This window comes from Kineococcus xinjiangensis (assembly GCF_002934625.1).
Lineage (GTDB): Bacteria > Actinomycetota > Actinomycetes > Actinomycetales > Kineococcaceae > Kineococcus_A > Kineococcus_A xinjiangensis.
In genome coordinates this window covers 1-111,632 of sequence record NZ_PTJD01000003.1, presented here as the reverse complement: position 1 = coordinate 111,632, position 111,632 = coordinate 1, and the positions used below count along the sequence as shown (strand labels likewise).

The 111,632-nt window shown below is 74.0% G+C and carries 118 protein-coding genes and 4 tRNA genes; 34 read left to right on the top strand and 88 right to left on the bottom strand.

Annotated elements, in window-relative coordinates; translation table 11 throughout:
* Positions 1 to 53: 53 nt before the first annotated feature.
* Positions 54 to 350 carry a co-chaperone GroES gene (groES, locus tag CLV92_RS05400; protein WP_104431782.1) on the bottom strand — a complete coding sequence of 99 codons (297 nt, stop codon included), beginning with the start codon at positions 348 to 350 and terminating at the stop codon, positions 54 to 56.
* 232 nt (positions 351 to 582) lie between these two features.
* Between groES and CLV92_RS21285 the strand changes: the two genes are divergently transcribed.
* The 4 genes from CLV92_RS21285 (at position 583) to CLV92_RS05375 (ending at position 4,768) form a co-directional block, all read left to right on the top strand.
* A complete protein-coding gene (locus CLV92_RS21285) occupies positions 583 to 1,842 on the top strand; it encodes a class I SAM-dependent methyltransferase (RefSeq protein WP_104431781.1) in 1,260 nt (419 codons plus the stop codon).
* A gap of 303 nt (positions 1,843 to 2,145) precedes the next feature.
* Positions 2,146 to 3,858, top strand: a complete 1,713-nt coding sequence (locus CLV92_RS05385; protein ID WP_104431984.1) for a nitrite/sulfite reductase — start codon at positions 2,146 to 2,148, stop codon at positions 3,856 to 3,858.
* Complete coding sequence (locus CLV92_RS05380; protein ID WP_104431779.1) at positions 3,855 to 4,025, top strand: Insertion element protein; 171 nt, start codon at positions 3,855 to 3,857, stop codon at positions 4,023 to 4,025. Before CLV92_RS05385 ends, CLV92_RS05380 begins: the two co-directional genes overlap by 4 nt.
* A complete protein-coding gene (locus tag CLV92_RS05375) occupies positions 4,022 to 4,768 on the top strand; it encodes a phosphoadenylyl-sulfate reductase (protein ID WP_104431778.1) in 747 nt (248 codons plus the stop codon). The genes CLV92_RS05380 and CLV92_RS05375 overlap by 4 nt, the downstream gene beginning before the upstream one ends.
* Positions 4,769 to 4,879: 111 nt before the next feature.
* On the opposite strand, the gene rimI is transcribed toward CLV92_RS05375, so the two are convergent.
* From rimI to glmS, 9 genes are all read right to left on the bottom strand, one after another.
* Positions 4,880 to 5,335 carry a ribosomal protein S18-alanine N-acetyltransferase gene (rimI, locus tag CLV92_RS05370; protein ID WP_245886438.1) on the bottom strand — a complete coding sequence of 152 codons (456 nt, stop codon included), beginning with the start codon at positions 5,333 to 5,335 and terminating at the stop codon, positions 4,880 to 4,882.
* Positions 5,332 to 6,021, bottom strand: a complete 690-nt coding sequence (gene tsaB, locus CLV92_RS05365; RefSeq protein ID WP_104431777.1) for a tRNA (adenosine(37)-N6)-threonylcarbamoyltransferase complex dimerization subunit type 1 TsaB — start codon at positions 6,019 to 6,021, stop codon at positions 5,332 to 5,334. Before tsaB ends, rimI begins: the two co-directional genes overlap by 4 nt.
* 23 nt (positions 6,022 to 6,044) lie before the next feature.
* Complete coding sequence (tsaE, locus tag CLV92_RS05360) at positions 6,045 to 6,602, bottom strand: tRNA (adenosine(37)-N6)-threonylcarbamoyltransferase complex ATPase subunit type 1 TsaE (RefSeq protein ID WP_245886436.1); 558 nt, start codon at positions 6,600 to 6,602, stop codon at positions 6,045 to 6,047.
* Positions 6,599 to 7,414 (bottom strand): alpha/beta hydrolase, encoded by an 816-nt coding sequence (locus tag CLV92_RS05355; RefSeq protein WP_211290887.1) that lies wholly within the window; start codon positions 7,412 to 7,414, stop codon positions 6,599 to 6,601. Before CLV92_RS05355 ends, tsaE begins: the two co-directional genes overlap by 4 nt.
* The gene (locus tag CLV92_RS05350) at positions 7,411 to 8,499 is read right to left on the bottom strand and encodes an alpha/beta fold hydrolase (RefSeq protein WP_104431776.1); all 1,089 of its coding nucleotides are present in this window, start codon (positions 8,497 to 8,499) and stop codon (positions 7,411 to 7,413) included. The genes CLV92_RS05355 and CLV92_RS05350 overlap by 4 nt, the downstream gene beginning before the upstream one ends.
* A complete protein-coding gene (gene alr / locus CLV92_RS05345; RefSeq protein WP_104431775.1) occupies positions 8,496 to 9,683 on the bottom strand; it encodes an alanine racemase in 1,188 nt (395 codons plus the stop codon). The genes CLV92_RS05350 and alr overlap by 4 nt, the downstream gene beginning before the upstream one ends.
* A 77-nt stretch (positions 9,684 to 9,760) precedes the next feature.
* The gene (locus CLV92_RS05340; protein ID WP_245886435.1) at positions 9,761 to 11,275 is read right to left on the bottom strand and encodes a bifunctional ADP-dependent NAD(P)H-hydrate dehydratase/NAD(P)H-hydrate epimerase; all 1,515 of its coding nucleotides are present in this window, start codon (positions 11,273 to 11,275) and stop codon (positions 9,761 to 9,763) included.
* A gap of 59 nt (positions 11,276 to 11,334) precedes the next feature.
* Positions 11,335 to 11,688, bottom strand: coding sequence for a holo-ACP synthase (locus tag CLV92_RS05335; protein WP_104431774.1), 354 nt, complete (start codon positions 11,686 to 11,688; stop codon positions 11,335 to 11,337).
* A gap of 161 nt (positions 11,689 to 11,849) precedes the next feature.
* The gene (glmS, locus tag CLV92_RS05330) at positions 11,850 to 13,742 is read right to left on the bottom strand and encodes a glutamine--fructose-6-phosphate transaminase (isomerizing) (protein ID WP_104431773.1); all 1,893 of its coding nucleotides are present in this window, start codon (positions 13,740 to 13,742) and stop codon (positions 11,850 to 11,852) included.
* Between the two features lie 214 nt (positions 13,743 to 13,956).
* Between glmS and coaA the strand changes: the two genes are divergently transcribed.
* Positions 13,957 to 14,925, top strand: coding sequence for a type I pantothenate kinase (coaA, locus tag CLV92_RS05325; RefSeq protein ID WP_104431979.1), 969 nt, complete (start codon positions 13,957 to 13,959; stop codon positions 14,923 to 14,925).
* Positions 14,926 to 14,932: 7 nt separating this feature from the next.
* On the opposite strand, the gene CLV92_RS05320 is transcribed toward coaA, so the two are convergent.
* The 5 genes from CLV92_RS05320 to CLV92_RS05300 all read right to left on the bottom strand — a co-directional run bounded on the left by CLV92_RS05320 (position 14,933) and on the right by CLV92_RS05300 (position 20,574).
* Positions 14,933 to 16,048, bottom strand: a complete 1,116-nt coding sequence (locus tag CLV92_RS05320) for a GNAT family N-acetyltransferase (RefSeq protein WP_104431772.1) — start codon at positions 16,046 to 16,048, stop codon at positions 14,933 to 14,935.
* Positions 16,049 to 16,133: 85 nt separating this feature from the next.
* Positions 16,134 to 17,513 carry a phosphoglucosamine mutase gene (glmM, locus tag CLV92_RS05315; protein ID WP_104431771.1) on the bottom strand — a complete coding sequence of 460 codons (1,380 nt, stop codon included), beginning with the start codon at positions 17,511 to 17,513 and terminating at the stop codon, positions 16,134 to 16,136.
* A gap of 205 nt (positions 17,514 to 17,718) precedes the next feature.
* Positions 17,719 to 18,210, bottom strand: a complete 492-nt coding sequence (rpsI, locus tag CLV92_RS05310) for a 30S ribosomal protein S9 (protein WP_104431978.1) — start codon at positions 18,208 to 18,210, stop codon at positions 17,719 to 17,721.
* A gap of 47 nt (positions 18,211 to 18,257) precedes the next feature.
* Positions 18,258 to 18,701, bottom strand: a complete 444-nt coding sequence (rplM, locus tag CLV92_RS05305) for a 50S ribosomal protein L13 (RefSeq protein ID WP_104431770.1) — start codon at positions 18,699 to 18,701, stop codon at positions 18,258 to 18,260.
* A 190-nt stretch (positions 18,702 to 18,891) separates the two neighbouring features.
* Positions 18,892 to 20,574, bottom strand: coding sequence for an ATP-binding cassette domain-containing protein (locus CLV92_RS05300; protein ID WP_104431769.1), 1,683 nt, complete (start codon positions 20,572 to 20,574; stop codon positions 18,892 to 18,894).
* A 361-nt stretch (positions 20,575 to 20,935) separates the two neighbouring features.
* Here CLV92_RS05300 and rsgA point away from each other — a divergent pair, with 361 nt between their 5' ends.
* Positions 20,936 to 22,042, top strand: a complete 1,107-nt coding sequence (gene rsgA, locus CLV92_RS05295) for a ribosome small subunit-dependent GTPase A (RefSeq protein ID WP_104431977.1) — start codon at positions 20,936 to 20,938, stop codon at positions 22,040 to 22,042.
* A 70-nt stretch (positions 22,043 to 22,112) separates the two neighbouring features.
* Here rsgA and CLV92_RS05290 read toward each other — a convergent pair whose 3' ends face one another.
* The 45 genes from CLV92_RS05290 to CLV92_RS05070 all read right to left on the bottom strand — a co-directional run bounded on the left by CLV92_RS05290 (position 22,113) and on the right by CLV92_RS05070 (position 56,831).
* Positions 22,113 to 22,610, bottom strand: coding sequence for a SixA phosphatase family protein (locus tag CLV92_RS05290; RefSeq protein ID WP_104431768.1), 498 nt, complete (start codon positions 22,608 to 22,610; stop codon positions 22,113 to 22,115).
* A 66-nt stretch (positions 22,611 to 22,676) separates the two neighbouring features.
* A complete protein-coding gene (truA, locus tag CLV92_RS05285) occupies positions 22,677 to 23,510 on the bottom strand; it encodes a tRNA pseudouridine(38-40) synthase TruA (RefSeq protein ID WP_211290919.1) in 834 nt (277 codons plus the stop codon).
* Between the two features lie 86 nt (positions 23,511 to 23,596).
* The gene (rplQ, locus tag CLV92_RS23040) at positions 23,597 to 24,157 is read right to left on the bottom strand and encodes a 50S ribosomal protein L17 (protein WP_104431766.1); all 561 of its coding nucleotides are present in this window, start codon (positions 24,155 to 24,157) and stop codon (positions 23,597 to 23,599) included.
* 65 nt (positions 24,158 to 24,222) lie between these two features.
* Positions 24,223 to 25,236 carry a DNA-directed RNA polymerase subunit alpha gene (locus CLV92_RS05275; RefSeq protein ID WP_104431765.1) on the bottom strand — a complete coding sequence of 338 codons (1,014 nt, stop codon included), beginning with the start codon at positions 25,234 to 25,236 and terminating at the stop codon, positions 24,223 to 24,225.
* 195 nt (positions 25,237 to 25,431) lie between these two features.
* Positions 25,432 to 25,839 (bottom strand): 30S ribosomal protein S11, encoded by a 408-nt coding sequence (rpsK, locus tag CLV92_RS05270; RefSeq protein ID WP_104431764.1) that lies wholly within the window; start codon positions 25,837 to 25,839, stop codon positions 25,432 to 25,434.
* Positions 25,840 to 25,944: 105 nt separating this feature from the next.
* Positions 25,945 to 26,325 carry a 30S ribosomal protein S13 gene (gene rpsM, locus CLV92_RS05265; RefSeq protein WP_104431763.1) on the bottom strand — a complete coding sequence of 127 codons (381 nt, stop codon included), beginning with the start codon at positions 26,323 to 26,325 and terminating at the stop codon, positions 25,945 to 25,947.
* A 172-nt stretch (positions 26,326 to 26,497) separates the two neighbouring features.
* Positions 26,498 to 26,611: a 50S ribosomal protein L36 gene (gene rpmJ, locus CLV92_RS05260; protein WP_003956441.1), complete on the bottom strand. Its 114-nt coding sequence runs from the start codon at positions 26,609 to 26,611 to the stop codon at positions 26,498 to 26,500.
* 70 nt (positions 26,612 to 26,681) lie between these two features.
* Positions 26,682 to 26,903, bottom strand: a complete 222-nt coding sequence (gene infA / locus CLV92_RS05255; protein WP_012084955.1) for a translation initiation factor IF-1 — start codon at positions 26,901 to 26,903, stop codon at positions 26,682 to 26,684.
* A gap of 174 nt (positions 26,904 to 27,077) precedes the next feature.
* Entirely contained in the window at positions 27,078 to 27,899 is an 822-nt protein-coding gene (map, locus tag CLV92_RS05250; protein ID WP_104431976.1) for a type I methionyl aminopeptidase, read from the bottom strand.
* Positions 27,900 to 27,930: 31 nt separating this feature from the next.
* A complete protein-coding gene (locus tag CLV92_RS05245) occupies positions 27,931 to 28,506 on the bottom strand; it encodes an adenylate kinase (protein WP_104431762.1) in 576 nt (191 codons plus the stop codon).
* On the bottom strand, positions 28,503 to 29,804 hold the full coding sequence (gene secY, locus CLV92_RS05240; RefSeq protein WP_104431761.1) for a preprotein translocase subunit SecY: 1,302 nt from the start codon (positions 29,802 to 29,804) through the stop codon (positions 28,503 to 28,505). Before secY ends, CLV92_RS05245 begins: the two co-directional genes overlap by 4 nt.
* A 252-nt stretch (positions 29,805 to 30,056) precedes the next feature.
* Positions 30,057 to 30,509, bottom strand: a complete 453-nt coding sequence (gene rplO / locus CLV92_RS05235) for a 50S ribosomal protein L15 (RefSeq protein WP_104431760.1) — start codon at positions 30,507 to 30,509, stop codon at positions 30,057 to 30,059.
* 2 nt (positions 30,510 to 30,511) lie between these two features.
* Complete coding sequence (rpmD, locus tag CLV92_RS05230) at positions 30,512 to 30,694, bottom strand: 50S ribosomal protein L30 (protein ID WP_104431759.1); 183 nt, start codon at positions 30,692 to 30,694, stop codon at positions 30,512 to 30,514.
* The gene (rpsE, locus tag CLV92_RS05225; protein WP_104431758.1) at positions 30,694 to 31,326 is read right to left on the bottom strand and encodes a 30S ribosomal protein S5; all 633 of its coding nucleotides are present in this window, start codon (positions 31,324 to 31,326) and stop codon (positions 30,694 to 30,696) included. Before rpsE ends, rpmD begins: the two co-directional genes overlap by 1 nt.
* A 28-nt stretch (positions 31,327 to 31,354) precedes the next feature.
* Positions 31,355 to 31,732 carry a 50S ribosomal protein L18 gene (gene rplR / locus CLV92_RS05220; RefSeq protein ID WP_104431757.1) on the bottom strand — a complete coding sequence of 126 codons (378 nt, stop codon included), beginning with the start codon at positions 31,730 to 31,732 and terminating at the stop codon, positions 31,355 to 31,357.
* A 3-nt stretch (positions 31,733 to 31,735) separates the two neighbouring features.
* Entirely contained in the window at positions 31,736 to 32,275 is a 540-nt protein-coding gene (gene rplF / locus CLV92_RS05215) for a 50S ribosomal protein L6 (protein WP_104431756.1), read from the bottom strand.
* Positions 32,276 to 32,291: 16 nt separating this feature from the next.
* A complete protein-coding gene (rpsH, locus tag CLV92_RS05210; RefSeq protein WP_104431755.1) occupies positions 32,292 to 32,690 on the bottom strand; it encodes a 30S ribosomal protein S8 in 399 nt (132 codons plus the stop codon).
* A 94-nt stretch (positions 32,691 to 32,784) separates the two neighbouring features.
* A complete protein-coding gene (locus CLV92_RS05205) occupies positions 32,785 to 32,970 on the bottom strand; it encodes a type Z 30S ribosomal protein S14 (protein ID WP_104431975.1) in 186 nt (61 codons plus the stop codon).
* A 2-nt stretch (positions 32,971 to 32,972) separates the two neighbouring features.
* Positions 32,973 to 33,545 (bottom strand): 50S ribosomal protein L5, encoded by a 573-nt coding sequence (gene rplE, locus CLV92_RS05200; RefSeq protein ID WP_104431754.1) that lies wholly within the window; start codon positions 33,543 to 33,545, stop codon positions 32,973 to 32,975.
* A gap of 1 nt (position 33,546) precedes the next feature.
* Complete coding sequence (gene rplX / locus CLV92_RS05195) at positions 33,547 to 33,924, bottom strand: 50S ribosomal protein L24 (protein ID WP_104431753.1); 378 nt, start codon at positions 33,922 to 33,924, stop codon at positions 33,547 to 33,549.
* Positions 33,925 to 33,926: 2 nt separating this feature from the next.
* Entirely contained in the window at positions 33,927 to 34,295 is a 369-nt protein-coding gene (gene rplN, locus CLV92_RS05190; protein WP_104431752.1) for a 50S ribosomal protein L14, read from the bottom strand.
* A 109-nt stretch (positions 34,296 to 34,404) separates the two neighbouring features.
* A complete protein-coding gene (gene rpsQ / locus CLV92_RS05185; protein ID WP_104431751.1) occupies positions 34,405 to 34,695 on the bottom strand; it encodes a 30S ribosomal protein S17 in 291 nt (96 codons plus the stop codon).
* Entirely contained in the window at positions 34,692 to 34,946 is a 255-nt protein-coding gene (gene rpmC / locus CLV92_RS05180; protein WP_104431750.1) for a 50S ribosomal protein L29, read from the bottom strand. Before rpmC ends, rpsQ begins: the two co-directional genes overlap by 4 nt.
* Positions 34,946 to 35,365: a 50S ribosomal protein L16 gene (gene rplP, locus CLV92_RS05175; RefSeq protein WP_104431749.1), complete on the bottom strand. Its 420-nt coding sequence runs from the start codon at positions 35,363 to 35,365 to the stop codon at positions 34,946 to 34,948. Before rplP ends, rpmC begins: the two co-directional genes overlap by 1 nt.
* A 2-nt stretch (positions 35,366 to 35,367) precedes the next feature.
* Entirely contained in the window at positions 35,368 to 36,216 is an 849-nt protein-coding gene (rpsC, locus tag CLV92_RS05170) for a 30S ribosomal protein S3 (protein WP_104431748.1), read from the bottom strand.
* The gene (rplV, locus tag CLV92_RS05165; protein ID WP_104431747.1) at positions 36,216 to 36,596 is read right to left on the bottom strand and encodes a 50S ribosomal protein L22; all 381 of its coding nucleotides are present in this window, start codon (positions 36,594 to 36,596) and stop codon (positions 36,216 to 36,218) included. Before rplV ends, rpsC begins: the two co-directional genes overlap by 1 nt.
* 103 nt (positions 36,597 to 36,699) lie before the next feature.
* A complete protein-coding gene (gene rpsS, locus CLV92_RS05160) occupies positions 36,700 to 36,981 on the bottom strand; it encodes a 30S ribosomal protein S19 (RefSeq protein ID WP_104431746.1) in 282 nt (93 codons plus the stop codon).
* A 17-nt stretch (positions 36,982 to 36,998) separates the two neighbouring features.
* On the bottom strand, positions 36,999 to 37,835 hold the full coding sequence (gene rplB / locus CLV92_RS05155) for a 50S ribosomal protein L2 (RefSeq protein ID WP_104431745.1): 837 nt from the start codon (positions 37,833 to 37,835) through the stop codon (positions 36,999 to 37,001).
* Between the two features lie 45 nt (positions 37,836 to 37,880).
* A complete protein-coding gene (gene rplW, locus CLV92_RS05150; protein WP_104431974.1) occupies positions 37,881 to 38,183 on the bottom strand; it encodes a 50S ribosomal protein L23 in 303 nt (100 codons plus the stop codon).
* A 5-nt stretch (positions 38,184 to 38,188) separates the two neighbouring features.
* Positions 38,189 to 38,917 (bottom strand): 50S ribosomal protein L4, encoded by a 729-nt coding sequence (gene rplD, locus CLV92_RS05145; protein ID WP_104431744.1) that lies wholly within the window; start codon positions 38,915 to 38,917, stop codon positions 38,189 to 38,191.
* Between the two features lie 4 nt (positions 38,918 to 38,921).
* The gene (gene rplC / locus CLV92_RS05140) at positions 38,922 to 39,581 is read right to left on the bottom strand and encodes a 50S ribosomal protein L3 (RefSeq protein WP_104431743.1); all 660 of its coding nucleotides are present in this window, start codon (positions 39,579 to 39,581) and stop codon (positions 38,922 to 38,924) included.
* A gap of 13 nt (positions 39,582 to 39,594) precedes the next feature.
* Positions 39,595 to 39,903: a 30S ribosomal protein S10 gene (gene rpsJ / locus CLV92_RS05135; protein WP_012084982.1), complete on the bottom strand. Its 309-nt coding sequence runs from the start codon at positions 39,901 to 39,903 to the stop codon at positions 39,595 to 39,597.
* Between the two features lie 374 nt (positions 39,904 to 40,277).
* Positions 40,278 to 41,471, bottom strand: a complete 1,194-nt coding sequence (tuf, locus tag CLV92_RS05130; RefSeq protein WP_104431742.1) for an elongation factor Tu — start codon at positions 41,469 to 41,471, stop codon at positions 40,278 to 40,280.
* Positions 41,472 to 41,585: 114 nt separating this feature from the next.
* Complete coding sequence (gene fusA / locus CLV92_RS05125; protein WP_104431741.1) at positions 41,586 to 43,688, bottom strand: elongation factor G; 2,103 nt, start codon at positions 43,686 to 43,688, stop codon at positions 41,586 to 41,588.
* Positions 43,689 to 43,764: 76 nt separating this feature from the next.
* Complete coding sequence (rpsG, locus tag CLV92_RS05120; RefSeq protein WP_104431740.1) at positions 43,765 to 44,235, bottom strand: 30S ribosomal protein S7; 471 nt, start codon at positions 44,233 to 44,235, stop codon at positions 43,765 to 43,767.
* Positions 44,235 to 44,609, bottom strand: coding sequence for a 30S ribosomal protein S12 (gene rpsL, locus CLV92_RS05115; RefSeq protein ID WP_104431739.1), 375 nt, complete (start codon positions 44,607 to 44,609; stop codon positions 44,235 to 44,237). Before rpsL ends, rpsG begins: the two co-directional genes overlap by 1 nt.
* Before the next feature lie 263 nt (positions 44,610 to 44,872).
* Positions 44,873 to 48,760, bottom strand: coding sequence for a DNA-directed RNA polymerase subunit beta' (locus tag CLV92_RS05110; protein WP_104431738.1), 3,888 nt, complete (start codon positions 48,758 to 48,760; stop codon positions 44,873 to 44,875).
* 95 nt (positions 48,761 to 48,855) lie between these two features.
* Positions 48,856 to 52,341: a DNA-directed RNA polymerase subunit beta gene (gene rpoB, locus CLV92_RS05105; RefSeq protein ID WP_104431737.1), complete on the bottom strand. Its 3,486-nt coding sequence runs from the start codon at positions 52,339 to 52,341 to the stop codon at positions 48,856 to 48,858.
* A 414-nt stretch (positions 52,342 to 52,755) separates the two neighbouring features.
* Complete coding sequence (gene rplL, locus CLV92_RS05100; protein WP_104431736.1) at positions 52,756 to 53,145, bottom strand: 50S ribosomal protein L7/L12; 390 nt, start codon at positions 53,143 to 53,145, stop codon at positions 52,756 to 52,758.
* 95 nt (positions 53,146 to 53,240) lie between these two features.
* On the bottom strand, positions 53,241 to 53,795 hold the full coding sequence (gene rplJ / locus CLV92_RS05095; protein WP_104431735.1) for a 50S ribosomal protein L10: 555 nt from the start codon (positions 53,793 to 53,795) through the stop codon (positions 53,241 to 53,243).
* A gap of 305 nt (positions 53,796 to 54,100) precedes the next feature.
* Positions 54,101 to 54,817, bottom strand: coding sequence for a 50S ribosomal protein L1 (gene rplA / locus CLV92_RS05090; RefSeq protein WP_245886433.1), 717 nt, complete (start codon positions 54,815 to 54,817; stop codon positions 54,101 to 54,103).
* A gap of 88 nt (positions 54,818 to 54,905) precedes the next feature.
* A complete protein-coding gene (rplK, locus tag CLV92_RS05085) occupies positions 54,906 to 55,337 on the bottom strand; it encodes a 50S ribosomal protein L11 (protein WP_104431734.1) in 432 nt (143 codons plus the stop codon).
* Between the two features lie 162 nt (positions 55,338 to 55,499).
* Positions 55,500 to 56,435, bottom strand: a complete 936-nt coding sequence (gene nusG / locus CLV92_RS05080) for a transcription termination/antitermination protein NusG (protein WP_104431733.1) — start codon at positions 56,433 to 56,435, stop codon at positions 55,500 to 55,502.
* A gap of 37 nt (positions 56,436 to 56,472) precedes the next feature.
* Positions 56,473 to 56,709 (bottom strand): preprotein translocase subunit SecE, encoded by a 237-nt coding sequence (secE, locus tag CLV92_RS05075; protein ID WP_211290883.1) that lies wholly within the window; start codon positions 56,707 to 56,709, stop codon positions 56,473 to 56,475.
* Between the two features lie 49 nt (positions 56,710 to 56,758).
* Positions 56,759 to 56,831 (bottom strand) — tRNA-Trp (locus CLV92_RS05070).
* A 178-nt stretch (positions 56,832 to 57,009) separates the two neighbouring features.
* On the opposite strand from CLV92_RS05070, the gene CLV92_RS05065 reads away from it, so the two are divergent.
* The 4 genes from CLV92_RS05065 to CLV92_RS05050 all read left to right on the top strand — a co-directional run bounded on the left by CLV92_RS05065 (position 57,010) and on the right by CLV92_RS05050 (position 60,878).
* Positions 57,010 to 58,245: a pyridoxal phosphate-dependent aminotransferase gene (locus tag CLV92_RS05065; RefSeq protein WP_104431731.1), complete on the top strand. Its 1,236-nt coding sequence runs from the start codon at positions 57,010 to 57,012 to the stop codon at positions 58,243 to 58,245.
* A gap of 130 nt (positions 58,246 to 58,375) precedes the next feature.
* The gene (locus tag CLV92_RS05060; protein ID WP_245886431.1) at positions 58,376 to 59,464 is read left to right on the top strand and encodes an adenosine deaminase; all 1,089 of its coding nucleotides are present in this window, start codon (positions 58,376 to 58,378) and stop codon (positions 59,462 to 59,464) included.
* A gap of 59 nt (positions 59,465 to 59,523) precedes the next feature.
* Positions 59,524 to 60,462, top strand: coding sequence for a hypothetical protein (locus CLV92_RS05055; RefSeq protein ID WP_104431730.1), 939 nt, complete (start codon positions 59,524 to 59,526; stop codon positions 60,460 to 60,462).
* Positions 60,459 to 60,878: a GntR family transcriptional regulator gene (locus CLV92_RS05050; RefSeq protein ID WP_104431729.1), complete on the top strand. Its 420-nt coding sequence runs from the start codon at positions 60,459 to 60,461 to the stop codon at positions 60,876 to 60,878. The genes CLV92_RS05055 and CLV92_RS05050 overlap by 4 nt, the downstream gene beginning before the upstream one ends.
* Here CLV92_RS05050 and CLV92_RS05045 read toward each other — a convergent pair.
* The 7 genes from CLV92_RS05045 to CLV92_RS05015 all read right to left on the bottom strand — a co-directional run bounded on the left by CLV92_RS05045 (position 60,844) and on the right by CLV92_RS05015 (position 63,632).
* Positions 60,844 to 61,950, bottom strand: coding sequence for a UDP-N-acetylmuramate dehydrogenase (locus tag CLV92_RS05045; RefSeq protein ID WP_104431728.1), 1,107 nt, complete (start codon positions 61,948 to 61,950; stop codon positions 60,844 to 60,846). The genes CLV92_RS05050 and CLV92_RS05045 overlap by 35 nt on opposite strands.
* Before the next feature lie 50 nt (positions 61,951 to 62,000).
* Positions 62,001 to 62,447, bottom strand: coding sequence for a MaoC family dehydratase (locus CLV92_RS05040; protein ID WP_104431727.1), 447 nt, complete (start codon positions 62,445 to 62,447; stop codon positions 62,001 to 62,003).
* 43 nt (positions 62,448 to 62,490) lie between these two features.
* Entirely contained in the window at positions 62,491 to 62,949 is a 459-nt protein-coding gene (locus tag CLV92_RS05035) for a MaoC family dehydratase N-terminal domain-containing protein (protein ID WP_104431726.1), read from the bottom strand.
* 29 nt (positions 62,950 to 62,978) lie between these two features.
* The gene (rpmG, locus tag CLV92_RS05030) at positions 62,979 to 63,149 is read right to left on the bottom strand and encodes a 50S ribosomal protein L33 (protein ID WP_104431725.1); all 171 of its coding nucleotides are present in this window, start codon (positions 63,147 to 63,149) and stop codon (positions 62,979 to 62,981) included.
* 113 nt (positions 63,150 to 63,262) lie between these two features.
* Positions 63,263 to 63,338 (bottom strand) — tRNA-Met (locus CLV92_RS05025).
* 33 nt (positions 63,339 to 63,371) lie between these two features.
* Positions 63,372 to 63,443: transfer RNA gene (locus tag CLV92_RS05020), tRNA-Thr, on the bottom strand.
* A gap of 106 nt (positions 63,444 to 63,549) precedes the next feature.
* Positions 63,550 to 63,632 (bottom strand) — tRNA-Tyr (locus CLV92_RS05015).
* A gap of 164 nt (positions 63,633 to 63,796) precedes the next feature.
* Here CLV92_RS05015 and CLV92_RS05010 point away from each other — a divergent pair.
* Positions 63,797 to 64,288, top strand: coding sequence for a YajQ family cyclic di-GMP-binding protein (locus CLV92_RS05010; RefSeq protein WP_104431724.1), 492 nt, complete (start codon positions 63,797 to 63,799; stop codon positions 64,286 to 64,288).
* Between the two features lie 52 nt (positions 64,289 to 64,340).
* Here CLV92_RS05010 and CLV92_RS05005 read toward each other — a convergent pair whose 3' ends face one another.
* Positions 64,341 to 66,212 carry a glycoside hydrolase family 15 protein gene (locus CLV92_RS05005; RefSeq protein WP_104431971.1) on the bottom strand — a complete coding sequence of 624 codons (1,872 nt, stop codon included), beginning with the start codon at positions 66,210 to 66,212 and terminating at the stop codon, positions 64,341 to 64,343.
* A gap of 34 nt (positions 66,213 to 66,246) precedes the next feature.
* Positions 66,247 to 67,128: a zinc metalloprotease HtpX gene (gene htpX / locus CLV92_RS05000; RefSeq protein WP_104431723.1), complete on the bottom strand. Its 882-nt coding sequence runs from the start codon at positions 67,126 to 67,128 to the stop codon at positions 66,247 to 66,249.
* Between the two features lie 246 nt (positions 67,129 to 67,374).
* Between htpX and CLV92_RS04995 the strand changes: the two genes are divergently transcribed.
* The 4 genes from CLV92_RS04995 to CLV92_RS04980 all read left to right on the top strand — a co-directional run bounded on the left by CLV92_RS04995 (position 67,375) and on the right by CLV92_RS04980 (position 72,196).
* A complete protein-coding gene (locus tag CLV92_RS04995) occupies positions 67,375 to 69,321 on the top strand; it encodes a 2-oxoacid:acceptor oxidoreductase subunit alpha (RefSeq protein WP_104431722.1) in 1,947 nt (648 codons plus the stop codon).
* On the top strand, positions 69,318 to 70,406 hold the full coding sequence (locus CLV92_RS04990) for a 2-oxoacid:ferredoxin oxidoreductase subunit beta (protein WP_170112720.1): 1,089 nt from the start codon (positions 69,318 to 69,320) through the stop codon (positions 70,404 to 70,406). The genes CLV92_RS04995 and CLV92_RS04990 overlap by 4 nt, the downstream gene beginning before the upstream one ends.
* A gap of 22 nt (positions 70,407 to 70,428) precedes the next feature.
* Positions 70,429 to 71,421, top strand: coding sequence for an EamA family transporter RarD (gene rarD, locus CLV92_RS04985; protein ID WP_104431721.1), 993 nt, complete (start codon positions 70,429 to 70,431; stop codon positions 71,419 to 71,421).
* Positions 71,422 to 71,482: 61 nt separating this feature from the next.
* A complete protein-coding gene (locus CLV92_RS04980) occupies positions 71,483 to 72,196 on the top strand; it encodes a DsbA family oxidoreductase (RefSeq protein WP_104431720.1) in 714 nt (237 codons plus the stop codon).
* 78 nt (positions 72,197 to 72,274) lie between these two features.
* Here CLV92_RS04980 and CLV92_RS04975 read toward each other — a convergent pair whose 3' ends face one another.
* Entirely contained in the window at positions 72,275 to 72,820 is a 546-nt protein-coding gene (locus CLV92_RS04975) for a DinB family protein (RefSeq protein ID WP_104431719.1), read from the bottom strand.
* Positions 72,821 to 72,909: 89 nt separating this feature from the next.
* On the opposite strand from CLV92_RS04975, the gene CLV92_RS04970 reads away from it, so the two are divergent.
* Positions 72,910 to 73,911, top strand: coding sequence for a helix-turn-helix transcriptional regulator (locus tag CLV92_RS04970; protein ID WP_104431718.1), 1,002 nt, complete (start codon positions 72,910 to 72,912; stop codon positions 73,909 to 73,911).
* Here CLV92_RS04970 and CLV92_RS04965 read toward each other — a convergent pair.
* Positions 73,887 to 74,693: a glycoside hydrolase family 16 protein gene (locus CLV92_RS04965; RefSeq protein ID WP_211290880.1), complete on the bottom strand. Its 807-nt coding sequence runs from the start codon at positions 74,691 to 74,693 to the stop codon at positions 73,887 to 73,889. The two genes, CLV92_RS04970 and CLV92_RS04965, sit on opposite strands and share 25 nt — an antisense overlap.
* 106 nt (positions 74,694 to 74,799) lie before the next feature.
* Between CLV92_RS04965 and CLV92_RS04960 the strand changes: the two genes are divergently transcribed.
* The 3 genes from CLV92_RS04960 (at position 74,800) to CLV92_RS04950 (ending at position 77,443) form a co-directional block, all read left to right on the top strand.
* The gene (locus tag CLV92_RS04960) at positions 74,800 to 75,873 is read left to right on the top strand and encodes an ATP-dependent DNA ligase (RefSeq protein WP_104431716.1); all 1,074 of its coding nucleotides are present in this window, start codon (positions 74,800 to 74,802) and stop codon (positions 75,871 to 75,873) included.
* Position 75,874: 1 nt separating this feature from the next.
* The gene (gene ligD, locus CLV92_RS04955) at positions 75,875 to 76,888 is read left to right on the top strand and encodes a non-homologous end-joining DNA ligase (protein ID WP_104431715.1); all 1,014 of its coding nucleotides are present in this window, start codon (positions 75,875 to 75,877) and stop codon (positions 76,886 to 76,888) included.
* A 144-nt stretch (positions 76,889 to 77,032) separates the two neighbouring features.
* On the top strand, positions 77,033 to 77,443 hold the full coding sequence (locus CLV92_RS04950) for a hypothetical protein (protein ID WP_104431714.1): 411 nt from the start codon (positions 77,033 to 77,035) through the stop codon (positions 77,441 to 77,443).
* Here CLV92_RS04950 and CLV92_RS04945 read toward each other — a convergent pair.
* Positions 77,361 to 78,662 carry a benzoate/H(+) symporter BenE family transporter gene (locus CLV92_RS04945; protein WP_104431713.1) on the bottom strand — a complete coding sequence of 434 codons (1,302 nt, stop codon included), beginning with the start codon at positions 78,660 to 78,662 and terminating at the stop codon, positions 77,361 to 77,363. The genes CLV92_RS04950 and CLV92_RS04945 overlap by 83 nt on opposite strands.
* Between CLV92_RS04945 and CLV92_RS04940 the strand changes: the two genes are divergently transcribed.
* The 3 genes from CLV92_RS04940 (at position 78,661) to CLV92_RS04930 (ending at position 81,708) form a co-directional block, all read left to right on the top strand.
* Positions 78,661 to 80,043: an aminotransferase-like domain-containing protein gene (locus tag CLV92_RS04940; RefSeq protein ID WP_104431712.1), complete on the top strand. Its 1,383-nt coding sequence runs from the start codon at positions 78,661 to 78,663 to the stop codon at positions 80,041 to 80,043. The genes CLV92_RS04945 and CLV92_RS04940 overlap by 2 nt on opposite strands.
* A gap of 123 nt (positions 80,044 to 80,166) precedes the next feature.
* Positions 80,167 to 80,634, top strand: coding sequence for a GtrA family protein (locus CLV92_RS04935; protein WP_104431711.1), 468 nt, complete (start codon positions 80,167 to 80,169; stop codon positions 80,632 to 80,634).
* Between the two features lie 165 nt (positions 80,635 to 80,799).
* Positions 80,800 to 81,708, top strand: a complete 909-nt coding sequence (locus CLV92_RS04930; RefSeq protein ID WP_104431710.1) for a hypothetical protein — start codon at positions 80,800 to 80,802, stop codon at positions 81,706 to 81,708.
* A gap of 46 nt (positions 81,709 to 81,754) precedes the next feature.
* On the opposite strand, the gene CLV92_RS04925 is transcribed toward CLV92_RS04930, so the two are convergent.
* The 8 genes from CLV92_RS04925 to CLV92_RS04890 form a co-directional block, all read right to left on the bottom strand.
* On the bottom strand, positions 81,755 to 82,792 hold the full coding sequence (locus CLV92_RS04925) for a polyprenyl synthetase family protein (RefSeq protein WP_104431709.1): 1,038 nt from the start codon (positions 82,790 to 82,792) through the stop codon (positions 81,755 to 81,757).
* The gene (locus CLV92_RS04920) at positions 82,789 to 84,099 is read right to left on the bottom strand and encodes a geranylgeranyl reductase family protein (protein ID WP_104431969.1); all 1,311 of its coding nucleotides are present in this window, start codon (positions 84,097 to 84,099) and stop codon (positions 82,789 to 82,791) included. Before CLV92_RS04920 ends, CLV92_RS04925 begins: the two co-directional genes overlap by 4 nt.
* A 163-nt stretch (positions 84,100 to 84,262) precedes the next feature.
* A complete protein-coding gene (locus tag CLV92_RS04915; RefSeq protein ID WP_104431708.1) occupies positions 84,263 to 85,438 on the bottom strand; it encodes a zinc-dependent alcohol dehydrogenase in 1,176 nt (391 codons plus the stop codon).
* Positions 85,435 to 85,896 carry a hypothetical protein gene (locus CLV92_RS04910; RefSeq protein WP_104431707.1) on the bottom strand — a complete coding sequence of 154 codons (462 nt, stop codon included), beginning with the start codon at positions 85,894 to 85,896 and terminating at the stop codon, positions 85,435 to 85,437. Before CLV92_RS04910 ends, CLV92_RS04915 begins: the two co-directional genes overlap by 4 nt.
* A 102-nt stretch (positions 85,897 to 85,998) precedes the next feature.
* Entirely contained in the window at positions 85,999 to 87,696 is a 1,698-nt protein-coding gene (locus CLV92_RS04905; RefSeq protein WP_158257134.1) for a putative bifunctional diguanylate cyclase/phosphodiesterase, read from the bottom strand.
* A 61-nt stretch (positions 87,697 to 87,757) separates the two neighbouring features.
* On the bottom strand, positions 87,758 to 88,474 hold the full coding sequence (locus CLV92_RS04900) for a demethylmenaquinone methyltransferase (RefSeq protein WP_245886428.1): 717 nt from the start codon (positions 88,472 to 88,474) through the stop codon (positions 87,758 to 87,760).
* A gap of 81 nt (positions 88,475 to 88,555) precedes the next feature.
* A complete protein-coding gene (menD, locus tag CLV92_RS04895; RefSeq protein ID WP_104431705.1) occupies positions 88,556 to 90,241 on the bottom strand; it encodes a 2-succinyl-5-enolpyruvyl-6-hydroxy-3-cyclohexene-1-carboxylic-acid synthase in 1,686 nt (561 codons plus the stop codon).
* Positions 90,242 to 90,288: 47 nt separating this feature from the next.
* Entirely contained in the window at positions 90,289 to 90,642 is a 354-nt protein-coding gene (locus CLV92_RS04890) for a hypothetical protein (protein ID WP_211290878.1), read from the bottom strand.
* Positions 90,643 to 90,856: 214 nt separating this feature from the next.
* Between CLV92_RS04890 and CLV92_RS04885 the strand changes: the two genes are divergently transcribed.
* From CLV92_RS04885 to CLV92_RS04875, 3 genes are all read left to right on the top strand, one after another.
* Positions 90,857 to 92,173: a CoA transferase gene (locus CLV92_RS04885; RefSeq protein ID WP_104431704.1), complete on the top strand. Its 1,317-nt coding sequence runs from the start codon at positions 90,857 to 90,859 to the stop codon at positions 92,171 to 92,173.
* Positions 92,174 to 92,262: 89 nt separating this feature from the next.
* Entirely contained in the window at positions 92,263 to 92,661 is a 399-nt protein-coding gene (locus tag CLV92_RS04880) for a hotdog fold thioesterase (RefSeq protein WP_104431966.1), read from the top strand.
* Between the two features lie 91 nt (positions 92,662 to 92,752).
* Positions 92,753 to 93,127 (top strand): SseB family protein, encoded by a 375-nt coding sequence (locus CLV92_RS04875; RefSeq protein WP_104431703.1) that lies wholly within the window; start codon positions 92,753 to 92,755, stop codon positions 93,125 to 93,127.
* A gap of 24 nt (positions 93,128 to 93,151) precedes the next feature.
* On the opposite strand, the gene CLV92_RS04870 is transcribed toward CLV92_RS04875, so the two are convergent.
* Complete coding sequence (locus CLV92_RS04870; protein ID WP_104431702.1) at positions 93,152 to 93,949, bottom strand: sugar phosphate isomerase/epimerase family protein; 798 nt, start codon at positions 93,947 to 93,949, stop codon at positions 93,152 to 93,154.
* Between the two features lie 167 nt (positions 93,950 to 94,116).
* On the opposite strand from CLV92_RS04870, the gene CLV92_RS04865 reads away from it, so the two are divergent.
* The gene (locus tag CLV92_RS04865) at positions 94,117 to 95,352 is read left to right on the top strand and encodes an ROK family transcriptional regulator (protein ID WP_104431701.1); all 1,236 of its coding nucleotides are present in this window, start codon (positions 94,117 to 94,119) and stop codon (positions 95,350 to 95,352) included.
* 66 nt (positions 95,353 to 95,418) lie between these two features.
* A complete protein-coding gene (locus CLV92_RS04860; RefSeq protein ID WP_104431700.1) occupies positions 95,419 to 96,558 on the top strand; it encodes a Gfo/Idh/MocA family protein in 1,140 nt (379 codons plus the stop codon).
* A gap of 10 nt (positions 96,559 to 96,568) precedes the next feature.
* Here the strand turns inward: CLV92_RS04860 and CLV92_RS04855 are convergent, their stop codons facing one another.
* A complete protein-coding gene (locus CLV92_RS04855; protein ID WP_104431699.1) occupies positions 96,569 to 97,588 on the bottom strand; it encodes an o-succinylbenzoate synthase in 1,020 nt (339 codons plus the stop codon).
* 27 nt (positions 97,589 to 97,615) lie between these two features.
* A complete protein-coding gene (locus tag CLV92_RS04850) occupies positions 97,616 to 97,948 on the bottom strand; it encodes a hypothetical protein (RefSeq protein ID WP_104431698.1) in 333 nt (110 codons plus the stop codon).
* A gap of 64 nt (positions 97,949 to 98,012) precedes the next feature.
* Here CLV92_RS04850 and CLV92_RS04845 point away from each other — a divergent pair, with 64 nt between their 5' ends.
* Both CLV92_RS04845 and CLV92_RS04840 read left to right on the top strand, forming a co-directional pair.
* Positions 98,013 to 98,963, top strand: coding sequence for a 1,4-dihydroxy-2-naphthoyl-CoA synthase (locus tag CLV92_RS04845; RefSeq protein ID WP_211290876.1), 951 nt, complete (start codon positions 98,013 to 98,015; stop codon positions 98,961 to 98,963).
* A 124-nt stretch (positions 98,964 to 99,087) separates the two neighbouring features.
* Complete coding sequence (locus tag CLV92_RS04840; RefSeq protein ID WP_158257133.1) at positions 99,088 to 99,453, top strand: hypothetical protein; 366 nt, start codon at positions 99,088 to 99,090, stop codon at positions 99,451 to 99,453.
* 446 nt (positions 99,454 to 99,899) lie between these two features.
* On the opposite strand, the gene CLV92_RS04830 is transcribed toward CLV92_RS04840, so the two are convergent.
* The 3 genes from CLV92_RS04830 to CLV92_RS04820 form a co-directional block, all read right to left on the bottom strand.
* Positions 99,900 to 100,661 carry a hypothetical protein gene (locus CLV92_RS04830; RefSeq protein ID WP_104431695.1) on the bottom strand — a complete coding sequence of 254 codons (762 nt, stop codon included), beginning with the start codon at positions 100,659 to 100,661 and terminating at the stop codon, positions 99,900 to 99,902.
* A 195-nt stretch (positions 100,662 to 100,856) separates the two neighbouring features.
* Positions 100,857 to 101,189, bottom strand: a complete 333-nt coding sequence (locus tag CLV92_RS21895) for a hypothetical protein (protein WP_211290875.1) — start codon at positions 101,187 to 101,189, stop codon at positions 100,857 to 100,859.
* Positions 101,190 to 101,457: 268 nt separating this feature from the next.
* Positions 101,458 to 103,302 (bottom strand): hypothetical protein, encoded by a 1,845-nt coding sequence (locus CLV92_RS04820; RefSeq protein ID WP_104431693.1) that lies wholly within the window; start codon positions 103,300 to 103,302, stop codon positions 101,458 to 101,460.
* A gap of 386 nt (positions 103,303 to 103,688) precedes the next feature.
* Here CLV92_RS04820 and CLV92_RS20900 point away from each other — a divergent pair, with 386 nt between their 5' ends.
* Both CLV92_RS20900 and CLV92_RS04810 read left to right on the top strand, forming a co-directional pair.
* A complete protein-coding gene (locus CLV92_RS20900; protein ID WP_146099421.1) occupies positions 103,689 to 104,090 on the top strand; it encodes a hypothetical protein in 402 nt (133 codons plus the stop codon).
* A gap of 455 nt (positions 104,091 to 104,545) precedes the next feature.
* Positions 104,546 to 105,622: a right-handed parallel beta-helix repeat-containing protein gene (locus CLV92_RS04810; protein ID WP_104431691.1), complete on the top strand. Its 1,077-nt coding sequence runs from the start codon at positions 104,546 to 104,548 to the stop codon at positions 105,620 to 105,622.
* 801 nt (positions 105,623 to 106,423) lie between these two features.
* On the opposite strand, the gene CLV92_RS04805 is transcribed toward CLV92_RS04810, so the two are convergent.
* Entirely contained in the window at positions 106,424 to 107,215 is a 792-nt protein-coding gene (locus CLV92_RS04805) for a helix-turn-helix transcriptional regulator (protein ID WP_104431690.1), read from the bottom strand.
* Positions 107,216 to 107,298: 83 nt separating this feature from the next.
* Between CLV92_RS04805 and CLV92_RS04800 the strand changes: the two genes are divergently transcribed.
* Positions 107,299 to 107,880: a GNAT family N-acetyltransferase gene (locus CLV92_RS04800; RefSeq protein ID WP_211290874.1), complete on the top strand. Its 582-nt coding sequence runs from the start codon at positions 107,299 to 107,301 to the stop codon at positions 107,878 to 107,880.
* Here the strand turns inward: CLV92_RS04800 and CLV92_RS04795 are convergent.
* Positions 107,826 to 109,118: a DUF418 domain-containing protein gene (locus tag CLV92_RS04795; protein WP_104431689.1), complete on the bottom strand. Its 1,293-nt coding sequence runs from the start codon at positions 109,116 to 109,118 to the stop codon at positions 107,826 to 107,828. The two genes, CLV92_RS04800 and CLV92_RS04795, sit on opposite strands and share 55 nt — an antisense overlap.
* A gap of 117 nt (positions 109,119 to 109,235) precedes the next feature.
* On the opposite strand from CLV92_RS04795, the gene menE reads away from it, so the two are divergent.
* Both menE and CLV92_RS04785 read left to right on the top strand, forming a co-directional pair.
* On the top strand, positions 109,236 to 110,489 hold the full coding sequence (menE, locus tag CLV92_RS04790; RefSeq protein WP_104431964.1) for an o-succinylbenzoate--CoA ligase: 1,254 nt from the start codon (positions 109,236 to 109,238) through the stop codon (positions 110,487 to 110,489).
* Between the two features lie 342 nt (positions 110,490 to 110,831).
* On the top strand, positions 110,832 to 111,632 hold an 801-nt coding region (locus CLV92_RS04785; protein WP_158257132.1), incomplete at its 3' end, for a PAS domain S-box protein.

Genomic DNA, 111,632 nt, shown 5'->3' with positions numbered 1-111,632 from the left:
CGGTGCGCCGGGGCGACGTCGCGCGGGAGGCCCGGCAGGGCCTCGGCAGCTGCTTACTTGGCGACCTTGGCGAGCACGTCGCGGGCCGAGAGGATCAGGAACTCCTCGCCGCCGTACTTGACCTCGGTGCCGCCGTACTTCGAGTAGATGACCTTGTCGCCGACGGTCACGTCGACGGGGACGCGCTTGCCGTTGTCGTCCACGCGGCCCGGGCCCACGGCCAGGACCTCGCCCTCCTGGGGCTTCTCCTTGGCGGTGTCCGGGATGACCAGACCGGAAGCGGTCGTCTGCTCCGCGTCCAGCGGCTTGACGACGATGCGGTCCTCGAGCGGAGTGATGGAGACCGACACGTGCGGCCCTCCCCTTCTTCCAACGTCGGTACGGGTGGCAGTCGGGCGGGAGGGGCGGTCGACCGTCGTCGCGGGTGCCGGGCGGCGCCCCCTCGCGCACTGGCAGACTCCCCGGGGGAGTGCCAGCCGACGCGACGCCGACGTTAGCACTCCGAGCTTTCGAGTGCTAGCGCGCACCCCGGTTCCGTCACCCGCACCGGTCACACGGGCCGCGCCGTGGTGGGATCGCCCGGTGGACGCCGAGGACGTGGCCGCCCTGCTCTCCCCCACCGGGCAGGAGCTGCTGCGTGCCCTGCCGCCGTACGACCCGGGCTCGGCGCTGGCCCAGGGCGAGCGGCTGCGCGCGGCGGGCCACCCCGCGGCCCTGGTCGCCGCCGCCCTCACCCAGGCCCGGCTGCGGGAGCGGGCCCGCCCCAAGCTCGGCGAGCGCGCCGCGGGGCTCCTGCTCACCCCCGACGGCGTCGAGCAGGCCACCCGCGCGCTGGTCGCCGAGCGCCACGCCCGGCGCTACGCCGCGGCCGGGCTGCGGCACGTGGCCGACCTCGGCTGCGGCATCGGCGCCGACGCCCTGGCCCTCCTCGACGCCGGCCTCGGCGTCACCGCCGTCGACGCCGACCCGGTCACCGCGGCCGTCGCCGCCGCCAACCTCGCCGGCCACCCCGGCGCGCGGGTCCGCTGCGCCGACGTGACGGCGCCCGGCGTGGTGGCCGACGCCGTCGGCGCCGACGGCGGAGCCTGGTTCGACCCGGCCCGCCGCAGCGGCGGACGGCGGGTCTTCGACCCGGAGTCCACCTCCCCCCCGCTGTCCTTCGTGCTCGACGTCGCCGCCCGGGTGGCCGCCACCGGCGCCAAGCTCGCCCCCGGCGTTCCGCACGACGCCCTGCCGCCGGAGGTGGCCGGTCGCGGCACGGAGGCGCAGTGGACGTCGGTGGACGGCGACGTCGTCGAGTGCGCCCTGTGGTGCGGGCCGCTGGCGCGCCCCGGCGTGCGGCGCGGCGCCGCGCTCGCCGTCACCGGACCCGACGGCGCGAGCACCTGGCACGAGGTGGACGACACCGCCCCGTCCACCACCGGGGTGGGCGCGGTCGGCGAGGTGCTGTACGAGCCGGACGGCGCGGTGATCCGCGCCGGCCTCGTCGGAGCCGTCGCCGCCGAGGTGGGCGGGCGGCTGCTGGACCCGACGATCGCCTACGTCACCGCCGACGGGGCCGTCCCCACCCCGCTCGCCCGCGGCTACGCCGTCGAGCACGTCATGCCGTTCGGCCTCAAGCCGCTGCGGGCGTGGCTGCGCGCGCACGGCGTCGGCCGGCTGGTGGTCAAGAAGCGCGGCACCGCCGTGGAGCCGGAGGTCCTGCGCCGGCAGCTGCGGCTGGAGGGGACGGCCGAGGCGACCGTCGTGCTCACCCGCGTCGCGGGCCGCCAGAGCGTCCTCGTGGTGCGGCCACTGCCGTCGCGGACGGCGCGCGGCGGCCGCGCTGCTCTCGAAGGGTGAGACAGCCGTCTCGCACCCGGGTGCTTCCGTACGCCGCGCCCCGCCCGCCGTGGCACCATGAGGACGTGCCTGCGGTCTCGCTGCGACTCGTGGCGCGCCTGCACGTGGACCTCTGCCGCCTGCAGAGCGCGTCGCTGTGTCCTGCCCGGTGACCACTTCCCGGTGACCACTTCCTGGTGACCGCTCCCTGGTGACCGCCCCCCGGTGACCCGCTCCTCCCGAGCGCCCCGCCGCGCCCCCTCCCCGGGCCGGTTCCCGGGCGCCCGCCCGCCGCAGCCCGCACCCGACGACGAGGACCCCGCCATGAACGCCGGACCCGCCGCCCCCGCCGACTCCGCAGCCACCACCCCGCCGCGCGCCCGCGGTCCCCGCGCGGCCGCCAAGCGCTCCGAGGGCCAGTGGAAGGTCGACGGCACGACGCCCCTCAACGGCAACGAGGAGTTCAAGCAGGAGGACGACGGCCTCAACGTCCGGCAGCGGATCGAGGACGTCTACTCCAAGCAGGGCTTCGCCAGCATCGACCCCAAGGACCTGCGGGGCCGGATGCGCTGGTGGGGGCTGTACACCCAGCGCCGGGAGGGCATCGACGGCGGCCGCACGGCCAGCATCCCGCCGGAGGAGCTGGACGCCGAGTACTTCATGATGCGCGTGCGCATCGACGGCGGGGCGCTGACCACCGAGCAGCTGCGCGTCCTCGGGCAGATCTCCGTGGACTTCGCCCGCGGCACCGCCGACGTCACCGACCGGCAGAACATCCAGTACCACTGGATCCGGGTCGAGGACGTCCCCGAGATCTGGCGGCGCCTGGAGTCGGTGGGCCTGTCCACCACCGAGGCCTGCGGCGACTGCCCCCGCGTCGTCCTCGGCAGCCCCGTCGCGGGCATCGCCGCCGACGAGATCCTCGACGGCACCTGGGCGGTGGAGGAGATCAACCGCCGCTACGTGGGCGACCCGCAGTACTCCAACCTGCCGCGCAAGTTCAAGAGCGCCGTCTCCGGCTCCCCCCGCCAGGACGTCGTCCACGAGATCAACGACGTGGCCTTCATCGGCTCGGTGCACCCCGAGCACGGCCCCGGCTTCGACGTCTGGGTCGGCGGCGGCCTCTCCACGAGCGCCCACCTCGCCCAGCGCCTGGGCGCGTGGGTGCCGCTGGAGGAGGTGCCCGACGTGTGGGCCGGCGTCGTGGGCATCTTCCGCGACTACGGCTACCGGCGGCTGCGCAACCGCGCCCGGCTGAAGTACCTCGTGGCCGACTGGGGCGCCGAGAAGTTCCGCCAGGTCCTGGAGGAGGAGTACCTCCACCGCAAGCTCGTCGACGGCCCCGCACCGGAGGCGGTCAACGCCCCCGACCACATCGGCGTCCACAAGCAGGTCGACGGCCGCAACTACGTGGGCGTCGCCCCGGCCGTGGGCCGCGTCAACGGTGAACTGCTGCTGCGCCTGGCCGACGTGATGGAGGCGCACGGCTCGCAGCGCCTGCGCACCACCGCCCACCAGAAGCTCGTGGTCCTCGACGTCGCCGACGAGCAGGTGGAGTCCTTCGTCGCCGCCGCCGACGAGCTCGGGCTGCCCGCCCGCACCAGCCAGTGGCGCCGCTCCACGATGGCCTGCACCGGCGTGGAGTTCTGCAAGCTCGCGATCGTGGAGACCAAGCACCGCGCCACGGAGCTCATCACCGAGATGGAGCGCCGCCTCCCTGACCTCGCCGAGCCGGTGACGGTCAACATCAACGGCTGCCCGAACTCGTGCGCGCGCATCCAGACCGCCGACATCGGCCTGAAGGGGCAGATCGTCACCACCGACGCCGGGGAGCAGGTGCCCGGCTTCCAGGTGCACCTCGGCGGCGGGCTCGGCCTCGACGTCGGCTTCGGCCGCAAGCTGCGCGGGCACAAGGTGACCGCCGCGGAGCTGCCCGACTACGTCGAGCGACTCACCCGGCGCTGGCTGGAACAACGCGGCGACGGCGAGCGCTTCGCCCAGTGGGCGACCCGCGCCGACGAGGAGGACCTGCGGTGAGCGAGGAGGGCGGACGCAGCACGCCGCTGCACTGCCCGATGTGCGCGGGTGAGCGCCTGTTCCCCGACGAGGCCTCACCCACGGCGTGGCGCTGCGCGGAGTGCCTGCGCATCTTCAGCGTCCGCATCCTGGGCGTCGCCCCCATCCCCGGAGGAGGTTCGGCATGACCGCACACGTGGCCGGAGCGGCCGGCGCGCACCCCGCCGGCGCGGCCCTCGGACTCGACGACGCCGCGCGGCGCGAGCTCGCCCTCCGCGCGGGCGAGGAGCTGGAGGGCGCCGACGCCCTCGACGTGGTCCGCTGGTCGGTGGAGCAGTTCGGCACCTCCATCGCCGTGGCCGGCTCGATGCAGGACGCGGTCCTGCTGGACCTCTACGCCCAGGTCAGCCCCGGCGTGGACGTGCTGTTCCTGGAGACCGGCTACCACTTCCCCGAGACGCTGCTCATGCGCGAGCAGGTGAGGCGCTCGCTGCCGATCACCGTGAAGGACGTGCTGCCGCGGCAGTCGGTGGCGGAGCAGGACGCCGAGTTCGGCGCGCGCCTGTTCGAGCGCGACCCCGCCCTGTGCTGCTCGATGCGCAAGGTGTTCCCGCTCGCCGACGCCCTGGACGGGTACGCCGCGTGGGCCACGGGCGTGCGCCGCGACGAGGCCCCCACCCGGGCGGGCACTCCCGTGGTGACGTGGGACGAGAAGAACTTCCTCGTGAAGGTGAACCCGCTGGTGCGCTGGAGCGCCGAGGACGTCGAGGCGCACATCGTGGAGCGGAACCTGCCGCGCCACGAGCTCACCCTGCGCGGCTACCCGTCCATCGGGTGCGCCCCCTGCACGCGGGCGGTCAAGCCCGGTGAGGACCCGCGCGCGGGCCGCTGGGCCGGCAGCTCCAAGACGGAGTGCGGCCTGCACGTCTGACGCCCCGTCCGCCCCGGTGGCCCGCAGCGGGTCCCCGGCGGTTCCGTGGCGGGCCCCCTCCGTCGTGAGCAGCGCCCCTGCGGCGGCGGAGGGGGTTCCTCCGCGGGGGTGTCAGAGCCGGCGGCGCATGATGACCGCGTCGCCACCGTCGGGGTAGTACCGCCGCCGCAGGGCGATGCGCTCGAACCCCGACCGCTCGTACAGCCGCAGCGCGGCCGCGTTGCCCGCCGCGACCTCGAGCAGCAGCACCGTCGCGCCGAGGTCGGCCGCGATGCCCGCCAGGGCCTGCAGCAGCGCCGCGCCGACGCCCTGCCGCTGCCCGGCCGGTGCGACGGCCAGCGTCTGCACGTCGGCGTCCGCGCCGTTGACCATCACCCCGCCGTAGCCGAGCAGGTCCTCCCCGCGCACCGCCGCGAGGTAGCGGCGGTTGGGCTGGGCCAGCTCGGCCCAGAACGACTCCGCCGACCAGGCCGTCGGCCCGAACAGCTCCCGCTCCGCCCCGAGGACGGCGTCCAGGTCCCACCAGCGCAGGGGCCGCAGCTCCACCCCCGGCGGTGCAGCGCTCACGCGGTGACGCGCTTGCGGGCGCCCGGCTCGACGGCGTCGGGACGGCGCAGGTACAGCGGCTCGGGCGGCAGCAGCTGCCAGCCCCCCTCCCCGCGCAGCGCGGCCGCGGCGACGGCGGCGAGGTGGGCGGCGTCGACGTCCAGCGGCCCGGAGTCCTCCGCGCGCCCCGGGCGGGGTCCCAGCGCGTCGGGGTAGAGCGGCACGCCGCTGCCGACGACACGCAGCCCGGAACGCTCCACGTCGGCGGCCGGGCCCACCTGCGGGCCGGTGAGGCGGCGCAGCGGGGAGCCGCCGTAGCGGGCGGAGTGCACCTCGCGGCGGCGGGCGTCGGTGGCGACGACGAACTCCTCGCCCTCGGCGACGGCACCCGTGGCCAGCGCCTCGGCGGCGAGGGCGTCCAGGGAGCAGACGCCGTGCACGTCCACTCCGAGGGCCATGCCGAGGGAGAGGGCCGTGACCAGCCCGACGCGCAGGCCCGTGAACGGACCCGGCCCCACCCCGGCGGCGATCGCGGTGACGTCGCGGCGGGCGCGGCCGGTCTCGGCGAGGACGGCCTGCACAGCGGGCACGAGGTTCTCGGCGTGCTTGCGGGCGTCGGCGGCGCGCAGGGAGGCCAGCACCCGCTCGCCGTCGTGGAGGGCGACGGTGGCGGTGGCGGTGGCGGTGTCGAGGGCGAGCAGGAGCACGGTCAGACCCTAGACGGCGTTCCTCACCGGGCACCTCCTGCGGTGGACGGCGCGGCGGCCACCGCCCCGAGGTCCACATCGGCCCAGCGGGCGCCCACGGCGCGCAGGACGACGTGGCGCGGTTCGTCCACCTCCGCCTCCTCCACGTGCGGGTCCTGCGGGGACGCCGCGCCGCCGGTGCGGCGGTGCAGATGCAGCTCCAGCCGTGCCTCGGCCAGGTCCTCCACCAGTCCCGCGCCCCACTCGACCACGGTGACGGCCTCGTCGAGGGAGGCGTCGAGGTCGAGGTCCTCCAGCTCCCCCAGCGAGCCCACCCGGTAGGCGTCGGCGTGCACGAGCGCCGGGCCGCCCACCAGCGAGGGGTGGACGCGGGCGATGACGAACGTCGGGGAGGTGATCGGCCCGCGCACGCCGAGGCCGTCCGCGAGACCCTGCACGAAGGTCGTCTTCCCCGCCCCGAGGCCGCCGGAGAGCACCAGCAGGTCCCCGGCGCGCACCCGCGCCGCGAGGCGGCGCCCCAGGTCCCGCATCGCCTCCGCGGTGGGCACCTCGCACGTGGTCCCGTCGCCGTCGCCGCTCACCGCTGCGCCTCCTCCGTCCCGTCCCGCACCGTCCGGTCCTGCACCGCCTGGTCCTGCACCGTCCCGAGCACCCGCGCCGCGAACGCCACCGACGCCGCGAAGAACGCCGGGGCGTCGTTGTCCAGGGTCAGGACGTGGTAGCTGTCCCGGTACACGATCTCCGTCACGTCCGTCGAGGACACCCCGGCGAGCACCGCCGCGCTGCTGGCGGCGGGCACGACGTGGTCCACGGCGGTGCGCGCCAGCAGCAGCGGCTGGCGCACCCGTGGCAGGTCGGCGCGCACCTCCCGCCAGCCGCGCAGCTGCGAGTGCAGGGCGTGCAGCGGAGTGCGGTCGTAGCCGACCTCGGTGCGGCCGGGCGCTTTGATGTCGCTGGCGATGCCGCGCAGGGACGGCACCAGCCGCCGCACGAGGGGCAGCGCGCGCACCCGCGGATCCGTCAGCAGCACCGCCGGATTCGCCAGCACCAGGGCGTCGACCTGCTCCGGGTGCAGCTGCGCCAGGCGCAGGGCCAGCGACCCGCCCATCGACAGCCCCCCGACCACGATGCGGGAGTTGCGCCCGCGCAGGGCGGCCAGCGCGGCCTCCGCCGCGGCCACCCAGTCCCCGTACGTGCTGCGGTTCATCTCCTGCCAGGTGGTGCCGTGGCCGGGCAGCAGCGGGCAGAGCACGTCGTAGCCGGCGGCGGCGAAGGCCTCGCCCCAGCCGCGCATGCTGTGCGGGGTGCCGGTGAAGCCGTGGCACAGCAGGACGCCCCGCCCGGAGCCGGAGCGGAACTCGAACGGTTCCGCACCGGGCATGACCGCGCTCACCGTCGCCTCCTCGGGGTGCGCCGCCGCTGCCGCAGCACGGGCGAGACGACCTCGGCGGGCACCGGGGCGCCGCGGCCGGGGCCGCACGCCCGTTCCAGCAGCCGCAGCAGCCGCGGGTTGACGATGGCCGGGTGCTCGAGCATGAGGAGGTGCCCCGCGGAGCGCACGAGCACGAACCTGCTGCCGGGCAGCAGCTCGGCGATCTCGGCGCTGTGCGAGGCGGGTGTCATGAGGTCGCGCTCGCCGGCGAGGACGAGCACCTCCCGCCCGGCCAGGGCCGCGAGCGCCTCCCGCTCGTCGTGGGTGGAGAAGGTGGGCAGGAAGTCGGAGATGACCTCCAGCCGGGTGGAGGTGACCATGGCGGCGGTGAAGCGGGACAGCTCCTGCGGCACCGGGGACGCGTAGGACCAGCGCCGCACGAGGCGCTGCTCCACCTCCCCCGTCAGCCGGCGGCCGCGCTCGACGAGCCCCGACCCGCGCAGGGCCAGGGCCAGGGCGTAGGGCGCCGCCCGGGCGACCCAGGGGCCGATGACGGGGATGCCGTGGTCGACGCCGGCCAGGCCCCCCGCGCTGGTGGCGACGAGGGCGACCGCCCGCACCCGCTCGGTGACGAGGTCGGGGTGCGCCGCGGCCAGCGCCATGATCGCCATGCCGCCCATGGAGTGCCCGACGAGGGCGAGGGGCCCCCGCGGGGCGACCTCGGCGAGGACGCGATGCAGGTCGTCGCCGACCTGCTGGATGGTGCCGGAGCCGGCCGGCCCCTGCGCGGAGCGGCCGTGCCCGCGGTGGTCCCACAGCACGAGCCGGTAGCGCCCGCGCAGCGCCGCGCGCTGGTGGTGCCAGGCGTCGAGGTTGAGCCCGTAGCCGTGGCCGAAGACGACGGTGGGGGCGTCGGGCGCGGCGTCCGGCGCCTCGTCCACCTCCACGTGCAGGGCGGTGCCGTCACTTGCGCGCACCGGCACGACCTCCCCGCGGAGGCTGCCGTAGCCGACGGCGGACGCGGGGGCGGGGTGCGGCTCCCGCCGCGGGGTGCGCTCCACCCGCAGGGGCCGCTCGGGCCGCAGCAGCAGGCCCCGGCGGTTCACGCCCGCTCCCCCGTCCAGCGGCGGGGCACCCGCGCCCCGAGGCGGCTGACGATCTCGTAGGAGATCGTGCCGGCGGCCTCGGCCCAGTCCTGCGCGGTGGGCTCCTGCGGGCGGCCGGCGGCGGCACCGGGGCCGAAGAGGACGGCGCGGTCCCCGGCCGCTGCCGCCACCGCGTCGGGCCCGGACCCGAGGTCGACGACGAACTGGTCCATGCAGACGCGGCCGGCGACGTTGCGGCGCCGGCCGGCGACGAGGACCGGACCGGACCCGGAGGCGGAGCGGGGGACGCCGTCGGCGTAGCCGAGGGGCACCAGGCCCAGGGTGGTGTCGGTCCGCGTCGTGTACGTGCCGCCGTAGGAGACCCGACTGCCGGCCGGCACCCGCTTCACGAGCGCCAGGAACGCGCTCAGCGTCATCGCGGGGACGAGGCCGAGGTCCGCCGGGGCGGCGAGGTCGGGAACCGGCGTGAGGCCGTAGAGGGCCAGCCCGCAGCGCACCAGGTCGTAGTGCGACGCGGGGTTCGTCAGGGTCGCGGCGGAGTTGGCGAGGTGGCGCACCTCCGGTTCGACCCCGTGCGCGGCGGCCACGCCCAGCGCCTCCTCGAACGCGGCCACCTGCTCCGCGTTCGCCGCGTCCGCGGGCACGTCGCTGGAGGCCAGGTGGGACCACACCCCCACCACGTGCACGGCGCCCTCGGCCGCGTGCTTGGCGCTCGCCCGGACCAGGTCCGGCCACTCCTGGCGGGAGGCGCCGCCCCGGCACAGGCCGGTGTCGGCCTTGAGGTGGACGCGGGCCGTGGCCCCGGCGGCGCGGGCGGCGGCGACCACCTCCTCCAGCGCCCACTGCGAGGACACCGAGACGTCGACGCGGGCGCGCACCAGGGGCTCCAGGTCGCCGCCCGGCGGGTACAGCCACGTCAGCAGGGGCGCCTCGATGCCCGCGGCGCGCAGCGCGAGGGCCTCCGCGGGCTGGGCGACGCCGAGCCACGTGGCGCCGCCCTCGAGCGCGGCCCGGGCGCAGGGCAGCAGGCCGTGGCCGTAGGCGTCGGCCTTGACGACGGCCATCAGGGCGGCGGGGGCGACCCTCTCGCGCAGGGCGGCCGCGTTGGCGCGCACGGCCGCCACGTCGACGACCACCTCCGCGAAGTGCTCGCCGGCCGGGGCCGGTGAGGGGTTCTCTGCCACCGTCCGACCCTACCCGCGCACCCCGCCCCGGGCCTCGCACCCGGCGGCGTCCGGGTGGTGCCCGTCGCCGCGGGCGGTCACCAGGCGGCGGCGTCGGCCTCGTGCCAGCCCGGCAGGCTCGTCAGCGCCGCGGGCACCGCCTCGGCCACGTCGAGCGCCGCCACCGGGCCGGAGGCGCTGGCCAGGCTCGCCGCCCAGCCGTGCACGACGGCGGCGTCGGCGGCGAGGGTGGCGGCCAGCTCCGGCTCGGCCTGCACGTCCTCCGCCCGTGCGGCGAGCACCGCCCCGAGGATCCCCGCCAGGACGTCACCGGCGCCCGCGGTGCCCAGCCACGCCGGGGCCGAGGCGGCGGTGCGCACGACGCCGTCGCAGCCGACGACGACGGTGGTGGCGCCCTTGAGGAGCACCGTGGCGCCGGTCAGCTCCGCCGCGGCGCGGGCGTGCCCGACCGGGTCGGCCTCCACCGCCGCCCGCTCCACCTCGCGGCCGCGGGCGGACAGCAGCCGCGCCAGCTCCCCGGCGTGCGGGGTGAGGACGCGCGTGGGGTCGCTGCGCCGCGGCAGGGCGGGCAGCGCCCCGGCGTCGACCACCGCGGGCTCCCCCGACTCCAGCGCCTCGCGGACCCGGCGGCCCTGCTCGGCGTCGTCGGGGTCCACGCCGGGCCCGAGCACCCACGCCTGCACCCGCCCCGGCCCGGGGACGACCTCGGGGCGGCGCTGCCGGACGAGCTCCGTGGGGTGCTGCGGCCCGAGGTAGCGGACCATGCCCGCACCGGCGCGCACGGCGCCCTCCACGGCCAGCAGCGCGGCGCCGGTGTAGTCCGCGCCGCCCGCCACCACGCCCACGACCCCGCGGGAGTACTTGTCGTCGCCGGCGGTGGGGCGGCGCCAGCGCAGGGCCACGTCGGCCTCCTCCACGCGCACGGCCGCCGGCGCGGGCAGGTGGGCGCCGAGGCCGATGTCGACCACGTCGAGGCGGCCGGTGCGGGTGCACGCCGGGGGCAGCAGCAGCCCGGGCTTGGCGGTGCCGAACGTGACGGTGCGGTCGGCGGGCAGGACGGGCCCGTCCACGGCGCCGGTGTCGGCGTCCACGCCGCTGGGCAGGTCCACGGCGACGACGACGGGCCGGCCGCGGCCCGCGCGCCCGGCCGCGGCGAGGCGGGCGGGGAGCACGTCCAGCGGGGCGCGCAGCCCGCCGCGCCCGCCGAGGCCGGCGATGCCGTCCACGAGCAGGTCCGCGGCCAGGCAGTGCTCGGCGCCGTCGCGACCGTAGGGGCGCACCCCCCCGCCGGCCGCGAGGAGCGCCGCCGTCCCCCGGGCGTGCGCCCGCTCCGCCGTGGTCAGCGCGAGGACCCGCACCCCGCGGCGGGCGAGGAGGGCGCCGGCGAGGAGGGCGTCGCCGCCGTTGTCCCCGGCGCCGGTGAGCAGGACGGCGCTGCGGCCGTAGACCCCGCCGGTGCTGCGGCGCAGCTCCTGCGTGCACGCGGTGGCGAGCGCGGCGGCGGCGCGGTCCATGAGCGCCCCGTCGGGCAGGGCGGCGAGGACGGCGGCCTCGGCGGCGCGCACGTCGGCGGCGCAGTGGGAAACGATCACGGTGGGCGGCTCCCGTCGATCCGGTCGGCGGGGACGTCCGGCGCGGGGCCCCGCAGGTCTCAGGCGCCCTCGGCGACCACCATCGCCGAGGCGATCCCCGCGTCGTGCGAGAGGGACAGGTGGAAGCGTTCCACGCCCAGTTCCGCGGCGCGCGCGGCGACGGTCCCGCTGACCTCGACCCGCGGGCGCCCGCCGTCCTCGCGGACGACGACGACGTCGGTCCAGCGCAGGCCCACGGGGGCGCCGAGCGCCTTGGCGACGGCCTCCTTGGCAGCGAAGCGCGCCGCCAGCGACGCCGCGGGCAGTCCCCGCTCGCCGTCGCCGAACAGGCGGTCCACGAGCCGGGGGGTCCGCTCGACCTGGCGCACGAAGCGCGCGATGTCGACGACGTCGATCCCCACTCCGACGATCACTGGCCACCCCTCCGCACGGCACCCGGGCGCTGCCAGCGTGGCACGGGCGCTCCCGCCCGGATCGGCGGGGGTGGCGCACGCGTTCCCGGAAGCGCCTGCGCCGGGGTTCCCGGCCGCGCCCCCGCCGCGGGGTTCCACGGCTGCGGCCCCGCCGCGGGCGCTCACTCCACCGTGACGGACTTCGCCAGGTTGCGCGGCTGGTCCACGTCGAGGCCCTTGGCGGTGGCCAGCTCGCACGCGAAGACCTGCAGCGGCACGATCGTCAGCAGCGGCGAGAGCAGGGTGGAGGTCTGCGGCACCCGCAGGACGGTGTCCGCGTAGGGCTCCACGTCCGTGTCGCCGTCCTCCGCGATGACGATGGTGCGGGCGCCGCGGGCCCGGATCTCCTGGATGTTGGAGACGATCTTGGCGTGCAGGGAGTCGCGCCCGCGCGGGGAGGGCACGACCACGAACACCGGCTGCCCGGGCTCGATGAGGGCGATGGGCCCGTGCTTGAGCTCCCCCGCCGCGAACCCCTCGGCGTGGATGTAGGCCAGCTCCTTCAGCTTCAGCGCCCCCTCCATGGCCACCGGGTAGCCGACGTGGCGGCCCAGGAAGAGCACCGAGCGGGTGTCCGCCATGGAGCGGGCGAGGGCGCGCACCTGCTCCAGGCCGTCGAGGACCTCCTGCACCTTGGCGGGGACCTCGTGCAGCTGCTGCAGGACGTCGGCGATCTCGTCGGCGTACTTGTTGCCGCGGATCTGCGCCAGGTAGAGGCCGAGCAGGTAGCAGGCGGTGATCTGGGCGAGGAACGCCTTGGTGGAGGCGACGGCGATCTCGGGGCCGGCGTGGGTGTAGAGCGCCGCGTCGGACTCGCGGGGGATGGTGGAGCCGTGGGTGTTGCAGATGGCCAGCACCCGGGCGCCCTGCTCGCGGGCGTGGCGCACGGCCATGATCGTGTCCATCGTCTCCCCGGACTGCGAGATGGCCACGACGAGGGTGCGCTGGTTCACCACGGGGTCGCGGTAGCGGAACTCGTGGGCGTACTCGACCTCCACCGGGATGCGGCACCAGTGCTCGACCGCGTACTTCGCGACCTGCCCGGCGTAGGCCGACGTCCCGCAGGAGATCACAACGATCTTGTCGATGCTGCGCAGCTCCGACTCGTCGAGCTTCATCTCGTCGAGGACGAGGTGCCCGGCGGCGTCGGTGCGCCCCAGCAGGGTGTCGGCGATGGCGCGCGGCTGGTCGTGGATCTCCTTGGCCATGAAGGACGGGTAGCCGCCCTTCTCCGCAGCGGCCGCGTCCCAGTCCACGTGGAAGCGGCGCCCCTGCGCGGGCGAGCCGTCGAAGCAGCGCACCTCGACGTCGTCCGCCGTGATGGTCACCACCTGGTCCTGGCCGAGCTCCATGGCCTCGCGGGTGGAGGAGATGAACGCCGTCACGTCCGAGCCGAGGTAGTTGGCGCCCTCGCCCAGCCCCACCACCAGCGGGGAGTTGCGGCGCGCGCCGACGATGGTGCCGGGGGTGCCTGCGTGCACGGCGAGCAGCGTGAAGGCGCCCTCGAGGCGGCGGCAGACCTGCAGCATCGCCTCGGTGAGGTCGCCGGTCTCCTCGTGCGCGCGGCCGAGCAGGTGCGCGACGACCTCGGTGTCGGTCTCGCTGGCGAAGACCACGCCGTCGGCGAGCAGCTCGGCCTTCAGCCCGGCGAAGTTCTCCACGATGCCGTTGTGGATCACCGCGACCCGGCCGGTGGCGTCCAGGTGCGGGTGGGCGTTCTCGTCCGTCGGGGCGCCGTGGGTGGCCCAGCGGGTGTGCCCGACGGCGGTGGCCGAGGGCGGCAGCGGGTCGTCGGCGAGGCACTTCTCCAGGTTCGCCAGCTTGCCCGCGCGCTTGCGCACGGCGATGCCGGCGCCGGACGCGCCGTCGGCGAGGACGGCGATGCCCGCGGAGTCGTAGCCGCGGTACTCCAGGCGGCGCAGGCCGTCGAGGACGACGCCCGCACCGTCGGGGTGGTCGCCCACCGGGGCGCTGCTGGAGGGAGGGGTCCCGACGAAGCCCACGATGCCGCACATGGCTCTCGAGCCTACGGCGCCGTCGCGGCACCCCCCTGCAGGAACCCGCCGCGGCGCGCCCGGACCACCCGGTCGGTCCGCTCCCGGCTGGACCGGGCAGGGGACGCGGCCGCCCGGCGGGACGGTCCCGCGCCCGGGGCGGCCTGCGGACGCCCCGGGCCGCAGCGGGTAGCGTGCGGGCGTGTCCTCTGCCGGTTCGACGACGAACGAGCGGATCCCCCGGACCCCCGGCACGCGGGAGGCCCACGGGCCGCGCTCGCCCTACGTGGTCCTCGACCGGCAGGCGTGGAGCCAGCTGCGGGCCTCGACGCCGATGACCCTCACCGCCTCGGACCTGACCCGCCTGCAGGGTCTCGGCGACCGCATCGACGTGCGGGAGGTGGAGGAGGTCTACCTCCCGCTGTCCCGGCTGCTGACGATGTACGTGCACGCGGTCGGCGGCCTGCACGACGCCACCACCACCTTCCTCGGCGAGAGCGCCGCCCGCACCCCGTTCGTCATCGGCATCGCCGGGTCGGTGGCGGTGGGCAAGTCCACGACGGCGCGCATCCTGCGGGAGCTGCTGCGGCACTGGCCGGAGACCCCGCGGGTGGAGCTCATCACCACCGACGGCTTCCTGCTGCCGAACGCCGAGCTGGAGCGGCGCGGCCTCATGCAGCGCAAGGGGTTCCCGGAGTCGTACGACCGCCGCGCCCTGCTGCGGTTCCTGACGGCGGTGAAGTCGGGGGCGCCGGAGGTGCGCGCGCCGGTGTACTCCCACCTGGTCTACGACATCGTCCCCGGCTCGGAGACGGTCGTGAACCGCCCGGACGTCCTCATCGTCGAGGGCCTCAACGTGCTGCAGCCCCCGCGGGCGCGCGCGGACGGGCGCCAGGGGCTCGCGGTGAGCGACTTCTTCGACTTCTCCGTCTACGTCGACGCCCGCACGGAGGACGTCCGGCACTGGTACGCGGAGCGGTTCCTGCGCCTGCGGCAGACGGCGTTCAGCCGCCCGGAGTCCTACTTCCACCGCTACGCGTCGCTGTCGGACGCGGAGGCGGTGTCGCGGGCGCAGCAGATCTGGCACGACATCAACGAGCCGAACCTGGTGGAGAACGTCCTGCCCACGCGCAGCCGCGCGACGCTGGTCCTGACGAAGGGCTCGGACCACTCGGTGCGCAAGGTGATGCTGCGCAAGCTGTGAGGCGGCGTCAGCGCGCCCGCAGGGCGGTCTCCACGTCCTCCAGCGGCGCCTCGCGGGCCTCGACGAGCTCGTCGAGCCGGTAGCCCATCGCCTCGTTCACCGCGATCATCGGCCGGTTCTCCGCGGCGTTCCACGTCGTGACGTGTCGGGCTGCGGGGGCGTCGGCGGTGGCGGCGCGCAGGGCGGCGATCTTCAGCAGCGTCCCGAGGCGGTGGCCGCGGTGCTCGCGCAGGACGAGGGTGTCCCACTGCTGGAGGCGGTGGGGCTCGTGGCGGCTCTGCACGAGCTGGGTGAACCCCACCGCGCGGCCCGCGGCGTCCTCGGCGAGCGCCGTCCAGGAGCGGCGGCCCTGCGCGGCGGCGCGGGCCTCGGCGGCGCGGAGCCGGGCGGCGTCCCACGTCTCGGGCTCGACGTGCAGGTCCCCCGTCGGGGCGTCGGTGCTCATGCGGGCGGTGAGGGCCGCGAGGGCGTCCACGTCGGCGTCGGCGCAGGGACCGGCCCAGGTGCGCACCCGGTAGCCTGCGGCGTGCGGGAGGGCGGCGGTCTCGAGCTCCACCAGCCGCTGCGGCGGCACGGGCAGCTCCAGCCGGTGGCGCGCCTCCGTCTGCCCCAGGGGCAGGCCCCAACGGTCGCAGGCGGCGGACCCGGGCCAGGTCGCGGCGTCGACGGGCCGCTCGACGCCGCCGCGCAGCCGGGTGCGCCCCTCGGCCCGCGCGACGGCGCAGGCCCGCTCGAGGAGGAGCCGGCCGACGCCGCGGCGGCGGTGCTGCGGCGCGACCGCGACGCCGACGTCCGCGACGTGGGTGTTGTCCGGCAGCTGCAGGTCGATCCTCGCGGCGCCGCGGGGGCCGCCGTCGGGGCCGAGGGCGAGCAGCAGGTGGGAGGCGCTGAGGCCGTCGTCGGCGGCCAGCTCGGCGCGCACCTCGTCGGGGCTCTCCAGCGCGGGGTCCTCGCGCTCGTGCGACCAGGCCGCGGCGTCCACCTCGTACCAGGCGTCGAACCAGCGGTGCATCCATTCCTGGAACCCGGCGGAGCGGGTCGAGGTGGCCACGACCTCCGCGACGACCGCCGCCCCGGCACGTCCTGTCCGGCCGGCGCGACCGGCGGCTGCGGTGGTGTCCACCGCACCAGTACGGCACGGACGCAGGGCGCGCGCCACGGGTTTTCCCGCCGGCACCCGGCCGCTCAGGCCGGTGCGCCCTGGCCGGTCAGGAGTGCTGCAGGGCGAGGCGGTCGCGCACGACGGCGGCGAGGCGCTCCGCCACCGCCTGGGCCTGCTCCTGCGCGGCGGCCTCCACCATCACCCGCACGAGCGGCTCGGTGCCGGACGGGCGCAGCAGGACGCGGCCGGTGGAGCCGAGCTCCTCCTCCGCGGCGGCGACGGCGACGAGCACGCCCGCGTCGGAGCCCGCCCGCGCCTTGTCCACACCCGGCACGTTGACGAGGACCTGCGGCAGGCGCTGCACGACGGCGGCGAGGTCGGCGAGGGTGCGCCCCGTGGCCGCCATCCGGGCCAGCAGCAGCACCGCGGTGAGGACGCCGTCGCCGGTGGTGGCGTACTGCGGCAGCACCACGTGCCCGGACTGCTCCCCGCCGAGGGTGTAGCCGCCGGCGGTGAGGGCCTCCAGCACGTAGCGGTCGCCCACCGCGGTCTCGACGAGGCGGATGCCCTCGCGCTCCATGGCCAGGCGCAGGCCGAGGTTGCTCATGACGGTGGCGACGAGAGTGCCCTCCGCGAGCACCGCGGCGTCGCGCATGGCCACGGCCAGGACGGCCATGATCTGGTCGCCGTCGACGACGTTCCCGGCCGCGTCCACGGCGAGGCAGCGGTCGGCGTCGCCGTCGTGCGCGATCCCGGCGTCCGCGCCGTGGGCCAGGACGGCGTCCCGGAGGGGTTCCAGGTGCGTCGAGCCGCACCCGTCGTTGATGTTCAGCCCGTCGGGGTCGGCGGAGACGGCGGTGACCCGGGCCCCCGCCGCGGCGAGGATGCGGGGGGCTACGTCGCTGGCGGCCCCGTGTGCGCAGTCGACGACGACGTGCAGCCCGTCGAGCCGCGCCGGCAGGGCGGCGAGGACGTGCTCGACGTAGGTGTCGGACGCTGCGCGCTCCACCTCGGCACCGCGGCGGACGCGCCCGACGCCCGCGCCGGTGGGGCGCTGGGCCGGGCCCGCGGCCAGCCTCGCCTCGATCTGGTCCTCGACGCTGTCGGGCAGCTTGGTCCCGCCGCGGGCGAAGAACTTGATGCCGTTGTCGGGCATGGGGTTGTGGGAGGCGGAGAGCATGACGCCGAAGTCGGCGCCGCGGGCGGCCACGAGGTGCGCGACGGCCGGGGTGGGCAGGATCCCGACGTCGTCCACGTCGACGCCGGCGCTGGCGAGCCCGGCGACGACGGCGGCGGCGAGGAACTCACCCGACGCCCTCGGGTCGCGGCCGACGACCGCCCGCGGGCGCGCAGTTCCCGGCGCACCCCCCGGGGAGGCGCCGCCGAGCACGCCCGCCGCGGCGACCGCGAGGTTCAGGGCGAGCTCCGCCGTCAGGTCCACGTTGGCCAGGCCCCGCACGCCGTCGGTTCCGAAGAGTCGGCCCACCCTGTCGTCCTCCCTCGTTCCCGGTCTCTGGGGTCCGCGGTCGCCCGCGTTCCCCGCACGCCGCTCCCGTGCCGCAGTCGGCGGTGCCGCTCCACGACGAACGGCCCCGGGGAGCGCCCCCGGGGCCGTTCGTCGTGCGTTGCTGGCGCCGCCGCCCGTGGTCGGGCGGCGGCCACTGCAGGAACCGGTGGCCCCTGCGGTGGGATCAGCGCTTGCTGTACTGCGGGGCGCGACGGGCCTTCTTGAGGCCGTACTTCTTGCGTTCGGTGACGCGCGGGTCGCGGGTCAGGAACCCGGCCTTCTTCAGCGCCGGGCGGTTGGCCTCGACGTCGATCTCGTTCAGGCACCGGGCCACGCCGAGGCGCAGCGCACCGGCCTGGCCGGAGACGCCGCCGCCGTGGATGCGGGCGATGACGTCGAAGGAGCCCTCGAGCTCGGTGACCCGGAACGGCTCGTTGACGAGCTGCTGGTGCACCTTGTTCGGGAAGTACGACTGCAGGTCGCGGCCGTTCACCGTCCAGCGGCCGGTGCCGGGCACGATGCGCACCCGGGCGACGGCCTCCTTGCGACGGCCGGTGGCCGCGCCGGGGGCGATGATGCTCGACCCGCCGGTGCGCGGCTGGGTCGACTCGGTGGTGTACGTGCCGGTGAAGTCGTCGGACTCGGTGATGTCCTCAGCGACGTCGTCGGTCGTGATCTCGGACACGTTTCTCCTCAGTCAGTTCGCAGCGGGCGCGGAGTGGCTCACTGCGCGACCTGGGTCAACTCGTACGGCTGGGGCTTCTGCGCGGCGTGCGGGTGCTCCGGGCCGGCGTAGACCTTCAGGTTCTTCAGGATCTGACGACCCAGGGTGGTCTTCGGCAGCATCCCGCGGATGGCCTTCTCGACCGCCTTCGCGGGGTCCTGCTCCAGCAGGTCGGTGTAGCGGGTGGCCTTGAGGCCGCCCGGGTAGCCGGAGTGCCGGTAGGCGAGCTTCTGGTCGCGCTTCGAGCCGGTCAGGGCGACCTTGCTCGCGTTGACGATGATGACGAAGTCGCCACCGTCGACGTGGGGCGCGAACGTCGGCTTGTGCTTGCCGCGCAGGAGGATGGCGCTCTGGGACGCGAGGCGGCCGAGCACGACGTCTTCCGCGTCGATGACGTGCCAGCGACGCTCGACGTCGCCGGGCTTCGGGGTGTACGTGCGCACAGGCCTGGCCTTCGTTCTCGATGCGGTCATCGGGGAGGCGCCCCGTGGCAACCGTGGATCGCGGACCTTCCGATCACGACCCGCCACGTGAGGGCACAACGGCATCCGACGATACCCGCCGCCCGTGCCGGGGGTCAAAACGCCCGGACGCGGGGGCCGTCCGCACCGCGGCCGCACCCCCGCGGGGTCGTCAGCGGGCCCGGACCACCCGGGCCTCGTCCCACACCGGCGCCGGCTCCTCGCGGACCCCCCCGTCGGCGCCGAAGACGAGGAAGCGGTCGAAGCCCCTCGCGAACCAGCGGTCGTGCGTCACGGCCACGACGGTCCCCTCGAAGGCGGCCAGCGCGCTCTCCAGCGCCTCCGCGGAGTGCAGGTCGAGGTTGTCGGTCGGCTCGTCCAGCAGCAGCAGCGTGGCGCCCGACAGCTCCAGCAGGAGGATCTGCAGGCGCGCCTGCTGCCCGCCGGAGAGCTCCCCGAAGCGCCGCTCCGCGGCCGCGGCCAGCCCGTAGCGGTCCAGGGCGCGGGAGGCGGCCTCCCGGTCCAGGCCGCTGCGGTGCTCGTCGCCGCGGTGGAGCACGTCCAGCAGCGTCCGGCCCGTCAGGCCCGGCTGGTCGTGGGTCTGCGCGAACCACCCCGGCCGCACCCGCGCACCGAGGCGCGCCGTGCCGCGGTGGGCGACGGGCGCCACGACCGCCCCCGAGACCGGCCGGTGCTCCGGGGAGGGGTCGCTGCCGCCCGCGGCCAGCAGCCGCAGGAAGTGCGACTTGCCGGAGCCGTTGGAGCCCAGCACCGCCACCCGGTCGCCCAGCCACAGCTCGGCGTCGAAGGGCCGCATGAGCCCCGTCAGCTCCAGCCCCTCGCACACGACGGCCCGCTTGCCCGTGCGGCCGCCACGCAGGCGCATCCGCACGTCCTGCGGCAGCGGCGGCGCCTGCGGCGGGCCGGCCTCCTCGAAGCGCTGCAGGCGGGTCTGCGCCGCGGCGTAGCGCGAGGCCATGCCGTCGTTGAACTTCGACTTCTCCCGCAGCGTCACGACGAGGGTGCGCAGCTTCGCCCGGTCCTCGTCCCAGCGCCGGCGCAGCTCCTCCAGCCGCTCCCCGCGGGCGGCGCGCGCGGCGGCGTACGTCGCGAAGGAGCCGCCGTGCACCCAGGCCGTCGCACCCAGCGCACCCGGCTCCAGGGTCACGATCCGGTCCGCGGCCGCGGCCAGCAGCTCCCGGTCGTGGCTGACCAGCAGCACCGCCTTCGTCGTGGCCCGCAGCTGCTCCTCGAGCCACCGCTTGCCGGGGACGTCCAGGTAGTTGTCCGGCTCGTCGAGCAGCAGCACCTCGTCGTCGCCGCGCAGCAGCGCCTCCAGCACGAGCCGCTTCTGCTCGCCGCCGGAGAGCGTGCGCACGAGGCGGTGCTGGCAGCGCTCGAAGCCCGTCCCCAGGGCCGCGGAGGTGCACTCGTCCCACACCACCTCCGCCTCGTAGCCGCCGGCGTCGGCGAAGTCGGCGAGCGCCTGGGCGTAGCGCATCTGCTCCCGCTCCTCGTCGCGCTCGAGCATGGCCAGCTCCGCCGCGTCGACCGCAGCCGCGGCGGCGCGCAGGGGCGGCGGCGCGACGGACGTCAGCAGCTCGCGGACCGTGGTGTCGTCGCGCACCGAGCCGACGAACTGCCGCATGACGCCGAGGGATCCGGCGCGGCCGACGCCGCCGGACTGCAGCGGCAGGTCCTGGGCCACGAGGCGCAGCAGCGTCGTCTTGCCGGTGCCGTTGGGGCCGACGAGAGCGGTGGTGCTGCCCTCCGGGACCCGGAAGGACACCTCGTCGAGGAGCGGGCGCCCGTCGGGGAGCTCGTAGCCGACGGCCTGGAGGTCGAGGAAGCCCACGGGAGCGAGTGTGCACGCCGCAGGCGCCCGCCCGCACCCGCCTTCCCCCCGGGCCGCCGCACACGCCGACGCCGTGCAGCAGGCGGAGCGGCGGGGCCGGCGCGGGAACAGGCGGAAAAGCAGGTGCCCGGCCTCCGGGGCCCGGGCTAGCGTCGCGTCGTCGCCACCGCCGAGGGGGCGCGGACGAGGGAGGTGGGTCATGGCCGTCGACGAGCGCGTTCCCCACCGGATCCCCTTCCCCACCCGCCGCGGCTGAGAGCGCGGCGGGACTCCCCTCCTGGAGCCCCTCGTGCCGTCGAACCACCCCCCACCGCCCTCCGCCGCACCCGTACCGAGCGGGACCGGCGAGCCCGATCCGCTCCTGCTGCGCCACGGCTGGGACGACCACTGGCAGTCCACCTGGCAGACCAGCCGGCAGTCCCTGCCGGAGGCGACCGGCACCGCGTCCCCGGACTCCGGGACGGGCCCGCCGCAGCCCGGCCGCGTCGTGCGGACGGACCGGGGCCGCTGCGACGTCCTGACCGCTGCGGGTCTGCTGCACGCCGAGGTCCCACCAGCCCTCGCCGTCGACCCCGCCACCGCCCCCGCCACCGGCGACTGGACCGCCGTGAGCGGGGCCGGAGGGGCCACCGCGCGCCTGCTGGCGGTCCTGCCTCGCCGCAACGCCCTGCGGCGCTCCGCGGTCACCGGCTCCTCGCTGGGGCAGGTGCTGGCCGCGAACGTCGACGAGGTGCTGATCACCGTGCCCCTCGACGTCCCGCTGCGCCTGGCGCGGGTGGAGCGCCTCCTGGCGATCGCCTGGGCCAGCGGCGCCCGCCCCGTCGTGGTGCTCACCAAGGCCGACGTGGTGGACGATCCGGGCCTGGAACTCGCGGAGGTGGGCGCCGCCGCACCCGGTGCCCGGGTGCGGGCGGTGAGCACCGCGTCCGGCGCCGGCCTGGCCGTGCTGGCCGCCGAGCTCACCGGCACGGCCGTGCTCGTCGGGCCGTCCGGCGCCGGCAAGTCGAGCCTGGCCAACGCGCTGCTGGGGCGGGAGGCGCTGGCAGTCGGCGCGGTGCGCGCGGTCGACGGGAGGGGCCGGCACACCAGCGTGCGCCGGGAGCTGCTGCCGCTGCCCGGTGGGGGCGCGTTGATCGACACCCCCGGGCTGCGGGCGGTGGGGCTGCCGGAGACGGCCGACGGCGTGCGGCGGGCGTTCGCGGACGTGGAGGAGCTGGCGGCGGCGTGCCGGTTCGGCGACTGCGGGCACGTCGGTGAACCGGGGTGCGCGGTGCTCGCCGCAATCGTGGACGGCGTCCTGCCGACGCGACGGCTGGACGGCTACCGCAAGCTGCTGCGGGAGGAGGCGCGAGCCGCCGCCCGCACCGACCAGCGGTTGCGCGCGGAGCAGCGCCGCCACCGCCGCAGCACCACCCGGGAGCACCGCCGCTCGCGACGGGAGCGCGAGCAGGAGCGCGGTGACGGGTAGGGCCGCCGCGGCGTCGGCACCCCGGCCGGCTCCGGCGGGCTCAGGCCGGCTCCGGCGGGCTCAGACGGGGTCAGGCGAGCTCGTCGTCCGGCCCGTCGTCGCGCGCGGTGTGCACGGCGACGAGCGCGCACTCGCACGGGGCGACGTCCGTCCAGCTCCCGGAGGCCTCGACGACCGCGATCCCACTGGTCTGCAGCTCCAGCACCTCCCCGGTGAGGTCCTCGACGAGGGCGCTCAGGCCGGGGTTGTGGCCCACGAGCACCACGGGGGCCTGCTCGTCGAGCCCGCGCACCAGGTAGATCAGGTCGCCGAGGGACGCCTCGTAGATCCGCTCCTCCTCGACCACGGGCGGCAGCTCGTCCCACTGGCCGAGGAGGGCGGCGGTGGTCTCCTCGGTGCGGCGCGCCGGCGAGGTGAGCAGCAGCCCCGGTGGCGCGACGTGCTCGCGGATCCAGCGGCCGGCGGCGGCGGCGTCACGGGCACCGCGCGGCGACAGCGGCCGGGAGAGGTCGGCAACGCCCGGCGGGTTGGATGCCTTGGCGTGGCGCACGACGACGAGAGTGGGCACGGCCCCAGCCTGCCCGATGCCCCGCTCCGGGGCAGGTTCGTCCGCCCGGTGCGCGTCCCGCTGCGCTCAGCAGGCCGGCGGCAGCTGCCGGACGGCCCGTGCCTCCTGGGCGCGATCGGCGAGCCGGTCCTCGGGCGGGTAGCCCACCTCCTCCAGGCTCAGCCCGAGCGGCGGCACGACGGCCACGGCGGGGTCGCGGCGGCGGGCGGTGAGCACCTCGACGGGCCAGTCGATGTCGCGACGGCCCTCTCCGACGGGCAACAGCGCACCGACGAGCGCGCGGACCATGGAGTGGCAGAAGGCGTCCGCCCGGACGTCGGCGACCAGCAGGCCGTCCGCGTCACGGCACCAGCGGTAGCGCAGGAGGGTGCGGATCGTCGTGGCGCCCTCGCGGGGCTTGCAGAACGCGGCGAAGTCGTGCAGCCCGACCAACCGGCCGGCGGCGGCGTCCATCGCCTCGGCGTCGAGGGGCCTGCGGTGGGCGAGCACGTCGTGGCGTCGCAGCGGCGGGGCGCCCGCCGGGTGGTCGCTGACGCGGTAGGCGTAGCGGCGCTGCACGGCCGAGAACCGGGCGTCGAAGCCCGTCGGGGCCTCCTGCGCGGCGTGGACGCGCACGTCCGGAGGGAGGACGCCCGCCAGCCGCCGCAACAGCGCCTCGGCAGGCGGCCGGTCGGACCGTCCCGGCACCGCGAGCCACGCCTCGACGGGCACGTCCAGGTGCGCCACCTGGCCCGTGGCGTGGACGCCGGCGTCCGTGCGCCCGGCCACGACCAGGCGCACCCGCGACAGCCGCAGCACCCGCTGCAAGCCCTCCGCGAGGGTCTCCTCCACGGTGCGCAGACCGGGCTGCGCGGCCCAGCCGGAGAAGCCGGTGCCGTCGTAGCCGAGATCGAGGCGCAGGCGGACGCTCGCCTCGGCGCCCGCAGCAGCGAGCCCGCCGCTCCCCTGCTCGGGGAGGGCGGGCTCGCTGGGGAACACCTGGGTGCTCAGGCCTTGCCCTCGCCGTCCTCGGGGAGGGTGTCGGGCTGGGCGACGCTGCCGGCCTCGGCGTCGGCCGCGGGGGCCTCCGCGTCGGTGGCGGCGGTGTCGTCGGTCTCCTCGACGGCGACCTCGGGGGTCTCCTCCGCGGCGGGAGCCGACGCGGCGGTGGCCTTCTCGGCCTCGCGGACCGTGGCCTGCTTGGCGCTCAGGGGCTCCAGCACCAGCTGGATGACCGCCATGGGGGCGTTGTCGCCCTTGCGCGGGCCGATCTTCACGATGCGGGTGTAGCCACCCTCGCGCTCGGCCATGGCCGGGGCGATCTCCGTGAAGAGGAAGTGCACGACGCTCTTGTCGCGGATGGTCTGCATGACCCGGCGACGGTTGGCCAGGTCACCCCGCTTGGCCTTGGTGATGAGCTGCTCCGCGAACGGACGCAGCCGCTTGGCCTTCGCCTCGGTGGTGGTGATGCTGCGGTGCTCGAACAGCTGGGTCGCCAGGTTGGCGAGGATGAGCCGCTCGTGCGCCGGCCCGCCGCCGAGCCGCGGACCCTTGGTGGGGGTGGGCATGGTTGTCGATCTCCTCGGGTGCTTCCCGTGGCGCCCGAGTCAGGGAGCCACGACTGGGCGGTCGGTCAGAGCTGCTCGTCCTCGGCGAAGGACGCGTCGTCCTCCTCGAAGTCGTTGACGACGGCGCTCGGGTCGAAGCCGGGCGGGCTGTCCTTCAGGTGCAGACCCATGCCGACGAGCTTGGCCTTGACCTCGTCGATGGACTTCTGCCCGAAGTTGCGGATGTCGAGCAGGTCGGCCTCGCTGCGCGAGACCAGTTCCCCGACGGTGTGGATGCCCTCGCGCTTGAGGCAGTTGTAGGAGCGGACCGTCAGGTCCAGCGCCTCGATCTCCAGCGCGAGGTCCGCGGCCAGCGCCGCGTCGGTCGGCGACGGACCCATGTCGATGCCCTCGGCGTCGACGTTGAGCTCGCGGGCGAGGCCGAACAGCTCCGTCAGCGTCTTGCCGGCGGAGGCCACGGCGTCGCGGGGGGCGATCGAGCGCTTGGTCTCCACGTCCACCACGAGGCGGTCGAAGTCGGTGCGCTGCTCGACGCGGGTGGCCTCGACCTTGTAGGTCACCTTCAGCACCGGCGAGTAGATGGAGTCGACCGGGATGCGGCCGATCTCCTGCTCGCCGGACTTGTTCTGCTGGGCGGAGACGTAGCCGCGACCGCGCTCGACCGTCAGCTCCAGCTCGAGCTTGCCCTTGGCGTTGAGGGTGGCGATGTGCAGGTCCGGGTTGTGGACCTCCACGCCGGCCGGGGGGGCGATGTCCGCAGCGGTGACGGCGCCGGGGCCCTGCTTGCGCAGGTACATCACCACGGGCTCGTCGTGCTCGCTGGACACCACGAGGTTCTTGATGTTGAGGACGAGCTCGGTGACGTCCTCCTTGACCCCGGGAACGCTGGTGAACTCGTGCAGCACGCCGTCGATGCGGATGCTCGTGACCGCGGCACCCGGGATGGACGACAGCAGCGTGCGGCGCAGCGAGTTGCCCAGGGTGTAGCCGAAGCCCGGCTCGAGCGGCTCGATGACGAACCGGGAGCGGTAGTCGCTGAGGACGTCCTCAGTGAGCGTGGGTCGCTGGGCGATCAGCACGGCATCTCCTTCCCGCGGACGTCCGCCATATGACGTCCCGCGAACCCGTCGGCATCGGTCCACCGGCGGGGTACTTCACGTGTGCGGGGAACCACCGCGGCGCAGTGGTTCCCGGTGCGCTGTCCCGGCAGGCCGGAGCCCCCGGTCCCGCGGACCGGGGGCCCGGCGCTGCTGGAAGCACGCCGGTGGAGGACGTCAGACGCGACGACGCTTGGGCGGACGGCAGCCGTTGTGCGGGCTGGGCGTGACGTCCTGGATCGCCCCGACCTCGAGGCCGGTCGCCTGCAGCGAGCGGATCGCCGTCTCGCGGCCCGAACCCGGGCCCTTCACGAAGACGTCGACCTTGCGCATGCCGTGCTCCTGCGCACGGCGGGCGGCGGCCTCCGCGGCCATCTGGGCGGCGAAGGGCGTCGACTTGCGCGAGCCCTTGAAGCCGACCTGACCGGCCGACGCCCAGGCGATCACAGCGCCCGTGGGGTCGGTGATGGAGACGATCGTGTTGTTGAACGTGCTCTTGATGTGGGCGTGGCCGTGGGAGACGTTCTTCTTCTCCTTGCGGCGCGGCTTGCGCGCACCGGTGGCCATGCGGCTCTTGGGAGGCATGCGGTGAACTCCAGGGAACGACGTGGCAGGTCCGCGCGGGCGGCGGAACCTCGGGAGCTGCGAGCGGGGCGCTCGCGGATGGGGCGGCCGGAGGGCCGCCCGCTGCTACTTGCGGCCCGGCTTCTTCTTGCCTGCCACGGTGCGCTTCGGACCCTTGCGGGTGCGAGCGTTCGTCTTCGTGCGCTGCCCGCGGACGGGCAGGCCACGACGGTGGCGGAGGCCCTCGTAGCTCCCGATCTCCACTTTGCGGCGGATGTCGGCGGCCACCTCGCGGCGGAGGTCACCCTCGACGCGGAAGTTGCCCTCGATGTAGTCGCGCAGGCGGACGAGGTCGTCGTCCCCGAGGTCTCGCACGCGGGTGTCGCCGCTGACGCCGGTCGCCGCCAGCGTCTCCTTCGCGCGGGTGCGCCCGATGCCGAAGATGTAGGTGAGCGCGATCTCTGCCCGCTTCTCGCGGGGCAGGTCCACGCCGACGAGACGTGCCATGTGGATGTTCCTCTTCCTTCACGGAGGTCTACCGCAGCACCGTTCCCGCCCTCGTCCGGCGGGTCCCCGGCCTCCGACCGGGGGTGTCACCCGGCCTAGCTGACCGGGTGGGTGCTGCGCGGAGGTCGTGCTCCTGGACCGTCAGCGGCCGCTGCTGCGGTCCGCCGGGGTCTCAGCCCTGACGCTGCTTGTGGCGCAGGTTGTCGCAGATGACCATCACGCGCCCGTGGCGGCGGATCACCTTGCACTTGTCGCAGATCTTCTTGACGCTGGGCTTGACCTTCATCACGTCTCCGGTCGTGCCGGCCCCCCGACCGACCCCGGGTGGGGAGGGCGGGTGGCAGCGGCCAGTGGGGTCACTTGTAGCGGTAGACGATGCGCCCGCGGGACAGGTCGTAGGGGCTGAGCTCGACGACGACCCGGTCCTCGGGGAGGATGCGGATGTAGTGCTGCCGCATCTTCCCGGAGATGTGGGCGAGCACCTTGTGACCGTTGCTCAGCTCGACGCGGAACATCGCGTTCGGCAGGGCTTCGATCACGGTGCCTTCGATCTCGATGACGCCGTCCTTCTTCGGCATGTCCTCCGCTTTTCCGTCGGTGCTTCTCAGGTGCTCTGGCTGGACGCGCACCCGTGCCGAGGAAGCAGCCGAACCGTTCGAGCGGCAGACAGGGCGGACCGAAAGACGAGTCTAGTGGACACGGGACGGGAGACGAAATCGCACCCCGTCCCGGATCCCGTCGGCGGGGCTGGCTCAGGCCGAGGCGAGGCCCGACAGTCGAGCCCCGCGCCGGGCGAGTTCCTCCGCACCCCCGTCGGGGGCGGTGAGCACCCACAGCCCGTCCTCCAGCACGGCGACCGTGTGCTCCCAGTGCGCGGCCCTCGTGCCGTCGCGCGTCACCACCGTCCAGTCGTCGCCGAGGACGTCGGTGTCCTCCCCGCCGCGCGTGCACATCGGCTCGACGGCGACGACCAACCCGGGCTTCACCTTCGGGCCCCGTTCGCGGACGCGGTAGTTGAGGACCTCCGGCGCCTGGTGCATCTCGGTGCCGATGCCGTGACCGGTGTACCCGTCGACGATGCCGAGCCTGCCGTCGACGGCGTCCTCGACCGCGGCGCCCACGTCGTTGAGCCGGCCGCGGGCGTCCAGCGCGGCGATGCCCCCCCACATGGCCTGGCGCGTCAGCTCGATGAGCTCGGCGTCGGCCTGGTCCAGGGGTGAGCCCACGACCGCGGTGAAGGCGGAGTCGCCGTGCCACCCGTCGACCACGGCCCCGCAGTCCACGGAGACGACGTCACCCTCGGCGATGACCCTCTCCCCGGGGATCCCGTGGACGACCACCTCGTTGACCGAGACGCACAGCGTCGCCGGGTACCCGTGGTAGCCGAGGAAGGACGCCCGCCCGCCCCCGTCCCGGATGACCTCCGCGGCGACGGCGTCCAGGTGCGCGGTGGTGATCCCGGGGCGGAGCTCGGCCCGGACCCGCTCCAGGGCCGCGGCCGTGAGCAGACCCGCCGTGCGCATGCGCCGCACCTGCTCGGGGGTCTTCCACTCGATGCGCTCGCGGTGGAACACGCTCACTGCACTCCCCCGCCGGTGCCGGCGGTCAGGACCGGCCCGTCTCGAGAGCGGCGAGCAGGCGCTCGGTGACCTCGTCGATGGGGCCGAGGCCGTCCACCGTGCGCAGGAGCCCGCGCGACTGGTAGACGTCGACCAGCGGGGCCGTCTGCTCCAGGTAGACCCGCTGCCGCTCGCGGATGACGTCCTCGGTGTCGTCGCTGCGCCCCTGGATGGCGGCGCGCTGCACGAGGCGGCGGACCAGCTCGTCGCTGTCCGCGGTGATCTGCACGACGGCGTCCAGCTGGGTGCCGCTCTCCGCCAGCATCGCGTCGAGCTCTCGGACCTGGTCCGTGGTGCGCGGGTAGCCGTCGAGGATGAAGCCACCCTCCACGTCGGGCTCCGCGAGCCGGCTGCGGACCATCCCGTTGGTGACCGTGTCGGGGACGTACTTGCCGGCGTCCATGTACTCCTTCGCCAGGGTCCCCAGGTCAGTGCCCTGGGCGACGTTGGCCCGGAAGATGTCACCGGTGGAGATGGCGGGCACGGAGAGGTGCTCCGCCAGCCGGGACGCCTGGGTGCCCTTGCCCGCGCCGGGCGGACCGAGGAGGACGAGACGCGTCATCGCAAGAACCCTTCGTAGTTCCGCTGCTGCAACTGGGACTCGATCTGCTTCACCGTCTCCAGGCCCACACCGACCACGATGAGGATCGACGTTCCGCCGAAGGGGAAGTTCTGGTTCGCGTTGAAGAGCACCAGGGCGATGAGGGGGATCAGCGAGACCAGCCCCAGGTAGAGGGCACCGGGCAGCGTGATGCGGGTGAGGATGTAGTCGAGGTACTCGGCGGTCGGGCGACCGGCCCGGACACCGGGGATGAAGCCGCCGTACTTCCGCATGTTCTCGGCGACCTCGTCCGGGTTGAACGTGATGGCCACGTAGAAGTACGCGAAGAAGATGATCAGCAGGAAGTAGATCGCCATGTAGAGCGGGTGGTCGCCCCGGACGAGGTACCGGTCGATCCACAGGACCCACTCCGCACGCGGGTCGTTGAACTGCGCCACCAGGGCGGGCAGGTACAGCAGCGACGAGGCGAAGATGATCGGGATGACGCCGGCCATGTTGACCTTCAGCGGGATGTAGGTGCTCGTCCCGCCGTACATGCGCCGGCCGATCATCCGCTTGGCGTACTGCACCGGCACGCGCCGCTGGGACTGCTCCACGGCCACGACGGCGGCCACGACGAAGAGACCGATGAAGATGACGGCCGCCATGATCGCGTAGCCGTTCTCCTGCCCGATGGCCCAGATCGAGGACGGGAACGTCGAGGCGATCGACGTGAAGATCAGCAGCGACATGCCGTTGCCGACGCCCCGCTCGGTGATCAGCTCACCCATCCACATCACGAGGCCGGTGCCGGCCGTCATGGTGAGCACCATCAGCGCCAGGATCGGCACGCTCTGGTCGGGCACGACCTGCGCCGTGCACTGCGCCCCGAAGAGGCGCGCGGGGTCGCGCGCGATCGAGACGTACGTCGTCGACTGCAGGATGGCCAGGGCGATCGTCAGGTACCGCGTGTACTGCGTCAGCTTCGCGGTCCCCGTCTGCCCCTCCTTCTTCAGCTCCTCGAAGCGGGGGATCACGACGGTGAGCAGCTGCACGATGATGCTCGCCGTGATGTAGGGCATGATCCCCAGCGCGAACACGGCCAGCTGGAGCAGCGCCCCGCCGCTGAAGAGGTTGACCAGACCGAGGAGGCTGCTGTTCGTCTCCGCCTGCGTGAGGCACTCCTGCACCGCCGTGTAGTCGACGCCCGGGGTGGGGATGAAGGAGCCCAAGCGGAAGATCACGATGATGCCGAGCGTGAAGAGCAGCTTCCGGCGCAGGTCCGGCGTCCGGAACGCCCGAGCCAAAGCGGTGAGCACGTGACCTCCTGCACCGCCTGAGAGGGCGGGGTGCTGACGCGAATGGGTGGTGCCTGTCGGTGGTGCCCGCGCACGTGCGGGTACCGGTGGGTCCTACTGCCTGGCGGCCGGCCGTCCCTGCAGGGCAGAGGGCAGGACCGCCACACCGGAGGGGGCCTCCGGCGAGACGACCCTACCCCGTGCACGAACAGGAACGCGGCGGCAACGGACGGTTGATCTCACGTGTCCGTTACCGCCGCGTCGGGGCGATCGTCAGAGCTGGGTGGTCGTCCCACCCGCTGCGGTGATCTTCTGCTCCGCACTGGCGGAGAACTTGTGCGCGCTGACCTGCAGCGGCACGCCGATCTCGCCGGTACCGAGGACCTTGACCAGGTGCCCGGGGCGCACGGCGCCCTTGGCGACGAGGTCGTCGACGCTCACTGCGCCGCCCTCGGGGAAGAGCGAGGACAGGCGGTCGAGGTTGACCACCTGGTACTCGACCCGGAAGGGGTTCTTGAAGCCGCGGAGCTTGGGCAGCCGCATGTGCAGCGGCATCTGCCCGCCCTCGAAGGCCTCCGGCACCTGGTAGCGGGCCTTGGTGCCCTTCGTACCGCGACCGGCGGTCTTGCCCTTGCTGGCCTCACCGCGACCCACGCGGGTCTTCGCGGTCTTGGCACCGGGCGCCGGGCGCAGGTGGTGCACCTTGAGCACGTGCTCGTTCGCCATCGTCAGTCAACCTCCTCGACGGTGACCAGGTGGGCCACCGCGCGGACCATCCCGCGGAACTCGGGGCGGTCGTCCTTGATGACGACGTCCCCGATGCGGTGCAGCCCGAGGCTGCGCAGCGTGTCCCGCTGGTTCTGCTTGCCGCCGATCTCGGAGCGGATCTGCGTGACCTTCAACTGCGCCATCAGGCAGCCCCCTCCGCACGCGCCCGCAGCAGCGCCGCCGGAGCGACGTGGTCCAGCGGGAGGCCGCGACGGGCCGCGACCTGCTCAGGACGCTCCAGGCCGCGCAGCGCCGCCACCGTCGCGTGGACGATGTTGATGGCGTTGTCGCTGCCCAGGGACTTGCTGAGCACGTCGTGGATTCCGGCGCACTCCAGGACCGCGCGCACCGGACCACCGGCGATCACACCGGTACCGGGCGAGGCGGGGCGCAGCATGACCACGCCCGCGGCCTTCTCCCCCTGGACGGGGTGCGGGATGGTGCCCTGGATGCGCGGCACCTTGAAGAAGTTCTTCTTGGCCTCCTCGACGCCCTTGGCGATCGCCGCGGGCACCTCCTTGGCCTTGCCGTAGCCGACGCCGACGGTGCCGTCGGAGTCGCCCACGACCACGAGGGCGGTGAAGCTGAAGCGACGACCGCCCTTGACGACCTTGGCGACGCGGTTGATGGTCACCACGCGCTCGACGAAGTTGCTGCGGTCCGAGCTGTCGCCGCGACGGTTGTCACGGCCGCCGTCGCGGCGACCGTCACGACGGTTGTTGTCGCCGCCACCGGCCGCACCGGCGCCGGCGCCGCGGCGCTGGGGTCCAGGCATCAGGCGTTCCTCATCTCTCGCAGGGGGCTCACAGTGCCAGGCCGGCGCCGCGGGCGCCGTCGGCGATGGCTGCCACGCGACCGGCGTAGCGGTTGCCGCCGCGGTCGAAGACCACGGCGTCGATGCCGGCCGCCTTGGCGCGCTCGGCGACGAGCTCGCCGACGCGGCGCGCCTTGGCCGACTTGTCGTCGCCCGACGCGCGCAGGTCGGCCTCCATCGTGGAGGCGGAGGCCAGCGTCTTGCCGACGCTGTCGTCGATCACCTGCACGAAGACGTGGCGGGCGGAGCGCGTCACGACCAGGCGGGGGCGCTCCGTGGTGCCGGCGACCTTCTTGCGCACGCGCAGGTGGCGCCGGCCGCGGGCAACGTCCTTGCCCTTCTGGGTCCGCTTCACAGCAAGCGACATGACTTACTTACCAGCCTTCCCGACCTTGCGGCGGATGATCTCGCCGGCGAGCCGCACGCCCTTGCCCTTGTACGGGTCGGGCTTGCGCAGCTTCCGGATGTTGGCGGCGACCTCGCCGACCAGCTGCTTGTCGATGCCCTGCACCGAGAAGCGGGTCGGGTTCTCCACGGCGAACGTGATGCCGGCGGGCGGCGTCACGACGACCGGGTGGCTGAAGCCGAGCGCGAACTCCAGGTCGGAGCCCTTGGCGGCGACGCGGTAGCCGGTGCCGTGGATCTCCAGCCGCTTGACGTAGCCCTCGGTCACACCCAGGACCATGTTGTTGATCAGGGTGCGGGTGAGGCCGTGGCGCTCCTTGGCGATGCGCTCGTCGTTGGGCCGGCTGACCTGCAGCGTGCCGTCCTCGGAGCGGTCGACCGTGATGGGCTCGGCCACGGTGTGCGTGAGGGTGCCCTTGGGGCCCTTCACGGTGACGGTCTGACCGTCGACGGTCACGTCCACGCCCGTGGGAACGGGCACGGGGAGTCGTCCGATGCGCGACATGAGTTCTCCTCCCCTCTCACCAGACGTAGGCGAGGACTTCCCCACCCACGCCCTTCTTGGCCGCCTGCTTGTCCGTCAGGAGCCCCGACGACGTGGACAGGATCGCCACGCCGAGGCCGCCGAGGACGCGCGGCAGGTTGGTCGACTTCGCGTACACGCGCAGACCCGGCTTCGAGACCCGGCGCACGCCGGCGATCGAGCGCTCGCGGTTGGGGCCGAACTTCAGCGCGATGATCAGCTTCTTGCCGACCTCCGCGTCCTCGACCTTCCACGACTCGATGTAGCCCTCCTGCTGGAGGATCTCGGCGATGTGGGACTTCAGCTTGCTGTAGGGCATGACCACGCTGTCGTGGTACGCCGAGTTGGCGTTGCGCAGACGCGTCAGCATGTCTGCGATGGGGTCGGTCATCGTCATCGGGCTCGCCCGCCCTTCCTCGCCGGGGTTTCCACACCGCTGACAGCGGTGCGGACCTGCGGCGTCGTCACATCGAGGTTGTCACGCACAGCCGTCACCAGCTGCTCTTGGTCACACCGGGCAGCTCACCGCGGTGCGCCATCTCCCGAAGGCAGATGCGGCAGATGCCGAACTTGCGGAAGACCGAGTGCGGCCGGCCGCAGCGCTGGCACCTGGTGTAGGCACGCACTGCGAACTTCGGCTTGCGCGCTGCCTTCTGGATGAGAGCCGTCTTGGCCACGGTCACGCCTCCTTGAACGGGAAGCCGAGCAGACGCAGCAGCGCCCGGCCCTCCTCGTCGTTCTTCGCCGTCGTCACGACGGTGATGTCCATACCGCGGACGCGGTCGATGCGGTCCTGGTCGATCTCGTGGAACATCGACTGCTCCGTGAGGCCGAAGGTGTAGTTGCCGTTGCCGTCGAACTGCTTCGGCGAGAGTCCGCGGAAGTCGCGGATGCGGGGCAGGGCCAGCGTGAGCAGCCGGTCCAGGAACTCCCACATGCGGTCACCGCGCAGCGTGACGTGGGCGCCGATCGGCATGCCCTCGCGGAGCTTGAACTGGGCGATGGACTTGCGGGCCTTGGTCACCTGCGGCTTCTGCCCGGTGATGGTGACCAGGTCGCGCACGGCACCGTCGATGAGCTTGGAGTCGCGGGCCGCCTCGCCGACGCCCATGTTGACGACGACCTTGACCAGGCCGGGGATCAGCATGACGTTCGGGTAGGCGAACTGCTCCTGCATCGCGCCGCGGATCTCCTCGCGGTAGCGCTGCTTCAGGCGCGGCAGCGCCCGGGCGGTCTCGAGGGTCTCAGTCATCTCAGATGTCCTTACCGGAGCGCTTGGCCACGCGGATGCGCTGGATGCGCTGCACGCCGTTCTTCTCCACCGTCTCCGTGCGCATGCCGACGCGGGTCGGCTTGTTGGTCTCCGGGTCCACGAGCTGCACGTTGCTCACGTGGATCGGGGCCTCGCGCACCACGATGCCGCCGGCGCCCTGGTTGCCCGGGCCCGCCTTGGTGTGGCGCTTGATCTGGTTGACGCCCTCGACCAGCACGCGCTGCGTGTCCGGGAAGACGTCGAGCACCTTGCCCTGCTTGCCGAGGTCCGACGTGCGGGTCCCGTCCTCGTTGCGACGGCCCCGGACGCGCGTGATGACCTGCACGAGGTCACCCTTCTTGATCCGCAGCTTCCCCATGGTCAGAGCACCTCCGGCGCCAGCGAGATGATCCGCATGAAGCGCTTCTCGCGCAGCTCCCGGCCGACGGGCCCGAAGATGCGGGTGCCGCGCGGGTCGCCGTCGTTGCGGAGGATCACCGCGGCGTTCTCGTCGAAGCGGATGTAGGAGCCGTCCGGGCGACGACGCTCCTTGGAAGTGCGGACGACGACCGCCTTGACGACGTCGCCCTTCTTGACGTTGCCACCGGGGATGGCGTCCTTCACGGTGGCGACGATCACGTCGCCGATGCCCGCGTAGCGGCGGCCGGAGCCGCCGAGCACGCGGATGCAGAGGATCTCCTTGGCACCCGTGTTGTCGGCGACCTTGAGCCGCGACTCCTGCTGAATCACTCTCTACTCCTTCGTCGCGCTGGTTCTCGCGCCCCGTCTGGGCCGACAGGGCGCGAGCCTGGCCGAACTGATGTGGACGTGGTGACGGCGGCCCGGGGACCGCCGCCGGTCACTTGGCGCGCTCGAGCACCTCGACGACCCGCCACCGCTTGGTGGCGGACAGCGGACGCGTCTCGGCGATGAGCACGAGGTCGCCCACACCGGCGGTGTTGACCTCGTCGTGCGCCTTCACCTTGGTGGTGCGGCGGATGACCTTGGCGTACAGCGGGTGCTTGACGCGGTCCTCGACCTCGACCACGACGGTCTTCTGCATCTTGTCGCTGACGACGTAGCCGCGGCGCGTCTTGCGGTAGCCGCGAGCCTCGCCGCTCGCGGAGCCCTGCGCAGTGCTCTCGCTCACTTGGCCCCCTCCGAGTCCTTGGCGGCCGGCGCCTCGGTGATCCCGAGCTCACGCTCCCGCATAGTGGTGTAGATGCGCGCGATGTCGCGCTTGACGGCGCGCAGGCGGCTGTTGTTCTCGAGCTGCCCGGTGGCGGACTGGAAGCGCAGGTTGAACAGCTCCTCCTTCGCCTTCCGGAGCTCCTCGATCAGCTGCGCGTCGTCGAACTCGCGCAGCTTCTCCGGCGCCAGGTCCTTGGTCCCGACTGCCATCACGCCTCACCACCCTCGCGCCGGACGATCCGGCACTTCACCGGCAGCTTGTGGATGGCGCGGGTGAGCGCCTCCGCAGCGACCTTCTCGTTGGGGAACGACAGCTCGAACATGACACGTCCGGGCTTGATGTTCGCGATCCACCACTCCGGGGAGCCCTTGCCGGAACCCATGCGGGTCTCGGCCGGCTTCTTCGTGAGCGGGCGGTCGGGGTAGATGTTGATCCACACCTTGCCGCCACGACGGATGTGGCGGGTGATCGCGATACGAGCCGACTCGATCTGCCGGTTCGTGATGTAGCCACCCTCGACCGCCTGGATCCCGTACTCACCGAAGGTGACGCGGGTGCCGCCGGTTGCTGCGCCGGTGCGGCGGGGGTGGTGCTGCTTGCGGTGCTTGACGCGACGTGGGATCAGCACGGTCAGGCCTCCGTTGCGTTCGGGCTCTTGCCGGTGGCCGGCTGCTCGGTGGTGACCCCGGCCTCGCCACCGGCCGCAGTCGCCTCGGCGACGGGCGCGGTGGTCGTGGGAGCGTCGGAGCGGGGACGACGCGCACCACGCGGACCGCCCTCGCCACGCTCGCCACGGCGCGGGGCGCGGGGCGCGGTGGCCTGCTCACGGGCGAGCTCACGGCTGGTGACGTCGCCGTGGTAGATCCAGACCTTCACGCCGATGCGACCGAACGTCGTACGCGCCTCGTAGAAGCCGTAGTCGATGTTGGCGCGCAGGGTGTGCAGGGGCACCCGGCCCTCGCGGTAGAACTCCGAGCGGCTCATCTCGGCGCCGCCGAGACGGCCGGAGCACTGCACCCGGATGCCCTTGGCGCCGGAGCGCAGCGCGGTCTGCATGCCCTTGCGCATGGCGCGGCGGAAGGAGACGCGGCTGGCGAGCTGCTCTGCGATGCCCTGGGCGACGAGCTGGGCGTCGATCTCGGGGTTCTTGACCTCGAGGATGTTGAGCTGCACCTGCTTGCCGGTGAGCTTCTCCAGCTCGCCGCGGATGCGGTCGGCCTCGGCGCCGCGGCGGCCGATCACGATGCCCGGACGCGCGGTGTGGATGTCCACCCGGACGCGGTCGCGGGTGCGCTCGATCTCGACCTTGGAGATGCCGGCGCGCTCCATGCCCTTGGACATGAGGCGACGGATCGCGACGTCTTCCTTCACGTAGTCCGAGTACCGCTGTCCCGGACGCGTGGAGTCGGCGAACCACCGGCTCTTGTGGTCGGTGGTGATGCCCAGTCGGAACCCGTGCGGGTTGACCTTCTGTCCCACTAGCGGGTCCTCCTCGTCTTCTTGGCGCCGTCGGCCGGCGGGGCGACGACGACCGTGATGTGGCTGGTGCGCTTCAGGATCCGGCCGGCGCGCCCCTGCGCCCGCGGACGGAAGCGCTTCATGGTCGGCCCCTCGTCCACGTAGACCGTCTGCACGACGAGGTCACGCTCGTCGAAGGCCTGCGAGTGCTTGTCCGCCAGGAACCGGGCGTTCGCGATCGCGCTCTCGACGAGCTTGCGAACCGGCTCCGCCGCCGCCTGCGGGGCGAACTGCAGCACGGCGACCGCCTCGGTGGCCTGCTTGCCCCGGATCAGGTCGACGACTCGGCGCGCCTTCTGGGGCGTGACGCGGAGGTACCGCGTCTGCGCCTTGGCTTCCATCCCTGTCCTGCCTTCTTGTCTCAAGTGCTCGTCACTACGTGGGGGGCTGCTCGCGCCGGGCGCGGCGGGGGCCCCGGCTGGCGCCGGGGCCGGTCCGCTCGCGTCAGCGGCGACGACCCTTGCGGTCGTCCTTCTCGTGGCCGCGGAACGTGCGCGTGGGTGCGAACTCGCCGAGCTTGTGCCCGACCATCGCCTCGGTCACGAACACGGGAACGTGCTTGCGGCCGTCGTGCACCGCAAAGGTGTGGCCGAGGAAGTCCGGCGTGATCATCGAGCGCCGAGACCACGTGCGGATGACGGTGTGCGTGCCCTTGTCGTTCTGCTCGTCCACCTTCTTCTGCAGGTGGTCGTCGACGAAGGGACCCTTCTTCAAGCTGCGAGGCATGGTCGCCAGTACTCCTATCAGCGCTTCTTGCCGGTGCGGCGGCGGCGGACGATGAGCTTGTCGCTCTCCTTGCCCGGACGCCGGGTGCGGCCCTCAGGCTGGCCCCAGGGGCTCACGGGGTGGCGACCACCGGACGTCTTGCCCTCACCACCACCGTGCGGGTGGTCGATCGGGTTCATGGCCACACCGCGGACCGTAGGACGACGGCCCTTCCAGCGCATGCGACCGGCCTTGCCCCAGTTGATGTTCGACTGCTCGGCGTTGCCGACCTCGCCGATGGTGGCGCGGCAGCGGACGTCGACGTTGCGGATCTCACCGGAGGGCATCCGCAGCTGGGCGAACTGCCCCTCGCGTGCGACCAGCTGCACGCTCGCACCAGCGGACCGGGCGATCTTCGCGCCGCCGCCGGGGCGGAGCTCGATCGCGTGGATCACGGTACCGACGGGGATGTTGCGCAGCGGCAGGTTGTTGCCCGGCTTGATGTCGGCGGTGGGGCCGTTCTCGATCGGGTCACCCTGCTTCAGGCGGTTCGGCGCGATGATGTAGCGCTTCTCGCCGTCCACGTAGTGGAGCAGTGCGATCCGGGCGGTGCGGTTCGGGTCGTACTCGATGTGCGCGACCTTCGCCGGCACGCCGTCCTTGTCGTGACGCCGGAAGTCGATCACCCGGTAGGCGCGCTTGTGGCCGCCACCGTGGTGGCGCGTCGTGACGCGACCGGTGTTGTTGCGCCCACCGCTCTTCGTGAGCGGACGGACGAGCGACTTCTCCGGCTGCGTGCGCGTCACCTCGACGAAGTCGGCGACGCTGGCGCCGCGCCGGCCCGGCGTCGTCGGCTTGTACTTGCGGATTCCCATGGTGAGTCAGTCCTCGACTTCGATAGGTCCTGCGGTCCGGTCGCCTCAGGCGACCGAGCCGCCGAAGATGTCGATAGTGCCTTCGCGCAGCGTCACGATGGCCCGCTTGGTGTCCTTGCGCTTTCCGGTGCCGAACTTGGTCCGGCGGCTCTTGCCCTGGCGGTTCGCCGTGTTCACCGACGCCACCTTCACGCCGAAGACACGCTCGACAGCGACCTTGATCTCGGTCTTGTTCGCCGCGGGGTCCACCAGGAAGGTGTACTTGCCCTCGTCGATGAGCCCGTAGCTCTTCTCCGAGACGACCGGTGCGAGCAGGATGTCGCGCGGGTCCTTCTGCGTGTTCCCGATGCTGCTCACTGAGCGCTCCCCTCTGCGGCCGCGAGCGCTGCGGCCTCGGACTCGGTCGCCACCGCGCTCGCGCCGCGCCCCTTGGCGGGCCCGGTCACGAACGCATCCAGGGCAGCGCGGGTGAACACGACGTCGTCGGAGACCAGCACGTCGTAGGTGTTCAGCTGGTCGGCCGGCAGCAGGTGCACGCGGTCGACGTTGCGCAGGCTCTTCGCCGCCAGGTCGTCGCCGCGGGCGATGACGACGAGCACGTGACGACGCGCCGTCACCTCGGCGAGGAGGCCGACGACGGCCTTGGTGGAGGGCGCCTCGCCGGTGACCAGGCTGTCGACCACGTGGATGCGGCCGTGGCGCGCCCGGTCGGAGAGGGCGCCCCGCAGGGCGGCGGCCTTCATCTTCTTCGGGGTGCGCTGCGCGTAGCTGCGCGGCGTGGGGCCGTGGACGACGCCACCACCGGTGAACTGCGGGGCGCGCAGCGAACCCTGACGGGCGCGGCCGGTGCCCTTCTGCTTGTACGGCTTCTTGCCGCCACCCCTGACCTCACCGCGGTTCTTCGTGTCGTGGGTGCCCTGGCGGGCGGCCGCGAGCTGCGCGACCACGACCTGGTGGATCAGCGGGATGTTGGTCTGCACACCGAAGTGCTCGGCCGGCAGCTCGACGGTGCCGGCGGTGCCGCCACCGGCGGTCCGCACGTCGACGGTGATCGGCGCTGCGGCCTCAGTCGTCGCGGTCATGAGCTCAGGCCTCCTTGACGCGCGCCTTGGCGGCGTTCTTGACGAGCACGACCCCACCGCGGGGACCCGGGATCGCGCCGGCGATCAGCAACAGGCCCTTCTCCACGTCGATGGCGTGCACCTTCAGGTTCTGGGTGGTCTGACGCTCGGCGCCCATGCGGCCGGCCATGCGCATGCCCTTGAAGACGCGACCGGGGGTGGAGCACCCGCCGATCGAGCCGGGCTTGCGGTGGTTGCGGTGCGCACCGTGGGAGGCGCTCACACCGGCGAAGCCGTGACGCTTCATCACGCCGGCGGTGCCCTTGCCGCGGGTGGTGCCGACGACGTCGACCACCTGGCCCGCCGCGAAGATCTCGACCGTGACCTCCTGGCCGGCGCTGTAGCTCGCCGCGTCGGTGGTGCGCAGCTCGACCAGGTGACGACGGGGCGCCACACCGGCCTTGGCGAAGTGGCCCGAGGCGGGCTGGTTCGCCTTGCGCGGGTCGATGGCCCCGAAGGCCAGCTGGACGGCCTCGTAGCCGTCGGTGTCCTTGGTGCGGACCTGGGTGACGACGTTCGGCGCGGCCTGGACCACGGTGACGGGGACGAGGCGGTTCGCGTCGTCCCACACCTGGGTCATGCCGAGCTTGGTGCCGAGCACCCCTCGCACTTGCCTGTCGCTCATCGTGTGCAGTCCCTCAGAGCTTGATCTCGATGTCGACACCCGCGGGGAGGTCGAGGCGCATGAGCGAGTCGACCGTCTTCGGCGTGGGGTCGATGATGTCGATGAGGCGCTTGTGGGTGCGCATCTCGAAGTGCTCGCGGCTGTCCTTGTACTTGTGCGGCGAGCGGATCACGCAGTAGACGTTCTTCTCGGTCGGCAGCGGCACGGGCCCGGCGACAGAGGCGCCAGTGCGGGTCACCGTGTCGACGATCTTGCGCGCCGAACTGTCGATGACCTCGTGGTCATAGGCCTTGAGCCGGATGCGGATCTTCTGTCCCGCCATGGCGTCGTCTGACTCTCTCTCTTCGTACCGCTACTGACTCGTGCGCGGCGCGGGGCTGGTTCCCCTGCCCCGACCCCCGAGGTCGGGCGTGTCGCCTCTGCGAGACGTACTCCGCCCACGTCGGTTGCCCGGTGTGGTCTTGTCATGGTCGCGACCGCAGAACCGTCCCGGAGGACTGCTCACGGCACCCGCTCACCTGGCGTTGGGCAGAACCCACCGCATCAACGGCGCGCAGCAACCGGTCCAGTCTGCCAGACCAGCCCCGTCCTTGGCCAATCGGCCCCCTGACGGCGTTGGTCCCAGCAGAACGGGGTGGACCCGGGAAGGGTCCACCCCGTTCTCGTGGGTGGCCGGAGCGGTCGAGACCGCTCAGATCACTTGAGGATCTTCGTGACCCGGCCGGCGCCGACGGTGCGGCCACCCTCACGGATCGCGAACTTCAGGCCCTCTTCCATCGCGATGGGCTGGATGAGGTCGACCTTCATCTCAGTGTTGTCACCCGGCATGACCATCTCGGTGCCCTCGGGCAGCGTGACGACGCCGGTGACGTCGGTCGTCCGGAAGTAGAACTGCGGACGGTAGTTGTTGTAGAACGGCGTGTGACGGCCACCCTCGTCCTTGGACAGGATGTAGGAGTTGGCCTCGAACTCCGTGTGCGGCGTGATCGACCCGGTCTTGCAGACGACCTGACCGCGCTCGACGTCCTCACGCTTGAGGCCGCGGAGCAGCAGACCGACGTTCTCGCCGGCCTGGCCCTCGTCGAGGAGCTTGCGGAACATCTCGATGCCGGTGACCGTCGTCTTCTGGTTCTTCTCCCGGATGCCGACGATCTCCACCTCCTCGTTGACCTTGAGGATGCCGCGCTCGATGCGACCGGTGACGACGGTGCCGCGACCGGTGATCGTGAAGACGTCCTCGATGGGCATGAGGAAGGGCAGGTCGACCTCACGGGTCGGCTCCGGGATCGCGGTGTCGACCGCCTCCATGAGCTCCATCAGCTTCGCGCCCCACTCGGCGTCGCCCTCGAGCGCCTTGAGCGCCGAGACGCGCACGACCGGCACGTCGTCGCCGGGGAACTCGTAGCTGGAGAGGAGCTCGCGCACCTCCATCTCGACGAGCTCGAGGAGCTCCTCGTCCTCGACCATGTCGGCCTTGTTGAGGGCCACGACGATGTAGGGGACGCCGACCTGGCGGGCCAGGATGACGTGCTCCTTCGTCTGCGGCATGGGGCCGTCGGTCGCCGCGACCACGAGGATGGCGCCGTCCATCTGCGCCGCGCCCGTGATCATGTTCTTGATGTAGTCCGCGTGACCAGGGCAGTCGACGTGGGCGTAGTGACGCAGCTCCGTCTGGTACTCGACGTGCGCGATGGAGATGGTGATACCGCGCTGACGCTCCTCGGGAGCCTTGTCGATCTGGTCGAACGCCGAAGCCTGGTTCAGGTTCGGGTACTTGTCGTGCAGCACCCGGGTGATCGCCGCAGTCAGCGTCGTCTTCCCGTGGTCGATGTGACCGATGGTGCCGATGTTGACGTGCGGCTTAGTCCGCTCGAACTTCGCCTTCGCCACTGGGGGTCCTCCTCGGGACTGGTTTCTTCCCCGACCCGGTGGATCGGGCGGGTGGCCGGTGGGCCCGTCTGAGCCAGCTTGCCAGACGGGCCGTCGTGCGGCTCGGTCGGGGGACTACTCCCCGCGCACCTTCTTGACGATCTCCTCGGCGACGTTCCGCGGAACCTCGTCGTAGGAGTGGAACTGCATGCTGTACACCGCGCGGCCCTGGGTCTTCGACCGCAGGTCGCCGACGTAGCCGAACATCTCCGACAGCGGAACGAGCGCACGCACGACCTTCGCGCCGCTGGCGTCCTCCATGGACTGGATCTGGCCGCGGCGGGAGTTCAGGTCGCCGATGACCTCGCCCATGTAGGTCTCAGGGGTGCGGACCTCGACGGCCATGACCGGCTCCAGGAGGACGGGGTCCGCCTTGCGGACGGCCTCCTTCAGCACCATCGAGCCGGCGATCTTGAACGCCATCTCGGACGAGTCCACGTCGTGCGCCGCACCGTCGAGGAGCGACGCCTTGATGCCGACCAGCGGGTAGCCGGCGACGACACCGAGCTGCATGGCGTCCTGGATGCCCGCGTCCACGCTGGGGATGTACTCGCGCGGGACACGCCCACCGGTGACCTTGTTCTCGAACTGGTACATCTCCCCGTCGGCCGTGTCGAGCGGCTCGATGGAGACCTGGACCTTCGCGAACTGCCCGGACCCACCCGTCTGCTTCTTGTGGGTGTAGTCCATCTTCTCCACCTTGCGGCGGATGGTCTCGCGGTAGGCGACCTGCGGCTTGCCGACGTTGGCCTCGACCTTGAACTCGCGGCGCATGCGGTCCACCAGGATGTCCAGGTGGAGCTCGCCCATGCCGGCGATGATCGTCTGGCCGGTCTCCTCGTCGTGGTGGACCTGGAAGGTCGGGTCCTCCTCGGCGAGCTTCTGGATCGCAGTGCCCAGCTTCTCCTGGTCGCCCTTGGTCTTGGGCTCGATCGCGACCGAGATGACCGGCGCAGGGAAGGTCATCGACTCCAGGACGACGGGTGCCTGCGGGTCGCAGAGCGTGTCGCCGGTGGTCGTGTCCTTCAGGCCGATCATCGCGTAGATGTGGCCGGCGCTGGCCTCGTCGACCGGGTTCTCCTTGTTGGAGTGCATCTGGAAGAGCTTCCCGATGCGCTCCTTCTTGCCCTTGGTCGAGTTGATGACACCGGACCCGGAGGCCACCTTGCCCGAGTACACCCGGACGTAGGTGAGCTTGCCGAAGAAGGGGTGCGAGGCGATCTTGAACGCCAGAGCGGAGAACGGCTCCGCCGCCTCGGGACGGCGGACGATCTCGGTCTCCTCGTCGCCGACCTTGTGCCCGACCATGGGCTTCACGTCCAGCGGCGAGGGCAGGTAGTCGATGACCGCGTCGAGCATGGGCTGCACGCCCTTGTTCTTGAACGCGGACCCACAGAAGACGGGGTAGACCTCACTCGCGATCGTCAGCTTGCGGACGGCCCCCTTGATCTCCTCGGGGGTCAGCTCCTCACCACCGAGGTACTTCTCGAGGAGGGCCTCGTCCGACTCGGCGATGCGCTCGACGAGCTTGTGGCGGTACTCCTCGACCTGCTCGGCCAGCTCTGCCGGCACGGGCTCGATCGTGTAGTCCTCGCCCTTCTTGACCTCGCCGCGCCACGTGAGCGCCCGGTTGTAGACCAGGTCGATGACGCCGGTGAAGGAGTTCTCCGCACCGATGGGCAGCTGCATCACCAGCGGCTCCGCACCCAGGCGGTCGATGATGGTGTTGACCGTGAAGAAGAAGTCGGCGCCCAGCTTGTCCATCTTGTTGACGAAGCAGATGCGCGGCACGTCGTACTTGTCAGCCTGGCGCCACACCGTCTCGGACTGGGGCTCGACGCCCTCCTTGCCGTCGAAGACGGCGACCGCACCGTCGAGGACGCGCAGGGAGCGCTCCACCTCGACGGTGAAGTCCACGTGACCGGGGGTGTCGATGATGTTGATCTGGTTGTCGGCCCAGAAGCAGGTGGTGGCAGCCGAGGTGATCGTGATCCCCCGCTCCTGCTCCTGCTCCATCCAGTCCATCGTGGCTGCGCCCTCGTGGACCTCACCGATCTTGTAGTTGATACCGGTGTAGAAGAGGATCCGCTCGGTCGTCGTCGTCTTGCCGGCGTCGATGTGCGCCATGATGCCGATGTTGCGGACCTTGTGGAGGTCGGTCAGCACGTCGAGTGCCACGTTCTACTGCCTCTTCCCTGGGCTCGGCGGGGTCGCGTCCGGGCCGGCCGGACGACAGTGCGCGCTCAGCGCTGGATCACCAGCGGTAGTGCGCGAAGGCCTTGTTCGACTCGGCCATCTTGTGCGTGTCCTCGCGGCGCTTCACCGCGGCGCCGAGGCCGTTGCTCGCGTCGAGGATCTCGTTCATCAGGCGCTCGGTCATCGTCTTCTCGCGACGCTGCCGCGAGTAGCTGACGAGCCAGCGCAGCGCGAGCGTGGTGGAGCGGCTCGGGCGGACCTCGATCGGCACCTGGTAGGTGGAACCACCCACGCGGCGGGAGCGGACCTCGAGCGCCGGCTTCACGTTGTCGAGCGCGCGCTTCAGCGTCACGACCGGGTCGGCGCCCGACTTGGCGCGGGCACCCTCGAGGGCGCCGTAGACGATGCTCTCGGCGACGGACTTCTTGCCGTCGAGGAGCACCTTGTTGACGAGCTGGGTCACCAGCGGGGACTGGTAGACGGGGTCGACCACGAGGGGACGCTTCGGCGCGGGGCCCTTGCGCGGCATCAGCTCTTCTCCTTCTTCGCGCCGTAGCGGCTGCGAGCCTGCTTGCGGTTCTTCACGCCCTGCGTGTCGAGCGAACCGCGGATGATCTTGTAACGCACACCGGGCAGGTCCTTCACACGACCGCCGCGGACGAGCACGATGGAGTGCTCCTGCAGGTTGTGGCCGACACCGGGGATGTACGCGGTGACCTCGATGCCGCTGGTGAGGCGGACGCGGGCCACCTTGCGCAGCGCCGAGTTCGGCTTCTTCGGGGTGGTCGTGTAGACGCGGGTGCACACGCCGCGCCGTTGCGGGCATGCCTTGAGCGCGGGCGTCTTGGTCTTGACGACCTTGTCCTCCCGGCCCTTGCGGACCAGCTGCTGGATCGTGGGCACCCTGTCTCCGTGTTCTTCGTTCTGGATCTTCGGCCGGCGATTCCCGTCCTGAGAATTCGCCCCGGTAGGCATCGCCGACCCACGAGGTCGGGCGTGTCGCTGGGTCCTACCCGCTCCGTTGCATCGTCCTGATGAACGCAGCAGGCATGGCGGTCCCAAGCACGATCGAGGCTACCCGTTGTGGTGGAGGGGGTCAAAACGGCTCCCCTCCCCCACACACGGCGGCGGGAGCCCCGCAGGGGCCCCCGCCGCGTGCACGTGCGTCAGCGGTAGTCGTTGCCGCCGTAGTCGAACTCCTCCAGCGGGACGGCCTGGCCGCTGCCGATCCCGAACTGCGCGTAGTCGACGTCGTCGTAGCCGGGCACCGAGTACATCGTCGCCTTGGCCTCCTCGGTCGGCTCCACCCGGATGTTGCGGTACTGGGCGAGGCCCGTGCCGGCCGGGATGAGCTTGCCGATGATGACGTTCTCCTTCAGGCCCAGCAGCGGGTCGCTGCGGCCCTCCATGGCGGCGTTCGTGAGCACCCGCGTCGTCTCCTGGAAGGAGGCGGCGGAGAGCCACGAGTCCGTCGCCAACGACGCCTTGGTGATCCCCATGAGCTCGGGCCGCCCCGAGGCGGGGCTCCCGCCCTCGGCGACCACGCGACGGTTCTCCTCCTCGAAGCGGGCCCGCTCGGCGAGCTCGCCGGGCAGGAGGTCCGCATCGTTGGACTCGATGATCGTCACGCGCTTGAGCATCTGGCGCACGATGACCTCGATGTGCTTGTCGTGGATCGACACGCCCTGGCTGCGGTACACCTCCTGGACCTGGTCCACGAGGTGGATCTGCACCTGGCGCGGGCCGAGGATGCGCAACACCTGCTTGGGGTCGATGGCCCCCTGCACGAGCTGCGTGCCCACCTCGACGTGCTGGCCGTCGGCGACCAGCAGGCGCGAGCGCTTGCTGACCGGGTAGGCCAGCTCCTCCGCGCCGTCGTCGGGGGTGATCAGCAGGCGCCGTCCCTTGTCGCTCTCCTCGATCGTGATCCGCCCGGAGGCCTCCGCGATCGGCGAGAAGCCCTTGGGCGTGCGGGCCTCGAAGAGCTCCACCACACGCGGCAGACCGTGCGTGATGTCACCCGACTCGCTCGCCGCACCACCGGTGTGGAAGGTGCGCATCGTCAGCTGCGTCCCCGGCTCACCGATGGACTGGGCCGCGACGATGCCGACCGCCTCGCCGATGTCGACGAGCTTGCCCGTCGCGAGCGAGCGGCCGTAGCACTTGGCGCAGGTCCCCACGCGCGATTCGCAGGTGAGCACGGAGCGCACCTTGATCGACTCCACGCCGAGGGAGACGAGGCGGTCGATGACCAGGTCCCCGAGGTCCTCCCCCGCCGCCAGCACGACCTGGCCGTCGGCCGAGACGTCGGCGGCCAGCACGCGTGCGTAGACGCTGGTCTCGACGTCGTCGTGGCGGCGCAGGGAGCCGTCGGCGCCCTTGACGGCGATCGGCATGAGCAGGCCGCGCTCGGTGCCGCAGTCCTCCTCGCGCACGATGACGTCCTGCGAGACGTCGACGAGGCGCCGGGTGAGGTAGCCGGAGTCCGCGGTCCGCAGTGCGGTGTCCGCCAGACCCTTGCGGGCGCCGTGCGTGGTGATGAAGAACTCCAGCACGGTCAGCCCCTCGCGGAAGCTGGCCTTGACCGGGCGCGGGATGATCTCGCCCTTCGGGTTGGCCATCAGGCCGCGCATGCCGGCGAGCTGACGCATCTGCATCCAGTTGCCTCGCGCACCCGAGGACACCATCCGGGCGATGGTGTTGTGGATGGGCATGGCCGCCTCGAGGTCGCGGGCGACCTCGTTGGTGGCCTGCGTCCAGATCTCGATGAGTTCCTGACGGCGCTCGTCGTCGGTGATCAGACCGCGCTCGTACTGCTGCTGGACCTTCTCGGCCTTGGCCTCGAACCGCTCCAGGATCTCCTGCTTGTTCGGCGGGGAGACCACGTCGGCGATCGAGACCGTCGTGCCAGAGCGGGTGGCCCAGTAGAAGCCGGCCTCCTTCAGTGCGTCGAGCGTCGCCGCCACCTGCACCTTCGGGTACTCCTCCGCCAGCTTGTTGACGATGGCGGAGAGCCGCTTCTTGTCCACGACGGCGTTGACGTACTCGTAGTCCGCCGGCAGCGCCTCGTTGAACAGGGCGCGACCGAGGGTGGTCTCCACGATGAGGTCGTCACCGGACTGCCAGCCCTCCGGCAGGGTCGCCGACATCGCCTCGTCCGGCACGACCTGCGACAGCTTGATCCGGACCTTGGCGCTCAGGCTCAGCACCCGTGCGTCGAAGGCCATGATCGCCTCGGCCACCGAGGAGAAGGTGCGCCCCGTCCCGGCGGCGTCCTCGCGCTCGGTCGTCAGGTGGTAGATGCCGATGATCATGTCCTGGGTGGGCATGGTCACCGGACGACCGTCGGCCGGCTTGAGGATGTTGTTGCTGGACAGCATGAGGATGCGGGCCTCGGCCTGCGCCTCCGCCGACAGCGGCACGTGCACGGCCATCTGGTCGCCGTCGAAGTCCGCGTTGAACGCGGTGCAGACGAGCGGGTGGATCTGGATGGCCTTGCCCTCGACGAGCTGGGGCTCGAACGCCTGGATGCCGAGGCGGTGCAGCGTGGGCGCACGGTTGAGCAGCACCGGGTGCTCCGTGATCACCTCGGACAGGACGTCCCAGACGACGGGGCGGGCGCGCTCGACCATGCGCTTGGCGGACTTGATGTTCTGCGCGTGGCTGAGGTCCACGAGCCGCTTCATGACGAAGGGCTTGAACAGCTCCAGCGCCATCTGCTTGGGCAGACCGCACTGGTGCAGCTTCAGCTGCGGGCCGACGACGATGACCGAACGACCGGAGTAGTCGACGCGCTTGCCGAGCAGGTTCTGCCGGAAGCGGCCCTGCTTGCCCTTGAGCATGTCCGAGAGCGACTTCAGCGGGCGGTTGCCCGGCCCGGTGACCGGGCGACCACGACGGCCGTTGTCGAACAGCGCGTCGACGGCCTCCTGCAGCATCCGCTTCTCGTTGTTCACGATGATCTCGGGAGCCCCGAGGTCGAGGAGGCGCTTGAGCCGGTTGTTGCGGTTGATGACGCGGCGGTACAGGTCGTTCAGGTCGCTCGTCGCGAACCGGCCACCGTCGAGCTGCACCATCGGGCGCAGGTCCGGCGGGATGACCGGGACGCAGTCGAGCACCATGCCCTGCGGGGAGTTCCGCGTGGTCAGGAACGCCGAGACGACCTTCAGCCGCTTCAGCGCCCGCGTCTTCCGCTGGCCCTTGCCCGTCGCGATGATCTCGCGCAGGCTCTCCGCCTCCGCCTCCAGGTCGAAGCTCTGCAGGCGCTTCTGCAGGGCGGCGGCACCCATGCCGCCCTCGAAGTACATGCCGAAGCGCTCGCGCATGGCGCGGTAGAGCACCTCGTCACCCTCGAGGTCCTGGACCTTGAGGGTGCGGAAGCGGTCCCAGACCGTCGTCAGACGGTCGATCTCCGTGTCGGCGCGCCGGCGGATCTGCGCCATCTCGCGCTCCGCGGACTCGCGCACCTTGCGGCGCACGTCCGACTTCGCGCCCTCGGCCTCGAGCTCCGCGAGGTCACCCTCGAGCTGCTTGGCCCGGGCGTCGACGTCCGCGTCGCGCCGGTTCTCGATCTCCTTCTTCTCGACCTCGATCTGGGCCTCCAGCGACGACATGTCGCGGTGGCGGGCCTCCTCGTCGACCCAGGTGATCATGTAGGCGGCGAAGTAGATGACCTTCTCGAGGTCCTTCGGCGCCAGGTCGAGCAGGTACCCGAGGCGGCTCGGGACACCCTTGAAGTACCAGATGTGCGTCACGGGGGCGGCGAGCTCGATGTGGCCCATCCGCTCACGACGCACCTTCGCCCGGGTCACCTCGACGCCGCAGCGCTCGCAGATGATGCCCTTGAACCGGACGCGCTTGTACTTCCCGCAGTAGCACTCCCAGTCCCGGGTGGGGCCGAAGATCTTCTCGCAGAAGAGCCCGTCCTTCTCCGGCTTCAGGGTGCGGTAGTTGATGGTCTCGGGCTTCTTGACCTCACCGTGCGACCAGGTGCGGATGTCCTCCGCCGTGGCCAGCCCGATGCGCAGCTCGTCGAAGAAGTTGACGTCGAGCAACGTGCCCTTCTCTCTCTTCAGTGTCCGTGGTCTGACGGGATCGACTCGTTGGCCGGCGGTGCGGGGGCTGCGCTCGGCGCAGCCCCCGCGGTCCGTCAGACCTCTTCGACGCTGCTCGGCTCGCGCCGCGACAGGTCGATGCCCAGCTCCTCGGCCGCCCGGAAGACGTCCTCGTCGCTGTCACGCATCTCGATGGACATGCCGTCGCTGGAGAGCACCTCGACGTTCAGGCACAGCGACTGCATCTCCTTGATGAGCACCTTGAAGGACTCCGGGATTCCGGGCTCGGGGATGTTCTCGCCCTTGACGATGGCCTCGTAGACCTTCACCCGGCCCAGCACGTCGTCCGACTTGATGGTGAGCAGTTCCTGCAGGGCGTAGGCGGCGCCGTACGCCTCCAGTGCCCAGACCTCCATCTCGCCGAAGCGCTGACCACCGAACTGCGCCTTACCACCGAGCGGCTGCTGGGTGATCATGGAGTACGGACCGGTCGAGCGAGCGTGGATCTTGTCGTCGACCAGGTGGTGCAGCTTCAGGATGTACATGTAGCCCACGGACACAGGGTCCGGGAACGGCTCGCCGCTGCGGCCGTCGAACAGCCGCGCCTTGCCGTCGCCGCCGACGAGGCGCTGCCCGTCGCGCGTCTGGCGCGTCGACGACAGCAGCCCGGTGATCTCGTGCTCACGGGCACCGTCGAAGACGGGCGAGGCCACGCGCGTCCCGGCGGGACCGGTGCGGATCTCCTCGGGGATGAGGCTCGCCCAGTCGGGCTGACCCTCGATCTCCCAGCCCTGTGCGGCCACCCAGCCCAGGTGCAGCTCCAGCACCTGGCCGACGTTCATCCGGCTCGGCACGCCGAGGGGGTTCAGGATGACGTCGACCGGCGTGCCGTCCTCGAGGAACGGCATGTCCTCCACGGGGAGGATCTTGGAGATGACGCCCTTGTTGCCGTGGCGGCCGGCGAGCTTGTCACCGTCGGTGATCTTGCGCTTCTGGGCCACGTAGACACGCACGAGCTGGTTGACGCCCGGCGGCAGCTCGTCGCCCTCGTCGCGGTCGAAGACCTTCACGCCGATGACCGTGCCGGTCTCGCCGTGGGGCACCTTCAGCGAGGTGTCGCGCACCTCGCGCGCCTTCTCGCCGAAGATCGCACGCAGGAGCCGCTCCTCGGGGGTCAGCTCGGTCTCGCCCTTGGGGGTGACCTTGCCGACGAGGATGTCGCCCGGGACGACCTCGGCGCCGATGCGGATGATGCCCCGCTCGTCGAGGTCGGCGAGGACCTCCTCCGCGACGTTGGGGATGTCGCGGGTGATCTCCTCGGGACCCAGCTTCGTGTCGCGGGCGTCGACCTCGTGCTCCTCGATGTGGATCGAGGAGAGGACGTCGTCCTGCACGAGGCGCTGCGACAGGATGATCGCGTCCTCGTAGTTGTGGCCCTCCCACGGCATGAAGGCCACGAGCAGGTTGCGCCCCAGCGCCATCTCGCCACCGTCGGTGGAGGGGCCGTCGGCGATCACCGTGCCGACCTCGACGCGCTGCCCCTCGTCCAGCAGGACCCGCTGGTTGTACGCGGTGCCCTGGTTGGAGCGGCGGAACTTCGCGACGCGGTAGACCGAGGTGGTGCCGTCGTCGTTGGAGACCGTCACCAGGTCGGCGGAGACCTCGGTCGCCACGCCCGCCTTGGTGGCGGTGATCACGTCGCCGGCGTCGACGGCCGCGCGGAACTCCATGCCGGTGCCGACGAGCGGCGCCTCCGAGCGCACCAGCGGCACGGCCTGGCGCTGCATGTTGGAGCCCATGAGCGCGCGGTTGGCGTCGTCGTGCTCGAGGAACGGGATCATCGCGGTGGCGACGGAGACCATCTGCCGGGCTGCGACGTCCATGTAGTCGACCTCGTCGCGCGGGACGAACTCCGCCTCGCCGCCCTTGCCTCGCACCAGGACGCGGGCCTCGGCGAAGGTGCCGTCGGCCGCCAGCGGCGCGTTGGCCTGGGCGATGACGAAGCCGTCCTCCTCGTCGGCGGTGAGGTAGTCCACCTCGTCGCTGACGTGGCCGTCGACGACCCGGCGGTACGGGGTCTCGATGAACCCGAACGGGTTGATCCGCCCGTACGACGACAGGGAGCCGATGAGGCCGATGTTCGGGCCTTCCGGCGTCTCGATCGGGCACATGCGGCCGTAGTGCGAGGGGTGGACGTCACGGACCTCCATGCCGGCCCGCTCACGGGAGAGACCACCCGGGCCCAGCGCCGACAGGCGGCGCTTGTGGGTCAGGCCCGCGAGCGGGTTGGTCTGGTCCATGAACTGCGACAGCTGCGAGGTCCCGAAGAACTCCTTGATGGAGGCCACGACGGGACGGATGTTGATCAGCGTCTGCGGCGTGATGGCCTCGACGTCCTGGGTGGTCATGCGCTCGCGCACGACGCGCTCCATCCGGGACAGGCCGGTGCGGACCTGGTTCTGGATGAGCTCGCCGACGCTGCGCAGACGGCGGTTGCCGAAGTGGTCGATGTCGTCGACCTCGACGCGCACCTCGATCGACTCGCCGTTGCGGGTGCCGGGCATCGACGTCTCGCCGGCGTGCAGGCGCACGAGGAACTTGATCGTGGAGACGATGTCGTCCACGGAGAGCACGCTGTCGCTCAGCGGCTGCTCCTGCCCCAACTTCTTGTTCACCTTGTAGCGCCCGACCTTGGCGAGGTCGTAGCGCTTGGGGTTGAAGTAGAGGTTGTCGAGCAGGTTGCGCGCGGCCTCCTGGGTCGGCGGCTCACCCGGGCGCAGCTTGCGGTAGATGTCGAGCAGGGCGTCCTCGACGCCGGCGGTGTGGTCCTTCTCCAGCGTGGAGATCATGGACTCGTAGTCCGCGAACTCCTCGCGGATCTGCGACTCGCTCCAGCCCAGCGCCTTCAGCAGCACCGTGACCGACTGCTTGCGCTTGCGGTCGATGCGCACGCCGACCATGTCGCGCTTGTCGATCTCGAACTCGAGCCAGGCGCCGCGCGAGGGGATGATCTTCGCGGTGTAGACGTCGCGGTCGGACGTCTTGTCCGCCACCCGCTCGAAGTAGATGCCGGGCGAGCGCACCAGCTGGGAGACGACGACACGCTCGGTACCGTTGATCACGAAGGTGCCGCGCTCGGTCATGAGCGGGAAGTCGCCCATGAACACGGTCTGGCTCTTGATCTCACCGGTGGTGGTGTTCATGAACTCCGCGGTGACGAACAGCGGAGCCGCGTACGTCATGTCCCGCTCCTTGCACTCGTCGAGCGAGTACTTGGGCGGCTCGAACCGGTGGTCGCGGAACGAGAGGGACATGGAGCCGGAGAAGTCCTCGATCGGGGAGATCTCCTCGAAGATCTCCTCGAGACCGGAGGTCGTCGGCACGTCCAGCCCACCGGAGCGCGCGGCCTCGACCCGCTGCTGCCAGCGCTGGTTGCCGAGGAGCCAGTCGAAGCTCTCCGTCTGCAGCGCGAGCAGGTCGGGGACCTCAAGGGGCTCGCGGATCTTTCCGAAGGAATAGCGACCGGATGCGGTCAGGGCCGAAGTGGTGCCAGGTGCGGACGCTGTGCGCGAGGCGGCCAAAGAGGGGTCCTTCCACGGGCCTGCGAACATTTGGGCACTGTCCCGGCCCCACTCGGTCGAAGGCGACCGGCCATATGGCTCTGGGCAGCGCAAAACAGCAGCATAGCCGCGGAAGGCAAGACTGTCCACACCCCCTCGAGGGGTGGCGATGCGGTCCCGACCGGCCGAGCGGCGGCGCTGCCGCGGGCGGACGATCCAACCGGTGATGAGGATGACCGCCCCGCGCCCCGGCGTCAAGGCGGCCCGCCGGACTGTGGACCGGGCCGGGCCGAGGCCGGCCGGGGCTCAGCCGTGACGGCTCCCCCGCTCCCCCTCGCCGATCCGGCTCCGGGAACGCCGACGGGGGCGCACGAGCAGTTCGCTCGTGCGCCCCCGCGGGCGGTCGCGACGCGGCCGGAGGGCCGCGTCAGCGGGTCACTTGAGGGTGACGGTGGCGCCAGCGCCCTCGAGGGCCGCCTTCGCCTTCTCGGCAGCGTCCTTGTTGACCTTCTCGAGGACGGGCTTGGGGGCGCCGTCGACCAGGTCCTTGGCCTCCTTCAGGCCGAGGCTGGTGAGGGCGCGCACCTCCTTGATGACGCCGATCTTCTTGTCACCGGCGGACTCGAGGATGACGTCGAACTCGTCCTTCTCCTCCTCGGCCTCGGCAGCAGCGCCACCGCCACCGCCACCGGGGGCGGCAGCCGCCACGGCCACGGCCGCGGTGACGTCGAAGGTCTCCTCGAACTGCTTCACGAACTCCGAGAGCTCGATCAGCGTCATCTCCTTGAACGCGTCGAGCAGCTCGGCGGTGCTGAGCTTCGCCATGGTGGCGGTCCTTCCTCATCGTCGGACGCGGCGCCGCGCCGCGGTCCAGTCCTGGTCAGGGGACGGCTCGGTCGAGCAGCCCCGTGCGGTCGCCGTCAGGCGTCCGCGGGCTCCTCGGCGGCCGGCGCGGGCGCACCCGCACCCACCTTCTCGCGCAGGGCGTCCACGGTGCGGACGGCCTTGGAGAGCGGAGCGTTGAACAGCGCTGCGGCCTTGCTCTGCGACGCCTTGAGGACGCCTGCGACCTTGGCGAGCAGCACCTCGCGCGACTCGAGATCGGCGAGCGCGGCGACGTCGGAGGCGCTGATGGCGCGCCCCTCGAGCATGCCGCCCTTGATGATCAGCTGGGGGTTGGTCTTCGCGAAGTCACGCAGACCCTTGGCGGCCTCGACCGGGTCGCCCTTGACGAAGGCGATGGCGGTCGGGCCGACGAGCTGGCCCTCGAAGGCCGACACGCCGGCTTCCTTGGCAGCGATGGTGGTCAGCGTGTTCTTGAGCACCGCGTAGGTGGTGGTGCCACCCAGCGAGCGCCGCAGCGTGGTGAGCTGCGAGACGGTCAACCCCCGGTACTCGGTGAGCACCGCCGCGTTGGAGGCGCGCAGCAGGTCTGCGATCTCCTTGACGGCGGCTGCCTTGTCGGGCCGTGCCATGGGCCCTCCTTCCACGGTCGGGGGAAACCGGCCGGGCCCGGACACGGAAAACGCCCCGGCGCAGGCGCACGGGGCGTGGGGCCGATCACGGGGATCTGCCTGGAGCATCGTGCCTGCGCGGGTCGTCCTGAGGAACGGGACCTTCTGCCACCCGGAGGCGGCGACCGGCGGTCTTCGGCGAGTTCAGCATGCCACACGGGGCGGCGCTGGGAGAAATCGCCCGGCAGGACGGGGCCGGGTACGACGGAGGGCGCGGACCGGTGCGGTCCGCGCCCTCCGTGCAGGGCTTGCTGGCGCCGGCGGCCTCAGGCCGTGGCGGACGCCTCGAGCAGGTTGCGGGTGGCGGTCGGGTCCACCGGGATGCCGGGGCCCATGGTCGTCGCCATCGTCGCCTTGCGCAGGTAGCGGCCCTTCGCCGCGGACGGCTTGAGGCGCAGCACCTCGTCCAGCGCGGCGGCGTAGTTCTCCACCAGCTGCTCCGCGGAGAAGGAGGACTTCCCGATGATGAAGTGCAGGTTGGCGTGCTTGTCGGTGCGGAACTCGATCTTTCCGCCCTTGATCTCCGAGACGGCCTTCGCGACGTCCATGGTCACGGTGCCGGTCTTGGGGTTGGGCATGAGGCCACGGGGGCCGAGCACCTTGCCCAGGCGGCCGACCTTGCCCATGAGGTCGGGCGTGGCGACCGCGGCGTCGAAGTCCAGGCGGCCCTTGGCGACCTCGTCGATGAGCTCGTCGCCACCGACGATGTCGGCGCCGGCGGCCTCGGCCTGCGCGGCGCGCTCACCCACGGCGAAGACCAGCACGCGGGCCGTCTTGCCGGTGCCGTGCGGCAGGTTCACGGTGCCGCGGACCATCTGGTCGGCCTTGCGGGGGTCGACACCGAGGCGGAAGGCCACCTCGACCGTCGCGTCGTACTTCGTGGTGGAGGTGTCCTTCGCCAGGCGGACGGCCTCCAGGGGCGCGTAGAGGGCGTCCCGGTCGAACTTCTCCGCTGCGGCGCGGTAGGCCTTGCTGCGCTTCACTGCTGCTCCTCTGATGGGTGGAGTCGTGGTCATCGGGTCGCGCGACCCTGCCACCGGGCCCGCGGCGCGGGCCCGTCCTGCTGCGGGCTCAGCCCTCGACGGTGATGCCCATGGAACGGGCGGTGCCGGCGATGATCTTCGCCGCCTGGTCGATGTCGATGGCGTTGAGGTCCGTCATCTTGGTCTCGGCGATCTCGCGCACCTGGGCGGCGGTGAGCTTGCCGACCTTCGTGGTGTGCGGGACGCCCGAGCCCTTCTCGACACCGGCGGCCTTCTTGATGAGCTCGGAGGCCGGCGGGGTCTTCGTGATGAAGGTGAAGGAGCGGTCCTCCCGCACCGTGATCTCGACGGGCACGATGCTGCCGCGCTGACCTTCGGTGAGGGCGTTGTACGCCTTGCAGAACTCCATGATGTTCACGCCGTGCTGGCCCAGCGCGGGGCCGATCGGCGGAGCCGGAGTCGCCTGGCCGGCCTTGATCTGCAGCTTGATGATCGCTGTGATCTTCTTCTTGGGGGGCATGACGGGTGTCCTTCCAGGCGAGGCGGCTCTGTCGGTGCCCGCGGATCGGGCGACGAGGGGTTGTGGCCGCAGCGTTCGATTCTACGGGAGCCGAGCGGGGCGTTCAGACGCGGAGCGAGCGCAGCGCGGGCCGGGCCCTCGCTGCGCTCGCACGCTCCGTCGTCAGATCTTGGCGACCTGGTTGAAGTTGAGCTCGACCGGCGTCTCGCGGCCGAAGATGGAGACCAGGACCGTCAGCTTCTGCCGGTCGCCGTTGATCTCGGAGATGGTGGCCGGGAGCGTCTCGAACGGACCCTCCATCACGGTCACCGACTCCCCGACCTCGAAGTCGACGACCTTGACCTCGGCCGGCGTGGCCTTGGTGGTCGGCTTCTCCTTCGGCTGCAGGGTCGGAGCCAGCATGGAGAAGACCTCGTCGTTCGACAGCGGCACCGGCTGGTGGGTGTTGCCCACGAAGCCCGTCACGCCCGGGGTGTGCCGCACGGCGCCCCACGACTCGTCGGTCAGCTCCATCCGGACGAGGACGTAGCCAGGGATGCGCACGCGGCGGACCTGCTTGCGCTGGCCGTTCTTGACCTCGACGACCTCCTCCATGGGGACCTCCACCTGGTAGATGAAGTCCTCCATGTTGAGGCTGGTCATGCGGGTCTCGAGGTTCGCCTTGACCCGGTTCTCGTAGCCCGCGTAGGAGTGGATGACGTACCAGTCACCGGGCATGCGCCGCAGCTTGGTCCGGAACTCCTCCACCTCGTCGACGTCGTCGTCGAGGGCCGCGGCGGTGTCCCCGTCCTCGGGGGCCTCACCCTCCCCGGACTCGTCGACCTCGTCCTCGGAGGTCTCCTCGTCCGACGCCTCGTCCTCGAAGGACTGCTCCCCGGAAGACTCGTCCTCGGAGGTCTCGTCCTCGGGAGCGTCCAGGAGAGGGGGCTCGCTGGGAGCGTCCTCGCCGGTACCTCCCTCGAACGCAGCCTCGCCGGCCGCCTCCGCGTCCGCCTCGACGTCGGCGGTCACGTCCTCGGCGTCGAACGTCTGCGCGACGGCGAAGGGGTCGTCGCTCGGCCGGGGGCGCTCGCCGGACGGAGCCCACTGCTCGGACACGGTGCTGACCTGCTTCCTTCGGATCGGGGAGGGGGCGTCAGGAGCCCGAGCCGAAGACGAGCAGGACCAGCTTGCCGAGGCCGTAGTCCAAACCGGCCACGAGCAGCATCATCACCAGCACGAACACGAGGACGACCCCCGTGTACGAGAGGAGCTCGCTCCTCGTCGGCCAGACGACCTTGCGGAGCTCCGCGATCACCTGACGCAGGAACAGGCCGAGGCCGGGCCGGCGCGCGGGGGTGTCGGGCTCCGCGGTGGTCGACGTCTCGCTCAACTCGTCCTCGATCCCGGCCGGTGCTCGTCAGTTCCCTCGGGTGTTCTCGCAGGGCAGGAGGGACTCGAACCCCCAACCACCGGTTTTGGAGACCGGAGCGCTACCAATTGCGCCACTGCCCTGTGCGCTTCAGCACACCGGAGGCGCGCGTCAGCATGGCGGAGTCAACCGCCTGGGCCAGTGTAGGCGTACGACGGTGGCGGCGTCGAACCCGCCCCCCGGGAGGGCCGCGCAGGCCTCCCCCGGGCCCCCGGCCCGCCACGGGCGTCCGCTCCCCCGGCCGGGGCCCGCAGTGCCACGATGGGGCCCGTGAGCCAGCACCCCGCAGCCCCCGCCCGCCCTCGCGTCTCGACCCGCGTCGGGAGCATCGCCGAGTCCGCGACCCTCGCCGTCGACGCGAAGGCCAAGGCCCTCAAGGCCGCCGGGCGCCCCGTCATCGGCTTCGGCGCCGGGGAGCCGGACTTCCCCACCCCCGCGCCGATCGTGGAGGCGGCCGCGGCCGCGTGCTCCGACCCGGCCAACCACCGCTACTCCCCCGCCGGCGGCCTGCCCGCGCTGCGGACGGCCATCGCCGAGAAGACCCTGCGGGACTCCGGCTACGCGGTGCGGCCCGAGCAGGTGCTCGTGACCAACGGGGGAAAGCAGGCCGTCTACGAGGCGTTCGCCACACTGCTGGACCCGGGCGACGAGGTCATCGTCCCGAGCCCGTACTGGACGACGTACCCGGAGGCCATCCGGCTCGCCGGGGGCGTCCCGGTGGAGGTCTTCGCCGGCGAGGAGGCCGGATACCGGGTGAGCGTCGAGCAGCTCGAGGCCGCCCGCACCGAGCGCACAAAGGTCCTCCTCTTCTGCTCCCCGTCCAACCCCACGGGCGCCGTCTACGCACCGGAGGAGGTGCGCGCCATCGGGCGGTGGGCCCACGCGCACGGCCTCTGGGTCGTCAGCGACGAGATCTACGAGCACCTCACCTACGACGGCGTGCGCGCCGCGTCGATGCCCGTCGAGGTCCCCGAGCTCGCCGACACCTGCGTCGTGCTCAACGGGGTCGCCAAGACCTACGCGATGACCGGCTGGCGGGTCGGCTGGCTCGTCGGCCCCCTCGACGTGGTCAAGGCGGCCACCAACCTGCAGTCGCACCTGTCCTCGAACGTCTCCAACGTGTCCCAGCGTGCAGCCGTCGCCGCCCTGACCGGCGGGCTCGAGGCCGTCGCCTCGATGCGGGAGGCCTTCGACCGTCGCCGCCGCACCATGGTCGGGATGCTCAACGAGATCGACGGCGTGGAGTGCCCGATGCCCGAGGGCGCCTTCTACGCCTACGCGAGTGTGAAGGGCCTGCTCGGGCGCACCCTGCGCGGCCGCACGATCGGCTCCTCCGCCGACCTGGCGGCCATCGCCCTCGACGAGGCGGAGGTCGCCGTCGTGCCGGGTGAGGCCTTCGGCCCCAGCGGGTACGTGCGGCTCTCCTACGCCCTCGGCGACGAGGACCTCGCCGAGGGCGTCGGGCGCCTGCAGCGGCTGCTCGCCGAGGCCGAGTAGGACTCCGGCACGGGGCCCGGCCGCCGCATCCGCCGGGCCCCGTCGCAGCGGCGCGGGGCGTGCCGCCTCCCTCCCGCAGGGCGAGCGCCCGGCCCGGCGCGCACGCGCAGGCACTGGCACACTCCAGAGGGTGACTGCGGTGGTGGAGCACGCCCCTGACCGAGCACCCGGCACGCGGCCGGTGGAGACGCTGCCCAAGGCGCACCTGCACCTGCACTTCACCGGCTCGATGCGCCCCTCGACGCTGCTGGACCTCGCCGAGCGCCACGGCGTGCGCCTGCCCACCGCGCTGCGCAGCTCGCAGATGGTCAGCCTCTCCCCCGATGCGCGCGGCTGGTTCCGGTTCCAGCGCCTCTACGACGCCGCCCGCAGCTGCGTCCGCACGGCCGAGGACATGCAGCGCATCGTGCTGGAGGCCGCCGCCGACGACGCCGCGGAGGGCTCGCGATGGCTGGAGCTGCAGGTGGACCCCACCTCCTACGCCGTCCACGTCGGCGGGATCACCCCGGCGCTGGAGATCGTCCTGGACGCCGCCCGCACGGCGTCGGCGGTGACGGGGACGCAGGTGGCGGTCGTCGTGGCCGCCAGCCGCATCCGCCACCCCCTGGACGCCCGCGCACTGGCCCGGCTGGCGGCTCGCTACGCCGGGGAGGGGCCGGGCACGGTGGTCGGCTTCGGGCTGTCCAACGACGAACGGCGCGGCAGCACCGCGGACTTCGCCCCCGCCTTCGCCCTCGCCCGGCGCGCAGGACTGGCTTCCCTGCCGCACAGCGGTGAGCTCCTCGGCCCTGAGCACGTGCGGGAGACCCTGCGCACGCTCGCGCCGGACCGACTGGGCCACGGGGTGCGCAGCGGCGAGGACCCGGAGCTGCTGGCCGCGCTGGTCGAGGCGGAGGTGGCGCTGGAGGTGTGCCCGGCGAGCAACGTCGCCCTCGGCGTCTACCCCGACCTGGCGGACGTGCCGCTGGAGCGGCTGGTCGCCGCGGGCGCGCGGGTGGCGCTCGGGGCGGACGACCCGCTGCTGTTCGGGCCGAGGCTGGCGGCGCAGTACCGCAGCGCGCGGGAGGACCACGGCTTCGACGACGAGCGGCTTGCCGGCCTTGCGCGCTCCTCGATCGCGGCGTCGCGGGCGCCGGAGGAGGTGAAGCGGCAGCTGCTGGCGGAGGTCGACGACTGGCTGCGGGCTCCCGTCCGGAGCAGCACCACGACGGGCCCTTGACGGGTCGACCACCACCTGATTGAGTCAATGAGCTGATTCATTGATTCATCGGAGGCACCGTGTTCGCCCCCCTGGCCGTCGCAGGCCCCGCCCTCCTGCTGCTCCTCACCGCGGGCATCGCCGCCCTCGCGGTGCTGGCCGCGCGCCCCGCCGACCGGGACCTGGTGCAGACCGTGGCCGCCGCCCGCCGCCACGGCACGGTGTTCGCGGCCCTGGCCGTGCTGGCCGGCCTCGGCGTCACCCTGGCTGCGGCGATGACCGAGCTCGGCGGCCTGCGCACCGGCCAGCTCCTCGCGGTTGCCCCGCTGGGCGCCGCCCTCGGCCACACCCTCGTCCTCGCGGTCGGGGAGCTGACCTGGCCGAGGCCCCGGGCGCGCCGGCGCAGCGCCCGGCTGCGCACGCGGCGCCTGCACGACGTGGCACCTCGGTGGCTCTCCCGGTCAGCGCTCGCCTCCGCCGCGGCACTCGCGCTGACCTGCGCCGCGGGAGCCCTCCTGGCCGACGCCGACGGGCGCAGCGTCAGCTACAGCTGGCCCGACCTGGCCACATCAGGCGGCGGACCCTTCCCCGGCTGGTTCTACGGCGGGCCGGTGCTGCTGGCGGGCGCGATCGTCACCGCCGCCGTGCTCGCCGCGCTCCGGCTCGTGCTGCACCGCCCGGCGGTCGAGGGCGCCGACGCCGCCACGGACGAGGCGCTGCGCCGGGCGAGCGGGCACCGGCTCCTGCGCGGGGCCACGGCCGCCGCACTCCTCACCACCGGCGCCCTGCTGTGGTCCGGCGGGCACGCGGCCCAGGGCCTCGGCGTCGACCACCAGATCGGCGACGAAGCCCCTGTGCACCTGAGCGTCCCCCCGCCGGTGCCGATGCTCGCGTCGGTGGCGCAGGGCGCGGGGAGCCTTCTGGTGCTCGCCGCTCCCGCGCTCCTCGCCGTGCCGCCGCGGCCGCTGCGGCGGGCCGGGCGGGAGCCGGCCGCACCTCTCGCGGTCCCCACCCCGTGAGCGGCGACGACCTCGCCCTCGTCCTCGACCTGGACGCACCGATCCCGCCCTACGAGCAGATCCGGCAGCAGGTCAGCGCGCACGTCAGCGCGGGCAGCCTGAGCGCGGGCGACCGCCTGCCCAGTGCCCGGGCGCTCGCCGCCGACCTCGGGGTGGCGGTGGGCACCGTCAACCGGGCGTACCGCGAGCTGGAGGCGGGCGGCCTCGTCGTCTCCCGACGCCGCACCGGCACGGTCGTCACGGGCGCCCCCACCGTCCCGGACTCGGTGCAGCGCGCCGCGGAGGAGCTCGCCGCGCGCGGGCGCGCCGCCGGACTCGGCGACGGGGCGCTCCTCGACGTGCTGCGCGGCGCCCTCCTCGCGGCCCCCGCAGCGCACCCCGTCAGAGCGAGCAGCCCACCAGCACCGGCTCGTTGACGATCCGCACCCCGAAGCGCTCCTCCACCCCGTCGGCGACCTCACGGGCCAGCGCCAGCAGGTCTGCCGCGCGGGCGCCACCGCGGTTGGTGAGGGCGAGGGTGTGCTTCGTGGACAGCGCCGCCGGCCCGGGCGTCCCGTGCCCCTTGCCGAAGCCCGCCCGTTCGATCAGCCACGCCGCGCTCGTCTTCACGAGGCCCTCCCCCGCCGGGTAGCGCGGGGCGTCGGACGGCAGCCGCTCGGCGTCCGCCACGGGCAGCACCGGGTTGGTGAAGAAGGACCCCGCGCTCCAGGTGTCGCGGTCGTCCTCCTCGAGGACCATGCCCTTGCGGGCGCGCAGGGCCAGCACGGCGGCGCGGACGTCGGCGAGCGGGGCGCGCCCGCCGAGCTCGACGCCGAGTTCCCGCGCCAGCTCCGGGTAGGCCACGGGCGCCGAGAGCGCGCCCGGACGCAACTGGAAGGTCACGTCGAGCACCACGTAGCGGCTCTCGGGGTGGTCGCCGGCGAGGGCGGTCCGGCTGCGCTTCAGCAGCGAGGTGCGGTAGCCGAACTGCAGGTCGGCCGAGGCGAGGGTCCGGACGCGGGCGTCGACGCGGTCGAAGACCCGGACGGTCGCGATCGTCTGGGAGACCTCCTGGCCGTAGGCCCCGACGTTCTGCACGGGGGTGGCCCCCACGGTGCCGGGGATGCCCGACATGGCCTCGATGCCGGTGAAGCCGCGCTCCACGGCCAGCGCGACGAGCGCGTCCCAGGACTCCCCCGCCGCCGCGGTGACGACCGCGCCCCCGCACAGGTCCTCGGAGACGACCCGGACGCCGGAGGTCGCGACCCTCACGACCGTGCCGGGGAACCCGTCGTCGGCGACCAGGACGTTCGAGCCGCCGGCGAGCAGCAGCAGCGGCTCGCCCGCGGCGTCCGCCGCGCGCACCGCGGCGACGAGCTCCGCCTCCGTCGCGGCCGTGGCGAGGCGGCGGGCGGGGCCACCGACCCGCAGCGTGGTCAGCGGGGCCAGCGGGGCGTCCGGAACGGACTCGGCAGGCGGGCTCGCGGGAGCGTTCGCGGCGGAGGACACCGGGCGACCCTAACCGGGCCGCGGTGCAGGAGCGGGACGAGCGCGGGAGCTCAGGGCAGGCGGACGACGGCGCGGGCGCGCCCGAGGACCTTGGCGCCGGCACAGGTGACGGTGAGGTCCACCTGGACGGTGCGGGCGTCCTCGTCGCGGGCGGCGACCACGCCACCGATCTCGACGAGGGCGCCGTGCTCGGCGTCGACGACCACGGGGTTGGTGAAGCGCGTGGTGTAGGAGACGACGGCGCCCGGGTCCCCCGCCCAGTCGGCGACGAGCTGGCCGGCGAGGGCCATCGTGTACATCCCGTGGGCGATGACGTCGGGCAGGCCGACGGAGCGGGCGAAGCGCTCGTCCCAGTGGATCGGGTTGCGGTCCCCGCTGGCACCGGCGTAGCGCACGAGGTCGGCGCGGGTGACGGGGACGCTGCGGGCAGGCAGGGCCGCGCCGACCTCGACGTCGGCGAAGGCGGGGCGGCCGGGGGCCGCGGACGGGGCGCTCATGCCTGCTCCCTGGGTCGGCGGCACGGACTCGTTCGGCGGCACGTCAGCCGGCTGCGCGGACGACGAGCATCGACACGACGGTGCTCACCGGCTCACCGGCGACGGTCCGGATCTCGTTGCGCGTCGTGACCATGGCGGTGCCGCGGACCTCGCGGACGCTGTCGACGTGCAGCACCGCCTCGAGCCGGTCGCCGGCCACGATGGGGCGGTGGTGGGTGAAGGACTGCTCGCCGTGCACGACGCGGGAGTAGTCGATGCCCGCGGCCGGGTCGGTGACGAACTGCCGGTCCGCCATCTGGGCGATCTTGACCGCGAAGGTGGGGGGCGCGATGACGTCGGGGTAGCCGAGGGCGCGTGCCGCATCCGGATCGCTGTGCGCGGGGTGAGCGGCGCCGACCGTCTCGGCGAACTCGCGCAGCTCCTCGCGGCCGACCTCGTAGGGCCGGGTCGCGGGGTACGCGCGACCGGCGAAGGACGCGTCGATGCCGCTGGACGTGCTCACGACAGCGCCCTCCGCCTGGACGGACCCGGTCAGCGGGTCTCGCGGTGCTCGCGGTGGGTGCTGCAGTTGGGGCAGAACTTCTTCAGCTCAAGGCGGTCGGGGTCGTTGCGCCGGTTCTTCTTGGTGATGTAGTTCCGGTGCTTGCACTCCGTGCACGCCAGGGTGATCTTGGGGCGGACGTCCTGGCTCTTCGCGGCCACAGCTGGTGCCTTCTCTCAACTGGTCGGTCTGATGGGCGGCGTCGGACGACGCGACTGAGCCCAGGGTACGCGACGCGCCCCCCTCCATGCGGTCACCCCGAGGGGCGCCGCCCTGGTAGCGGAGGCCGGACTTGAACCGACGACACAGCGATTATGAGCCGCTTGCTCTACCAACTGAGCTACTCCGCCACAGCGCCGCCGGCAGGAACCGGAAGTGCTGAGAGCCCCGATCGAGGATTGAACTCGAGACCTCTTCCTTACCAAGGAAGTGCTCTACCACTGAGCTATCGGGGCGGTGCGACACCGAGCGTACACGGTCGCTGGGAAGGACTCCCACCTGGCCGCGGACCCGGCTGACGCGCAGGATCCCGGCGCCGTCTCGGCACCGGGACCCTCAGCGTGGCGGGTGAAGGATTCGAACCTCCGTAGTCTTACGACGACTGATTTACAGTCAGCTCCCATTGGCCGCTCGGGCAACCCGCCAGGGACGCTCAGCACACCCTCCCAAGCCCACCCTGAGAGGGGCAGGCCCGTGAAGTGCGCCGGACGCAGGTGACACGATAGCAAGCAGTCGGCGGCCCGCGCGCACCCCCTCGGGGTGCCCGTCGCCGCCCCGTCCCGCCGCACCCGTCCAGGAGGAGCACCCCGTGCCCAGCGAGTCGTCGTTCGACGTCGTCAGCAAGGTCGACCGCCAGGAGGTCGACAACGCGCTCAACCAGGCCGCCAAGGAGATCTCGCAGCGGTACGACTTCAAGGGCACCGACGCGGAGGTCCGCTGGAGCGGGGAGACCATCCTCATGAGGGCCAACTCCGAGGACCGCGTCAACGCCGTCCTCGACGTCCTGCAGACCAAGCTCATCAAGCGGGGCATCTCGCTGAAGGCCCTCGACGCCTGCGAGCCCCGCCCCTCCGGCAAGGAGTACCGCATCGAGGCCTCCCTCAAGGAGGGGCTGAGCCAGGAGCTCGCCAAGAAGATCGGCAAGATCATCCGCGACGAGGGCCCGAAGGGCGTGAAGACCCAGGTCACCGGCGAGGAGATGCGCGTCTCCTCCAAGAGCCGCGACGACCTGCAGGACGTGATCGCCCTGCTGAAGGGCGCCGACCTCGACGCCGCCCTGCAGTTCGTCAACTACCGCTGAGCACCGGCCGGCGCGGGGGTCCGCACGTCCGGGCGGACCCCCGCGCCGGGACTCAGCGGCCCAGCGCCCGGTCCAGGTTGAGGGCGGCGCTGATGAGGGCCAGGTGCGTGAAGGCCTGCGGGAAGTTGCCCAGCGCCTCCCCCGAGGGACCGATCTCCTCGGCGTAGAGGCCGACGTGGTTGGCGTAGGTCAGCATCTTGTCGAAGACCAGGCGCGCCTCCTCGACCCGCCCGGCACCCGTCAGGGCGTCGACGTACCAGAACGAGCACAGGTTGAACGTGCCCTCGTCGCCCGTGAGGCCGTCGTGGCCGGTACGGGCGTAGCGGTGCACGAGGCTGTCGGAGACCAGCTCCGCACGGATGCGGTCCAGGGTGCTCAGGAAGCGCGGGTCCGTCGGCCCGGCGAACTTCACCAGCGGCATGCACAGCACCGAGGCGTCGAGCAGGTGGCTGCCGGGCGCCATCATGAACGCCCCCGCCTGCGGGTCCCAGCACTCCTCCTGCACGAAGCGGTACGCCTTCGCGGCCAGCTTGCGCCACCTGCCCTCCGGCGCCGGCAGCCCCCGGTCCCGCGCCACCCGCAGGCCCCGGTCGAAGGCCACCCACGTCATCAGCCCCGAGTACGTGAAGCGCTGCCGGGGGCCGCGGATCTCCCAGATGCCCTCGTCGGGCTCCTCCCAGTGGTCCGCCAGCCAGTCCAGGCGCCGCGACAGGCCCGCCCACAGGTCGTAGGAGATCGGCACCTCGCGGTTGTAGAGGTAGACCGAGTCCATCAGCTCGCCGTAGATGTCGTGCTGGCGCTGCCCCACCGCGTCGTTGCCGATGCGGACCGGCCCGGAGCCGCAGTAGCCCTCCAGGTGCCCCAGCTCCACCTCCGGGATGTGGGCGCTGCCGTCCACCGAGTACATGATCCGCAGGTCCTGCTGGGGATCGGCCTCCTCGCAGCGGGCCTGCACCCACGTCATGAAGGCCGCCGCCTCCTCCAGGAAGCCGAGGCTCATGAGGGCGTAGACGGTGAAGGCGGCGTCGCGCAGCCAGGCGTAGCGGTAGTCCCAGTTGCGGACGCCACCCAGCTCCTCCGGCAGCGACGTCGTCGGCGCCGCCACCAGCGCCCCCGTCGGGTGGTAGACGAGCAGCTTCAGCGCCAGCGCGGAGCGGTGGACCATCTCCCGCCAGCGGCCCTGGTAGCGCGACTGCCCGAGCCAGCGCTGCCAGTAGGCCGACGTCGCCCGGAACTGCCGCTCCGTCTCCCCGGGCGCCAGCGCCCGGACCTCCCCCTGCCAGTCCAGCACCGCCTCCGCGTGCTCGCCCTCGGCGAGGTCGAGGGTGGACTCCACGGCGAGCCCGTCGGCGCTCAGGCGCAGCGGGAAGTTCGTGCGCAGCACCGCCCGCCCCAGCGCCGACTCGAACACCGCGCCGACGCCGTCCACCAGCGCGGTCGTGTGCGGGGCGCGGCCGTAGTCGAAGGCCGGGCGGCACTCCAGCTCGAACGTGGCGGTCCCCCGCACGGCCGACGCCTGCCGCACCAGGGACCCGCCCGGGGACCGGAACTCGCGGATCCTGGGCACCATGAAGTCCGTGACCTCCCCGACGGCCTCGGCGGCGAGGAAGCGGGTCAGCAGGATGTTCGTGTCGGGCAGGTAGAGCTGCTTCTGCTGGGTGGCCGTGCGGCAGCGCAGGGAGAACCAGCCGCCCTTCTCCGCGTCGAGGAGGCAGCCGAACAGGGACGGGGCGTCGAAGCGGCCGGGGCAGTACCAGTCGACGTTGCCGTCGGTGCCGATCAGGGCGACGGTGCGCAGGTCGCCGACCACCCCGTGCTCCGCGATGGGCAGGTAAGGACGCGGCACGCTGGACCTCCCCGACGACGGCGTCGGACGACCCGATGTCGGGCCGCCGCTCCCACTCTGCACCCTCCGGCGCTCCATGGTCACGGCGAGCGACGAGCGGGCCGCCCGGTCCTCAGCGGCGGTAGCCGGCCAGCGCCTCCAGGCGGGCGATGCGCTCCGCCATCGGTGGGTGCGTGGCGAACAGCCTCGCCACGCCCTGCCCGCGGAAGGGGTTGGCGATCATCATGTGGCTGGCGTTGACGAGCTCCCGCTCCGGCGGCAGCGGCAGGGCGCGCGTGCCCATCTCGAGCTTGTGCAGGGCGGAGGCCAGCGCCAGCGGATCCCCGGTGAGGCGGGCGCCGTCCTCGTCCGCGTCGTACTCGCGGGTGCGGCTGATGGCGAGCCGGACGAGGCTCGCGGCCAACGGCGCCATCAGGGACAGCAGGAGCACCGCCAGCGGGTTGGAGCGGCCGGAGTGGTCGCGCCCGCCCATCGCGCCGAAGAGCATCCCGAACTGGGCGATCGACGTGATGAGGCCGGCCAGCGCGGCGGCCACGGAGGAGGTGAGGATGTCGCGGTTGTAGACGTGCATCAGCTCGTGGCCCAGGACCCCGCGCAGCTCCCGCTCGTCGAGCATCTGCAGGATGCCCTCGGTGCAGCAGACCGCGGCGTTGGCCGGGTCGCGGCCGGTGGCGAAGGCGTTCGGGGCCATCGTCGGGGACACGTACAGCCGGGGCATCGGCTGGTGGGCCGCCGTGGACAGCTCCCGCACGATGCGGTGCATGGCCGGCTGCTCCGCCTCTGAGACCGGCCGCGCCCGCATGGCGCGCAGGGCGATCTTGTCGCTGTACCAGTAGCCGTAGAGGGTGCTGCCGAGACCGAGGAGGGCGAAGACGAGGACCAGGCCCGGGATGCGCAGGGAGGCGGCGAGGAGGTAGCCGACGAGCAGCAGCACCCCCCAGATGGCGCCGAAGAGCGCGGCGGTCTTCAGGCCGTTGTGGTGGCGGTGCCCCATGGACCTGCTCCCTCCCGACGGGGCGCCCACGCGTCCCGCCCGCAGCGTTACCCGGCACCGGCACTCCCGCAACGCACGCCGTCCCCGCCCGGTTCCGCCCGGGCCGCGCCGCGGCGAGCCCACAAGGACGGCTTGTGCGCTCACAGAGTGAGACCCCGGTCTCAGGAGGGCCCGCAGCGGGAAGGATCGGGGGCAGCCTCGCCTTACAGTTGCGGAAGCCCCGAGTGAAGGACGGCCACACCCCTCATGAGCGTCAAGCAGGTCCAGCGCGTCGACCGCGTCGTCATCCGCTTCGCTGGTGACTCCGGCGACGGCATGCAGCTCACCGGCGACCGCTTCACCGCGGAGACCGCCGCGCTGGGCAACGACCTCGCCACGCTGCCCAACTTCCCCGCGGAGATCCGCGCCCCTGCCGGGACCGTGCTGGGGGTGTCGAGCTTCCAGCTGCACTTCGCCGACCACGACGTCATGACGCCCGGCGACCACCCGGACGTGCTCGTGGCCATGAACCCGGCGGCGCTGCGCTCCAACCTGGGCGACGTGCGCCGCGGCGGCACGCTCATCGTGGACTCCGACGAGTTCACCAAGCGCAACCTCGCCCGGGTCGGCTACGACGCCAACCCGCTGGAGGACGGCAGCCTGGAGGCCTACCAGCTGCACGCCCTGCCGCTGACCTCGCGCACCGTGGAGGCGCTGGCCGAGTTCGGCCTGACCCGCAAGGACGCCGAGCGCAGCAAGAACATGTACGCCCTCGGGCTCGTCTCGTGGCTGTACAACCGGCCCACCGAGGGCACCGAGCGCTTCCTGCGGACGAAGTTCGGCAAGCGCCCGCAGATCCTGGAGGCCAACCTCGCGGCCTTCCGCGCCGGGTACAACTACGGCGAGACGGTCGAGGGCTTCGCGGTCACCTACGAGATCGCCCCCGCGCCGGCCCCCACGGGCACGTACCGCAACGTCACCGGCAACACCGCCACCGCCTACGGGCTGGTGGCCGCCGCGCACCGCGCCGGCCTGCCGCTGGTGCTGGGGTCGTACCCGATCACCCCGGCCTCCGACATCCTGCACGCGCTGTCGGGCATGAAGCGCTTCGGCGTCACCACCATCCAGGCCGAGGACGAGATCGCCGGCATCGGCGCCGCCCTGGGCGCCTCGTACGGCGGCGCGCTCGGCGTCACGACGACCTCCGGCCCCGGTCTCGCGCTGAAGGCGGAGACCATCGGCCTGGCCGTCATGCTGGAGCTGCCGCTGGTGATCATCGACGTGCAGCGCGGCGGTCCCTCGACCGGCCTGCCCACCAAGACCGAGCAGGCGGACCTGCTGCAGGCGATGTACGGGCGCAACGGCGAGGCGCCCCTGCCCGTCGTCGCGCCCCGCTCCCCCGCCGACTGCTTCGACGCCGCGGTGGAGGCCTGCCGGATCGCGCTGAAGTACCGCACGCCCGTGATGCTGCTCTCCGACGGCTACCTCGCCAACGGCTCCGAGCCGTGGCTGCTGCCGGCGGTGTCCTCGCTGCCGGACCTGACGGTGGAGTTCACCACCCAGCCCAACGCGACCGCCGAGGACGGCACCCCCGTCTTCCGGCCCTACCTGCGCGACCCCGAGACCCTGGCCCGCCCCTGGGCGGTGCCGGGCACGCCGGGGCTGGAGCACCGCATCGGCGGCCTGGAGAAGGCCGACGGCAGCGGGGAGATCTCCTACGACCCCGACAACCACGAGAAGATGGTGCTGCTCCGGCAGGCCAAGGTGGACGGCGTGGACGTCCCCGACGTGGAGGTCGACGACCCCGGTGCCGCCACCGGCGAGCGCGCCGACGTGCTGGTGCTGGGCTGGGGCTCCACGTACGGCCCCATCGCCGCGGCGGCCCGCGCGGTGCGGGCGGGCGGCCAGCGGGTGGCCACCGCGCACCTGCGCCACGTCAACCCCTTCCCCGCCAACCTCGGGCAGGTCCTGCGCTCCTACAGGCGCGTGGTCGTCCCCGAGATGAACCTGGGGCAGCTGCGGATGCTGCTGCGCGCCCAGTACCTGGTGGACGTCATCGGCTACAACCGGGTGCGCGGCCTGCCGTTCACCTCCTCCGAGCTGGCCGAGGTCATCTCCGCCCACCTCGGCGGGCCGTCCGACGAGCCCACCGACCAGACCCTCCGCGACCTGAGCGCGGACACCACCGACGACCTGACGGGAGCGGGCCGGTGACCTCCATCCCCCTGCAGATCCCCACCTACCGCGGGTCCACCGAGGGCCTGCGCGACGTGCCGCACCTCGACGAGGGCGTGGCGCTGAAGAAGAAGGACTTCACCTCCGCCTCGGAGGTGCGCTGGTGCCCGGGCTGCGGCGACTACGCGATCCTCGCCGCCGTGCAGGGCTTCCTCCCGGAGCTGGGCATCCGCCGGGAGAACATCGTCTGCATCTCCGGGATCGGCTGCGCCTCCCGCTTCCCGTACTACCTCGAGTCCTACGGGATGCACTCCATCCACGGGCGCGCCCCGACGATCGCGACGGGGCTGGCGACCTCCCGGCCCGACCTGTCCGTGTGGATCGTGACCGGCGACGGGGACTCCCTCTCCATCGGCGGCAACCACCTCATCCACGCGCTGCGCCGCAACGTGAACCTGACGATCCTGCTGTTCAACAACCGGATCTACGGCCTCACGAAGGGGCAGTACTCCCCCACCTCGGAGATCGGCAAGGTCACCAAGTCGACCCCGGCGGGCAGCGTGGACGCCCCCTTCGACCCGGTGTCGCTGGCCCTGGGTGCGGAGGCGACCTTCGTGGCGCGGACCACCGACTCCGACCGCAAGCAGCTCACCTCCGTGCTGCGGGCGGCGGCGGAGCACCGCGGCGCGGCCCTGGTGGAGATCTTCCAGAACTGCCCGATCTTCAACGACGGCGCGTTCGACGTGCTCAAGGACCGCGAGCAGGCCGAGGCCCGCATCGTGCGCCTCGTCGACGGCGAGGTCATCCGCAGCGGCGACCGGGTGGCGGTGCGCGCGGCGGGCGGCGGCGTGGAGATGGTGCCCGAGGCCGAGCTGGGCGGGCGCGAGCCGCTCGTCCACGACGTCGCGGCGACCGACCCGTCGCAGGCGTTCGCCCTCGCGCGGCTGTCCGAGCCGGGCATGGGCAGCGTGCCGATGGGCGTGTTCCGCTCCGTGGCCCGGCCCACCTACGACGACCTGGCCCGCGAGCAGGTGGCAGCGGCGCAGGAGAAGGCCGGTGGTCCCGCCACCGACGCGGACCTCGAGGCGCTGCTGGCGGGGAACGACACCTGGTCCGTGGCGTGAGCCGCACCGCTGCGGAGCGGTGGTGAGGCGCGGGGGCGCTCCTTCGGGAGCCGCCTCCGCGCCTTCGCGCGTCACCGCCCTCGGCGATCGCACCGGTGTCCTCGCGGGCGCCGGTGCGTACGCGCTCTGGGGGGTCTTCCCGCTCTTCTTCGTCCTCCTGCAGCCCGCCGGCCCGATCGAGGTCCTCGCCCACCGCGTCGTGTGGTCCCTGGCCGTCTGCGCGGTGGTGGTGACGCTGCTGCGCGGCTGGCCGGTGCTGCTGCGGGTGCTGCGCAACCCCGCCCAGCTGGCGCTGCTGGCGGTGGCGGCGGTCGTCATCGCCGTCAACTGGGGCGTCTACATCTACGCCGTCCACATCGGCCACGTCCTCGAGGCGTCGCTGGGCTACTTCATCAACCCCCTCGTCACCGTCCTCTTCGGCGTGCTGCTGCTGGGCGAGCGGCTGCGGCCGTGGCAGTGGGCGGCGGTGGGCACGGGGGCGGTGGCGGTGGTGGTGCTCACCGTCGCCCACGGGCGGCTGCCGTGGATCGCGCTCGTCCTGGCGTTCTCCTTCGCCGTCTACGGCCTCGTGAAGAACCGGGTGGGCCGCCGCGGCGGGGGCGTGGACGCCCTCTCCAGCCTCAGCGTGGAGACCATGCTGCTCTTCCTGCCCGCCGCGGTGACCCTCGCGGTGCTCGGCGCGAGCGGGCAGGCCACCTTCACCGGCCACGGCGCCGGGCACGGCGCACTGCTGGCGGCCACCGGCCTGGTGACCGCGGTGCCGCTGCTGCTGTTCGCCGTGGCGGCGCGGCGGGTTCCGCTGACGACCATCGGGCTGCTGCAGTACGGCGCGCCGGTGCTGCAGTTCGTGTGCGGGCTGCTGCTCGGGGAGACGATGCCGGCGGCCCGCTGGGCGGGCTTCGGCCTGGTGTGGGTGGCGCTCGTGGTGCTGACGGTGGACACCGTGCGGGGTTCCCGGCAGGGGCGGGGGATGTCGCAGGCGGCGGTGCGGCCCGTCGAGCCGGTCGTGGAGTAGCCCGGAACAGCACCGGCTCCCCCGAAGTTGTTGAAGGCAGGACATCTTCGGGAGGAGTGCTGTGAAGGTCGAGATCTGGTCCGACGTCGTCTGCCCCTGGTGCTACATCGGCAAGCGCCGCTTCGAGGCCGCGCTGGCGCGCTTCGAGCACCGCGACGACGTCGAGGTGGAGTGGAAGGCGTTCGAGCTGGACCCCTCTGCGGAGTCCGCGGACGCCTCCGCCGGCGGTGACGACTACGCCCGGCGCCTCGCCGCCAAGTACGGCACGAGCGTGGAGCAGGCCCGGCAGATGCTGGACTCCATGACCGCGGCCGCCGCCGAGGAGGGCCTCGACTTCCACTTCGAGAGGGCGGTGCGCGCCAACACCGCCGACGCCCACCAGGTGATCCTGCTCGCTGCCGGGCACGGACTGCAGGACGCGGTGAAGGAGCGCCTGCTGCGGGCGTACTTCACGGAGGGTGCGGCCGTGGGCGTGCGCGACGTGCTCGTGGACCTGGCGGCCGAGGCGGGTCTCGACCGGGAGGAGGTGCGCGCCGCCCTGGCCGAGGACCGCCACCTGGCCGAGGTGCGCGCGGAGGAGGCCGAGGCCGCCGCCCTGGGCGTGCGCGGGGTGCCGTTCTTCGTCGTGGACCGCAGGTACGGCGTCTCGGGCGCCCAGCCCGCGGAGCACCTGCTCGCGGTGCTGCAGCGGGCGTGGGAGGAGAGCCGGCCGCTCACCGTCGTCGGGGCCGACACCGCGGCAGGAGCCTGCGGCCCGGACGGCTGCTCGATCTGACCGCCGGCCCTCGCGCACGGTCCACCCGCTCCCGGCCGTCCCGCCGGAGCGGAGAGCGGACGGACCGCGTGCGGGGGCTCAGCCCATCGTCCTCGCGCCGTCGAGGGACTCGCGGATGATGTCGGCGTGCCCGGCGTGCTGGGCGGTCTCGGCGATGACGTGCAGCAGCACCCGCCGCGCCGACCAGCGCGCGCCCGGCTCGAACCACGGCGCCTCCGGCAGCGGGTGGGCGACGTCCAGGCTGGGCAGGCTCGCCACCAGCTCGTCGGTGCGCGCTGCCACCTCCTCGTAGCGCTCCAGCAGCCCGGCGAGGGTCTCCTGCGCGCCCATGACGTGCTCGTCCGCCCAGGCGGCCGCCTCCTCGTCGGCGTCGGCCCCGTCGGGGAACGCGGAGGGGCCCACCTGGACGAACCGGGCCCAGACCGCCTCGGTGCCGCCGACGTGCTTGATGAGCCCGCCGAGGTGCAGCTCGCTCACGGTGGTCCGCTCCCGCGCCTGCTCGTCGGTGAGGTCGCGGACGGTGTGGCGCAGGAAGTGCCGGGCGGTCCGCAGGCTCTGCAGCAGCTCCGCCCGCTCGCCGGTGAGGGCGCTCGTGGTCTCGACGGCCGTGGTCTCGACGCTCATGATCGGATCCTTTCCTCGCTGGCCTGATGGGACGAGGCTAGGAACGACAGGTGCCAGTTCCTGTCCTCAATTCCGGGCAGACTTCCGGCATGGGCGACACCGGCTCCCGCACCCTGCGCCTGCTGTCCCTGCTCCAGGGGCGGCGCTGGTGGCCCGGGGCGGAGCTGGCCGAGCGCCTCGGGGTGTCGGTGCGGACCCTGCGCCGCGACATGGACCGGCTGCGGGAGCTCGGCTACCCCGTCGAGGCGCAGCGCGGGGTGGACGGCGGCTACCAGCTGGCCCCCGGCGCCGCCCTGCCCCCGCTCGTCCTCGACGACGAGGAGGCCGTGGCGCTGGCCGTGGGCCTGCAGTCCGCCGCCCAGGCCCCCGTGGCCGGCACCGCGGAGGCGTCCCTGCGGGCCCTGTCCAAGGTCGTGCAGGTGATGCCCGCCCGGCTGCGGCGGCAGGTGGAGGCCCTGCGCGCGGCCACCGTCTCGGCGCCATGGCAGCAGGCAGCGGAACCACTGCCGGTCGGGCCGCTGACGGCGGTGGCGGTGGCCTGCCGCGACGCCGAGCGGCTGCGCTTCGACTACGTCACCGCCGACGGCCGCAGCGGCGCCCGCCACGTCGAGCCGCACCGGCTCGTGCCGCTGGGGCGGCGCTGGTACCTCGTGGCGTACGACCTCGAGCGCCACGACTGGCGCAGCTTCCGCCTCGACCGGGTGGAGGCGCCCCGCGGGACGGGGGCCCGCTTCGCCCCGCGGCAGCCGCCCGCCGCGGACGCCGCCGCGTTCGTCCGCGCCGGCATCGCGGCGCTCGCCCGCCCGATCGAGGTGGAGGCCGTCGTCCGCGCCCCGGCCGCCGTCGTCCGGCAGCGCATCGGCCGGTGGGCGGAGGCGGAGGACGTGGCCGGGGAGGCGGGCCCGGCGTGCCGGGTGCGGATGCAGGCCGACGACGAGGGCTGGGCCGTGATGGCCCTGGGCAGCCTCGGGGTGGAGTTCACCGTCGTGGAGCCGCCGGAGCTGCGGGCGCGCCTGCGGGAGGTCGCTGCGCGGTTGGAGCGGGCGGCGGGGTTGAGCGCCGCGCCTCAGCGCACCCCCACGGGGCGGTAGCCGCGGAAGGAGTCCACGACGAACTCCTTCGGGTACGGGTGCGGCTCGTCGCCGGCGGGCTGGTCGCGGAACTCGAAGACGTCGAGCATGAACTGCATGGGGTAGTCCGGCGCCTGGTGCACGACCTTGACGGGCCGGCCGTCCACGGCGAACTCCACCCGGCCCGGCAGCCAGTCCACGGCGTAGGTGTGGAACTCCCGCGCGTCGAGGTCGAGGGGCACCGCCTCGAACTCGTCGCTGATCCGGGGGTCCCCGAAGGGGTGGACGCCCATCCCCACCCGGGCGCGGTGCGGCTCGACGTCGCGGCCGAAGACCTCCATCACGCAGATCTCCGCGGAGTGCTCCGACACGTCCTCGACGCCGATCATCCAGAGCGCGACCATGCAGCGGGGGTCGGCGAGCGCCTTCGCACGCAGCTCGAAGCGGCCGTAGTGCGGGGTGTAGAGCAGCCGCGGCGCCTGGGCCTCGCGGACCACGACGTCGGGGTTGAACCGGTGCTGCCCCTCGCGGCTGCCGAGGGGCCCGGCGAGCACGCCCGTCTGCAGGTTGGAGACCCGCAGCTGCCCGTCGAACTCGGGGCACCAGGGCTGCTGGTCCTCCTCGATGCACAGGCGCAGCGTGCCGTCGCCGAGGACGTAGCGGGCACGGGACGCCTCCCGGCTGCTCCACTGGGGCAGGTAGTGCGGGATCCACAGGGAGGAGTCCAGCTCCGCCCCCTCGAAGAGGTCCTCCCGCTCCAGCTCGAAGCGCACCGCTCCCACCGCCGCCGTTCCCACGACCACCCCGCCCTCCCCGTTCCGAGGCGGCACAGCATGCGGCACGGCTCCGACACGACCGCCGCCGCCCCGAGCGGATGCCCGTGTCGGGGGGCTGGGGCAGCATGCGGCCATGGACCTGCCCGTGCAGCCACCCGTCACGCCGATGCTCGCCCGCGCCGCGAAGGCCCTGCCGGAGCAGCCGGCCGAGGCGCCGGGCTGGTCCTACGAGCCGAAGTGGGACGGCTTCCGCTGCCTGGTCTTCCGCGACGGCGACGAGGTGGTGCTGGGCTCGCGCGGCTCCAAGCCCCTGACCCGCTACTTCCCCGAGGTCGTCGCGGCGGCGCTGGCTGAGCTGCCGCCGCGGGTCGTCGTGGACGGGGAGCTGTTCGTGCCGGCGGCGGACGGGCGGCGCCTGGACTGGGACGCGCTGTCGCAGCGGATCCACCCCGCCGCCAGCCGGATCGCGATGCTCTCCGAGCAGACGCCGGCGCGCTTCGTCGCCTTCGACCTGCTCGCGTGCGGCGAGGAGGACCTGACCGCCGCCCCGTTCGCACAGCGCCGGGCACGGCTGGTGGGGGCGCTGGCCGGAGCCGGGGCCACCTTCTCGGTGACCAGCGCCACCACCGACCGCGACCGCGCGATCGAGTGGTTCACCCGCTTCGAGGGCGCGGGCCTGGACGGGGTGGTCGCCAAGCCGCTCGCAGGCCCGTACTCCCCCGGCGAGCGCACGATGACGAAGGTGAAGCACTCCCGCACCGCCGAGTGCGTCGTGATGGGCTACCGGCCCCACAAGAGCATCGACGACGGGATCGGCTCGATGCTGCTGGGCCTCCACGACGACGGGGAGCTGCACATGGTGGGCGGCGCGTCCGCCTTCACCACCGCCCGGCGCAGGGAGCTGCTGGAGCAGTTCCAGGAGCTGCGGGTGGGCGCGGACGTCACCACGGCGGGCGAGCCGAACCGCTGGCAGCGGCGGGAGGACGACTCCTGGGTCCCGCTGCGCCCGGAGCTGGTCGCCGAGGTCCGTTACGACCAGATGGAGGGCCAGCGGTTCCGGCACGCGGTGCAGTTCCTGCGCTGGCGCCCGGACAAGGAGCCGGCCCAGTGCACGCGCGACCAGCTCGACGCCCCGGCCGACTACGACCTGGCCGACGTGCTCTCGGGCGCGGCGCCGCGGGGCGCGGGCACCGGGCAGGAGGGCTGAGATGGCGAGGTCGGCCGCGGAGGAGATCGACGTCGACGGCGTCGCGGTGCGCGTGACGAGCCCGGACAAGCAGTATTTCGCCGCCCTCGGCGAGGCGGGGACGAAGCGCGCGGTGCTGGAGTACTACCGGGCCGTGGCGCCCACGCTGCTCGCCGCCGTGCGCGACCGCCCCACCTACCTGCAGCGCTTCCCCGACGGGATCGAGGGCGAGGAGGTCTACCAGAAGCGGATCCCCGCCCACGCCCCCGAGTTCGTCCGGACCTGCCGGGTCACGTTCCCCTCCGGGCGCAGCGCCGAGGCCCTGCGCCCGGACTCCACCGCGGCGCTGGTGTGGGCGGCCCAGCAGTCCTGCATCACCTTCCACCCGTGGCACGCCCGCTGCCCCGACGTGGACTCCCCCGACGAGCTGCGCATCGACCTCGACCCGCAGCCGGGCACGGGCTTCGATGAGGCCCGCACCGTCGCCCTGGAGCACCTGCGCCCGCTGCTGGAGGAGCTGGGCTACGCGGGCCACCCCAAGACCAGCGGCGGGCGCGGCCTCCACGTGTTCGTGCGCATCGAGCCGCGGTGGACGTTCACGGAGCTGCGCCGCGCGGCCATCGCGCTGGCACGGGAGGTGGAGCGGCGCGCCGGGAACCTCGTGACGACGGCGTGGTGGAAGGAGGAGCGGGGCGCGCAGATCTTCGTCGACTACAACCAGAACGCCCGCGACCGCACGATCGCGAGCGCGTACTCGCTGCGCCGCACCCCCCGCGCCACCGTGTCCACCCCGGTGACGTGGGAGGAGCTGGTGGACGTCGACCCGGACGACCTGACGATCTCGACGGTTCCCGCGCGCCTGGCGGCGGTGGGCGACCCGTGGGCGGGGCCCTGGGCCGCGCACGGCCTGGAGCCGCTGCTTGAGCTCGCCGAGCGGGACGAGGCCGGCGGGCTCGGCGACCTGCCCTACCCGCCGAACTACCCGAAGATGCCGGGCGAGCCGAAGCGGGTGCAGCCGTCGAAGGCGAAGCGCTGAGCGCCCACCCCCCGGAGGCGGCCCCCCGCGCGGATCCCCCCGTTCGGCCCCGGGGCGGGCGATCCCGGTCGTACGGTGGCCGTGCCGTGCCGGTCCGGGCACCGCGGTCGCGGATCCGGACGGCAGCACGGGGACGGAGGGGTCATGGCCGCTGACCAGTGCCGCTGCGGGGACCAGCCGGACGCGGCAGGTCCTGCGGGGCCGGCGCCCTGCCGGCGGTGCCGCCCCGCTCGCTCCCCGCTGCGCCGGACCCTGGCCGACGCCCGGCGCGCCGTCGCCGGTGCCCTGCGGCGCACGGCCCGGGACGGGGACGGGGCCGGACCGCGGGACGGGGACCTGCTGGTGCAGGAGCTGACGCGGCTGGCCGGGGACCCGTCCGTGGGCACCGACTGGCGCAGCCGCCTCACCACCCTGCTCCTGCAGCACGAGCGGGGCGAGCTCGGCTCCGCCGCCCCGGCCGCGGCCGGACCGGTCATCCCGCTACCGGCGCCCCGGACGGGTCCCGCGGAGCAGGTGCGGCTGGACCTGCGCGCCGACGCCGCCGGGAACCGCTGACCCGAGCCCCGGAGGCACCGCGCCCGGCGGTCAGCACCAGCCACACGCAGGTGCCCGTCAGCAGCCCCCAGAAGGCGCTGCCCACGCCGGCCGCCGTCAGGCCGGAGGCGGTCACGACGAGCGTCACGAGCGCCGCGGTGCCCGTGGGCCCGTCGGCCTCCATCGAGGAGCGCAGCGCCGCCAGGAGCGGGGCGAGCAGCGCCGTGCCGGCCAGCGCCGCGACGAGCTCGGCGGGCAGGGCGGCGAAGACGGAGACCAGGCCGGTGCTGAACAGCGCGACGAGCAGGTTGCCCACCCCGCAGACGAGACCCGCGACGTAGCGGCGGCCGGGATCGGGGTGGGCGTCGGGGCCGGTGCAGATCGCCGCGGACAGGGCGGCGAGGTTCGTGGCGTGGCCGCCGAAGGGGGTCAGCACCGCCGAGACGGCCGACACCGAGCCGACGAGCAGCCGGTCGTCGGGTGCGTACCCGCTGGAGCGCAGCACCGCGAGACCGGGGGCGTTCTGCGAGGCCATCGTCACCAGGAGCAGCGGCAGGCCGATGGCCAGCAGGGCCGAGGGGTCGAGCGTCGGCGTCGTCCACACCGGCCGCGTCGGGGAGAGGTCGAGCGAGAGGCCGGCGAAGCCCCCCGTGAGGGCGGCCGCCGAGGCGCCCGCGAGCAGGGCGAGGGGCACGGCGTAGCGCTCGGCGAGGCGCCGGCCCAGCAGGAAGGCCCCGACCGTGGAGCCGGCGATCAGCGGCGCGGTGGCGACGGCGCCGGCCGCGCGGATGACGAAGGGCAGCAGGGCCCCGGCGAGCAGCGCCGTGAGCAGGGGCTGCGGCAGCGCGGCCAGGACCCGCCCGAACCAGCCGGTGAAGCCGAGGACGGCGGCGAGGAGGCTGGCGAGGAGGAAGGCACCGACGGCGTCGGAGAACCGGTACCCGCCGAGCACCCCGAGCAGGAGGGCGGCGCCGGGCGTGGAGAAGGCCACCACCACGGGGGTGCGGGTGAACAGGCTGAGCAGGACGCCGGACACGCCGCTGCCGAGCGCCAGCGCCCACACCCAGGAGGCGGTGTGCGCCGCGTCGAGCCCCGCCCGCTGCGCGGCCTCGACCACGAGGGCGAAGGGGCCGGCGTAGGAGACGACGACGGCGACCACCCCCGCGACCACGGCGGACAGCGACGCGTCACGCAGTACCGCGACTCCCCCAAAGCGAGTACCACTACTCTGTTTCTTCATGAACGACGGTAGCAGAGCCGCCGAGGTTGCCGACGAGCTCCGACAGCGCATCCACACCGCCCCGCCCGGGCACCTGCTGCCACCCACCCGCGTGCTCTGCGCGGAGTTCGCCGCCAGCCCCGTCACGGTCGGCCGCGCCCTCGCGCAGCTGGCGGCCGCGGGCCTCGTCCGCACCGACCCGGGCCGCGGCACGTTCGTCCTGCCCCGCCGCGAACGGCGCGAGCCCGACCTGTCCTGGCAGGCCGTGGCGCTCAGCGCCCCCCGCATCGACGCCGCCATCACCGCCCCCCTCGACCCCGGCAACGCACCCGGCGCCGTCCCCCTGTCCTGGGGCTACCTCGCCCCCGAGCTGCAGCCCCGCCAGGCCCTGCAGGCCGCCTTCGCGCGCACCAGCCGCCGCGGCGGGGTCTGGGACACCGCCCCCACCGCAGGCATCCCGGAGCTGCGCCGCGTCCTCGCCGCCCCCGTCGGCGTCGACCCCGCCGACGTGCTCGTCGTCCCCGGCGGCCAGGCCGCGCTGGCCGTGGTGCTGCGCACCGTCGGCACCCCCGGCGCGCCCCTCCTCGTGGAGGACCCCACCTACCCCGGCGCGATCGCCGCCGCCCAGGCCGCCGGCATGACCCCCGTCCCCGTCCCCACCGACGCCGACGGCGTGCGGACCGACCTCCTCGACGACCTCTTCGCCCGCACCGGCGCCGCCCTCGCCTACCTGCAGCCCACCTACGCCAACCCCACGGGCACCGTCACCTCCCCCCAGCGGCGCGCCGAGATCCTGCAGGTGGCCGCCCGCCGCAACGCCTTCGTGCTGGAGGACGACTGGGCCCGCCACCTCTCCCTCGACGGCCAGGCACCGCGCCCCCTCGTCGCCGACGACCCCGACGGGCACGTCGTCCACATCACGTCGTTGTCCAAGCCCGCCTCCCCCAGCCTGCGCATCGGGGCCCTCGTCGCCCGCGGGCCCGCCCTGGAGCGGCTGCGCAGCGCCCGGGTCGCCGACGACCTCTTCGTGGCGCGGCCCCTGCAGGAGACCGCCGCCGAGCTGCTGGCCTCGCCGGAGTGGAGCCGGCACCTCAAGCGGCTGCGCACCGCGCTCGAGCGGCGCCGCGACGTCCTGCACGCCGGCCTGCGGGCGGCGCTGCCGCAGCTGTCCCCGGCCCCACCGCCGCGCGGCGGCCTGCACCTGTGGGTGCGCCTGCCCGCGGGCAGCGACTCCACGGCCGTCACCCGCGCCACCCGCGAGGCCGGCGTCCTGGTGGGCGACGGGCGCGGCTACTTCGCCCGCGAGGCCCCCGCCCCCTACCTCCGGCTCAGCTTCGGCGCCCTCGGCGAGGACCAGGTGCCCGCCGCGGTCGACGTGCTGGCCCGCCACCTGCCCGGCTGACCCGATCGGGTGACCTGTCCGACACGCCCCCGCTCCAGGTGTCGATCCGGCCCCGACGGGGGAACATGAAGACGTGACCTCGGCGACCAGGACGCCGGCCCCTCGTCCCCGGAGGCTCGCGCCATGACCGCCACGACCGGCCCCACGCCCACGGGGGCGCACCGCAGCAGGGCGGTGGAGCGCGCCGTGCGCCGGCGCTCCCTGGCGCAGCTGGTGCGCGAGTCGGCGGGCTTCGTCTTCGTGGGGGCCGTCACGACCGGCGCCTACCTCGTGCTGCTGTTCGCGCTGGAGCCCTACCTCGGCAGCTACCCGGCCAACATCCTGTCGGTGCTCATCACCTCGGTGGCGAACACGGCCTGGAACCGCAGCCTGAGCTTCGGCGTCCACGGCAACGACGACGTCGGGCGCCACCACCTCCAGGGGCTGTTCACCTGCCTGCTGTCGATGGCCCTCACCAGCGCCTGCATCGCGCTGCTGGCCGCCGCGGGCACCACCGACACCGCCGTGCGCAGCGTCGTGCTGGTCGTGGCCAACGCGGGCGCCGGGATCCTGCACTTCCTGCTGCTGAAGGTCTGGGTCTTCGGCCGCTGAGCGACGCCGGGCGGCGGCCGGGGCGCCTGCCGACCCCGGCGGCAGCCCCGCCACCCCGGCCCGGCACCGGCCCCGTGGCGCGGCACCGGGCGCCGGACCTCGATAGGTTCCCTGCGCGACAGGGCGCCACCGCGGTGGCGGCGCCCGGAACCGACGGGAGAGTGCGTGACGACGGCCCTGCTGGCGGCGCTGGGCGCCTCCACCGGATACGCACTCGCCGCCGTCCTGCAGGCCCTGGCGGTGCGCCGCAGCGGCATCGGCGCCGCCGCCCTGGCCCGCTCCCCCTGGTACCTGCTGGCGCTGCTGGGCGACGGCACGGCGTGGCTGCTGTCGCTGATGGCGCTGCGCCGCCTGCCCCTGTTCACCGTGCAGTCCATCCTCGCCGGCTCCCTCGCCCTCACGGTGGTGCTGGCACGGCTGTTCCTCGGGGCGCGGCTGCGCCGGGTGGACACCGTGGCCATCGTCGTCATGGTGTGCTCGCTCGCGGCCGTGGGCGGCGCCGGGCAGGAGTCGCGCGCCACCGCCCTCGGCCCGCACGCCACCGCGGGGCTGCTGGCGGTCGTGGCCGCGCTCCTGCTGACCTACGTCACGGCCGGGCTGGTGGAGCGCCGCCCCCGCGGGCGCGCCCTGCCCGGGTGGGCGTTCGCGGCGCTGGCCGGGCTGTCCTTCTCCTGCGCGGCCGTGGCCGCCCGCGCCATCCACGCCCCCGGCCCGCCGCACCTGCCCGGCGGTGAGGGCCCACCCGGCTCCCACGACCCGCCCCTGGACCTGGTGCAGCTGCTCACCGAACCGCTGGCGTGGACGGTGGTCGTCGCCGGCGTGCTCGGCATCCGCGCCTACGCCGCCGCGATGCACCACGGGGGCATCGGCAAGGCCGCTGCGCTGCTGTGGGGCATGGAGGTCGTCGCCTCGGCGCTGGCCGGCCTGCACCTGCTGGGCGACGACGTGCGGCCGGGCTGGGAGCTGACGGCGACCCTCGGGGTGACCGGGGTGCTCGTCTCCGCCGTCGTGCTCGCCCTCTCCCCCGGTGAGCGCGCCGCGGAGGAGGGCCACCCGCTGCCCCCGCCCCTGTGACGGGGCGTCCCGCGCCGCGGGCGGACCTGCGGGGCGGGGACGCCCGTCAGCCGACGCGGTCGGCGACCGAGGCCGCGTAGGTCGCCAGCGCCTGCGCCGCCGGGCCCTGCGGAAGCGGCACGAGGGCGCGCTGGGCCCGCTCGGCCCACTCCCGCGCCGTCGCCCGCGCCGCCTCGGTGACCGGGTGCGCCCGCAGCAGCGCCACCGCCTCGGCGAGGACCTCGTCGTCGTCGAGGCGGCCCGAGTCGAGGAGGTCCACGACGGCCCTCGCCCTCGCGTCGCCGTCGGCGGCGGCCCGCCGCGCCAGCAGCACCGGCAGGGTGGGCACCCCCTCGCGCAGGTCGGTGCCCGGCCGCTTGCCGGACTCCCCGACGTCGCTGGTCAGGTCGAGGACGTCGTCGGCGAGCTGGAAGGCCACCCCGACGTCCTCGCCGTAGCGGATCATCACCTCCACCGTGGCGTCGTCGCAGCCGCCGAACATGGCGCCGAAGCGGCCGGCGGTGGCGATGAGGGAGGCCGTCTTGTCCGAGAGCACCCCCAGGTAGTGCGCCACCGGGTCCTCCTCGGGGCCCGGCCCGACCGTCTCGTGCAGCTGCCCGAGGCAGAGCCGCTCGAACGTGGTGGCCTGGATGCGCACCGCCTCGGGCCCCAGGCCGGCGACGAGGTTGGAGGCGCGGGCGAAGAGCAGGTCCCCGGTGAGGATGGCGACGTTGTTGCCCCACACCTGGTGCGCGGCGGGCGCCCCGCGCCGCGTGGGCGCGGAGTCCATGACGTCGTCGTGGTACAGCGACGCCAGGTGCGTCAGCTCCACGACGACGGCCGCCTCCACCACCCGGGGGTCGGCGGGGTCGCCCAGGTGCGCGCCCAGCAGCGTCAGCATCGGCCGGACCCGCTTGCCGCCCGCCTCCACGAGGTGGCGGGAGGCGGAGTCGGCGAGGGCGTCGGTGCTCGTCACCGCCTCCCGCAGGCGCGCCTCCACCTCCTCCAGGCCGCGGCGCAGCGAGGGCTCCAGGCCCGCGTCGGAAGTGGGCAGCCCGCCGGGAGCGGCCGCGACGGGCTCGTTGGACAGCAGCGGCCGGCTCATGCGGACGGCGCCAGACGCGTCAGGGCGGCGATCACCCGGTCGGAGGCGTCGCCGCCGCGGGGCTCGCCGAGGTTGGCGAGCAGCTTCACGACGAGCCGCATGAGGCCGGGGCGGGGTAGGCCGTAGCGGGTCGCCACGCGCATGACCTCCGGATGGCCGATGAGGGACACGAACACACGTCCCAGGGTGTAGTACCCGCCCAGTTCGGCGCGAACCGCCTCGGGGTAGGTGTGCAGCACGCGCTCGCGGGAGCGCTCGTCGCGGGCGTCCAGCGCGGCGTCCACGACCTGCGCGGCCAGCCGCCCCGACTGCATCGCATAGGCGATGCCCTCCCCGTTGAACGGGTTGACCATGCCGCCGCAGTCGCCGACCAGGACGAGGCCGCGGCTGTAGTGCGGGGTGCGGTTGAACGCCATCGGCAGGGCGGCGCCGCGGATGGGCCCCACCTGCTGCTCCGGGGTGAAGCCCCACTCCGGCGGCATGCTGCTCAGCCAGCGGCGCAGCAGGTCCCGGTAGTCGATGCGGCCGGTGCCGGCGGTGGAGTCCAGCACGCCCAGGCCGACGTTGCTGCTGCCGTCGCCCACGCCGAAGACCCAGCCGTAGCCGGGCAGGAGGTCGGCGCTGCCGCTCTCGCGCAGCTCCAGCCAGCTCTCCATCCAGTCGTCGTCGGAGCGGGGGCTGCGGAAGTAGGTGCGCACGGCGATGCCGAGGGGGCGGTCCTCCCGCTTGCGCAGCCCGAGGGCGAGCGCCATCCGCCCGGAGACGCCGTCGGCGGCGACCACCACGGGGGCGCGCAGCACCCGCTCCTCCCCGGCGCGGCGGCCCTCGGCGTCGACCTCGCGCACGCGCACGCCCACGACGTGACCGGTGCGCTCGTCGAGGACGGGCGCGGTGACGGCGGTGCGCTCGCAGACGACGGCACCGGCGCGGCGGGCGTGGGCGGCGAGGGCGGCGTCGAAGCCCATCCGGGTGTGGACGAGGCCGTGGCCGGGGAAGGCGGACAGCTCCGGCCACGGCACCTGCATCCGCAGGCCCCCGCCGACGAGGCGCAGCCCCCGGTTCGGCATCCAGCCCTCTTCCCGGGGGGTGGGGACGCCGAGCAGGTCGAGCTCGCGCACGGCCCGGGGGGTGAGCCCGTCACCGCAGACCTTCTCGCGGGGGAAGGCGGTCTTCTCGCAGACCACGACGCGTCGGCCGGTGGCGGCCAGGTGGGCGGCGAAGGCGCTGCCGGCCGGGCCGGCGCCCACGACGACGACGTCCGCGTCGCGCCCGCCGTGCGCGTCGGCGCGGGTTCCCGCGTCCAGCAGCTCCGCCGGCGCTGCAGCCTGCACGACGTCCTCCGTCCGGGCGCCCGTCCGCGGGCAGTTCGTGAATTCCTTCACGAGCGAGTCTAGGACTCCCACGGACCCGGCGCGGCGGGACGAGGGGTGAGGAGGGCCACTCGGCCCCCCGCCCCGGCCGGGTCCACTCCTAGCGGGAGGGGTCGAACACGGCCCGCACGCAGCCGTCCTCCTTCTCCTTGAAGAGGCGGAAACCCTCCGGCGCCTGCTCCAGCGGCATGACGTGGGTGGCCAGGTGCTCGGTCGGCAGCTCCCCCGCCGCGATCCGCTCCAGCAGCATCGGCGTCCAGCGCTGCCCGTGCTGCTGCGCACCGCGCAGGGTGAGGCCCTTGTTCATCACGGCCCCGAGGGGGAACTTGTCGACCAGCGCGGCGAAGACCCCGAGGACGAACACGCTGCCGCCCTTGCGGCAGGCCATCACCGCCTCCCGCACGGCCGAGGGGCGGTCGGTCTGCAGGAACAGCTGCTGCTTGACCTTGTCGTAGGCGTGCTGCAGGCCCGGGGTGTGGGCCTCCATGCCGACGGCCTCGATGCAGACGTCGGGACCGCGCCCGCCGCTGAGCTCGCGCAGCTCCCCCACCACGTCGGTGGCGGTGTAGTCGAGCACGTCGGCGCCGATGCGGTCACGGGCCTGCCCGAGGCGCTCCGGCAGCCGGTCGATGACGACCACGCGTTCCGCGCCGAGGAGGATCGCGGCGCGCGCGGCCATCTGGCCCACGCCGCCGGCGCCCCAGACGGCCACCACGTCACCGGGCCGCACGCCGCCCAGCTCCGCGCCCATCCAGCCGGTGGGGGCCGCGTCGGAGGCGAACAGCGCGGCGGTGTCGGAGAGGCCCTCGGGGACGGGGAAGGCGCCGACGTCGGCGAAGGGCACCCGGACGTACTCGGCGTGGCTGCCGGCGAAGCCGCCGGTGGCGTGGGTGTACCCGAAGCAGCCGCCGATCGACTGTCCCCAGGTCGTCTCGGTGATGCCGGGGTTGGGGTTGCTGTTGTCGCAGAGGGTGTACTCCTGCTGCGTGCAGTACCAGCAGCTCCCGCAGGCGATGAAGGAGTTCACGACGACGCGGTCGCCGACCCGGTGCCGGCGCACGGCGCTGCCCACCTCGACGACCTCGCCGAGGAACTCGTGCCCGAGGACGTCACCGGAGCGCGCGAAGGGGACGTAGCCCCCGACCAGGTGCAGGTCGGAGCCGCAGGCGGTGCTGAGGCGGATCCTGAGGATGACGTCGTGGTCGTTGAGGATCTGCGGGTCCGGCACGGTCTCCACGCGCAGGTCGTTGACCCCGTTCCAGCACAGCGCCCTCACAGCGCCCCCTCCCCCGGTGCGCGGCGGACGACGGCGTCGAGCAGGGCCCCCGTGGGTGTGGCCTTCCGCCTCCCGGCGGGACGGGGGTCGACGCGGAGCACCGAGCCCGCCTCCAGCAGTTGCTTCGACTCGCGCAGCGCGGTGCGCAGCACGCGGCGGGGGTCCTGCCCGTCGCGCGGCGGTGGCGCGCTCGGCCGCATCCGGACGGCGAGCTCCGTGCCGCGGTCGCCGGGGGCGGGCTGCACCCGCACCTCCACGGCGTCGCCGAGATCGGCGAGCGGCTGCGGGGGCGTGCCGTCGACGAGGACCTCCTCGGGGGCGCGCAGCACGGTGACGACGTGCCAGCGCAGCGCGCCGGCGCCGGCTTCCGCCCCGGCGCGGAAGCGCCGGGCGACGGCGGCTCCGGCGCCCGCACCTGCTCCCGCCAGGGCTATCGACGCGAGGACGCTGCGCTTCACGGGTACCTCCGGATGCTGTGCGCCCGGACCGGGCGCTGGACCCGACCACCCTGACCCCGCCCCCAGGAGGCGGCAACCGGGGACGGGTGCCGCCGGGGACCGTCAGCGCGACGCGGGCGGCGAGAGCATCCGGCGCAGGGAGGCGGCGGGCATGGGGTGGGCGAGGTGGAAGCCCTGCGCCTCGTCGACCCCGAGGCCCCGCAGCGCCTCCAGCTGCCCGGCGTTCTCCACGCCCTCGCCCACGACGCGCAGCCCCAGCGCGTGCCCGAGGTCGACGACGGCGCGGATGATGGCGGCGCTGCCCGGGGCGGTGGTGAGGTCGCTGAGGAAGGCCCGGTCGAGCTTGAGCGTGGTCACGGGCAGCCGCTGCAGCCAGGCGAGGGAGGAGTAGCCGCTGCCGAAGTCGTCCAGCGCCACCCCCACACCCAGGTCGCGCACGTCCTGCAGCACCGCGACGGCGGCCCGCATGTTCGTGAGGACCTGCCCCTCGGTGACCTCCAGCTCCAGGCGCGCCGGCGGCAGCCCCGTGACCGCCAGCACGTCGCGCACCAGCTCGACCAGCAGCGGGGACGTCACCTGGCGGGCGGAGAGGTTGACCTGCACCAGGGGGGTCTCCGCCGCGCTCCCCCACCGCGCGGCCTCCTCGCAGGCACGGCGCAGCACCCACTCACCCACCGGCAGCACGAGGCCGCCGTCGTCCACCACGTCGAGGAACTCCACCGGCAGCAGCAGCCCCTCGTCGGGGTGCTGCCAGCGCAGCAGGGCCTCCACGCCGCTGATCCGCCCGGAGGTGATGTGCACCTTGGGCTGGTAGTGCAGCAGGAACTCCTCGCGCTCCAGCGCCCCGTACAGGCCCGACTCGACGTGGTAGCGGCGCCGGGAGGCCGCGCGCATCTCCTCGCCGAAGACGTGCACCCGGCGCCGGCCCGCGCGCTTGGCGGCGTAGAGGGCGGTGTCCGCCTCGCTGAGCACGCGCTCCACGGGCGCCGGCCTGTCGGTGGTGCTGACCCCCACCGACAGGCCCACCTGGACGTCGCGGTCCTCGATGCGCAGCGCGGGGGGCACGGCGGCGCGCAGCCGTTCGGCCAGGTCGTGCGCAGCGTCGGTGCTCTCGAGGTCCTCGCACAGCACGACGAACTCGTCGCCGCCGAAGCGGGCGAGGGTGTCGGCGGGACGCAGCGCCCCGCGCAGGGCGGTGGCCACCTGCTGCAGGAGCCGGTCGCCGACGCCGTGGCCGAGGGTGTCGTTGACCTGCTTGAAGTGGTCGAGGTCGCAGTACAGGACGGCGAGCGTGGCGGGGTGCCGCTCGAGGCGGGCCATCGCCACGTCGAGGCGGTCCAGGAAGAGCCTGCGGTTGGGCAGGCCGGTGAGGACGTCGTGGGTGGCCTGCTCCTGCAGCAGGGCCTCGGCGCGGCGCAGCCCGGTGATGTCGCGGTACTGGGCCACGACGAGGTCGGGGCCGGCGGCACGGGCGTAGACGGCGAAGGTGCGCCCGTGCAGCGCCGGGTCGGAGGTGGGGCCGGAGCCGTCGTACTCGCTGAGCAGGCAGCCGCCGTCCTCGAGCATGGCCGTGAAGACGTCGAGGAAGGGGCTGTCCTCCCGCGACCAGGCCTCCAGCATCGAGCGCCCGGCGAGCGGCCGTCCCGCGTTGAGCTCCGCGGTGTCGTTGGTCAGCGCGTAGGTGAAGTCGACGACCCGGCCGTCCTCGTCGCGGACGGCGCGCATGACGAGGAGCGCGTCGTGCGGGTGCAGCATCAGCGCCTCGACCAGCGCCCGCCCCAGCTCCGGCTCGTCCCCCATGGCGGGGATGGTGCCAACAGGGCGGGGGTACGGCATCCGCAGCCCGCCCGTGGCGGCGGCCTCAGCCCCGGCGGGGGATCCGGCCGCGGTGCAGGGCGACGACGCCGCCGGAGAGGTTGCGCCACGCCACGTCGGACCAGCCGGCGCCCTGGATGCGGGCGGCGAGCGCGGGCTGGTCGGGCCAGGCGCGGATGGACTCGGCGAGGTAGTCGTAGGCGTCGGGGTGGGAGCTGAAGCGGCGGGCGACGGCGGGCAGTGCGCGCACGAGGTACTCGCCGTAGACGGTGGCGAAGGGCCGCCAGGTGGGCGTGGAGAACTCGCACACGACCAGGCGCCCGCCCGGCTTGGTCACGCGAGCCGTCTCACGCAGGGCGGCGTCGGGGTCGACGACGTTGCGCAGGCCGAAGGAGATCGTGACGGCGTCGAACGTGGCGTCGGCGAACGGCAGCCGGGTGGCGTCGCCGGCGGTGAAGGGCAGGTCGGGGCGGCGGCGCTTGCCGACGCGGAGCATGCCGAGGGAGAAGTCGCAGGGGACGGCGTGCACGCCGGCGTCGGCGAACGGCTCGGTGGAGGTGCCCGTGCCGGCGGCGAGGTCGAGGACGTGCTCGCCGGGGCGGGCGTCGACGGCGCGGACCACGGCGCGGCGCCAGCGGCGGTCCTGCCCGAGGGAGAGCAGGTCGTTGGTGAGGTCGTAGCGCTCGGCGACGTCGTCGAACATGGCCGAGACCTCGGCGGGGCGCTTGCCGAGGTCGGCGCGGACGGGCTCGGGGCTGCTCACCCCCCGATGGTGGCAGGCCACCGCCGGGGCCCGCGCAGCGACTCCGGCGGCCCCCAGACCACGGTCCTCAGGCCACGGTCCTCAGGCCACGGCCTCCCGCACGGCCGCGGCGATGCGCTGCTGCACCGGCCGCACCCGGGCCCGGTCGAGGCGGACCTCCACCACGCTCGTGCCCGCCGGCGGCGCCGCCAGCGCCGCGCGCAGGCCGGCCAGGTCGGGCACCAGCCGGTGCGCCACGCCGTAGCCGCGGCACAGCGCCGCCACGTCCGCACCGTGCGGGGTGCCGAACACCCGCTCGAACACCGCCCGGTCCACGGCGTCGGCGTGCTCCAGCAACTCGAAGATGCCGCCGCCGTCGTCGTTGACCAGCACCACCTGCAGGTCCGGGCGCACCTCCCCCGGGCCGACGAGCAGGCCGTTGACGTCGTGCAGGAACGCCAGGTCCCCCACCAGCAGCCGGGTCGGCGCGCCCCCCGCCGCTGCGGGCGCGGCCAGCGCGACCCCCGACGCCGTGGACACCGTGCCGTCGATGCCCGCCAGGCCCCGGCTCGCGAACACCGGCGCGGGGCCCGGCGCCCCCGCCAGGTCCAGGTCCCGCACCGCGTTGCTCGCCGCCACCACCAGCGCCCCGGGCCCCGCGTGCGCGGCCGCGGCCACCTCCCGCGCCACCAGCGGCCCCGTCAGCACCCCCTCGACCGCGAGGCCGTCCAGCACCGAGTCCACCGCGGCCGCCGCCGCCCGCCCCGCACCCGCCCAGGCGTCGAGCCACCCGCCGTCGCCGGTGCGCGCCGGCGCGGCCACCCCCGCCAGGACCCGGCGGGCGCGGAACCCCGCATCCGGCCACGCCCCGCCCGGCGACACCACCACGACCTCCACGTCCGCGCGCGCCAGCAGCCGCGACACCGGCCGCGACAGCGTCGGCCTGCCCACCACCACCACCCGCTCGATGCGCCGGCCCAGCCGCTCCTCCTCCAGCAGCAGCCGGTACGGACCGACCGCCGCACCGCAGCGCGCCCCCGAGGAGGGCTCCGCCAGCAGCGGCCAGCCCGCCTCCGCCGCCAGCCGCCCCGCGGCCGCACCCGCACCGTCGCCCGCCACGACGACCGTGCGCGGGCCGGGCTCCAGCGGCACGGCGGCCGGCGCCGCCCCCGGCACGACCTCCGTCAGTCCCGCGGTGCCCTCGACGTCCTCGGGCCGGCGCAGGTCGCCGTCCGGGGTCAGCGGCTCCCGGAAGCCGAGGTTCGCGTGCACCGGCCCCGGATCCCCGCCGCGGGTGCCGCGAGCCGCCGCCACCAGCCGGCTCAGCGCCGAGCGCCACCCCGGCGCCTGCCCCGCGCGCTCCTCCGCCGCCGGCACGTCCACGGCCAGCCGCACCGCCGCGCCGAACAGCGCCGCCTGCAGGTCGCTCGTCTGGTTCGCGCCGCTGCCGCGGACCTCGTGCGGGCGGTCGGCCGTCAGCACCAGCAGCGGCACCCGGGCGTGGTGGGCCTCCAGCACCGCCGGGTGCAGGTTCGCCACGGCGGTGCCGCTCGTCGTCACGACCGCCGCCAGCCCGTCCGGCAGGGCCTTGGCCAGCCCCAGGGCGCAGAACGCGGCGCTGCGCTCGTCGATGCGCACGTGCAGGTGCAGCCGCCCCGCCGCCTCCGCCGCGGCCAGCGCATAGGCGAGGGGGGCGCTGCGGGAGCCGGGGCAGAGGACGACGTGGCGCAGGCCCAGGCGCACCAGGGAGTCGACGACGACCGCGGCCAGCGCCGTGGAGGGGTTCACGTCCCGAGTCTCGCCCCTGACCGGGCGGGGCGTCGGCGCGGGTGGCCTCAGTGCGGGGAGTAGCCGCCGTCGGTGAGGCCGGCCTCCACCTCGAAGCGGTTGCGCTGCGCCCGCCGCCCCGCCAGCACGTAGAGCAGCGCGAACAGGCAGCCGTGGCGGCGCCACTGCTCGACGTGGACGCGCTCGTGGCGCAGCCGGCGCGCCGAGCGGGCGACGGGCGCGGAGCCGGTGAGGTAGGTGTCGCCGAAGGTCACGCCGCCGCGGGGGAAGGCCCAGCGGGGCAGGCCCCAGCAGACGTGCAGGTCGCCGTGCTGCTCGTGCCGCGCGCCGAGCAGCCGCGCGTAGGCCCGCGCCAGCAGCCCCACCGCGGCCGCCTGCCGCACCCTGCCGACCCCCCTCACCACCCCAGTGTCGCGCCCCCCGCGCTCCCTCCACCTCCGGAAAGGGTCCTCTCCGTGCCCCGGGAGGGGCCCCTCCCCCGGAAAGGACCCTTTCCGGGGCCCAGGAGGGGTCTCGGGCAACGGAAAGGGTCCTTTCCGGGGGTGGGCGGGGCCGGGGCGGGGCCGGGGCAGGGGCTGGGGCAGGGGCTGGGGCTGGGGCGCCAGACTGGGCGCCGTGCTGGACGAGGCGTGGGCCGCGCTCGGGGGCGATCCGGAACTCGCGGCGCGGGTCGCCGTCACGGGGTCCTGCGCCCTGCGCTCGCCGCTGCCCGTGGGAGACCTCGCCGTCGCGACCGTCGCCGCGCAGCGCCTCGCCGCGGAGGAGGCGCGCGCCGCCGCCACCGGCGCTCCCGTGGCCGCGGTGGCGCTGGACGCCGCGCACGTGGGCCTCGCCTTCCGCAGCGAGCGCCACGTCCGCCTCGACGGCCGGCCGGCCGGTGCGGGGTTCCACCCCTCCTCCCGCTTCGCCGCCTGCCGCGACGGCTGGGTGCGCCTGCACGCGAACTACCCGCACCACCGGGTCGCCGCGGAGGGCGTCCTCGGCACCGACGTCGCGGCGGGCGCGCGGTCGTGGGCGGCGGCGGAGCTGGAGGAGGCCGTGGTCGCCGCGGGGGGCGTGGCCGCGGCCGTGCGGACCCCGGCGCAGTGGCGCGCGACCCCGCAGGGCGCCGCCCTGACCGCGCAGCCGCTGGTGGCGCTGCGGCGGGTGGGGGACGCGCCGCCCCGGCCGGCGCGGCTGGCGGGCCTGCGGGTGCTGGACCTCACGCGCGTCATCGCCGGGCCGGTGGCGACGCGCACGCTGGCCTCCTACGGCGCGGACGTGCTGCGGGTGGACTGCCCCCGCCTGCCGGAGGACCCCGCCGCCCTCCTGGACACCGGCCCGGGCAAGCGCAGCACCCTGCTGGACCTGGCCGTCGCGGGCGAGCGGGCGGAGTTCGACCGGCTGGCGGGCGCGGCGGACGTCGTGGTGCTGGGGTACCGGCCCGGTGCCCTGGCGGCGCTGGGGGTGGACGCCGCGAGCCTGACCGGCGCGCACCCCGGGCTGGTGGTGCTGGAGCTGTCGGCGTGGGGCGCGGCGGGGCCGTGGGCGCTGCGGCGGGGCTTCGACTCGGTGGTGCAGGCGGCCTGCGGCATCGCGTCGGTGTGCGCAGCGGAGGACGGCACGCCCGGGGCGCTGCCCGCGCAGGCGCTGGACCACGGCACGGGGCACCTGCTGGCCGCGGCGGCGCTGCGTGCGGTCACGGAGCGGTCCCGGCACGGCGGCGGCTGGACGGGGGCGCTGTCGCTGGCGCGGACGGCGAGCTGGCTGCTGGAGCGGCCCCGCGCGGAGACCGACCCCGAGCCGGACCCCGGGCCGGACCCAGGGCCCTACCTCGCGGACCTCGGCTCCCCGTGGGGCACGGTGACGCTGGTGCGCCCGCCGGGGTCGCCGCTCTGGCGCCGCGGGCCGGTCCGGGCCGGTTCCGACGCCCCGGGGTGGCTCCCCCGCTGAGGGCGCCGCGGCGGCTGTGGCATCGTGCCGGAGTGAGCGACGACGCCCCCACCCGGACCCCCGCGAGGCCCCTCGACCTGCCCTTCGCGATGTCGGACTTCATCCTCCGGATGGGCATCGAGTTCGTGGAGGCCAGTCCCGAGCGGCTGGTGGCGACGATGCCGGTGGAGCCGAACACGCAGGTGATGGGCCTGCTGCACGGCGGGGCGAGCTGCGTGCTGGCGGAGACGATGGGCTCGGTCGGGGCGATGCTGCACGTGTGGCCGGACGCCGTGGCCGTCGGCACGGACATCAACGCCACCCACCACCGCAGCGCCCGCAGCGGGATCGTGACGGGGACGGCCACCGCGCTGAGCCTGGGCCGCTCGCTGTGCAGCCACGAGATCGTCATCACCGACGAGGAGGGCCGGCGCGTCTGCACGGCGCGGATCACGAACCTGGTGCGGCCGGTGCCGCCGGGCTGGGAGCCGGGCGGGAAGGCCTCCTGAGGCCCGGTGCGCCGCCGCGTACGGTGGGCGGTGGCTGCGCCGCGCAGCGGGAGGTCAACGCGCACCACGACGCGCACGGAGGAGAAGCACTGTGAGCACGCCACCCAGCGCACCGGGAGCACCGTCGCCCGCCGAGGCGGCCCTGGAGGCGGCGCGCGGACGCGGCACCGTGGACGAGGAGCTGCTCGCGGTGCTGCGCGTGGAGCCGCTGCTGTGCGCCGCCGAGGAGGTCGCGGACGAGGTCCACTTCAGCATCCAGGACGTGCGGGGCTTCCCCGCCGCCCTGGCGTGGACGAGCAGCGATCAGGTCCGGGCCGCGGGCTGGGACGGCCCCGTGCTGCGCCGCACGGGCCGGGAGGTCGCCACCCTGCTGCTCCGCTCCCCGGTGGCCCTGGTCCTGAACCCGGCCGTGGGCACCAGCCTGGTGCTGCAGCCGCCGCTGGTCTCCAAGCTGGCCCGCGGCTGACCCCTCCGCGGGAGCGGGCGCGGGTCAGAAGTCGGACAGTCCCCGCTCGCGCAGGGCTGCGGCGTTGCCCGCGAGGAGCTCGAACTCGTCGAGGTCAGTGGAGTCGATCTCGGCGACGTGCCAGCGCGCCTGCGTGGCGGCGACCGCGGCCTCCACGTCGACCCGGCCCTGCCCGAGGGGGAGTTGCGGCTCGTCGGGGCGCGCGGGCCCGTCCTTGAGGTGCAGGGAGACGGCGCGCTCCCCGAGCATGCCCAGCACCCGGGCGGGGTCCTGCCCGGCGGCGGTGGCCCAGTAGACGTCGAGTTCGGCGACGAGGGCGTCCCCGACCCGGTTCCAGAACCGGTCGTAGCCGGTGGTGCCGTCGCCGAGGTCGGCCCACTCCCACCAGTGGTTGTGGTACCCGAGCGCGATGCCGTTGCCGCGCAGCGCTTCCGCGACCTCGAGCATGCGGTCGGCGAAGGCGTCCACCGTGGTGGCGGCAGCGAAGGCCTCGTTCTCGAACCCGGCGACCATGCCCGGGGTGGGGGCGAAGACGGTGGTGGCCCCGAGCGCGTCGAGCTCGGCGAGGAGGGTGTCGACGTCGGCGGGGACGGCGGCGTGGGTGCCGCTGACGGCGAGTCCCTCGGCGTCGAGGGCGGCGCGCAGGTCCGTCGCCCGCCGGAGAGCGGCAGGGGCGTCGGCGGGGTCGAGGGCGCCGAGGCCGAAGGGCTCGACGTGGCGGAAGCCGATCTCGCGGAGCCGGGCGAGGGTGGCGCCGAGGTCGGCCGCGTAGTGCTCTCGGACGCTGTACAGCTGCACCGAGAGCTTTCCGGGGTGACTCACGGGACCTCCTGCGCCTGGGCCTGCGGGGTGGGCTGCGGGTGTCCGGCGCGGTGCGCCGTCCCGCCCGAGCACCGTACGCCGGGCACTTGTGTCTGACAAGCGACAAAAATAGGCTGCCTGTCGACCGAAAAGCGCCGGCCCGTCACCGACCCGGAGAGGAGGAGGCGATGCCCCCCGCAGCCTCCCTCCCTCCCGGCCCGCTGCGGCTGACCGCGCCCGCCCTCGCGGGGCGCAGCGACGAGGAGGCGGTGCGCAGCGCCCTGCTGCGCCTCGTCGCCTGCGGGGCGGCCACCAGCAGGGCCGAGCTCGCCCGCACCACCGGCCTGGCCCGCTCCACCGTCACCACCCACGTCCAGGCCCTCCTCGCCGGCGGCGCCCTGCGCCCCGCGCCGCAGCCCGCCGGGGCCCGCGGCGGACGCGGGCGCCCCACCGAGCGGCTGGAACTGGTCGGCGACGCCGGCACGGTCCTCGTCCTCGACGTCGGCACCGCCCGCAGCGGCCTCGCCGTCGCCGACCTCGGGCAGCGCCGCCTCGCCACCGCCGAGGTCGCCCTGCCCGTCGAGGCCGGGCCCCGCGAGCACCTCGACGCCCTCGCCGGGCACGCCCGCGCCCTGCTGCGCGAGGCCGGCGGCGGGCCCCTGCGGGCGGTGGTCGCCGGGCTCCCCTCCCCCGTCGACGTCTCCCGCGGAGTTCCCGTCCGCCCGCCGATCATGCCCGGCTGGGACGGGCACCCCGTCGCCGCGGACCTCGCCGAACGGCTCGGCGTGCGACCCGTCGTGGACAACGACGCCAACCTCCGGGCACTGGGAGCCGCGCGCGCCCTGCCCGCGGAGCAGAGCCCCCTGCTGCACGTCGAGGTGGGGACCGGCATCGGCGCCGGCCTGGTCACCGCCGAGGGCGTCCTGCACCGCGGCGCGGACGGGGCAGCGGGCGACATCGGCCACGTCCGCGTCCCCGGCGCCGACGACGTCCGCTGCCGTTGCGGGAGCACCGGATGCGTCGAGGCGGTGGCCTCCGCCGCGGCGCTCGCCGCACGGCTGGTCGGAACGGGCGGCGCTCAGGGCGTGGCGGCACTCGTCGCCCGGCTGCGCGCCTGCGACCCCGACGCGGTCCGGCTCGCGCGGGAGGCCGCCCGGACGCTGGGCGAGGTCCTCGCCACCGCGGTGCACCTGTACAACCCGCGCCGGATCGTGCTCGGCGGCCCCCTCGCCGAGGCCGGCGACGACCTGCTGGCCGGCGTGCGCGAGGTCGTCTACTCCCGCGCGCTGCCCCTGGCCACCCGCAACCTGCACCTGTCCACCAGCCCGCTGGGCGAGGGCGCCGGGCTCGCCGGCGGCGTCGTCGCGGCCGTCGAGCAGGCCCTGTCCCCGCGGGGGGTGCGGGAACTGCTCGCCGGCCCCTGAGAACCCCACCGGACACCCCGACCCGAGATCCACCCCCGAGAAACCACCGCCACCGGAGGAGCCCCCATGACGACCAGCGGCACGACGAGTTCCGAGACCGGCGGCACCACCCGCACCCGGCGCGGTGTGGGCATCCTCGGCACCGGCGTCATCTTCCGCGCCTACGCCCGCGGCCTGTCGACGCAGCCCCACCTGCCGGTGCTGCGGGTCGCCGACCTCGACGAGGACCGGGCCAGGGCCGCCGCCGCGGAGTGGGACATCCCCCGCATCGGCACCGCGGAGGACCTGCTCGCCGATCCGGAGATCGAGATCGTCGTGAACATCACCCCGCCCGGCGCGCACGCGGCCCTCACCGACGCCGCCCTGCGCGCCGGCAAGCACGTCTACGTGGAGAAGCCGCTGGCCGCCACCGTCGCCGACGCGGAGCGCAACGTCGCCACCGCCCGGGAGACGGGCCGCCTGCTGGGCGGGGCGCCGGACACGTTCCTGGGCACCGCGGGGCAGACCGCCCGCACCGCAGTGGATTCCGGGCTCATCGGCCGCCCGTTCGCCGCGACGTCGTTCGTGCGCTCCTCGCGGGCGGAGACGTGGCACCCCGAGCCGTCGTTCCTGTTCCGCGCCGGCGGCGGGCCCGTGCTGGACATGGGGCCGTACCACGTCGCGGCGCTGGTGAACCTGCTCGGCCCGGTGGAGCGGGTCGTCAGCGCCAGCAGCCGCCCGGAGCAGCAGCTGCTCGTCACGGCCGCCGACAAGCGGATCGACCGGGTGGACGTGGAGATCGACACCCACTCCACCGCGATCCTGCAGTTCGCCTCCGGTGCCCTGGCCACGACGATGTACTCGTTCGACGTGTGGGACACCGAACTCCCCCACATCGAGGTGTACGGCACGGAGGGGACCCTCGCGGTGCCGGACCCGAACTACTTCGACGAGCCGGTCCGGATCCGCCGCCGCGGGGAGCGGGAGTGGCGGGAGCTCCCGGCCGCCATCGCCCGCACCACCCCCGAGCCGCCGCACCCGTTCCGCGGCCTGGGGGTGGCCGACCTCGCCGCCGCCCTGGACGGCGAACCGCACCGCACGTCGGCGGAGTTCGCGCTGCACGTCCTGCACGTGCTGGCCGCGGTCCAGGAGGGCAGCCTCGACGACGGGGTGGTGGCGATCCCCAGCCGCCCGCGGCGCCCCGCCGCCGTCGCGCCGCAGGCCTGACGCGGCGGGCTCAACGCCGCGGGAGGAACTCCCAGCAGTCGGCGATCCGCCGCCGCCACCAGTCGGCGCGCTCGCCGGGGGCCGCGTGCGCCGCGAGGAGCGCCCCGTCCACCTCCACCGCCCCGACGGGCAGGCGCCCCGCCACCGGAACCCACGGGCGGGGCGTCACGTCGGCGGCCAGCAGCGCCGCCGTGCCCAGGCCGCACGCGAACGGCAGCTCCGGCAGGGCCGCGGCCAGCGCCACCCCGGCGGCGATGCCCACGGAGGTGTCCAGGGCGCTGGAGACGACGACGGGCAGGCCGCACGCCTGCGCCACGGCCAGCGCCGGGCGGATCCCGCCCAGCGGCGCCACCTTCAGCACCACGACGTCCGCGGCCCCGGCGGCCGCCACCCGCAGGGGGTCCTCCGCCTTGCGGATGCTCTCGTCGGCGGCCAGCAGCACGTCCACCCCGGCCGCGGCCAGCCGCACCCGCAGCCGGGCCAGGTCGGCGAGGTCGGCGCAGGGCTGCTCGGCGTACTCCAGGCCCACCGGCGCCAGCGCCCGCAGCGCACGCTCCGCCTCGTCCAGGGACCACGCGGCGTTGGCGTCGACGCGGATCCGCCCCGCCGGGCCGAGCACCTCCCGCACCGCCCGCACCCGGTCGACGTCGTCGGCGAGCCCCTGCCCCGGCTCGGCGACCTTCACCTTCACCGTCGTGCAGCCGTCGTAGCGGGCCAGCACCTGCCGCACCTGCGCGGCGGGCACGGCGGGCACGGTGGCGTTGACCTCGACCCAGTCGCGGACCGCCGGCGGGGAGCCGGTCCAGGCCGACTCCAGCGCCGCGGCCAGCCAGCGGGCGGCCTCGGTGGGGCCGTACTCCAGGAACGGCGCGAACTCCCCCCATCCCGCGGGGCCGCGCAGCAGCACCGCCTCGCGCTCGGCGACGCCGCGGAAGCGGGTGCGCAGCGGGAGCCGGACCACCGCGGCGCGCTCCAGCACGTCGCTCAGGGCGACCTCGGGCGGCCGGACGTCGGGCGAGGAGGGCGTCACGCCCCGATCCTCGCCCCATGGCAGCGGTCAGCCGGTGGGCGGGGTCCCGGCGGGGCCGGGGCCCTCTGCGGCGGGCCCGGCCCCGTAGGCGGCGGTGAAGTCGTCGACGGCACCCACCACCGCCCGACCCAGGTCCGGAGCGAGACCCGCCTCCGCCAGCGCCTCGTGCGCGTCCCGGCCGGCGCACCGCGCCGACCACGCCAGCTGCGCGGCACGGGCGATCTCCACCCGGTCGCCGGCGCCCGCACCGAGCCGGTCCAGCACCAGGCCCGCCGCCCAGTCGGCGTCGAACACCCCCGACGGCGGGCCGAAGACGCGCTCGCCCTCGACGTAGCGTCCACTGCCCCCGGTGTGACCCATGCCGCGACGCTACTCCGCGCTGCCGCCGCGACCCGCCCGCCGCGACCCTCTACCCTCGGCGGACGTGCCTGCCCTCGACGGAGTGAGCGAGACGTTCGACCCCAGCGCCTGGGCGGAGGTGGCGGGGTTCACCGCGGCCGACGGGGTCACGGACATCACCTACCACCGCTGCACCCTCGACGGCTCGGCGCGCGGCACCGTCCGCATCGCCTTCGACCGCCCCGAGGTGCGCAACGCCTTCCGCCCGCAGACGGTCGACGAGCTGTTCCGGGCCCTGGACCACGCCCGCCGCTCCCCCGACGTGGGCTGCGTGCTGCTGACCGGGAACGGCCCCAGCCCGCGCGACGGGGGCTGGGCGTTCTGCTCCGGCGGCGACCAGCGCATCCGCGGCCGCTCCGGGTACCAGTACGCCGCCGGGGACACCGCCGACACCGTCGACACCGCCCGCACGAGGGCCGAGGGCGGGCGCCTGCACATCCTCGAGGTGCAGCGCCTCATCCGGTTCATGCCCAAGGTCGTCCTCGCCGTCGTCCCCGGCTGGGCCGCGGGCGGCGGGCACAGCCTCCACGTCGTCTGCGACCTCACCCTCGCCAGCGCCGAGCACGCCCGCTTCAAGCAGACCGACGCGGACGTGGGCTCCTTCGACGCCGGCTACGGCTCCGCCTACCTGGCCCGGCAGGTCGGGCAGAAGTTCGCCCGCGAGATCTTCTTCCTCGGCCGTCCCTACTCCGCCGCCGACGCCCACCGGATGGGGATGGTCAACGAGGTCGTCCCCCACGCCGACCTGGAGCGCACCGCGCTGGAGTGGGCCGCGGCCATCAACGGCAAGTCGCCCACCGCGCAGCGGATGCTGAAGTTCGCGTTCAACGCCGTGGACGACGGCATGGTCGGGCAGCAGGTGTTCGCCGGGGAGGCCACCCGCCTGGCGTACATGACGGACGAGGCCGTCGAGGGGCGCGACGCGTTCCTCGAGAAGCGGGAACCGGATTGGTCGGAGTTCCCCTGGTACTTCTGAGAGCCCGGTGTTGTCACAGGTCGAGCGCCTGCGGTGACTGGCCGGGGCACATCCGGGGCACATCAAGCCCGCCGACTCCCTTCGTGGGCGAGCACCGCACTCGAGCTGGCCTACCGTTGCGGACGTGATGGACGAGCAGGTCTGCCGGCGGTGCTCACGTCCCGTGAGTGCCCCGGCACGGGACTACGAGATCTTCGAGCAGATGCACTACGTCTGCTTCCACTACGAGTTCGAGCACGACATGGGCTCCGGCGCGACTGACGTCGACTCGGACTGCGGCATCCCAGGCTGCCCGTCCGGCTTGATGCCGCCGGTGTCGCCCAGTTCAGACGCACAGCAGGCGCTGAGGGACATCACGGAGGCGTTGCGCGATCCCTACTCGCCGGACGCGTGGCGGGTCGAGCCTCATGGACCCGCAGAGCTGACGATGATCCGACACGGCCGGTCGATCCGCGTCATCGTCGCGGATGTGCCCCCGGAGCAGTCGTAGACATGCGTCGGCACGCTCCGCAAGGAGCGTGCGAAGGACGATCCTTGCCAGCCCAGGCCGCATCCACGGCCCGGCGGGTGCGGTCGTCGGACCCCGGCATGAGGTGCCCGTAGGTGCTCAGCACCAGGGAGGCGTCCTCGTGCCCCAGCCGCTCGGCCACGGCTACGACGGACTCCCCCGCGGCCAGCAGGAGGCTGGCGCAGTGGTGGCGCAGTGCTGCCACGGCAGGAAGCCTCCGACTCACCCAGGCCCGGCGCGCTCGGGCAGCACTCGTGGCACGGGCTTGCCCACTCAGCCGGGGAGGGCCTGGAGGAGGGGGCGGTCTGGGTGCGGGGCTGGCTGCCGTGTCCTCGTCGCTGCCGCCGACGGCCGCATCGTGACGTCGGCTCACGGCCCCGGCTCGTGGCCCAAGCCGTTCGCCCCGGCAGGCCACCCGAGATCTCATCTCAGCGGCGGCGCCCACCCGGGTTGGGCGCGAGCGCCGGCACTGGTCGATAGCCGGGCTCGGCGGCCGAGGAGGGATTCTCGCCCAGGCCGTGGAGGCGACGCCGCACATCGGCGACACGGGTGTGATCGCGGACCAAGACGCAGACTTGCGGATGTCCGTCCTGCAGTCCGGTGAGGTTCGGCGCGGCGAAGACGGCGGTGTCAGCGCCCAGCCAGGAGCGCCCTAAGCGCCCGGAGGCCTGTGGCTGGATGGCCAGGTCCTCAACCATGGAGCCCGTCACCGCCTCCGGAGCCGCTGTGTCGATCCAGGCGTAGTGCCAGCGCTGCACGGCCGCCCACAGGGCGCAGTGCTCCAGCAGCATGGCGAAGGAGTCCAGCAGTGCGGTGAACTCCCGAGACCACGCCGCGGCGAAGACGCCTTCGGTGGACAGGGTGAACGCGCACTGAGCTTCGTCATGCTCGGCCGCACGGAAAACCACCTCGCCGCTCGAGGTCTGCCAGATCGGTCGCCCGCGGAAGACCCCCAGGAGCAGGCCGGGCCACAGGGGACCGCCCGCGATCGGCAGCATCAAGCCTCCGTAGCGGTCGTGGAAGGCATGGGCCAGCGGCACCGCGGCGGCCAGCTCCCGCGGCAAGCTCTGCCCGTCCCCATCGCGTGTCCCCAGGTCGGCAGATCGTGGGGCGTCTGACCTGACGGCGTACTCGCGGAGGTACCGCTCCACGCGCTCTGAAGGCGTCATCTCCGTCAGCCACGCTGCCACGTCTCCACGTTAGGGACTTGACCGCGACACTTCCCGCTAGGAAGTCGATCCGACCCGAGCCGCGAGTGCCACGCCGGTGCAGCAGCGACCCCACCGCTTGATGACGCGCACCACCGCTCGACGTGCCACCAGCTGCACCAATGCGACCCAGCGACACCACCGCGCGTCGTTCGGGACGAAGAGGACGCTCTCCGCTCAGCCCTCGGCCCCTTGCACCCGGGGGTGCGTCAGGAAGTAGAGCGCGACCTGGTGGTTGTGATCACGATGTCCAGCGACTTCGAAGCGCAGGTGGGTGCCCTTGGCCGGCAATTCGAAGTCTCTGGGCATGCCAACGATCTCGGCGAGACCCATCGCGTCCGGAAAACCATCGATCCTGATGAAGCAACCGAACGGGAGAGTGGCAACCACCATTCCTGTCACCGGCGTCCTTGGCGGCAATGCGGCCACGGTGGCTGTCCACGTCTCACTGGTGCGAGGTCGCCAGCCACTCTCCTCGAGGTCCTGCCAACCCTGGTCGCAACTACTCATGTGTCCACCTCGCCGACCGAGTCCTCGGACGCCCGCCTCGCCATCCTCGCCTACCTACGGCCGTGCCCGCTGCGCGCCCGTAGCAGCAGCACTGAGGCCCCTCCCCCGGTCTTCCACGGCGCCTCGCGGACACTCCGCTGAGCACGGACGCCCGCGATCCGCACCCCCGCCCCAAACCTTCCCGAGCCGATGACCTCGGGGCACGTGTGGGGCACAAACGCCCACCGACCGACGCAGCCCTGCACGAGGGGGGCCACGCGATCGCCGCTCACCCGGCCACCGGGGACCGGAGGAACCCCGCCACGACGACCACGGCGGCGAAGACCGCCCACCAGGCCCACCTGGCCGCGCCGCGCGACGTGGCCTGAACCGCACCCGGGGCCACCTGCGGGGTGAGCGCCCGTTCCCGCAGCACGGCCATGGCCGCCCCCACCTGGGTGGCCTCCTCCGCCCCGCGGAAGGGCCCTACGGAAACCGGCTCCTCGCGCCCCGCCCAGGCGAGCAGGAGCCGCCGGCCGTCCCGGCGGGCCCCGTGCAGCCGTCCCCAGGGCAGCCGCTCGACCTCCCCCAGGTGCAGCACCTCCAAGTGGGTGGGGTGCAACCGGACCGCCGACGCCAGCAGCACCGCGCCGGCGCGCAGGACCTGCGCCGGGATCAGGAGGAGACCGGCCACCACGAACCAGTCCTGCACGAGGAGGACCACCGCCGCCGCGCCCGCGAGGGCGACCGCGACCAGAACCGCACCCAGGACGCGTCGCGGCCCGCGCGGCCGGACCAGCAGCGGCAGTTCCGGTTCCGCGCGCAGCACGCCGGCGGGAACCGGCTCCCCCGGTGGCTCGAACCCCTCCGGCGGCTCCATCCCCTCCGGCGGCTCCATCCCCTCCGACGACGGCGACGCCGGCGCGCTCGGCCGGTCCTCCGACGCGGGTCGCAGGGGACCGCGCTCCTCCCCCCGGGGGGCCCGCAACCTGCCCGCGGGGACGAGGGCACCGGAGGCTGTGACCACGGCGACCCAGCCGCCGTCGTGCAGCGATCCGGCCAGCACCGCAGGCTCCGGACCTGCGTCCCGCTCCTCGTCGTCGTCCTCGTCGTCGGCCAGGACCGGGTCGTCGGGGAAGTCGATCTCCCCGCGCCACCACCGCCCGAACAGCTCCTCCTCGGCGCCGTCGAACCCCCGACCGCCCGAGACGCCGTCCCCGGCCGGTGGCGCACCCCACCCGAGCGGCACCACCGCCACGGGCCGGTCGTCGGCCCCGTCCGGCGGCGGGTCGGCCGCCAGCACGAGCAGGCGGTCCCCCTCGTCGAGCACGCGCACCCGCAGGCCGGGCCGGCCCCCCGCCCGGATGCGGTCGACGGCGCGACGACGGGACGCCTCCTCCCACAGCAGGGCGGCCGCCCCGCCGAGGGCCGCCAGGACCGCGGCCAGCCACATCGTGGGATCGTGCGGCTCCGCCACCAGCCGCCCCCACCCCGGGTCGGCCGGGTCGACCAGCAGGGGCACCTCCTGCCCCACCCGGTACGGCAGGGTCTCCAGGACCTCCAGGTCGAGGCGCTGCCCCGTGTCCCGCACCTCCACGACGACGGTGAACTCGTCGCGGACGTCCAGCACCGTCGCGCGGACCTCCACGGCCCGCGCGACGTGCGCCTGCTCGCGGTGGACCTCGTACCCGTACCAGCCCGCAGCGGCCACGGATGCGGCGGCGAGCAGGGCGGCTGCGCCCACCCGCGTGGGGCGCCAGGGAGCGCGCGCGAGCTGCGGCACGGTGAGGGGGATCCCTCCGGCGGCGTCGGTGGCGATGCGCGCCTGCGCAGCCCGCGCACCCCGGTGCCACAGCGCGGCGGCGACGCAGGCGAGCGCGAACCCGGCGGTGACCGCGGGCTCGGTGGTCTGGTGGGCGAGCAGCTCGAGGACCGCGGCGGCGGCCCCGAGCACGCACCCGGCCACGGGCCGGCGCGGCAGCAGCGCCGGTGTCCCCAGCAGCAGCACGAACCACACGGGGAACATCGGGTCCGGACCGCAGTACGACGGGTCCTCCGGGGTGCAGGGAGCGGTGTCGGCCTCGAGACCCACGACGAGCTGGACGATCCAGAGGGCGAGGATGCACCAGCGCACCCAGATCGGCGCGCGGGCGTCGCGCCAGCGAGCGGCAGTCCCGGGTGCCAGCGGCAGGACCGGCGGGAGCGGGACGGGTGGGAGCGGGGCGGGTGGGACAGGAGGCACGGGCGGTCCGTCGGTCGAGGTGGGCAGCGGCTCCGCCCGGCGAGGAGGGCATCGGGGCACGCCCCCTCGTCGTTACCCGCGGGCGGCCGACGCGTGGGCCCGGCCGCTGAGCCGGTCCCGGTCACCACCGCCGGCACGGGTGGGCTTCGACCGGAGCGCGCGAGCGGCCACCCCCTCGCGGAACCGGACGCGCACGGCCTGCTCGACGGCGGCGCGGGGTTGACCGGGCACGTCGCCCGCGCGACTGGGCCTGTCCTGCGGATCTTGGCGAGGGCTGGATGATCTTCCGTTCTCGTCGATGTGCGCGCGGCGCTGGGGACTCCTGGCCGGCGCGTGGTTCAGGGCAGCGGTGGCAGCTCGCCCTTGGTGAAGCGGGCGGCGGTGGCCTCGAAGACGCCCTGCAGGTCCTGCCGCACCCACTGCGCGACCTGGGCGTCGTCGCCTCGCCAGCCGCCGGCGGGTGCCTGGCGTGGCTGGCGCTGCTGCCGCTCAGCGTGCCGTGGATGCTCGTGACCCGGCGCCTGCGGCACACGCCGCGCAACTACTGGCGCTACGCCGCGGAGTGGCTGGACGTCGCCCTCCTCACGATCCTCTTCCTGCCCTGGGCTCCCTCCGTGCCGCGGCCCTCGTGGCCACCCCGGGGCTACAGCGGCAGCCACCTCCTCGACGAGCTGTTCTGAACGACTGATCTCAGAGGGTGCGGGTGAGTCGTCGCAGCATCATTCGTGAGTGGGCGATCTGCACCATCGAAACCGCCGAGGTGATCGTGCGCTCGTGGTCGCGGGCCAGGCGGCGTGCCCGGCTGGGGGCACCTCCCGCGCGGAGCGTGCGGGAATCCGGGCGAGGAAGCGCTCCACGACCCAGCGCCGGGGCGGCACGGTGAACCCGGCGCTGCCCGGATGGCGGCGGATCACCACGACGTCGATCCCCAGGCGGCGGGCATGGTCGGTGAAGGCCTTCTTGAAGCCTCGATCGCGCGAGGGCGCCCGGGCTTCTCGTCCGGGGCCGGTGCGCCCGACGTGCCCGGCACCCCGGCCGAGTCGCCGTCGAGTTCCTCCTTGCCGGAAACCCCCGTCCGGGCGGTGGCTCTCTGCCAGGATCCTCCCGCCGATCCAGGCACCAGAGGGGGGAACTCATGAGGACCATCATCAAGATCGCCGCCGCAGCGGTCACGCTGCCGCTGGCCCTGCTCACCGCTCCGGCCGCTACCGCGGCCAGTCCGGCGGCGAAGCAGGTCACGTGCGGCTCGGAGGTGCAGGGCCGGGTCGTGCTGACGCGGGACCTGAACTGCACCGGCCCGGGCCTGATCGTGAAGACCTCGGGCACGACCATCGACCTGAACGGGCACACGCTCCGCCACGCCGGGGGGACGGCGGAGTGGAACGTCCCCGGCATCACGGTCGGCTACTACAGCGACGACTACACGCGCACCGACGACGTCACCATCCGCAACGGCCGGATCGAGGGGTACGTCTACGCGGTCGAGGCCGTCTTCACCGAGCGGCTGACCGTGGAGGGCCTGGGGACCCCGAACGCGATCTCCAGCGGGTACAGCGGCGGACTCACCGTCCGCAACTCCCGCATCGACGGCGGGGTGGGCCTCGACTACCACGGCGCCGCTCTGATCGAGAAGAACCACCTCGGCTCCGCGGGTGGCCGGGGCGGCGGCATCACCATCCGGAACAACGTCTTCACCGACCGCGGAGTCAACCTCTACGAGGGTGGCGACTCGCAGGTGACGGGCAACCGCTTCACCGGCAGCGGCGGCATCGCGCTCGGTGACAGCATCCGGAAGGTCACCGTCGAGGGCAACTCCGTGCAGGGCGCCCTCACCGGCATCACGCTGTACGGCATCTGGCTGGAGGACATCGAGATCCGCAACAACCGGATCCGCAACAGCGGCTGGAGCGGGATCCTCGTGGCGGACGATGCGCAGAGCGTGCACGATGTGCTCATCGAGGGCAACAAGGTCACGCACAGCGGGTTCGGGCCGTACGGGGACTGGGAGGGCGCAGCGCCCACGCCCCCCGGCATCCGCGTGGCCGCGTCCTCGGTCGAGGGCGACGCGCGCGACGTCACCCTGCGCGGCAACCGGGTCCGGAGCAGCGCCGGACACGGCATCTTCGCCCCCGGTGGCACCGACGGCGGCGGCAACCGCGCCAGCGGCAGCAAGGTCCAGCCGGACTGCGTCGGCGTCACCTGCCGCAGGTGAGCCGGACCCCGGGTCCGCTCGCACCGGAGCGGGTCCGGAACCGGTGAGCGCGCTGCGGGTGGGGTTCGTCGTGACGGGCCCCACCCGCGGCGCCGTCCCCCGCGCGACGCGGGGAGCATCGGCAGCAGTGCGTTCGACCGCCACCGCACGCATGAAAGCGGCGATGCCGTAGAACACCACGTCGGCGAGGACCTTGCCCAGGACGAGTCCCACCACGGCGGAGGACGTCGCCACCGCCGCCAGCCAGATCAGCAGGGGACGCAGCAGGACGGTGTCCAGCACCTCCCCGGGCCCGAACTCCACGACCACCGCGCGGGCCGACGCGGCGCGTGCCCGGAACCGCTGGGCGCCTCCCCGGCACGGTGCGGCTGGCGAGGAACGGCCCGCCCGCAGCAGTGCGTGCGCGTAGAACCCCAGGGACTCCGCCCAGGAGGCGACTGCGGCGGTGGCGGCCAGGCTTCCCGTCAGCCACAGGGTGCCCAGCCCGGCCAGCAGCGCGCTGGAGGTGGCCGTGACCTCCAGCGGCAGGTACCGGCGCAGCGCCGCACGCAACCTCGGCGCCCTGCCGGGCGCCGGGAAACCCCGCGGGTGGAACCACCACATGGACGCCACCCCCCGGGTGCGACGCTGCACCGGTCGGCGGATCCCCGGCGGCCGCCGCGCTGCTGGACGGGCCGCCGTCGCCGAGCGCCCTGCGGGGCGCGCGTCCGCCGGTGCAACGGTAGGCAGCGGCGCCCGGCCGCCTCCATGCGTACTTCCACGTACGACCTCCAGCGGAGGGCTCCACCGGACGAGCCGCCCTCAGGGCGCCGCGGCCCCGCCCGTGCCCCGCGGGCTCCACCGCTGCACCGCCTCCACGCGGTTCGTGACACGGAGCTTGGCGTACACGTGCTCCAGGTGCTTCTCCACCGTCCGGGCGCTGCAGCCCACCGCGCGGCCGATCTGCCCGGACGTGCACCCGCGGGCCAGCAGGGCCATCACCTCGTCCTCCCGCGCAGTCAGCTCCGATCCGGCCGGCGCGGCGGGGAGGGCCGGCGCCGCACCGGTACCCGGACGGGGGCGGCCGGGCGGGAGCAGTCGCCGCAGCCCGGCGCGCAACTGCGGGCGGAGGAGGGCGAGCAGGTCGCGCTCGCGCTCGGTGAAGGGCGTTCCGGCCCGGTAGCACGTCACCGTCCGCCAGCGGTCCCCGGAGCGCTCCAGGACGCTCGTCACCTGGTCGTCGACGCCCTCGGCCCGCAGGGCCTCCCCGTACAGCCGCGAGGACCGCCACGACGAGGCGGTCTCCACGTCGCTGAGTCGCAACGCGCCCCGCTGGAGCACGTCGTCGGCGCGGCGCACCAGCGGGTGCTCGCACATGAGGTCCTCGTGGCCCGGGAACGGGGGCGTCGGCAGCGCCGAGGCGACCCGCCAGCGGAGGACCTCGCCGCCCCGCCGGACCACCTCGGAGTCGTGGTAGAGGAAACCGTCCGCGTGCAGCAGGCCGGTCAGCGCGGGCGCCACCGCCGAGGCCACGTCCTCGGGCCGCTCCGCTCCGGCCAGGACGGTGACCACGTCCAGGGCTGCACGCAGGTCGCGCGCACGCAGCGACGCCACCCGTCGAGTCTGGAACCGGCCCGGCAGCCCGTCAAGGACGCCGACCGCTCACCGCCGGCCCCGCGCTGCGCGACACTGCCCGGGTGCCAGCCCTGCGCGAGACCGTCACCGAGCGCCTCCTCCTCACCGCCGTCGGCGCCGGGGACGTCGAGGAACTGCACGCCCTGCACGCCGACCCCGCCGTCTGGGAGCACCTGCCCTCGGGCCGGCACACCGAGCGCGCGCAGACGGAGGCGATGGTGCGGCGGGCGGTGCAGGGCTGGGAGCACCACGGGCTGGACATCTGGGCGCTGCGCCCGCGTGCGGGTGAGGGTCCCCGTCCGCTGCTCGGCGTCGGCGGCTGCACCCTGCGCTTCGGCGCCGCCTGGAACGTCGCCGCCTGGAACCTGTACTACCGCCTCGCGCGCGGGCAGTGGGGCCGCGGCTACGCCCAGGAGCTCATCGCGGCCGCCCGCGACGCCGCGACCGCACTGGAGCCGGGGATCCCGGTCGTCGCCTACCTCCTGGAGCACAACGAGGGGTCGCGGCGGGCGGCGGAGCGGGCGGGGCTGGACCTCGTCTGGCGCGGCCCGGACGCGGGCAACCCGGACCCGGCCGCGGTGCGCCTGGTCTACGCCGACCGGCCGCTCGGCCGCTCGACGCTGGCGCTGTTCACCGAGACCTGAGCACCGGAGGCGCGGCCGTACGTCAGCCGGCGCAGCAGGGCCTCCGCGGGGCCCCGGCGCCCGCTGCCCGCCAGGACGTTGGCCGCCACCAGCAGCCCCGCCCACGTCAGCAGCGCGATCCCCGAGGCGGCGGCCGTGCCCACCCACGTGCCCAGCCCACCGCCCCACGCCGCGAGCACGGCGCAGAACACCACGGACTGCGCGAGGTAGCTGCTCATCGACCACTGGCCGCCCACCGCGAGCCCCCGCAGGACCGGGCCGGGGGAACCGGCCGCCCGCGCCGCCAGCAGCCCGAACACCGCCGCGTAGCCGAACGCACCCGCGTAGCCGCTGACGGAGTGCGCAGTCATCGCCAGACCGAGCTGCCAGCCCGCCTCCGCCTGCCAGGTCCCCGCGCTGACCAGCGCCAGGGGCAGGCCGCCGACGACCGCCAGGGCCAGCCCGGCGACGGCGACCCACCGCAGCAGCGGCAGGTGGCGTGCCGGCTCGTCGAGGAGGCCCCGGCTCGCGGCCCAGGCGCCCAGCGCCACCGCCGCGGTGATCAGCAGGGGGGTCAGCAGGGTGCCGCTGGTCCACTCCACGAGCCGCAGCAGTGCGGCCCAGCCCGCGGACTCCTGCCCCAGCGACGGCATCATGGCCGTCGTCTCCAGGTGGAACAGCCCGCGCAGGAACGCGAAGCCCGCCAGCAGCAGCACGCCCACCACGACGAGGACCGCGCGGCCGCGGCGGTGCCCGACGAGCACGCCCGCGAAGAGCACCGCGACGAGGCCGTAGGCGCCGATGATGTCGCCGGACCACAGCAGGATCCCGTGCAGGGCGCCGATGAGGATCATCCAGCCGCCGCGGCGGCGCACGAGGCCGCGCACCGAGGCCGGGTCGCCCCCGGCCTGCTGCCGGCGGCGGGCGAGCTGCACGAGGCCGTAGCCGAAGAGGAGGCTGAACATCGGGTAGGCGCGGCCGTCGACGAGCAGCGTCTGCGCGAAGGCCACCCAGCGGTCGAGGGCGCTGCCCGCCTCGGCGACCGGGTAGGCGGTCGGCGTGACGGCGCGGCCGACGAGGTAGATGTGGGCGTTGGCCAGGGCGATCAGCAGCAGCATCGCCCCGCGGGCCACGTCGGGGGCCAGGGAGCGCTGGCTCAGCGGCACCGCCCGCGCCGCGGGCACGGGCGCGGCGGGCACCGGAGGTGCGGGTGGAGCGGGGCGGGGTGCGAAGACGGGTCCCCCGGCGGCTGTGTCCATGTCGTGAACGCTACGGAGAGGCGCCGTGCAGGGCGTCGGCCCATCGGATGCGCCGGCTCCGACCATCGGGTGGGGCCGAGCACCCGATCGGTGCGCGCACGGTGGGAGAGTGACGACGTGAGCGCCGCCCGGCTCCTGCAGCCGCTCCCCCTGCCCACCGGGGCGGCCGTGCTCGCAGCGCTGCCCCGGCTGCGCGCTGCCCTCGACGGCACCGGGCCGGCGCTCCTCCCCCACCCGGCCGGCTCCCCGCCCCCCGCCGACCTGCTGCCCGGGGAGCCCCTGGCGGCCGCCGAGGACGACCCGGACGACCCCACGGCCGTCGTCGTCTCCACCTCCGGGTCCACCGGCACCGCGAAGGGCGCGCTGCTCAGCGCCGCCGCGCTGCGGGCCTCCGCGACCGCCACCCGCACCCGGCTCGGCGCCCCCGGCCCGCCGGGCGGGGAGCAGTGGCTGCTCGCCCTGCCCGCGCACCACGTCGCCGGCCTGCAGGTGCTGCTGCGCTCGCTGCTGGCCGGGACGGAACCCGTCGTCGTCGACCTCGCCGGCGGGTTCACCCCCGCCGCGTTCACCGCCGCCGCGGCCGCCTGCACCGGCGCGCTGCGCCGCACCTCCCTCGTGCCCACCCAGCTCCTGCGGCTCCTCGACGCCGGCGCGGAGGCCACCGCGGCCCTCGCCTCCTTCGACGCCGTCCTCGTCGGCGCCGCCGCCACCCCGCCCGCCCTGCTGGAACGCGCCGCCGCGGCGGGCGTGCGCGTCGTCACCACCTACGGCTCCAGCGAGACCTGCGGCGGCTGCGTCTACGACGGCCTCCCCCTCGACGGGGTGCACGCCGACGTGGAGCCCGCGACGTCGCGGGTGCTGCTGTCCGGGGACGTCGTGGCCCGCGGCTACCGCGCACGCCCGGACGCGCCCGCCTTCGACCGCGACCCGGCGGGGCGGCGCCGCTTCCGCACCGACGACGCGGGCGTCCTGCGCGCCGGCCCGGGCGGATCCGGCCAGCGCCCGCGACTGGAGGTCCTCGGCCGCCTCGACGACCTGGTCACCACCGGCGGCCTGAAGGTTGCGCCGGCGCTGGTGGAGGGCGTGCTCGTGCAGCACCCCGCCGTGGCCGAGGCCGCGGTCGTCGGCGTCGAGGACGAGCGGTGGGGCCAGCGCCTCGTCGCCGCCGTGGTGGCGCGGGAGGCCGCGGGCGGCGTGGACCTCGCGCAGCTTCGGGCCTTCGTCACCGCCCGCCTCGCCGCGCACGCCGCCCCCCGTCAGCTCGTGCTGCTGCGGGAGCTGCCGCTGCGGGGGCCGGGCAAGCCGGACCGGCTGCTGCTGCAGCGCCTCGCGCGGGAGTCGGCGGTGGCACCGGAGCGGGCGGACGGCTAGGGCCGGTCCTGCGGATCGGGGAAGCGCTCCGAGCGGTCGTGAGGGGCGGTCCTCTGGCGCAGCACGAGGACCTTGCGGCGCGCACCGAGCCCTCGTCCGCAGCGACCAGCCGTTGCTGACGAGGACTCACCCAGCGTCCGGGACCACCCGTGAGTGCACACGTCGACGGGGGTCACTCGGACGGGGCAGCGCCGGTCAAGTGCGCGGGCCCGGTCGCCGATGGCTCCAGGTGGGGCGGGGTCCGCCCCGGACCGGGGAGGGGACCGAGTGGGCGCTGGAGCGGGACCGACGACGCCCCGTCCCGCGACCACGAGCACCCGGGCGACGGGAGCGCATCCCGTGGTGGCGGGCGCCCTGACAGCGGTCCTCGTGCTGCCCCTCGGATGGCTGCTGGCGCAGCACGGGCTGATGGTCCTGCCGCTGTGGGTGTTCGTCCTCGCCTGCGCGCTGCTGGGGGTGGGGTCGCAGAGCCGCTACCACCGCTGGCTGGGCGGGCCAGGGATGGACCGGCGCCACACCCTGCGCGTCGCCGTCTCGTTGTCGCTGACCGCAGTGGTCAACGCCGCGGTCGGCACCGGGTTCCTGCTGCCGCTGTCGGCGGTCATCACCGGCGCGGTCCACATCGGCTGGTCCAGCGGACGCACGTGGCGACCCGTCGCCGTCACCACCGGGGTGCTCCTGGTGGTGCAGGCGGCTCTCCTGGAGAGCGGAGTGCTGCACTCGCCGCTGCCGGTGGCCACGGCGCACGTCCTCACGGCGCTCACCGCCGCGACGGGCCTGCAGGCGCTGCTGCACGTCGCCCGCACCGCGGACCAGCGCCTCGCCGCGCTGGCCGAGCTGGGCACGGCGCTGACCGAGCTGCGCTCCGCGGAGGCGTGGTTCCGCGCCCTCGTGCAGGACTCCCACGAGGTCCTGGCCACGATCCGCCCCGACGGGACGCTGTCCTACGTCAGCCCCTCCGCCTCCACCGCGTGGGGAACCGACGCGCAAGCCCTGCGGGGCACCGACTTCCTGGACCTGCTGCACCCCGAGGACGTGCTGGAAGCCCACGCCCGCTTCTCCCAGTGCCTGGAAGCAGGCGGTGCGGAGCCGGTGCGGGCCGAGGTGCGGCTGCGGGTCGCCGCCGGCGAGCACCGGTGGATG

Excerpts from the sequence above, each read along its gene's own strand:
- rplO (WP_104431760.1), bottom strand. The coding sequence starts at position 30,509 with ATGGCGAACGAGCACGTGCTCAAGGTGCACCACCTGCGCCCGGCGCCC.
- rplD (WP_104431744.1), bottom strand. The coding sequence starts at position 38,917 with ATGACCGCGACGACTGAGGCCGCAGCGCCGATCACCGTCGACGTGCGG.
- CLV92_RS05375 (WP_104431778.1), top strand. The coding sequence starts at position 4,022 with ATGACCGCACACGTGGCCGGAGCGGCCGGCGCGCACCCCGCCGGCGCG.
- rplR (WP_104431757.1), bottom strand. The coding sequence starts at position 31,732 with ATGTCGCTTGCTGTGAAGCGGACCCAGAAGGGCAAGGACGTTGCCCGC.
- rpmJ (WP_003956441.1), bottom strand. The coding sequence starts at position 26,611 with ATGAAGGTCAAGCCCAGCGTCAAGAAGATCTGCGACAAGTGCAAGGTG.
- CLV92_RS04950 (WP_104431714.1), top strand. The coding sequence starts at position 77,033 with ATGGCCGCTGACCAGTGCCGCTGCGGGGACCAGCCGGACGCGGCAGGT.
- CLV92_RS04880 (WP_104431966.1), top strand. The coding sequence starts at position 92,263 with ATGTCGGACTTCATCCTCCGGATGGGCATCGAGTTCGTGGAGGCCAGT.
- CLV92_RS05065 (WP_104431731.1), top strand. The coding sequence starts at position 57,010 with ATGGGGCCCGTGAGCCAGCACCCCGCAGCCCCCGCCCGCCCTCGCGTC.
- CLV92_RS04925 (WP_104431709.1), bottom strand. The coding sequence starts at position 82,792 with ATGAGCCGGCCGCTGCTGTCCAACGAGCCCGTCGCGGCCGCTCCCGGC.
- rplV (WP_104431747.1), bottom strand. The coding sequence starts at position 36,596 with ATGGAAGCCAAGGCGCAGACGCGGTACCTCCGCGTCACGCCCCAGAAG.
- CLV92_RS04975 (WP_104431719.1), bottom strand. The coding sequence starts at position 72,820 with ATGAGCGTCGAGACCACGGCCGTCGAGACCACGAGCGCCCTCACCGGC.
- rplJ (WP_104431735.1), bottom strand. The coding sequence starts at position 53,795 with ATGGCACGGCCCGACAAGGCAGCCGCCGTCAAGGAGATCGCAGACCTG.
- rplX (WP_104431753.1), bottom strand. The coding sequence starts at position 33,924 with ATGGGGAAGCTGCGGATCAAGAAGGGTGACCTCGTGCAGGTCATCACG.
- rpsG (WP_104431740.1), bottom strand. The coding sequence starts at position 44,235 with ATGCCGCGCAAGGGCCCCGCGCCGAAGCGTCCCCTCGTGGTCGACCCC.
- CLV92_RS04865 (WP_104431701.1), top strand. The coding sequence starts at position 94,117 with ATGCCCCCCGCAGCCTCCCTCCCTCCCGGCCCGCTGCGGCTGACCGCG.
- htpX (WP_104431723.1), bottom strand. The coding sequence starts at position 67,128 with ATGGGGCACCGCCACCACAACGGCCTGAAGACCGCCGCGCTCTTCGGC.
- rpsS (WP_104431746.1), bottom strand. The coding sequence starts at position 36,981 with ATGCCTCGCAGCTTGAAGAAGGGTCCCTTCGTCGACGACCACCTGCAG.
- CLV92_RS20900 (WP_146099421.1), top strand. The coding sequence starts at position 103,689 with ATGATCTTCCGTTCTCGTCGATGTGCGCGCGGCGCTGGGGACTCCTGG.
- CLV92_RS05385 (WP_104431984.1), top strand. The coding sequence starts at position 2,146 with ATGAACGCCGGACCCGCCGCCCCCGCCGACTCCGCAGCCACCACCCCG.
- CLV92_RS05005 (WP_104431971.1), bottom strand. The coding sequence starts at position 66,212 with ATGGAGCGCCGGAGGGTGCAGAGTGGGAGCGGCGGCCCGACATCGGGT.
- rplC (WP_104431743.1), bottom strand. The coding sequence starts at position 39,581 with ATGAGCGACAGGCAAGTGCGAGGGGTGCTCGGCACCAAGCTCGGCATG.
- rpsM (WP_104431763.1), bottom strand. The coding sequence starts at position 26,325 with ATGGCACGTCTCGTCGGCGTGGACCTGCCCCGCGAGAAGCGGGCAGAG.
- CLV92_RS04940 (WP_104431712.1), top strand. The coding sequence starts at position 78,661 with ATGAACGACGGTAGCAGAGCCGCCGAGGTTGCCGACGAGCTCCGACAG.
- rplK (WP_104431734.1), bottom strand. The coding sequence starts at position 55,337 with ATGCCCCCCAAGAAGAAGATCACAGCGATCATCAAGCTGCAGATCAAG.
- rplE (WP_104431754.1), bottom strand. The coding sequence starts at position 33,545 with ATGACTGAGACCCTCGAGACCGCCCGGGCGCTGCCGCGCCTGAAGCAG.
- rpsJ (WP_012084982.1), bottom strand. The coding sequence starts at position 39,903 with ATGGCGGGACAGAAGATCCGCATCCGGCTCAAGGCCTATGACCACGAG.
- CLV92_RS05245 (WP_104431762.1), bottom strand. The coding sequence starts at position 28,506 with ATGACGCGTCTCGTCCTCCTCGGTCCGCCCGGCGCGGGCAAGGGCACC.
- CLV92_RS04960 (WP_104431716.1), top strand. The coding sequence starts at position 74,800 with ATGGACCTGCCCGTGCAGCCACCCGTCACGCCGATGCTCGCCCGCGCC.
- ligD (WP_104431715.1), top strand. The coding sequence starts at position 75,875 with ATGGCGAGGTCGGCCGCGGAGGAGATCGACGTCGACGGCGTCGCGGTG.
- infA (WP_012084955.1), bottom strand. The coding sequence starts at position 26,903 with ATGCCGAAGAAGGACGGCGTCATCGAGATCGAAGGCACCGTGATCGAA.
- CLV92_RS04945 (WP_104431713.1), bottom strand. The coding sequence starts at position 78,662 with ATGAAGAAACAGAGTAGTGGTACTCGCTTTGGGGGAGTCGCGGTACTG.
- CLV92_RS04860 (WP_104431700.1), top strand. The coding sequence starts at position 95,419 with ATGACGACCAGCGGCACGACGAGTTCCGAGACCGGCGGCACCACCCGC.
- rplB (WP_104431745.1), bottom strand. The coding sequence starts at position 37,835 with ATGGGAATCCGCAAGTACAAGCCGACGACGCCGGGCCGGCGCGGCGCC.
- rpmD (WP_104431759.1), bottom strand. The coding sequence starts at position 30,694 with ATGGCGCAGTTGAAGGTCACGCAGATCCGCTCCGAGATCGGCGGCAAG.
- rpsH (WP_104431755.1), bottom strand. The coding sequence starts at position 32,690 with ATGACGATGACCGACCCCATCGCAGACATGCTGACGCGTCTGCGCAAC.
- CLV92_RS04810 (WP_104431691.1), top strand. The coding sequence starts at position 104,546 with ATGAGGACCATCATCAAGATCGCCGCCGCAGCGGTCACGCTGCCGCTG.
- CLV92_RS04970 (WP_104431718.1), top strand. The coding sequence starts at position 72,910 with ATGGGCGACACCGGCTCCCGCACCCTGCGCCTGCTGTCCCTGCTCCAG.
- rpsK (WP_104431764.1), bottom strand. The coding sequence starts at position 25,839 with ATGCCTCCCAAGAGCCGCATGGCCACCGGTGCGCGCAAGCCGCGCCGC.
- CLV92_RS05040 (WP_104431727.1), bottom strand. The coding sequence starts at position 62,447 with ATGAGCGCCCCGTCCGCGGCCCCCGGCCGCCCCGCCTTCGCCGACGTC.
- rpmC (WP_104431750.1), bottom strand. The coding sequence starts at position 34,946 with ATGGCAGTCGGGACCAAGGACCTGGCGCCGGAGAAGCTGCGCGAGTTC.
- CLV92_RS04795 (WP_104431689.1), bottom strand. The coding sequence starts at position 109,118 with ATGGACACAGCCGCCGGGGGACCCGTCTTCGCACCCCGCCCCGCTCCA.
- rplL (WP_104431736.1), bottom strand. The coding sequence starts at position 53,145 with ATGGCGAAGCTCAGCACCGCCGAGCTGCTCGACGCGTTCAAGGAGATG.
- glmS (WP_104431773.1), bottom strand. The coding sequence starts at position 13,742 with ATGTGCGGCATCGTGGGCTTCGTCGGGACCCCTCCCTCCAGCAGCGCC.
- rpsE (WP_104431758.1), bottom strand. The coding sequence starts at position 31,326 with ATGCCTGGACCCCAGCGCCGCGGCGCCGGCGCCGGTGCGGCCGGTGGC.
- CLV92_RS04850 (WP_104431698.1), bottom strand. The coding sequence starts at position 97,948 with ATGGGTCACACCGGGGGCAGTGGACGCTACGTCGAGGGCGAGCGCGTC.
- CLV92_RS21895 (WP_211290875.1), bottom strand. The coding sequence starts at position 101,189 with ATGAGTAGTTGCGACCAGGGTTGGCAGGACCTCGAGGAGAGTGGCTGG.
- rplQ (WP_104431766.1), bottom strand. The coding sequence starts at position 24,157 with ATGCCCACCCCCACCAAGGGTCCGCGGCTCGGCGGCGGGCCGGCGCAC.
- CLV92_RS04935 (WP_104431711.1), top strand. The coding sequence starts at position 80,167 with ATGACCGCCACGACCGGCCCCACGCCCACGGGGGCGCACCGCAGCAGG.
- rplF (WP_104431756.1), bottom strand. The coding sequence starts at position 32,275 with ATGTCGCGCATCGGACGACTCCCCGTGCCCGTTCCCACGGGCGTGGAC.
- CLV92_RS04995 (WP_104431722.1), top strand. The coding sequence starts at position 67,375 with ATGAGCGTCAAGCAGGTCCAGCGCGTCGACCGCGTCGTCATCCGCTTC.
- CLV92_RS04905 (WP_158257134.1), bottom strand. The coding sequence starts at position 87,696 with ATGGGGGACGAGCCGGAGCTGGGGCGGGCGCTGGTCGAGGCGCTGATG.